This window comes from Bradyrhizobium sp. S3.3.6 (assembly GCF_040546905.1).
Taxonomy (GTDB): Bacteria; Pseudomonadota; Alphaproteobacteria; order Rhizobiales; family Xanthobacteraceae; genus Bradyrhizobium; species Bradyrhizobium cytisi.
Genome location: NZ_JBEPOT010000001.1, coordinates 230,687 through 343,368, shown reverse-complemented (window position 1 = coordinate 343,368; position 112,682 = coordinate 230,687). Strand labels below are relative to the sequence as shown.

At 64.1% G+C, this 112,682-nt stretch carries 105 protein-coding genes and 2 pseudogenes (2 of these 107 running past the window's edge); 67 read left to right on the top strand and 40 right to left on the bottom strand.

All coding sequences use genetic code 11. From position 1 onward, the window contains the following. From ybgF to ABID59_RS01600, 5 genes are all read left to right on the top strand, one after another. On the top strand, positions 1-941 hold the 3' portion of the coding sequence (gene ybgF, locus ABID59_RS01620; RefSeq protein ID WP_354082235.1) for a tol-pal system protein YbgF. 82 nt of this gene lie to the left of the window's left edge; 941 of the gene's 1,023 nt are visible here — the last part of the coding sequence; the start codon falls outside the window, past its left edge; the stop codon is at positions 939-941. 70 nt (positions 942-1,011) lie between these two features. Next, positions 1,012-2,088, top strand: a complete 1,077-nt coding sequence (gene tilS, locus ABID59_RS01615; protein ID WP_354082234.1) for a tRNA lysidine(34) synthetase TilS — start codon at positions 1,012-1,014, stop codon at positions 2,086-2,088. A gap of 242 nt (positions 2,089-2,330) precedes the next feature. Beyond that, a complete protein-coding gene (ftsH, locus tag ABID59_RS01610; protein ID WP_148753998.1) occupies positions 2,331-4,253 on the top strand; it encodes an ATP-dependent zinc metalloprotease FtsH in 1,923 nt (640 codons plus the stop codon). A gap of 487 nt (positions 4,254-4,740) precedes the next feature. Then, the gene (locus ABID59_RS01605) at positions 4,741-6,240 is read left to right on the top strand and encodes a DUF8728 domain-containing protein (protein WP_354082233.1); all 1,500 of its coding nucleotides are present in this window, start codon (positions 4,741-4,743) and stop codon (positions 6,238-6,240) included. 274 nt (positions 6,241-6,514) lie between these two features. Continuing rightward, a complete protein-coding gene (locus ABID59_RS01600; protein WP_187435172.1) occupies positions 6,515-6,655 on the top strand; it encodes a hypothetical protein in 141 nt (46 codons plus the stop codon). Between the two features lie 40 nt (positions 6,656-6,695). Here ABID59_RS01600 and ABID59_RS01595 read toward each other — a convergent pair whose 3' ends face one another. Together ABID59_RS01595 and ABID59_RS01590 are read right to left on the bottom strand one after the other, a co-directional pair. Continuing rightward, positions 6,696-8,177: a hypothetical protein gene (locus ABID59_RS01595; protein ID WP_354082232.1), complete on the bottom strand. Its 1,482-nt coding sequence runs from the start codon at positions 8,175-8,177 to the stop codon at positions 6,696-6,698. Beyond that, a complete protein-coding gene (locus ABID59_RS01590; RefSeq protein ID WP_354082231.1) occupies positions 8,174-9,664 on the bottom strand; it encodes a hypothetical protein in 1,491 nt (496 codons plus the stop codon). The genes ABID59_RS01595 and ABID59_RS01590 overlap by 4 nt, the downstream gene beginning before the upstream one ends. 524 nt (positions 9,665-10,188) lie before the next feature. Between ABID59_RS01590 and ABID59_RS01585 the strand changes: the two genes are divergently transcribed. Together ABID59_RS01585 and ABID59_RS01580 are read left to right on the top strand one after the other, a co-directional pair. Further along, positions 10,189-10,353: a Flp family type IVb pilin gene (locus tag ABID59_RS01585; RefSeq protein WP_148753994.1), complete on the top strand. Its 165-nt coding sequence runs from the start codon at positions 10,189-10,191 to the stop codon at positions 10,351-10,353. Positions 10,354-10,511: 158 nt separating this feature from the next. Continuing rightward, the gene (locus ABID59_RS01580; RefSeq protein ID WP_354082230.1) at positions 10,512-11,741 is read left to right on the top strand and encodes a glycosyltransferase family 87 protein; all 1,230 of its coding nucleotides are present in this window, start codon (positions 10,512-10,514) and stop codon (positions 11,739-11,741) included. A 1-nt stretch (position 11,742) separates the two neighbouring features. Here ABID59_RS01580 and ABID59_RS01575 read toward each other — a convergent pair whose 3' ends face one another. Then, positions 11,743-13,302 (bottom strand): glycosyltransferase 87 family protein, encoded by a 1,560-nt coding sequence (locus tag ABID59_RS01575; protein ID WP_354082229.1) that lies wholly within the window; start codon positions 13,300-13,302, stop codon positions 11,743-11,745. 366 nt (positions 13,303-13,668) lie between these two features. Here ABID59_RS01575 and ABID59_RS01570 point away from each other — a divergent pair, with 366 nt between their 5' ends. Next, entirely contained in the window at positions 13,669-14,349 is a 681-nt protein-coding gene (locus tag ABID59_RS01570) for a TetR/AcrR family transcriptional regulator (RefSeq protein WP_148753991.1), read from the top strand. A gap of 150 nt (positions 14,350-14,499) precedes the next feature. Here the strand turns inward: ABID59_RS01570 and pyk are convergent, their stop codons facing one another. Both pyk and ABID59_RS01560 read right to left on the bottom strand, forming a co-directional pair. Next, a complete protein-coding gene (gene pyk, locus ABID59_RS01565) occupies positions 14,500-15,936 on the bottom strand; it encodes a pyruvate kinase (protein ID WP_148753990.1) in 1,437 nt (478 codons plus the stop codon). Next, positions 15,933-16,529 carry a DUF1036 domain-containing protein gene (locus tag ABID59_RS01560; RefSeq protein WP_354082228.1) on the bottom strand — a complete coding sequence of 199 codons (597 nt, stop codon included), beginning with the start codon at positions 16,527-16,529 and terminating at the stop codon, positions 15,933-15,935. Before ABID59_RS01560 ends, pyk begins: the two co-directional genes overlap by 4 nt. 182 nt (positions 16,530-16,711) lie before the next feature. Here ABID59_RS01560 and ABID59_RS01555 point away from each other — a divergent pair, with 182 nt between their 5' ends. The 4 genes from ABID59_RS01555 (at position 16,712) to ABID59_RS01540 (ending at position 19,825) form a co-directional block, all read left to right on the top strand. Further along, on the top strand, positions 16,712-17,017 hold the full coding sequence (locus ABID59_RS01555) for a DUF1244 domain-containing protein (RefSeq protein ID WP_354032299.1): 306 nt from the start codon (positions 16,712-16,714) through the stop codon (positions 17,015-17,017). A gap of 199 nt (positions 17,018-17,216) precedes the next feature. Beyond that, the gene (locus tag ABID59_RS01550) at positions 17,217-17,489 is read left to right on the top strand and encodes a DUF2312 domain-containing protein (RefSeq protein WP_007596286.1); all 273 of its coding nucleotides are present in this window, start codon (positions 17,217-17,219) and stop codon (positions 17,487-17,489) included. A 115-nt stretch (positions 17,490-17,604) separates the two neighbouring features. After that, the gene (locus ABID59_RS01545; protein ID WP_148753987.1) at positions 17,605-19,371 is read left to right on the top strand and encodes an adenylate/guanylate cyclase domain-containing protein; all 1,767 of its coding nucleotides are present in this window, start codon (positions 17,605-17,607) and stop codon (positions 19,369-19,371) included. Positions 19,372-19,396: 25 nt separating this feature from the next. Continuing rightward, positions 19,397-19,825, top strand: coding sequence for a DUF1801 domain-containing protein (locus ABID59_RS01540; protein WP_354032298.1), 429 nt, complete (start codon positions 19,397-19,399; stop codon positions 19,823-19,825). 10 nt (positions 19,826-19,835) lie between these two features. On the opposite strand, the gene ABID59_RS01535 is transcribed toward ABID59_RS01540, so the two are convergent. The 3 genes from ABID59_RS01535 to ABID59_RS01525 form a co-directional block, all read right to left on the bottom strand. After that, a complete protein-coding gene (locus tag ABID59_RS01535; protein ID WP_354082227.1) occupies positions 19,836-21,467 on the bottom strand; it encodes a peptidoglycan L,D-endopeptidase MepK in 1,632 nt (543 codons plus the stop codon). 264 nt (positions 21,468-21,731) lie between these two features. After that, positions 21,732-24,038 (bottom strand): L,D-transpeptidase scaffold domain-containing protein, encoded by a 2,307-nt coding sequence (locus ABID59_RS01530; protein WP_354082226.1) that lies wholly within the window; start codon positions 24,036-24,038, stop codon positions 21,732-21,734. Between the two features lie 347 nt (positions 24,039-24,385). Next, positions 24,386-25,882 (bottom strand): sigma-54-dependent transcriptional regulator, encoded by a 1,497-nt coding sequence (locus ABID59_RS01525; RefSeq protein ID WP_354082225.1) that lies wholly within the window; start codon positions 25,880-25,882, stop codon positions 24,386-24,388. Positions 25,883-26,009: 127 nt separating this feature from the next. Here ABID59_RS01525 and ABID59_RS01520 point away from each other — a divergent pair, with 127 nt between their 5' ends. From ABID59_RS01520 to ABID59_RS01470, 11 genes are all read left to right on the top strand, one after another. After that, entirely contained in the window at positions 26,010-27,932 is a 1,923-nt protein-coding gene (locus tag ABID59_RS01520) for a M3 family oligoendopeptidase (protein ID WP_354082224.1), read from the top strand. A gap of 123 nt (positions 27,933-28,055) precedes the next feature. Continuing rightward, positions 28,056-28,280, top strand: coding sequence for an AbrB/MazE/SpoVT family DNA-binding domain-containing protein (locus ABID59_RS01515; protein ID WP_354082223.1), 225 nt, complete (start codon positions 28,056-28,058; stop codon positions 28,278-28,280). Then, positions 28,280-28,675: a type II toxin-antitoxin system death-on-curing family toxin gene (locus ABID59_RS01510; RefSeq protein WP_354082222.1), complete on the top strand. Its 396-nt coding sequence runs from the start codon at positions 28,280-28,282 to the stop codon at positions 28,673-28,675. Before ABID59_RS01515 ends, ABID59_RS01510 begins: the two co-directional genes overlap by 1 nt. A 97-nt stretch (positions 28,676-28,772) precedes the next feature. Then, positions 28,773-28,925: an aa3-type cytochrome c oxidase subunit IV gene (locus ABID59_RS01505; RefSeq protein WP_008136857.1), complete on the top strand. Its 153-nt coding sequence runs from the start codon at positions 28,773-28,775 to the stop codon at positions 28,923-28,925. 137 nt (positions 28,926-29,062) lie between these two features. Beyond that, positions 29,063-30,193, top strand: coding sequence for a Re/Si-specific NAD(P)(+) transhydrogenase subunit alpha (locus ABID59_RS01500; RefSeq protein ID WP_354082221.1), 1,131 nt, complete (start codon positions 29,063-29,065; stop codon positions 30,191-30,193). Between the two features lie 21 nt (positions 30,194-30,214). Further along, positions 30,215-30,532, top strand: coding sequence for a proton-translocating transhydrogenase family protein (locus ABID59_RS01495; RefSeq protein WP_063981116.1), 318 nt, complete (start codon positions 30,215-30,217; stop codon positions 30,530-30,532). Positions 30,533-30,571: 39 nt separating this feature from the next. Further along, entirely contained in the window at positions 30,572-31,972 is a 1,401-nt protein-coding gene (locus tag ABID59_RS01490; RefSeq protein ID WP_354082220.1) for an NAD(P)(+) transhydrogenase (Re/Si-specific) subunit beta, read from the top strand. Between the two features lie 20 nt (positions 31,973-31,992). Then, positions 31,993-32,793 carry an alpha/beta hydrolase gene (locus ABID59_RS01485; protein WP_354082219.1) on the top strand — a complete coding sequence of 267 codons (801 nt, stop codon included), beginning with the start codon at positions 31,993-31,995 and terminating at the stop codon, positions 32,791-32,793. Positions 32,794-32,856: 63 nt separating this feature from the next. Next, positions 32,857-33,954: a calcium:cation antiporter gene (locus tag ABID59_RS01480; RefSeq protein WP_148753976.1), complete on the top strand. Its 1,098-nt coding sequence runs from the start codon at positions 32,857-32,859 to the stop codon at positions 33,952-33,954. A 23-nt stretch (positions 33,955-33,977) separates the two neighbouring features. Next, complete coding sequence (locus ABID59_RS01475) at positions 33,978-34,283, top strand: cupin domain-containing protein (RefSeq protein WP_354082218.1); 306 nt, start codon at positions 33,978-33,980, stop codon at positions 34,281-34,283. A gap of 82 nt (positions 34,284-34,365) precedes the next feature. Continuing rightward, positions 34,366-35,355: a hypothetical protein gene (locus ABID59_RS01470; RefSeq protein ID WP_354082217.1), complete on the top strand. Its 990-nt coding sequence runs from the start codon at positions 34,366-34,368 to the stop codon at positions 35,353-35,355. Positions 35,356-35,368: 13 nt separating this feature from the next. Here the strand turns inward: ABID59_RS01470 and ABID59_RS01465 are convergent, their stop codons facing one another. Both ABID59_RS01465 and rpsU read right to left on the bottom strand, forming a co-directional pair. Next, on the bottom strand, positions 35,369-36,019 hold the full coding sequence (locus ABID59_RS01465) for a tetratricopeptide repeat protein (RefSeq protein WP_148753973.1): 651 nt from the start codon (positions 36,017-36,019) through the stop codon (positions 35,369-35,371). A 125-nt stretch (positions 36,020-36,144) separates the two neighbouring features. Continuing rightward, complete coding sequence (rpsU, locus tag ABID59_RS01460) at positions 36,145-36,447, bottom strand: 30S ribosomal protein S21 (protein WP_071909764.1); 303 nt, start codon at positions 36,445-36,447, stop codon at positions 36,145-36,147. Between the two features lie 262 nt (positions 36,448-36,709). On the opposite strand from rpsU, the gene aqpZ reads away from it, so the two are divergent. Next, on the top strand, positions 36,710-37,432 hold the full coding sequence (aqpZ, locus tag ABID59_RS01455; protein WP_148753972.1) for an aquaporin Z: 723 nt from the start codon (positions 36,710-36,712) through the stop codon (positions 37,430-37,432). Positions 37,433-37,467: 35 nt separating this feature from the next. Here aqpZ and ABID59_RS01450 read toward each other — a convergent pair whose 3' ends face one another. Next, the gene (locus ABID59_RS01450; RefSeq protein ID WP_148753971.1) at positions 37,468-38,574 is read right to left on the bottom strand and encodes a 5-(carboxyamino)imidazole ribonucleotide synthase; all 1,107 of its coding nucleotides are present in this window, start codon (positions 38,572-38,574) and stop codon (positions 37,468-37,470) included. After that, a complete protein-coding gene (gene purE, locus ABID59_RS01445; protein ID WP_354032285.1) occupies positions 38,571-39,059 on the bottom strand; it encodes a 5-(carboxyamino)imidazole ribonucleotide mutase in 489 nt (162 codons plus the stop codon). Before purE ends, ABID59_RS01450 begins: the two co-directional genes overlap by 4 nt. A 141-nt stretch (positions 39,060-39,200) precedes the next feature. Between purE and ABID59_RS01440 the strand changes: the two are divergent. Continuing rightward, positions 39,201-39,924 (top strand): annotated as a pseudogene (locus tag ABID59_RS01440) (GGDEF domain-containing protein). 1 nt (position 39,925) lies between these two features. Here ABID59_RS01440 and ABID59_RS01435 read toward each other — a convergent pair. From ABID59_RS01435 to ABID59_RS01425, 3 genes are all read right to left on the bottom strand, one after another. After that, a complete protein-coding gene (locus tag ABID59_RS01435; RefSeq protein WP_148753968.1) occupies positions 39,926-40,177 on the bottom strand; it encodes a hypothetical protein in 252 nt (83 codons plus the stop codon). A gap of 21 nt (positions 40,178-40,198) precedes the next feature. Beyond that, positions 40,199-40,417, bottom strand: coding sequence for a hypothetical protein (locus ABID59_RS01430; protein WP_148753967.1), 219 nt, complete (start codon positions 40,415-40,417; stop codon positions 40,199-40,201). A gap of 138 nt (positions 40,418-40,555) precedes the next feature. Next, positions 40,556-40,762, bottom strand: coding sequence for a YdcH family protein (locus ABID59_RS01425; protein ID WP_008546179.1), 207 nt, complete (start codon positions 40,760-40,762; stop codon positions 40,556-40,558). A 327-nt stretch (positions 40,763-41,089) separates the two neighbouring features. On the opposite strand from ABID59_RS01425, the gene ABID59_RS01420 reads away from it, so the two are divergent. Then, the gene (locus ABID59_RS01420; protein WP_148753966.1) at positions 41,090-41,272 is read left to right on the top strand and encodes a YdcH family protein; all 183 of its coding nucleotides are present in this window, start codon (positions 41,090-41,092) and stop codon (positions 41,270-41,272) included. Between the two features lie 167 nt (positions 41,273-41,439). Here the strand turns inward: ABID59_RS01420 and ABID59_RS01415 are convergent, their stop codons facing one another. Further along, a complete protein-coding gene (locus tag ABID59_RS01415; RefSeq protein ID WP_354082215.1) occupies positions 41,440-42,543 on the bottom strand; it encodes an NAD(P)/FAD-dependent oxidoreductase in 1,104 nt (367 codons plus the stop codon). Between the two features lie 205 nt (positions 42,544-42,748). On the opposite strand from ABID59_RS01415, the gene ABID59_RS01410 reads away from it, so the two are divergent. The 8 genes from ABID59_RS01410 to ABID59_RS01375 all read left to right on the top strand — a co-directional run bounded on the left by ABID59_RS01410 (position 42,749) and on the right by ABID59_RS01375 (position 53,523). Beyond that, complete coding sequence (locus ABID59_RS01410) at positions 42,749-45,433, top strand: sensor domain-containing protein (RefSeq protein WP_354082214.1); 2,685 nt, start codon at positions 42,749-42,751, stop codon at positions 45,431-45,433. Positions 45,434-45,472: 39 nt separating this feature from the next. Then, a complete protein-coding gene (locus tag ABID59_RS01405) occupies positions 45,473-46,942 on the top strand; it encodes a glycerol-3-phosphate dehydrogenase (protein ID WP_354082213.1) in 1,470 nt (489 codons plus the stop codon). Positions 46,943-46,994: 52 nt separating this feature from the next. Then, a complete protein-coding gene (locus ABID59_RS01400; protein WP_354082212.1) occupies positions 46,995-48,164 on the top strand; it encodes an ABC transporter ATP-binding protein in 1,170 nt (389 codons plus the stop codon). Beyond that, entirely contained in the window at positions 48,161-49,072 is a 912-nt protein-coding gene (locus ABID59_RS01395) for an ABC transporter permease (protein ID WP_354082211.1), read from the top strand. Before ABID59_RS01400 ends, ABID59_RS01395 begins: the two co-directional genes overlap by 4 nt. A 1-nt stretch (position 49,073) precedes the next feature. Then, complete coding sequence (locus ABID59_RS01390; RefSeq protein ID WP_148753960.1) at positions 49,074-49,886, top strand: ABC transporter permease; 813 nt, start codon at positions 49,074-49,076, stop codon at positions 49,884-49,886. A 13-nt stretch (positions 49,887-49,899) separates the two neighbouring features. Continuing rightward, entirely contained in the window at positions 49,900-50,397 is a 498-nt protein-coding gene (locus ABID59_RS01385; RefSeq protein WP_354082210.1) for a DUF6622 family protein, read from the top strand. Between the two features lie 98 nt (positions 50,398-50,495). Next, positions 50,496-51,479 carry a TRAP transporter substrate-binding protein gene (locus ABID59_RS01380; protein ID WP_354082209.1) on the top strand — a complete coding sequence of 328 codons (984 nt, stop codon included), beginning with the start codon at positions 50,496-50,498 and terminating at the stop codon, positions 51,477-51,479. Between the two features lie 16 nt (positions 51,480-51,495). Then, positions 51,496-53,523, top strand: a complete 2,028-nt coding sequence (locus ABID59_RS01375) for a methyl-accepting chemotaxis protein (protein ID WP_354082208.1) — start codon at positions 51,496-51,498, stop codon at positions 53,521-53,523. A 52-nt stretch (positions 53,524-53,575) separates the two neighbouring features. On the opposite strand, the gene ABID59_RS01370 is transcribed toward ABID59_RS01375, so the two are convergent. The 4 genes from ABID59_RS01370 to ABID59_RS01355 form a co-directional block, all read right to left on the bottom strand. After that, positions 53,576-54,442, bottom strand: coding sequence for a carbohydrate ABC transporter permease (locus tag ABID59_RS01370; protein WP_354082207.1), 867 nt, complete (start codon positions 54,440-54,442; stop codon positions 53,576-53,578). Then, a complete protein-coding gene (locus ABID59_RS01365) occupies positions 54,439-55,311 on the bottom strand; it encodes a carbohydrate ABC transporter permease (RefSeq protein WP_354082206.1) in 873 nt (290 codons plus the stop codon). Before ABID59_RS01365 ends, ABID59_RS01370 begins: the two co-directional genes overlap by 4 nt. 175 nt (positions 55,312-55,486) lie before the next feature. Further along, a complete protein-coding gene (locus ABID59_RS01360; RefSeq protein WP_354032273.1) occupies positions 55,487-56,872 on the bottom strand; it encodes an ABC transporter substrate-binding protein in 1,386 nt (461 codons plus the stop codon). Positions 56,873-57,234: 362 nt separating this feature from the next. Beyond that, positions 57,235-58,215: a LysR family transcriptional regulator gene (locus ABID59_RS01355; RefSeq protein WP_354032272.1), complete on the bottom strand. Its 981-nt coding sequence runs from the start codon at positions 58,213-58,215 to the stop codon at positions 57,235-57,237. A gap of 119 nt (positions 58,216-58,334) precedes the next feature. Here ABID59_RS01355 and ABID59_RS01350 point away from each other — a divergent pair, with 119 nt between their 5' ends. Together ABID59_RS01350 and dctA are read left to right on the top strand one after the other, a co-directional pair. Then, positions 58,335-59,408 carry a 4-oxalomesaconate tautomerase gene (locus ABID59_RS01350; protein WP_354032271.1) on the top strand — a complete coding sequence of 358 codons (1,074 nt, stop codon included), beginning with the start codon at positions 58,335-58,337 and terminating at the stop codon, positions 59,406-59,408. An 85-nt stretch (positions 59,409-59,493) separates the two neighbouring features. Further along, a complete protein-coding gene (gene dctA, locus ABID59_RS01345; protein ID WP_148756293.1) occupies positions 59,494-60,876 on the top strand; it encodes a C4-dicarboxylate transporter DctA in 1,383 nt (460 codons plus the stop codon). A 14-nt stretch (positions 60,877-60,890) separates the two neighbouring features. Here dctA and ABID59_RS01340 read toward each other — a convergent pair whose 3' ends face one another. Beyond that, on the bottom strand, positions 60,891-62,780 hold the full coding sequence (locus ABID59_RS01340; RefSeq protein WP_354082570.1) for an AsmA family protein: 1,890 nt from the start codon (positions 62,778-62,780) through the stop codon (positions 60,891-60,893). 274 nt (positions 62,781-63,054) lie between these two features. Here ABID59_RS01340 and ABID59_RS01335 point away from each other — a divergent pair, with 274 nt between their 5' ends. Both ABID59_RS01335 and ABID59_RS01330 read left to right on the top strand, forming a co-directional pair. Then, a complete protein-coding gene (locus ABID59_RS01335) occupies positions 63,055-63,762 on the top strand; it encodes a CoA transferase subunit A (RefSeq protein ID WP_148756292.1) in 708 nt (235 codons plus the stop codon). Between the two features lie 10 nt (positions 63,763-63,772). Next, a complete protein-coding gene (locus ABID59_RS01330; RefSeq protein ID WP_100176475.1) occupies positions 63,773-64,423 on the top strand; it encodes a CoA transferase subunit B in 651 nt (216 codons plus the stop codon). A 237-nt stretch (positions 64,424-64,660) separates the two neighbouring features. On the opposite strand, the gene ABID59_RS01325 is transcribed toward ABID59_RS01330, so the two are convergent. Further along, a complete protein-coding gene (locus ABID59_RS01325; RefSeq protein ID WP_354082205.1) occupies positions 64,661-65,698 on the bottom strand; it encodes an AraC family transcriptional regulator in 1,038 nt (345 codons plus the stop codon). 202 nt (positions 65,699-65,900) lie between these two features. Here ABID59_RS01325 and ABID59_RS01320 point away from each other — a divergent pair, with 202 nt between their 5' ends. Together ABID59_RS01320 and ABID59_RS01315 are read left to right on the top strand one after the other, a co-directional pair. Then, positions 65,901-66,521 (top strand): response regulator transcription factor, encoded by a 621-nt coding sequence (locus ABID59_RS01320; RefSeq protein WP_354082204.1) that lies wholly within the window; start codon positions 65,901-65,903, stop codon positions 66,519-66,521. Between the two features lie 189 nt (positions 66,522-66,710). Beyond that, positions 66,711-68,390 carry a mucoidy inhibitor MuiA family protein gene (locus ABID59_RS01315; protein ID WP_354082203.1) on the top strand — a complete coding sequence of 560 codons (1,680 nt, stop codon included), beginning with the start codon at positions 66,711-66,713 and terminating at the stop codon, positions 68,388-68,390. A 148-nt stretch (positions 68,391-68,538) separates the two neighbouring features. On the opposite strand, the gene ABID59_RS01310 is transcribed toward ABID59_RS01315, so the two are convergent. The 5 genes from ABID59_RS01310 to ABID59_RS01290 all read right to left on the bottom strand — a co-directional run bounded on the left by ABID59_RS01310 (position 68,539) and on the right by ABID59_RS01290 (position 74,436). Next, a complete protein-coding gene (locus ABID59_RS01310; protein ID WP_354082202.1) occupies positions 68,539-69,894 on the bottom strand; it encodes an esterase-like activity of phytase family protein in 1,356 nt (451 codons plus the stop codon). Positions 69,895-69,978: 84 nt separating this feature from the next. After that, a complete protein-coding gene (locus ABID59_RS01305) occupies positions 69,979-70,878 on the bottom strand; it encodes a carbohydrate ABC transporter permease (protein ID WP_502916769.1) in 900 nt (299 codons plus the stop codon). Continuing rightward, complete coding sequence (locus ABID59_RS01300; RefSeq protein ID WP_354082201.1) at positions 70,871-71,827, bottom strand: carbohydrate ABC transporter permease; 957 nt, start codon at positions 71,825-71,827, stop codon at positions 70,871-70,873. The genes ABID59_RS01305 and ABID59_RS01300 overlap by 8 nt, the downstream gene beginning before the upstream one ends. Positions 71,828-71,960: 133 nt before the next feature. Further along, complete coding sequence (locus ABID59_RS01295) at positions 71,961-73,304, bottom strand: ABC transporter substrate-binding protein (protein WP_354082200.1); 1,344 nt, start codon at positions 73,302-73,304, stop codon at positions 71,961-71,963. Between the two features lie 88 nt (positions 73,305-73,392). Next, entirely contained in the window at positions 73,393-74,436 is a 1,044-nt protein-coding gene (locus ABID59_RS01290) for a C-terminal binding protein (RefSeq protein ID WP_354082199.1), read from the bottom strand. Between the two features lie 262 nt (positions 74,437-74,698). Between ABID59_RS01290 and ABID59_RS01285 the strand changes: the two genes are divergently transcribed. After that, the gene (locus tag ABID59_RS01285; RefSeq protein ID WP_354082198.1) at positions 74,699-76,384 is read left to right on the top strand and encodes a methyl-accepting chemotaxis protein; all 1,686 of its coding nucleotides are present in this window, start codon (positions 74,699-74,701) and stop codon (positions 76,382-76,384) included. A 225-nt stretch (positions 76,385-76,609) separates the two neighbouring features. Here the strand turns inward: ABID59_RS01285 and ABID59_RS01280 are convergent, their stop codons facing one another. From ABID59_RS01280 to ABID59_RS01270, 3 genes are all read right to left on the bottom strand, one after another. Next, complete coding sequence (locus tag ABID59_RS01280) at positions 76,610-77,581, bottom strand: Bug family tripartite tricarboxylate transporter substrate binding protein (RefSeq protein WP_354082197.1); 972 nt, start codon at positions 77,579-77,581, stop codon at positions 76,610-76,612. Positions 77,582-77,815: 234 nt separating this feature from the next. Further along, positions 77,816-78,751: a DMT family transporter gene (locus tag ABID59_RS01275; RefSeq protein WP_187435510.1), complete on the bottom strand. Its 936-nt coding sequence runs from the start codon at positions 78,749-78,751 to the stop codon at positions 77,816-77,818. 187 nt (positions 78,752-78,938) lie between these two features. Further along, positions 78,939-79,871, bottom strand: coding sequence for a DMT family transporter (locus ABID59_RS01270; RefSeq protein WP_354032260.1), 933 nt, complete (start codon positions 79,869-79,871; stop codon positions 78,939-78,941). A 369-nt stretch (positions 79,872-80,240) separates the two neighbouring features. Here ABID59_RS01270 and ABID59_RS01265 point away from each other — a divergent pair, with 369 nt between their 5' ends. Together ABID59_RS01265 and ABID59_RS01260 are read left to right on the top strand one after the other, a co-directional pair. Next, a complete protein-coding gene (locus ABID59_RS01265; RefSeq protein ID WP_148756580.1) occupies positions 80,241-81,533 on the top strand; it encodes an adenylosuccinate synthase in 1,293 nt (430 codons plus the stop codon). 37 nt (positions 81,534-81,570) lie between these two features. Further along, positions 81,571-83,163, top strand: coding sequence for a hypothetical protein (locus ABID59_RS01260; RefSeq protein WP_354082196.1), 1,593 nt, complete (start codon positions 81,571-81,573; stop codon positions 83,161-83,163). A gap of 156 nt (positions 83,164-83,319) precedes the next feature. Here ABID59_RS01260 and ABID59_RS01255 read toward each other — a convergent pair whose 3' ends face one another. After that, the gene (locus ABID59_RS01255) at positions 83,320-83,616 is read right to left on the bottom strand and encodes a hypothetical protein (RefSeq protein WP_354032257.1); all 297 of its coding nucleotides are present in this window, start codon (positions 83,614-83,616) and stop codon (positions 83,320-83,322) included. Positions 83,617-83,868: 252 nt separating this feature from the next. Then, entirely contained in the window at positions 83,869-84,114 is a 246-nt protein-coding gene (locus tag ABID59_RS01250) for a hypothetical protein (RefSeq protein WP_187435237.1), read from the bottom strand. Between the two features lie 145 nt (positions 84,115-84,259). On the opposite strand from ABID59_RS01250, the gene ABID59_RS01245 reads away from it, so the two are divergent. Together ABID59_RS01245 and ABID59_RS01240 are read left to right on the top strand one after the other, a co-directional pair. Next, positions 84,260-84,685 carry a DUF5413 family protein gene (locus tag ABID59_RS01245; RefSeq protein WP_148754536.1) on the top strand — a complete coding sequence of 142 codons (426 nt, stop codon included), beginning with the start codon at positions 84,260-84,262 and terminating at the stop codon, positions 84,683-84,685. A 61-nt stretch (positions 84,686-84,746) separates the two neighbouring features. Then, positions 84,747-85,289, top strand: coding sequence for a DUF4112 domain-containing protein (locus tag ABID59_RS01240; RefSeq protein ID WP_148754563.1), 543 nt, complete (start codon positions 84,747-84,749; stop codon positions 85,287-85,289). A gap of 81 nt (positions 85,290-85,370) precedes the next feature. On the opposite strand, the gene ABID59_RS01235 is transcribed toward ABID59_RS01240, so the two are convergent. The 4 genes from ABID59_RS01235 to msrA all read right to left on the bottom strand — a co-directional run bounded on the left by ABID59_RS01235 (position 85,371) and on the right by msrA (position 87,311). Then, entirely contained in the window at positions 85,371-85,664 is a 294-nt protein-coding gene (locus tag ABID59_RS01235; RefSeq protein ID WP_148754538.1) for a hypothetical protein, read from the bottom strand. A gap of 211 nt (positions 85,665-85,875) precedes the next feature. Continuing rightward, the gene (locus tag ABID59_RS01230; protein WP_148754539.1) at positions 85,876-86,040 is read right to left on the bottom strand and encodes a DUF3309 family protein; all 165 of its coding nucleotides are present in this window, start codon (positions 86,038-86,040) and stop codon (positions 85,876-85,878) included. 105 nt (positions 86,041-86,145) lie between these two features. Next, positions 86,146-86,565 carry a peptide-methionine (R)-S-oxide reductase MsrB gene (gene msrB, locus ABID59_RS01225; protein ID WP_148754541.1) on the bottom strand — a complete coding sequence of 140 codons (420 nt, stop codon included), beginning with the start codon at positions 86,563-86,565 and terminating at the stop codon, positions 86,146-86,148. Positions 86,566-86,609: 44 nt separating this feature from the next. Next, on the bottom strand, positions 86,610-87,311 hold the full coding sequence (gene msrA, locus ABID59_RS01220) for a peptide-methionine (S)-S-oxide reductase MsrA (RefSeq protein ID WP_148754543.1): 702 nt from the start codon (positions 87,309-87,311) through the stop codon (positions 86,610-86,612). Positions 87,312-87,546: 235 nt separating this feature from the next. Between msrA and ABID59_RS01215 the strand changes: the two genes are divergently transcribed. Next, entirely contained in the window at positions 87,547-89,235 is a 1,689-nt protein-coding gene (locus ABID59_RS01215; protein WP_354082195.1) for a tetratricopeptide repeat protein, read from the top strand. A gap of 21 nt (positions 89,236-89,256) precedes the next feature. Here ABID59_RS01215 and ABID59_RS01210 read toward each other — a convergent pair whose 3' ends face one another. Then, entirely contained in the window at positions 89,257-90,372 is a 1,116-nt protein-coding gene (locus ABID59_RS01210; RefSeq protein WP_148754547.1) for an ATP-dependent DNA helicase, read from the bottom strand. A gap of 183 nt (positions 90,373-90,555) precedes the next feature. On the opposite strand from ABID59_RS01210, the gene ABID59_RS01205 reads away from it, so the two are divergent. From ABID59_RS01205 to ABID59_RS01185, 5 genes are all read left to right on the top strand, one after another. Beyond that, entirely contained in the window at positions 90,556-91,677 is a 1,122-nt protein-coding gene (locus tag ABID59_RS01205) for a helix-turn-helix domain-containing protein (protein ID WP_354032251.1), read from the top strand. Positions 91,678-91,764: 87 nt separating this feature from the next. Then, on the top strand, positions 91,765-93,000 hold the full coding sequence (locus ABID59_RS01200; RefSeq protein WP_354082194.1) for an acyltransferase family protein: 1,236 nt from the start codon (positions 91,765-91,767) through the stop codon (positions 92,998-93,000). Between the two features lie 109 nt (positions 93,001-93,109). Then, positions 93,110-94,315 carry an LLM class flavin-dependent oxidoreductase gene (locus ABID59_RS01195; protein WP_354082193.1) on the top strand — a complete coding sequence of 402 codons (1,206 nt, stop codon included), beginning with the start codon at positions 93,110-93,112 and terminating at the stop codon, positions 94,313-94,315. Between the two features lie 236 nt (positions 94,316-94,551). After that, positions 94,552-95,340, top strand: a complete 789-nt coding sequence (locus ABID59_RS01190) for a helix-turn-helix transcriptional regulator (RefSeq protein WP_354082192.1) — start codon at positions 94,552-94,554, stop codon at positions 95,338-95,340. A 157-nt stretch (positions 95,341-95,497) separates the two neighbouring features. Next, the gene (locus ABID59_RS01185) at positions 95,498-95,995 is read left to right on the top strand and encodes a GDSL-type esterase/lipase family protein (RefSeq protein WP_354082191.1); all 498 of its coding nucleotides are present in this window, start codon (positions 95,498-95,500) and stop codon (positions 95,993-95,995) included. Positions 95,996-96,279: 284 nt separating this feature from the next. On the opposite strand, the gene ABID59_RS01180 is transcribed toward ABID59_RS01185, so the two are convergent. Further along, the gene (locus ABID59_RS01180; RefSeq protein WP_354082190.1) at positions 96,280-96,642 is read right to left on the bottom strand and encodes a hypothetical protein; all 363 of its coding nucleotides are present in this window, start codon (positions 96,640-96,642) and stop codon (positions 96,280-96,282) included. 120 nt (positions 96,643-96,762) lie between these two features. Here ABID59_RS01180 and ABID59_RS01175 point away from each other — a divergent pair. The 3 genes and pseudogenes from ABID59_RS01175 to ABID59_RS01165 form a co-directional block, all read left to right on the top strand. Beyond that, positions 96,763-96,972 (top strand): annotated as a pseudogene (locus tag ABID59_RS01175) (LuxR C-terminal-related transcriptional regulator); the annotation flags it as partial. Positions 96,973-97,354: 382 nt separating this feature from the next. Then, positions 97,355-97,651, top strand: a complete 297-nt coding sequence (locus ABID59_RS01170; RefSeq protein ID WP_354082189.1) for a hypothetical protein — start codon at positions 97,355-97,357, stop codon at positions 97,649-97,651. Positions 97,652-97,698: 47 nt separating this feature from the next. Continuing rightward, positions 97,699-97,875, top strand: a complete 177-nt coding sequence (locus tag ABID59_RS01165) for a hypothetical protein (protein ID WP_354032245.1) — start codon at positions 97,699-97,701, stop codon at positions 97,873-97,875. 90 nt (positions 97,876-97,965) lie between these two features. On the opposite strand, the gene ABID59_RS01160 is transcribed toward ABID59_RS01165, so the two are convergent. Continuing rightward, the gene (locus ABID59_RS01160) at positions 97,966-98,580 is read right to left on the bottom strand and encodes a Crp/Fnr family transcriptional regulator (protein ID WP_354082188.1); all 615 of its coding nucleotides are present in this window, start codon (positions 98,578-98,580) and stop codon (positions 97,966-97,968) included. Between the two features lie 311 nt (positions 98,581-98,891). Between ABID59_RS01160 and ABID59_RS01155 the strand changes: the two genes are divergently transcribed. Both ABID59_RS01155 and ABID59_RS01150 read left to right on the top strand, forming a co-directional pair. Continuing rightward, positions 98,892-99,122: a DUF6894 family protein gene (locus tag ABID59_RS01155; RefSeq protein WP_354032243.1), complete on the top strand. Its 231-nt coding sequence runs from the start codon at positions 98,892-98,894 to the stop codon at positions 99,120-99,122. A 169-nt stretch (positions 99,123-99,291) separates the two neighbouring features. Next, entirely contained in the window at positions 99,292-99,549 is a 258-nt protein-coding gene (locus tag ABID59_RS01150) for a DUF6894 family protein (RefSeq protein WP_354082187.1), read from the top strand. A gap of 200 nt (positions 99,550-99,749) precedes the next feature. On the opposite strand, the gene ABID59_RS01145 is transcribed toward ABID59_RS01150, so the two are convergent. Continuing rightward, positions 99,750-100,010: a YjiS-like domain-containing protein gene (locus ABID59_RS01145; protein WP_354082186.1), complete on the bottom strand. Its 261-nt coding sequence runs from the start codon at positions 100,008-100,010 to the stop codon at positions 99,750-99,752. 308 nt (positions 100,011-100,318) lie between these two features. Between ABID59_RS01145 and ABID59_RS01140 the strand changes: the two genes are divergently transcribed. The 11 genes from ABID59_RS01140 to ABID59_RS01090 form a co-directional block, all read left to right on the top strand. Further along, positions 100,319-100,777, top strand: coding sequence for a DUF3237 family protein (locus ABID59_RS01140; RefSeq protein WP_354082185.1), 459 nt, complete (start codon positions 100,319-100,321; stop codon positions 100,775-100,777). 600 nt (positions 100,778-101,377) lie between these two features. Further along, positions 101,378-102,301, top strand: coding sequence for a class I mannose-6-phosphate isomerase (locus ABID59_RS01135; RefSeq protein ID WP_354082184.1), 924 nt, complete (start codon positions 101,378-101,380; stop codon positions 102,299-102,301). Next, positions 102,298-104,580 (top strand): glycosyltransferase family 4 protein, encoded by a 2,283-nt coding sequence (locus ABID59_RS01130; protein WP_354082183.1) that lies wholly within the window; start codon positions 102,298-102,300, stop codon positions 104,578-104,580. Before ABID59_RS01135 ends, ABID59_RS01130 begins: the two co-directional genes overlap by 4 nt. A gap of 33 nt (positions 104,581-104,613) precedes the next feature. Next, positions 104,614-105,909, top strand: a complete 1,296-nt coding sequence (locus ABID59_RS01125; RefSeq protein ID WP_354082182.1) for a glycoside hydrolase family 130 protein — start codon at positions 104,614-104,616, stop codon at positions 105,907-105,909. A gap of 101 nt (positions 105,910-106,010) precedes the next feature. Further along, a complete protein-coding gene (locus tag ABID59_RS01120) occupies positions 106,011-107,177 on the top strand; it encodes a cytochrome P450 (RefSeq protein ID WP_354082181.1) in 1,167 nt (388 codons plus the stop codon). Between the two features lie 370 nt (positions 107,178-107,547). Beyond that, on the top strand, positions 107,548-108,498 hold the full coding sequence (locus ABID59_RS01115; RefSeq protein ID WP_354082180.1) for a sulfonate ABC transporter substrate-binding protein: 951 nt from the start codon (positions 107,548-107,550) through the stop codon (positions 108,496-108,498). Between the two features lie 38 nt (positions 108,499-108,536). Beyond that, positions 108,537-109,490 carry a sulfonate ABC transporter substrate-binding protein gene (locus tag ABID59_RS01110; RefSeq protein WP_354082179.1) on the top strand — a complete coding sequence of 318 codons (954 nt, stop codon included), beginning with the start codon at positions 108,537-108,539 and terminating at the stop codon, positions 109,488-109,490. Further along, a complete protein-coding gene (ssuD, locus tag ABID59_RS01105; protein ID WP_354082178.1) occupies positions 109,487-110,665 on the top strand; it encodes an FMNH2-dependent alkanesulfonate monooxygenase in 1,179 nt (392 codons plus the stop codon). Before ABID59_RS01110 ends, ssuD begins: the two co-directional genes overlap by 4 nt. Continuing rightward, on the top strand, positions 110,662-111,468 hold the full coding sequence (gene ssuC / locus ABID59_RS01100) for an aliphatic sulfonate ABC transporter permease SsuC (RefSeq protein ID WP_354082177.1): 807 nt from the start codon (positions 110,662-110,664) through the stop codon (positions 111,466-111,468). The genes ssuD and ssuC overlap by 4 nt, the downstream gene beginning before the upstream one ends. Before the next feature lie 7 nt (positions 111,469-111,475). After that, entirely contained in the window at positions 111,476-112,324 is an 849-nt protein-coding gene (locus ABID59_RS01095) for an ATP-binding cassette domain-containing protein (protein WP_354082176.1), read from the top strand. Between the two features lie 31 nt (positions 112,325-112,355). After that, on the top strand, positions 112,356-112,682 hold the 5' portion of the coding sequence (locus ABID59_RS01090; RefSeq protein ID WP_148755363.1) for a flavin reductase family protein. The gene runs 255 nt beyond the window's last position; the window shows 327 of its 582 coding nt (coding positions 1-327); its start codon is at positions 112,356-112,358; the stop codon falls past the right edge of the window.

Sequence of the window (112,682 nt, the reverse complement as noted above, 5' to 3'; positions counted from 1 at the left end):
CGGACGACGGCGACCCCGAGATGCGGATCGAGCGGCTGGAGAACCAGCTGCGCCAGCTCACCGGCCAGAACGAAGAGCTGCAATATCGCAACCGCCAGCTCGAAGACCGGCTGCGGGCGCTCGAGGGCGGCGCGCAGGGCGCGCCCGGACAGGCGCCGGCACAGCCCAACGCCGCGGCGGTGCCGCCGGCCCAGGTTGCCCCTGGCTATCGCCAGCAGCCTCCACAGCAGCAGCAGCAGGCCGCGCAGCCGAATTACGAGCAGCCGCAGATCGCGGCTCCCGCGCCGATCGTTCAGGAGCAGCCGGGCCCCGGCGCGCCCGGCATGCGCCGCCGTGGTGATGCGTTCGACCCGAGCCAGACACCGAATGCGCCCGGCGCGCCGCGCGCGCTCGGTGGCGGTCAGCAGCCGATGCCGGCGGGGGCGCCGCTCGATCTCTCCAACAACGGCGGGCGCTATCCGCAGGCAGCGGCACCGGCCCAGCCCGGCTCTCCACCGGCGCAACAGGGTTATCCGCCGCAAGCCGGCGGCACCGGGCTCGCGACACTGCCGCCCTCGGCGACGCCGCGCGACGAGTTCGACCTCGGCATCGGCTACATGCAGCGCAAGGACTACGCGCTCGCCGAGCAGACCATGAAGAATTTTGCGGCGAAGTATCCTGGTGACCCGCTGCTCGGCGACGCGCAATACTGGCTCGGCGAAAGCTATTTCCAGCGCCAGCAATATCGCGATTCCGCCGAAGCCTTCCTCGCCGTCACCACCAAGTACGACAAATCGGCCAAGGCGCCGGATGCGCTGCTGCGGCTCGGCCAGTCGCTCGCCGCGCTGAAGGAGAAGGAAGCCGCCTGCGCCGCCTTCGGCGAGGTCGGCCGCAAATATCCGCGCGCCTCCGCCGGTGTCAAAGCCGCCGTCGATCGCGAGCAGAAGCGGGTGAAGTGCTGAGGCGCCGCACCACACGCTGACAAGGTGGATCGTGCTGCGCTAAACGGTCTGACGATTGCCAGGCAGTGTCATGTCCGACGACGACAATTCTCCGATCTCCGCACGCGCGGCGAAGCGGCTCTTCGCCGAGCTGAAAGCTGCGCCCGCACTGGTGCTCGCGGTCTCCGGCGGGCCCGACTCGATCGCGCTGATGTGGCTCGCCGCGCGCTGGCGGCGCAGCCTCGCGCGCGGCCCGGAGCTCACCGTCGTTACCGTCGATCATGGCTTGCGGGTAGAGGCCGCGCGCGAGGCGCGCGAGGTCAAGCGGCTCGCCTCTGAGCTCGGATTGACGCACCGGACCCTGCGCTGGCGCGGTGCAAAGCCGACAACAGGATTGCCGGCGGCAGCGCGCGAAGCCCGCTACCGCCTGCTTGCGCAGGCCGCGCGCTCGGCCGGCGCGAGCCATGTGCTGACCGCCCACACCCGCGACGACCAGGCCGAGACCCTGTTGATGCGGCTGCTCCGCGGCAGCGGCATCGCCGGGCTGTCGGCGATGGCGCGCCTTTCGACGCGCGACGGCCTCGTGTTGGCGCGCCCGCTGCTCGACGTGCCGAAGTCGCAGCTCATCGCGACGCTGAAGCGGGCCAGGATCGGTTTTGCGGACGATCCCACCAACCGCGACGCGGCCTTCACGCGGCCGCGGCTGCGGGCGCTGCTGCCGCAGCTCGCAGCCGAGGGCGGCGACGCCCGCACGCTGGTCCGTCTTTCGGCGCGGCTCGCCCGGGCGAACGCGGCAGTCGAGGTGCTGGCCGACGGCGCCGAGCGTTTCCTTCGTCTGCGGGATCGCGGCGATGCGCCGCATCTCCCGGGCGCGCGAAGCTTCGAAGCCACAGCCTTCGCGAGCCTGCCGGAAGAAGTCCGGCTGCGGCTCCTGCTGCGGGCTATCGACGCGCTCGGGCATGAGGGCCCGGCGGAACTCGGCAAGGTCGAAACTCTCTTGGCCGCGCTTGATCAGGCCATTGCAGTGGGCGCCCGTGCAGCCAGAAATGGCCGTCCCATCCTGAAGCAGACGCTGGCGGGAGCCTTGATCAGCCTTGCCGGAGGGCGTATCCACGTCGCGCCGGCGCCGGTCCGGCGGCGCAGAGGGGCGCACAAGAGCGGATCATGACACCGGCCGTTTCGACCGCCCGCCGTCAGGACACCTTAACCAGGCAGGAAAAACCCCGGCCTCGACGCCATTATTTCAGCGGGAATCGGCCTAAGATGGGATAAATAGTCCCATCTCGTTCCCTTGGCAGCGACGGGGGCGGCACCTAAATTGTATACGTCCAACCGAGAGGATTCCTTGGGGATTTTCTCTAGTCTGCCCAAGGATGAGGCCGCGATCCGCGCGACCACGAAGGAAGATCGATGAACGCCAATCTGCGCAATTTCGCCCTCTGGGTCATCATTGTTTTGCTGCTGTTGGCGTTGTTCACGCTCTTCCAGAATCCGGGCCAGCGGGCCTCCTCGCAGGACATCGCCTTCTCGCAGCTGTTGAGCGAGGTTGACCAGGGCCGAGTCCGCGACGTCGTGATCCAGGGTCCCGACATCCACGGCACCTTCACCAACGGCTCCAGCTTCCAGACCTATGCGCCGAACGACCCGACGCTGGTGAAGCGCCTGTACGACAGCAAGGTCCAGATCACCGCGAAGCCGCCCGGCGACAACGTGCCGTGGTTCGTCTCGCTGCTGGTCTCCTGGCTCCCGTTCATTGCGCTGATCGGCGTCTGGATCTTCCTGTCGCGGCAGATGCAGGGCGGCGCCGGCAAGGCGATGGGCTTTGGCAAGTCGCGTGCGAAGATGCTGACCGAGGCCCATGGCCGCGTCACTTTCGAGGACGTCGCCGGCGTCGACGAAGCCAAGCAGGACCTGCAGGAGATCGTCGAATTCCTGCGCGACCCCGGCAAATTCCAGCGCCTCGGCGGCCGCATTCCGCGCGGCGTGCTGCTGGTCGGCCCTCCCGGCACCGGCAAGACCCTGATCGCGCGCGCGGTCGCGGGCGAAGCCAACGTGCCATTCTTCACCATCTCCGGTTCTGACTTCGTCGAGATGTTCGTCGGCGTCGGCGCCAGCCGTGTCCGCGACATGTTCGAGCAGGCCAAGAAGAACGCGCCCTGCATCATCTTCATCGACGAAATCGACGCGGTCGGTCGTCACCGCGGCGCCGGTCTCGGCGGCGGCAATGACGAGCGCGAGCAGACGCTGAACCAGCTGCTGGTCGAGATGGACGGCTTCGAGGCGAACGAAGGCGTGATCCTGATCGCCGCGACCAACCGTCCCGACGTGCTCGATCCCGCGCTGCTGCGTCCGGGCCGCTTCGACCGCCAGGTCGTGGTGCCGAACCCCGACGTCGTCGGGCGCGAGCAGATCCTCAAGGTTCACGTCCGGAAGGTGCCGCTGGCGCCGGATATCAACCTCAAGACCATCGCGCGCGGCACGCCCGGTTTCTCCGGTGCCGACCTGATGAACCTCGTCAACGAAGCCGCCCTCACCGCCGCGCGCCGCAACAAGCGCATGGTGACCCAGGCCGAGTTCGAGGAAGCCAAGGACAAGGTGATGATGGGCGCCGAGCGCAAGTCGCTCGTCATGACCGAGGAAGAGAAGCTGCTGACGGCCTATCACGAAGGCGGCCACGCCATCGTCGGCCTCAACGTGCCCGCGACCGATCCGATCCACAAGGCGACCATCATCCCGCGCGGCCGTGCACTCGGCATGGTCATGCAGCTCCCCGAGCGCGACAAGCTGTCGATGTCTTTGGAGCAGATGACCTCGCGCCTCGCCATCATGATGGGCGGCCGCGTCGCCGAAGAGCTGATCTTCGGCCGCGAGAAGGTGACGTCCGGTGCGGCCTCCGACATCGAGCAGGCCACCCGCCTTGCCCGCATGATGGTGACGCGCTGGGGCCTGTCGGAAGAGCTCGGCACTGTCTCCTATGGCGAGAACCAGGACGAGGTGTTCCTGGGCATGTCGGTGTCGCGGACGCAGAATGCCTCCGAGGCGACGGTCCAGAAGATCGACTCCGAGATCCGCCGCCTGGTCGAGGAAGGCTACAAGGAAGCGACCCGCATCCTCACCGAGAAGCACGGTGACCTCGAGGCGCTGGCCAAGGGCCTGCTCGAGTTCGAGACGCTCTCCGGCGATGAGATCATCGACCTGCTCAAGGGCAAGAAGCCGAACCGCGAGTCCGTGCTCGAGCCGGCCACGCCGCGCGCCTCCGCCGTGCCCCCGGCCGGCAAGCCGCGCCCGCGGCCCGATCCGGATCCCGGCCTGGAGCCGCAGCCGCAGGCCTGACGCAAGCGGCAGATCGAATTGAAAAACGCGGCGGAAACGCCGCGTTTTTTGTTGGGCGGGTCTCGTGCCCCGGACGCAGTGCAGCGCCTCTTTGACGGTGCGCTGCAGAGCCGGAGCCCATACCGCAGCGGTTCGCGTGGCCTTCTGGGTCCCGGCTCTGCACAGCAACGCCAAGAGCGTTGCAGCGCGTCCGGGACACGCGAGGGACGCGCGCTGCTGATGAGCTCGAATAACTTGGCGCCGCCTCGTAGGGTGGGCAAAGGCGCGTTTGCGCCGTGCCCACCATCTCTCGGCATCGCGATAGAAGTGGTGGGCACGCTGTCGCTTTGCCCACCCTACGATGTCTCACTTCGCGGCCGCTCCAAGCCTTCCATCACTAACTTAGATCCCCGATTTGCGGGCTCATCACCCGAGGAGCGGTTGGTGTATTAACAAAATGTTTTACCTTAGATTGTAGTCCACAGAGGGTAACGGGATCGCCTGACATATGACGAGCGAACTGAGGAGCCGCTGGACCGATGCTGGAGCCTGCGCGCTCATCACAATCGCCATCTTTGCGATCGTCTACTACGTGAACGGAGGCGCGGCATTTCCGACAGACGATGCCTTCATCAACCTGCACAACGCTCAGGTTCTGCGTCTTGGCCGAGACCAGAATTATGAGGGAGTGCCGGCTCTTGTCGGGGCGACGAGCGGCGCGCATCTCGCACTGCTTCTGGTTTTCGAGCAACTGGTGCATCCCGATACTGCCGCGCTGTATGTGCTCAGCTCGCTCAGTGCGGTCACCTATGTGCTCGGCGTATTCTATATGTGCCTCAACATCGGATGTCCTCGGCTGGAAGCGGCGCTGATTGCCTTGGGTAGCCTCGTGTTCGCCGGTACGTTGTTTCAAGTCCTGAATGGGATGGACACCGGACTGGCAATGGCCGCGGTGGCGTGGGACATCAAACTGCTTACGGACAAAAGGCGCACCTTCTGGCTTCCGGCCCTATGCGGCGTCATGCCGTTTGTTCGGCCGGAACTCAGCTTGCTGTCGGCTGCGTCAATGCTCATCGTGTTCTGGGAAAAGGATGCTGCCAACGGCTTCAAAATTGCCGCCGCGGCGGTCGCAGCCCTGACTTCTCTGCCCTTCCTGCTCTGGTATTGGATCGATACCGGCTCATTGGTGCCCAACACCATCAGCGCGAAGATGTTCTTTTTCGCCGAACGCTACCTGGCTTGGTCGGACAAATCCTTGTTGATGCTTTCAGCAGTTTCTCAAGGCGCCCTGATGAGCTTTCCTCTCTTCCTGTGTCTCCGCTTCATGCGACCGGTTGCGGTTGGACGTATGCTTGCGCTCTTTGTTGCCGTCTTTCTTGGTGCCTATTTCTGGAGATTTCCGAGTGGCCTGGTGCACAATGGCGGACGCTATCTGTTTGTTCTGGCGCCGCTCGTACTGTTTGGCACTGCGTGTGGCCTCACCTCGGCGTTTCGCAAGCAAACGCTTTGCATGGTCGCGATTTCGATCTTGTTCCTGCCGCAGGGATTTGTGGCGCAACTCGAGGACTACAGAACCCATATCGTCGGCTTCCAGGAAAGCCTTGCCGATGTGGTGAGATGGATGAATGCAAATTTGCCGGATCGGCCAATGGTCATGGTTCACGACGCCGGCTACGTCGCCTACGCCGGTCATGCTGCGCTGGTCGATTTGGTGGGACTCAAGACGCCTGCCGCAATGGACTTTCACAAGCGAACGACTTACCCGAGCGTCGGTCTGCAACGCTCCAGAGCGGTCGCACAGATCGCGGAAGCATTCCAGCCGCAATATCTGCTGGTGCTACAGGATTGGGACGAGAGATTCCATTTCGTTGAGGGCCTTCGAGGTGTGGGCTGGACGGCGCGAGAGGTCTATGCGGGACATGCGCCGCCGAATACACCTGCAGCGCTCATCTATCACCTCTACGAGTTGAACCGGCCGCTCAGCGGGCTTGCAAGCCCAAGCTCATAGTGCGAGCAGTTCTGCGATTTGGCCTTCCGGCACCTCTAGCTGGTCGCGCGGCTTCATGACAGCTTGAATCAAAACGCGAAAACACAAACTGAGCAAATTCAGTCCGATAAGCGTCCGCCGAACGAACCTCAAAGGAGGCTTCAACCATACTCCCCGTAGAACAAATGCCGGCCACATCACGAACAGGGCATCGCGACGGGGCCAAACTTGCCTCGCGTTGGCCATAATCTCGCGCGTACATTCGCCCGATCTGGGCGATGGCAGGGCAGTTGTAATGGCGGCTCAGTCCCACAAGACCGCAGAACAGGAGTACGAGGAGCAGGTTCGCATCCTCATCCGCATCGTTTCAGCCTCCACCTTGGGGCTTCTCGCATTCGCGGCGGGCCTGCTGATCGGGACCTTTCTGTTTTCGTGATCGAAGATGAATGACCGGCTCTCCTGGAGCTGCTGTGTCTTCACTTCGATGGCACAGCGGCTGCGCCTTCCGTATCGTCACGCACATGGACAACCGCGATCTTGTCGCCATACACCCGCTTCCAGCCCTTGATGTGATCCAGAATCTGGGCCGCCGGCGAATCCGGCGTCAGCAGCGTTGCGTCGATCCCGTTGTCGTCGAGCATGCGCAGCAGGCCGGAGACGTTGCGGCCATCTTCGGCGGCGAAATAGTCCATCAGGAATTTTTCGCCATATAGCTCCGACCGTCCGTCGACGAAAGGCCTGATGTCGCGGACGATGAGGTAGCCGCCAAAACCATAGGAGTTGAAGATGCGCGCGGCCTTGCGCTCAGCCAGCAAATCGACTGCCGCAACCGGCGTCTGCGCCGTGGAGAATTCGAAGGTGTGACGCGCCGCAAAGGTCGCGGTCGCGCTTGCGGTCGCGAGCACGATGGCCACCGCGGCCAGCGCCGCCGGGGCGCCGGGAGCCATCCGCAAGCCGCGCGGTGCGTCCGACGCGGGCCTGATCCAGCCGCTCAGCGGCTGCGCCAGCACCAGAGGCACCAGCACGCCAAAGGTCTCGATGCTGCGGACATGCGCCAGCGCCATCCAGGTGGCGCCGAGGATCAGCAGCACGCGCGGCGGCGATAGGGTCAGGCCGCGTATGAGGCCGAGACCGAGCAGGCCGAGCAGCGCGCCCGCGAACGGGCTGAACGAGCTGAAATCGGCCGGACGCCATTCGGCGATGATGGAGAAGGATTTGCCGAGGCTGAGGATGCGGGCGGCACCGAGCAGCGTGTCGAGGCCATAGGGCGTGCAGCAGCTCGCCACCAGGGCGCCGAGCCCGAACGCGGCCCAGCGCATCGCAAGCGCCAGCCGGCGCGGCGGCGCCGCGCGCCAGAGCGCTTCGAGGCCGATTGCGCCAATCAAGGCGAGCCCGAGCACGAAGCCGCCATGAAGATTGGCCCACAGGACCATCAGCGGCAGCAGCAGGAAGGAGGGCGCGCGGCTGCGATCGGCCATAGCCATCAAGCCGCCGGTCCAGGCAACCATGACCGGCAATGCGAGCACGTGCGGGCGGGCCAGCAGATGCGGCGCGGCCAGCGTCATCGCCAGCAGGCAGAACACCAGCGCATAGGGCAGCTCGAGATGCCGCTGCAGGAAGGTCAGCAGCAATCCCATCGTCAGCGCGATCGCGGCCGCGGTCAGCACGACGGGCCCGGCCCATCCCCAATGCGAATAGGTGGCCGCGAACAAGACTTGCGACAGCCATGAGGTCGAGAGCCAGACATCACCCTGGCGCGTCAACGAATAGAGGTCGGTCCAGGGCACGGCGCGATGGTCGAGGATCCACGCGCCGACCTTGATCTGCCAGAGCGTGTCGGGATCGTGCAGCAGGCTGTCGCCGCTCACCAACAACAGCAGAAAGGTCGCGGCCGTGACGCACAGCGGCGCCAGATTGCGCCGGGCTCGCGCGATCGGGAGGCTGGCCGCGATGGTCATGGCCTGGCCGGCGCGGCCGCATCGCCCACGCCATCCCGCACATGGATCACGGCGACGTTGTCGGCATAGAGCCGCTTCCAGCCCATGATATGATCGAGCACCTGGGCGGCCGGGCTGTCGGCGACCATCAGCGTGGCGTCGATCTTGTACTCTTCCAGCAGCCGCGTCAGGTTATCGAGCTTCTTGGCCTCGACTCCTTTGAAGAAGTCCATCACGAACTTCTCGCCATAAAGTTCGGCGCGGCCGTCGACGAAGACCGGGATGTCGCGGGAGATCAGATAGCCGCCGAACTGGTAGGCGTTGAAGATCCGCTGCGCCTTGCGTTGCTGCAGCAGGTCGACGGCGGCGACCGGAGTCTGGTCCATCGTGAAGGTGAAGCGGTGATGCGACATGTAGATCGAGGTCGTGGTCAAGGCCGCGGCCGCGATCATCAGCGCGCCGGTGATGGTGACGTAGCGCGCTGCCCAGCTCTCGCTGGTTTGCGCGTCAATCTGCGGCAGCGGCGATGTCTCACCGAGCGGCTTGGCCAGCACCAGCGGCACCAGGAAGGCAAAGGCCTCGATGCTCCTGACATGGGTGAGCCCCATCCAGGTGAAGAGCAGGATCAGCAGGATGCGCGGCGGCGACAGCGTGAGGCCGCGAAACAGGCCGATTGCGATGAGGCCGAGGATCGCGCCTTCGAAGGCGGAGAACGAGGCGAAATTCGCCGGCATCCATTCCGAGATGACCGACAGCAGCTCGCCGAGATTGAGGATGTTGGTCGCGCCCAGCAGCGTGCGCCAGCCATAGGGCGTGACGCAGGCAGCGAGCATCGCGGCGACGCCGAACAGGAACCAGCGCGCGAGCAGCCGTATCTGTTTGCCGGACTCGAGCGTCCAGATCGCCTCCAGCGCCATCGGGCCGATCAGCGCGAGGCCGAGCACGAAGCCGCCATGAAGGTTGGCCCACAGCGACATCAGCGGCAGCCAGACCCAGGACGGCGTGACCTTGCGGTCGGCCGCATTCATGAGAATGCCGACCCACGCGATCATCACCGGCAGCGCCAGCATGTGCGGCCGCGCTAGGATGTGGTGCAGCGACAGCAGCACGGCCAGCATCGCGAACAGCACCGAGCGCGGAATTTCGAGATGCGCATCGAGGAGATAGACCAAGATCGCAGCCGACGCCGCAATCGCGACCGCGGTGAGGACCACCGGTCCGGCCCAATCCCATTGCGCGTAGGAGGCCGCGAACAGGATTTGCGACAGCCAGGACGTCGAGATCCAGGGCTCGCCGGACCGCGTGAAGGAATAGAAGTCGGTATAGGGCAGGGTGTGGTGATCGAGGATCCACTGCCCGATCTTGATCTGCCAGAACGAGTCGGAGTCCTGAAGCAGCGTGTCGCCGATATAGAGGAAGAAGAGATAGGCGCCCGCGCCGACACACAGCGGCACCAGCGCCCGCGCGCGGCTCTGCACCGCAATGCTGTTGGTGAAGGATAGGGACATGCCGCCTCGTCTTGTTCTTGTCGGATTGACCGAGCGGGCGGCATTTGACCATGGCGGTCATAACTTCCCGTAAATCGGCGGAATTGGACGCACATGGCATTTTGTACGAGTTGAGTGCGCGCCTCGTCCTTCGAGACGACCGCTTCGCGGTCTCCTCAGGATGAGGCTAAGCGGCATCGGTGCTCATCAAAACGACGGCCGCACACTCAGGTCCTCATCCTGAGGGCCCGCCAACGGCGGGCGTCTCGAAGGATGGTCACAGCGGAATCGCTCCCATCTGCGATAGTCCTGCCCACAAGCGGGGAGGGAATGGAGAGAGCGCCGGTATATGTCTCTGCAATTTAACCGATTGTTTTCAATTTCGATTTACCATCGGCGAATACATACAAACGGTTCCGTATTTCCGCAGTCGAATTAACTGCGGCGCAAGTCTTTGCCCTTACGTTGGGTTCCATGGTCGGGCGGCGCTGGGAAGCCGAAAAGACCAGACCAGTTGAAGCCACGTGTATCCTTTGGAGCAGTCTATGAAGAACCTCATTTCGCGTTTCGTGAAGGACGAATCCGGCGCCACCGCCATTGAATACGGCCTGATCGCCGCCGGCATCGCGCTGGCGATCATCACCGTCGTCAACAACCTCGGCACCACGCTGAACGCCAAGTTCGGCTCGATCTCGTCCAGCCTCAAGTAAGCCGGACGATCAACGGAATAGCGAAGAGCCCCGTCATCGACGGGGCTCTTTTGCGTTGCCCGCGGGGCATTCGACGATCAGGCTTAAGCCTCCTTCAAGCCCCTCGGGTGTATGGCTTGAACGCATCCGCGTCACCGTATTGCGTCAAAGGAAGCTGCATGGCCGAAGCTTCGTCCGCCCCGCCTGCTGTTGCTCGTCACGGCGTACTCCCTGCGACCCTCCTCAACATCTCGTTCGTGCTGGCGATCGTCACGCTGGCGTATTTTCCGACGGCCTATCTCACGCATGTGTGGATCTTCGGCGCGGACGGACGCGGCATCCCGACGGACTTCGTCAATGTGTGGGCGGCCGGAAAACTGGCGCTCGAGGGCCATCCCGCGCAGGCCTGGGATTGGGACATCCAGAAGCAGGTCGAGCTTGCGCTGCTCAAGCAGGATTTTGTCGGCCATTTCGCCTGGCACTATCCGCCGCCCTTCCTGTTCGTCGCCTCTCTCCTCGCGCAGTTTCCCTATGCGGTGGCCTTCATCGGCTGGGCCGCGTTCAGCATGGTGCCCTACCTCGCCGTGATGCGCGCCATCATCGGGCGCAATGCGGGCCTGGTGCTTGCGATTGGATTTCCTGCCACCTTCCTCAACGTCCTGGTCGGGCAGAACGGTTTCCTCACGGCGTCCCTGATCGGCGGCATGCTTTATCTGCTGCCGACGCGGCCGGTGCTGGCTGGAATTTGCCTCGGCCTTCTGAGCTACAAACCCCAATATGGACTGCTGTTTCCGATGGTGTTGATCGCCGCCGCCGAGTGGACGGTGCTTTTCACCGCCGCCATCGTCACCGTGACGATCGCAGGGGCGTCCTGGCTCGCATTCGGGACCGAAAGCTGGCAGGCCTTCTTCCACTGGATTCCGATGTTCTCGCAGGCCTTCCTGACCGAAGGAAGGGCACCCTGGTTCAAGATGCAGAGCATCTTCGCGCTGGTGCGCTATGTCGGCGGCACCGAGCAGCTCGGCTGGATCTTCCAGTGGGTGTTGACGGCCGCGGTTGCCGTCGTGCTGGTCGTGATGTGGCGGAGCCGGCTGCCCTACGCGCTGAAGGCGGCGATGCTCGCGGCGGCAACGCTGCTCACGACGCCCTATCTCTTCATGTATGATCTGGTTGTGCTGGGCATCGCGGTGGCCTTTCTCATCCGCGCCGGCCTCGATGAAGGTTTCGCGCGCCATGAGGTGATGGCCTTGGCCCTTGTGTTCGCGCTGCTTGCGACCTTCCTGTTTCTCGGGCAACCGGTGGGCTTCCCGGCGATCCTCATCGTGTTCGGGCTGATCCTCGGCCGCTGCGCAGCCTGGCGGGCTGCCGAGGCTGCATCGATGCAGCTCGCGGCAACATCAACGAACTGAACTAACGCGAGGCCCGTTCAATGAGCGGGCAGCTTTCGAGGATCGTGCCGGGGCGGGCGCCCTCGATGGCGACACAGGGCCTACTGGCATCGATGGCAAGCGCGTAGCGATCCAGCAGCGCGCTGCGGTCCGGTTCGCCGCGCATGTGCAATTCGCGGAGACCGCCGGGCAGGGGAGCCTTCAGCCCGGCGCGGATGCGCTGGTCAAAGATGCCGCCGGGGACGATGGGCACACCGATATCGGCGAGCAGGTAGAAGCGCGACTGCGGCGGAAGCTGCGGCGCGATATAGGCGAGCGGCTTGCCGAGGATAAAGTAGGTCGCGGGCTGATCGAGCTCATCGGCGATGTTCGGCCGGTAGGTCTCTGACCAGGGGCGGTGCCACCAATCCGCCGGCTGCGACCACAGTGCGATCCCTACCGCAACCGTCAACATCAGCGCGTTCAGTGGAGCCGAGGACGTCGCGGGCCATGCCGGCCTCGCGCTCGCAGCGAGGCGCGCGAGCAGCAGAACGATGATCGGGCCGCACAACAATTCCAGAACCACCGCATAGCGCTGGATCGAGAACAGGCCGAGCCACGCCAGGTACGAGACTGTAAACAGCACCACCAGCTGCACGTCACGTCGTGTGAGGATCGCGCTGTCGCGCGTCATGCGCACAAGCAGGCCGAGCACGAGCAGGACCGCCACGACCGCGAAGCGCGCGTCGCGGAACGGATGCTCCGCGCCTCTGTGGTCGCCTATCAGCCAGTAGAACGGATAGGCCAGTGCGTCGGACACGCTGTGCGGCATGAACTGCGCGTCCATCAGATTGACGGCCGCGACCTCGCCTGACTGGAAGACGGCATTGAACAGCGGGAAGATCGGATTGCCGGTGTCGCGCCAGGCGATCAGGCACCATTCCCCGCCGGTGAGCGCCGCGCCTACAATACCGCCAAGCCCAAGCAGGATGGTCGCCCGAAGCGGACGCGCGGCGGCGAGCAGTGCTGCGGCTGCGCCGATCGCGTAGACGACATTGGTCAGCTTCAGCCCGACCGCGGCGCCGATCAGGAGCCCGGCCAGCAGATAGCGGACTGCGGGCCGGCGATCCGCAACCAGGATCAGAAGGAAACCGCCGATCACGGGCAATGCCAGCAGCACGTCGGAAAAGCTCGTGCCGACTTCCGAGAGCGTCATCGGACCTGAGGCCGCGATTGCGACCGCCGCCGCGATCGCAGCGACGGTTGCGGCTCGTCCCAGCACCAGGCGTGCAAACAGCCAAATCAGCGCGAGGTTGAGGCCGTGAATTGCGCCGATGATCATCAGCCCGTACGGCGACGGCAGATAGTGCCGAAGGTAATAGACGGGGAAATAGACGATCGGATTGAAGTAGGTTTGAAAGCCCGGCGGCACCGCATCTACGCCATAGTGGCCGTTGAGCACGGCCCAGACATTGTATTCGTGATAGTTCTGCCAATCCCAGTTGACGTCCTCGCCCATCGCGAAGGTGTAAATCGCGCCCGCCAGCATCGAGCAGACGACAACGGCGAGGGGTACAAGCGCCTTGCCGCGCAGGTTCGCCATCGATGATCGCAGCAAACCTCCGGCCGCCGGCATGGGCATGGCTTCGGGCAAGTCAGCAGCAGTTGTCGCGCGTTGCAGCATCAAGGCGCCATGAGCTGATGGTCGCAGCCTCTTCCGAAAACGGGGCGTGACGCAGAAAGTACGCTGGTGGCGCGCATTGCCGATTCCGATGGACACCGTAGGACTAAGGGCGGCCAGTTAAAGTTGCATGAATCTGTGCCGGAAAGCGCGAAAACCGGCATCACGCATTTGCTTCTTGTCATCCCCCCTGAATAGTTGTTCAGTCCTTGCGGGGCGATTTGCAATTGCAGTGACGAAGCGTTCGGCCGCGGGCGTGCGGCAAGCGTGTGGGACAGGAAGCGCGCCATGGTTTATCGGCGAACGCATCAAGTGGTTAAGCGCCTTGCGGCTCGACGCAGCGCCATCCTGGCGGCGGCAAGGGAAGCCGCAGCCGAAGGGGGCATGGCGGCGGTGCAGATCGCACCGGTCGCGGTCCGGGCCAATGTCGCGGCCGGCACCGTCTATCGCTACTTCCCCTCCAAGGCCGAGCTGATCTCCGAATTGATCTCCGAGGTCTCCCGCGACGAGCTCGCGGCGATCCGGCGCGCGGCCGATGCCGCGCCTGGCCCGTCCTCCGCGCTGGCGGCGGCCGTGACCACGGTGGCCGTCCATACGCTGTCGCAGCGGCGCCTCGCCTGGGGCATCCTGGCCGAGCCTGTCGATGTCGATGTCAGCGCCTCCAGGCTTGCCAGCCGCCGTGAGATTGCCGGCGAGATCGCTGCCCGGATCGACGCCGCCGTGCGCGCCGGCCATCTGCCGGCGCAGGACACCGCGTTGGCCGCGACCGCGCTGCTGGGTGCGCTGCACGAGGCGCTGGTCGGGCCGCTCGCACCCGACAATCTCGAAGATCCCGTCAAGATGCGCGATGCGGTGCAGACCGTGACGCTGCTTGCGCTGCGCGCCGTCGGCGTCATGGACGCCCGCGCCCGCGGTCTGGTGGTGCAGCAGACGCTGCTGCCGACGGCCAAGGCGCTGGTCGGGGCCTGAAATGCCGGTGCGATCGGGGCTGCGACCTGATCGTACCCAAGCCATTGCCTGAGCACGCTTTTTCGAGAAACCCGAGCACGCCCGCCGGATCGGCCGGCTACTGTGCATGGGGTTGTTTTCGGCGTTTTTGTTGGTCCGGCGATGGCGGACCTAGATATCCGAATTGCCCTCGGGGCCGACCGAGGCGATCCGCACCATGTTGGTGGTGCCGGGAATGCCGAGCGGCACGCCGGCGACGATGATCACGCGCTGGCCGGCGCGGACGAAACCGTCGCGGAAGGCGATCTGGCCGGCGCGGCTGACCATGTCGTCCTGGTCGCGCGCGTCTTCCGCCACCACGCAGTGTACGCCCCACACGACCGCGAGCCGCCGTCCGGCCTGGATGTTCGGCGTGATCGCCACGACCGGCGGCTTCGGCCGCTCGCGCGCCACGCGCACCGCGGTCGAGCCCGAGCTGGTCCAGCAGATCAAAGCGGGCAGGTCGAGCGTTTCGGCGATCTGCCGTGCGGCATCGGCGATGGCGTCGCCGGCGGTGGATTCCGGTGCGGGGCGCTGGGCCGTCAACACGGAGCGGTAAATCGGGTCGCGCTCGACCTCCTCGCCGATGCGGTTCATGGTCGAGACCGCCTCAACCGGGAATTTGCCGGCCGCCGATTCCGCCGACAGCATGATGGCGTCGGCGCCCTCGTAGACCGCGGTGGCGACGTCGGAGACTTCGGCGCGGGTCGGCACCGGCGATTGGATCATCGATTCCAGCATCTGGGTCGCGATCACCACCGGCTTGCCGGCGCGGCGCGCCATGCGCGTCATTTGCTTTTGAAGGCTCGGCACGCGCTCCAGCGGCAGCTCGACGCCGAGGTCGCCGCGCGCCACCATCAGGGCGTCGGAGGCCTCGATGATGTCGGCGAGGCGGTCGATCGCCTGCGGCTTCTCGATCTTGGCCATGACCGCGGCGCGGCCGCGGATCATCTTCTTGGCCTCGATCACGTCGTCGGCGCGCTGCACGAAGGAGAGCGCAATCCAGTCGACGCCGGTAACCAGCGCGGCCTCGAGATCGGCGCGGTCCTTCGGTGTCATCGCCGAGACCGGCAGGTCCGTATCCGGAAGGCTGACGCCCTTGCGGTCGGACATCTTGCCGCCGACCACGACGCGCGTCACCGCGTGCTCCTTCGTGGTCTCCTCCGCGATCAGACGTACCTTGCCGTCGTCGAGCAGCAGGGCATGGCCGGGCCGCAGCGCAGCAAGTATCTCCGGATGCGGGAGATTGACGCGGGTGGTATCGCCCGGGCTCTTGTCGGAATCCAGCGTGAAGATCTGGCCGTTCTGGAGCTGGACCGCGCCTTCCGCGAAGGCGCCAAGCCGGAGCTTCGGGCCCTGCAGGTCGACCAGGATGCCGATCGGGCGGCCGTAGCTGCTCTCGACATTGCGGATCGTCGCCACCAGCTCCCGCATCTTGTCATGCGGGGTGTGGCTCATATTGATGCGGAAAACGTCGGCGCCGGCCTCGAACAGGCGGCGGATCATCGCGAGGTCAGAAGAAGCGGGTCCGAGCGTCGCGAGAATCTTGATACGGCGAAGACGCCTCATGGCTTATTTCCAGACGGTGGTGAGGGGGCTGGCGGAAGGCCAGGCGCGGCGGGGGGCGTACCACCGGGCGGGCTATTGGGCAAACCCGGAACGCCGCCACCAGGGCCAACAGGGCCGGGCATCCCGGGGACACGTTGCTGGGCGGGCTGCTCGTTGGCATCGGTGAGCTGTACCGTCCAGGCCCGCTGCTCGCCGGTATCGACCTCGAAATAGCCGGTCCGGTCATAGCCGCGCGCCAGGCAGTCCTCGGTGCCGCGAATTGTGAATTCCTTGTCGCGCGAGCACATGAAGGCCTGCCCCGACCATTCGCCGCCGCGGTCATAGTCGATCGCGTAGATGTAATAGTAGCGGGCGACCAGCGTTCCCCGCAGCAGGGTCTCGCAGGAGCGGGACGAGATGTTCCACCAGCCTTCCGTGGTCCAGCCGTCGGCGTCCTTGTAGCCAAGCGCAATGCCGACCCGGCTCGAGGTGTTGTTGCAAAGCCGGAAATCGGCCGAGGCCGGGTTGGCCCAGAGGCACAGCAAAGCAACCGCCAGCGCCGGGACCAACCGGGCGAGCAGGCGAAGGGCGGAGCGGGGAGATTCGGCGATCATTGTCGCGGAACGTATACCAGATGATTGACGATTTGGCGTAGAGCCGGGGAACTGCCCCCTGGGCTGCTTCGAGGCCGTTTGCGCCGCGATATGGCAAAATCTGTGACGGGACCCCACCTGATCCCGTAAAGGGTGACCACCATCAAGATCAGAGCCAAGAGAAAGGCCAAGGGGATTCAGCCATGGCAATCGACGACAAAACCAGAACGGAGCTCGAGGCGGCCGCTTTCCGGCGCCTGGTCGACCATCTGAAGACGCGGACGGACGTCCAGAACATCGATCTGATGAATCTGGCCGGCTTCTGCCGCAACTGCCTGTCCAACTGGCTCAAGGACGCTGCCGACGCCCAGGGCGTAAGCTTAAGCAAGGACGAGAGCCGCGAGGCCGTCTACGGCATGCCCTACGAGACCTGGAAGGCGAAGCACCAGGGCACGACCAGCCCTGAGCAGCTCGAGGCGATGAAGAAAGTCCATTCCAACAGCCATTGAGCGGACTGTCCGGGGCCCGCGGCTTGAGTCGCACCACACAACAGCTTTCTTCGCCTCCCCGCAGGAAGGTGTGGGCGCGCTGTGGACGAGCGCGATGCTCGCTTGAACGCAATCGGCGCCAACCCTAAGGGTCTCACCAGCACGCGCGGTGAGGATGCCGGCGTCACCTCGTTTTGCCAGTTCCATTGGGAGTACCAAGATGGCCACCTCCGCCGCCGTCCGCGACGACGAGCCCGCGACGAAATTTGCCAAGGACCAGCTCAAATCCATCATCGAGCGCATCGAGCGGCTGGAGGAAGAGAAGAAGGCGATCTCCGACGACATCCGCGACGTCTTCGCCGAAGCCAAGGGCAACGGCTACGACGTCAAGGCCCTGCGCACCATCGTACGCATGCGCAAGCAGGACCCGAACGAGCGCGCAGAGGCCGAGACGATTCTCGAGACCTACATGCAGGCGCTTGGGATGATCTGAGGCGACGAGGCCGCAGCTTCATCGGTAGGATACCTCGTCCCGCTGCGATTTGCAGCGCACCCAGCTTGGGCAAAATCCGCTCGTCTGCTAGAGTGCTCGGTGAAGGGACCGAGCAATGGATGTGCCTGGACCTGAGCGTAGGCTCGCAGCGGTCCTCGCGGCCGACATGGTCGGCTTTAGCCGGCTCATGGAGGCCGATGAGGCTGGCACGCTTGCGCGCCTCAAGACCCACCGGATCGAGCTGATCGATCCGGCCATTGCCAAAAACCGCGGCCGCATCATCAAGACGACGGGCGACGGCATGCTTGTCGAATTCCATAGCGTCGTCGACGCGGTGCTGTGCGCTGCTGAAATTCAGAACCGGATGGGGCGACGCAATGCCGACGTCCCGCCGCCGCGATGGATACAATTCCGCATCGGCATCAATCTGGGCGACGTGATCGTCGACCAGAACGATATTTTCGGCGACGGCGTCAACGTCGCGGCACGGCTGGAGGCTCTGGCCGAGCCTGGAGGCATCTGCATCTCGAGCGCGGTGCGCGACCAGCTCGGCGAGCGCCTTGATGGCGTTGCATTCGAGGATATCGGCGAGCAGAACGTCAAGAACATCGTCCGTGCGATCCGCGTCTACCGGATACGACTGGAGGAGAGTCCGGCAAGCGCATCTGACGGCACGAGGGGCGCTGCGAAGGCGACCGGCAAGTCGAAGAAGCCGTCCATCGCCGTGCTGCCCTTCGCCAACATGAGCGGCGACCCGGAGCAGGAGTTCTTTGCGGATGGCCTGACCGAAGACATCATCACCGAGCTTTCGCGTTTCCACGACCTGCTGGTGATCTCCCGCAACTCCACCTTTGTGTACAAGGGCAAGGCGGTCAAGGTGCAGGACGTCGGCCGCGAATTCGGCGTCGATTATGTCATCGAGGGCAGTGTGCGAAAGGCCGGAGATCGCGTCCGCGTCACCGTGCAGCTGATCGATGCGGAAACCGACCGGCACATTTGGGCCGAACGCTACGACGGCGAGCTCAAGGACATCTTCGCCATCCAGGACGAGATGACCCGGGCGATCGCGGCCACGTTGCCCGGCCGCGTCGAGGCGGCCACGCACGATCGGGCGAACCGCAAGCCCACGGACAACATGGCGGCTTATGAATGCGTGCTGGCCGCAAAGGTCTTGCACCATCGCTCCAATCGCGAAGACAATGCGCGGGCGCAACTTCTGCTCGACCGGGCGGTCGAACTCGATGCGAACTATGCTCACGCGCACGCGTGGAAGGCGTGCGTCCTGGGCCAGACCTGGGTCTATGGCTGGTGCGCGGATCGCGATGCCACCTTCCAGCAGGTGGCTTCGGAGCTGGAGACCGCGCTGGCCCTCGACGACAATGACAGCGACGTTCACCGTATTCTCGCGGCGCTCAATCTGAACCGCGACGACCATGACAAGGCCACCTACCATCAGGAGCGGGCGCTCGCGCTCAACCCGAACTACGACCTCGTGGTGGTGCAGCAGGGCGAACTGCTGACCTGGCTGGGCCGGCCTGAAGAGGGCATCGACTGGATCAGGAAGGCGATGCGGCTCAACCCGTATCACCCCGAACGCTTCTGGAGCCATCTCGGACGTGCCTATTATTGTGCCGAGAAATACGCCGAAGCTGCCGAGGCCATCTCACGGATCACGCGCCCCGATCACACCCATCACGCGTTCCTCGCCGCGATCTTTGCGCAGATGGGCAACGCGATTGCGGCCCGCGCTCATGCAGCCGAGGTTCTCAAGCGCGAGCCGGCATTTTCAGTGGCCAATCATCTCTCCACCCAGCATTATAAGCGCGACGTCGACCGTCAGCGCTACGAGGCAGGCCTTCTGGGAGCAAGCCTGCCCGCCTGATCCTCGATCCATCCGGGAGGAATCCGTGAGCGAACCGCCGTTGCCGCGCGAGGTGAGCCGAGTCTTCGAGGCTTTTCCGCCGCCGATCCGCCGGCGCCTTCTCGACGTGCGCAAGCTCATCTTGGCGACGGCCAAGGCGCATGCCGAAGTCGGCCGGCTCACCGAAACGCTGAAATGGGGCGAGCCTGCCTATCTCACGGAGCAGACCGGCAGCGGCTCCACGATCCGGCTTGGCCGCCTCAAGGACTCCGACCACGCCGCGATTCTGTTCAACTGCAAGACGACGCTGGTCGATACGTTTCGCGAGCGTTTTCCCGATCAGTTCGAATACCGGCAGACCCGGGCGCTGTTGCTGCCATTGTCCGGCAAGCTGCCGAAGCAGGAACTATCAGCCTGCCTGTCGCTGGCGCTGACCTATCATCTGGATCGGCGAGGAAAAAAGAAGGCGCGCTAGGCTGTCAGTCTCAGCGCAACGCGGCGGTGCGGACGACGAAGGACGTCGTCTCGAGCTTGGCGGTGGCGCTGCCCGAGAAACTGTCGCTGGACAGGCCCTGCATGGGATCGTCGCTGAAACCCATCGCGATCACGGCCTGCGGCTTCACGAAATAACCGCGCAACGCAACCGTATCGAGCTCGCCCATCAGCGTCACCGACATCGCGCGGCTGGCGCTTGGCGACAGCATCACGATCTTGAGCCAGATGCTCTCGCCCTTGGCGGCGGAGAGCCGGGTCGCGGTGGCGATCATGCCGCCGGTGCTCTTGCCGACGACCGTGTTGATCTCGGTGGCCGGCGCGGCGTTGCGGGCCGCGGACACCGGGCGCACGCCGCGCGGGATCGGCGCAGAGGCGGCGACGACGTTGGCGCGGTCGACCGGGGAGGCGGAAGCCGGCGCATAGGCCAGTGCCTGATAGGCGGCGTTGGAGACGCTCGCGGTCGGCTGCGGATCGGTGGCGGCGGCAAGCGCCTGGCGCGCCCTCAGGGCTGCGACTTGGGCGGGCGTCGCCTGCTGCGGCGTGGCGGGTGCATCCCAGAAGCCGCGGGCATTGATGATGTCGGCCGGAGTCTCGGGCTTTCCGTCAGAAGATTTGCCGGCAGCCGGCTTGTCAGCGACGGGCGCGGGCTTCGGCTTGGGCGGCGCAACGAGCTGCGCATCGGCCGAAGCGAGCTGGATCGTGGCGGCGACTGACGGCTTGGCGCGGGGCGTCGGGACCGGATCGGCCGGCTTGGCGGCGGCTGCGACCACGGTGGGTGCCGCGGGCTTCTCGGCCACGGCAGGTGCGCCCTCGTCATCCTCGTCGCTGCTGGTCGCGGGAGCTGATTTGCCCTTGAACAAGGCGGCGAGGAAGCTCGGCTTGCCGACGGTCGCGGTGTCATCGCCGCGCCGTTCGATGTCGGCCTTGGCGAGCTCATATCCCTTCAGCGGCGTGCCGTCGGTCGGAACGTGGACGGTGCGGCCGTCGGGGAAGACGCGGGCGAGCTGGTCATGCGTCATGCGCGGCCAGTGCCGGATGCTGCCGGTGTCGAGATGCACGAAGGGCGAGCCGGAGGTCGGGTAGAAGCCGACGCCGCCGCGCTGGAGGCGCAGGCCGGCAAAGCGGATCTGCTCCAGCGGCACGCCCGGAATGTAGAAGTCCATCGCATGGCCCAGCATGTGCTGGCTGAAGCGCGCCACGCCCGAGGAGCGCCGGCGGAGCATGGCGTTGGTGGCGGGGGAGCGATAGGAGGAGATGATCTGGATCGGCTGCTTGCCGTCGACGTCGCGATAGACTTCCCAGAGGATATCGAAGAGGTGACGGTCCATGACCGTCTCGTCCTGGGTGCGCCAGTCGCGCAGGAAATGGTTGAGCGTCTTCAGCGCGGCTTCGTCATAGCGGCCATCGCGCTTGAAGGTGACGGTGAGATCTTCGCCGGAGTGGGTGTGGTGGAAGGAGAGCGTCTTGGTCTCGTTCAGCGCGGCGGCGTTATGGACCGAACCGGCAGCCGCAAGCAGCACCAGCGAGGCGAGGCCGATCCGAGATCCGACCTTCACTCCCGCATGGGACAACGACACCGCAGCGAATTGGCGTGCGAAACCAGCCAGCACGTATGAGCCCACCCAGTCGACGAGCGTTCAAAATGGACTCTCCCGCCAACCCCGTTAGCGCGCGAAAGAGGATGAACGCTTTGTTAAAGCGAGAAGGTTAATTCGAGGTTGACCTTCCCGTCCCCAAAACCAAGTCAGACTGCGATCCTAACCGGCTCAGTGTGGCGAAAAAACGCCCGCTGCCCGAACCCGGGTGGCGAATGGTTAACGTTAAACGACCCCATCCATGGGACGGGGTCGTTGATCTCATTGAAGAATTTTATGTGCTGAGGCAGCTCAGCGGGTGAACACCCGCTGTTGCTGGGGCCGGCGGCCGACCGGAGCCGGCGGCGGGGTCGGGGCCCCGAACAGCCGCTCGAAGAAGTTCGGACCGGACGAGCCGAACCCGCCGCCATTATTGGCCACCGCCACGCCGGCCGGCAGCGTCGTCGCCGGGCGCGAATAGCTTGGCTGCGAGTGCGCCACGACGTTTTCGAGGTCCTTGCCGCGGCCGTTCTTCAGGATGTTGATCATGGTCGCGTCGCGGCCATAGACGTCCTTGCGGAATTGCAGCTTGCCGCCGTCATCCACGAAGGCGGTCTGGTAGGTGATGTTGACCGGGATCGGGGTCGGGAATTTCAGGTCCACCTCACCCGAGCCGTACATGCTGCGCACGCGCTCCGGCGTGTACTTCTCGCCCGGCATGGTGATGTTGAGCAGCACGGAGGCGTACTGATCCGGATTCTGCACGCGCATGCAGCCATGGCTGAAGGCGCGATCTTCCCTGGCGAACAGGTTCTTGTCCGGCGTGTCGTGCTGATAGACCAGGAACTTGTTCGGGAAGTTGAAGCGGATGCGGCCGAGCGCGTTGGCTTCACCGGGCGGCTGCGAAATGTGCACCGAGCCGTCACGGTTCTGCTCGAGCTTCAGGCCCATGCGCTGTAGCACGGTCGGGTCCTGCTGCAGCGCCGGCAGATATTCGCCATAGACGATCGACGGCGGGACGTTCCAGGTCGGGTTGACCGTGATGTACTTCATCGTCTCGGTCAGCAGCGGCGTCGCGTGCTGGCCCGGCTTGCCGGTGACGACGCGGGTGGTCCAGAGCTGCTGGCCGCGCTGCATCACCTTCAGCGTGTAGTCGGGAATGTTGAGGATGACATAGGCATCGCCCAGCGAGGGCGCGCCGAGGTCGCGCGGCAGCCAGCGCCAGCGCTCCATGTTCACCAGCACGGTGTCGATCTGCTTGTCGCGCTTCGGGCTGTTCATCGCCTTCACGGTCGGCGCATCGAGCACGCCGGTGGCCTTGATCTCGGCGCCGTCCTGGAACTTTCGCACGGCTTCGGCGACCGTGGCGTCGTAGTGATCGTCGTTGGCGTTCTCGCTGATACCGAGCTTGGCGCGCAGCTGCGGCACGCGCGGATCCTGCACCACGGCTTCCGCCTGCTTCTTGCCCTTGGCGGGCGTGTACTTCAGCGCCGGGCCGTCGGTGATCTCGATCACCGGGCCGTCGCCCTGGCCACGCAGCTGCGCGAGCTTCGCCTTCAGCTCCTTGTAGAGCTTTTGCGGCGGGTTGTAGCTGTCGAGCGCGGCGGAGGCGTCGGCTGCCGTCGAAACCCTGGTCAGCACTTCGTTCGGATCGACCGGATGCTCGGGATAGAGGATGTCGGCGCTGACCTGGGACCAGTGCATGCGGCCGCTCTGCGCCTGGCGCGCATAGTCGAACATGCTGGCGGTGAGCTTCAGCTCGGCATCGGCGAGCGCATCCGGCGTCGTGGCGGCGGCGAAATCCGGCACCGGATAATCGGCCGGATTGAGACCGTCGGAGGCTGCATCCTTCAGCCGTGCGATCACGCCCTTGGCCGCAGCAGTGAGGTTGCCGGCTTGGGTCCAGACCGGCGCGAAGTCACGGGCGCCGTAGAACTTCTCGACGGCGGCGCGCTCGTTCTTGCGGTCGAGATAGCGCGAAGTCTTGGCGCCCAAGGCGTCCTTGAGCTTGTCGGCGACCGGCTGGTCGGCAGCGGGAACGTTGCTTGCGGCCTTCACGGGCTCGGCGGCCGGGGTCGTTGCTGCCGCCGCAGGTGCAGCGGGGGTGGCCGCCGGTGCTGCTGCGGTATCAGGCTTGGCAGATTCAGGTTTGGCAGATTCAGCTTTGGCAGGTTCAGATTTGGCCGGCTCGGATTGGGCGGCTTCAGATTTGGCGGGCTCGGCCTTCGCGGATTCGGTCTTTACGGATTCGGTCTTGGCCGTCTCGGTCTTCGGCGCGTCGGCTGCCGGAGTGGTAGCGACGTCGGACGGCTTGGTCTCGACCTTGTCGGGGGCCGGAGCGGCTTCGGCCTTCGCGGGCTCCTTCGCAGTTTCCTTGGTGGCTCCCTTCGGCGCGTCCTGGACGGTGGCGGTGGCGTCGAGCTTGATGTCGGATGCGGTCGGGGGCGGGACGTTTGCAGGCTCGGGGCGCGGGATCGCGGCTTCGATCGCGAGCTCGGCGGCGCTGCTGCGCGCCTGATCCTGTGCCAGCGCCGAGCCGGCCGACACCGTGAAGAAGGTCGCCGCGACCGTCATCAAGACACGGTCGAAGCCTGCACGGTGGTTCAAACAGTCACGCATTGTGTCGCACCCCTTGGGTGAACTGCCCCTCGTGGAACAGCTTTCGTTATCGCCTGATTGAGTTTCGGCTGAATCGCGCCGGCCTCTCGAAAGTCGCACGCCTGCACGCAACGATTCCTACGCAGACGATATACGGGCCCCGTTTTTGCGGCCAGCGCTACCCGGGACAACTCACGACAAACTGACGTCAAGGAAGCCTGTTTGCAACGGATTGTGCGGCTTCATCGCGTGCTTTTCCCGGTCTCTGTCACTTCCAAGTCACGGTTTGGCTTGTTGCCGAATTTTGCCGTAATTCAACGGGTTGCGGGCGCAATGTCTGGCCGCGCGAACCTCCGTTCGCATGAGGTTCAGTGCGTCTCCTCGCCGCTTTTTCCGCCATGGCCGGGAACCCCGGCTTCGTCGAGTTTGCGATAGAGCGTGGACCTGCCGATTTTGAGACGACGCGCCACCTCGGACATCTGTCCGCGGTAGTGCGAGATCGCGAAGCGGATGATCTCGTTCTCCATGTCCTCCAATGGTCGGACATCGCCGGTGGGGGTCAACATCGAGAGAGACCCTGCCAGCGGCAGCGGCGCGATCGGTATTTCATTACCCGAGACCAGCGAGGGCGCTGCGGTCGGCTCGATCATCAGCGGCGCGGTCGGAATTTCCGTTGCGGTGGGCGGATGCGAGGCTAGCAACGGGAAATCGTCGAGACCGAGCTGGTCGCTCTCGCTCATCACCACCGCGCGGTAGACCGCATTTTCGAGCTGGCGGATGTTGCCAGGCCAGTCGAGCTGGGCGAGATGCGCCATGGCCTCGCCGCTAACGCCGGAGATGGGGCGGTTCTCCTCGGCGGCAAAGCGCGCCAGGAAATGCCGCAGCAGATGCGGGATGTCCTCGCGCCGGGCCCTGAGTGAAGGGATCGTCAGCGGCAGCACATGCAGGCGGTAGAACAAATCCTCCCGGAAATGTCCCTGCTTCACCCGGTCCAGAAGCTTGCGATTGGTCGCGGAGATGATGCGGACGTCGACCTTCACGGGCTTGCGGCCGCCGACCGCCTCGACTGCGCCTTCCTGCAGTGCGCGGAGCAATTTGACCTGTGCGGTCAGCGGCAGCTCGCTGACCTCGTCCAGGAACAGCGTGCCGCCATGGGCCTCGAGGAATTTGCCGGTATGCCGCTCGGTCGCGCCGGTGAACGCGCCCTTCTCGTGGCCGAACAGGATGGACTCGACGAGGTTGTCGGGGATCGCGCCGCAATTGACTGCGACGAACGGCTTTGCCTTGCGCTCGCCGCTGCCGTGAATGGCGCGTGCGAACATCTCCTTGCCGACGCCGGACTCGCCTTCGATCAGCACCGGGATCGAGGAGTTCGCCGCCTTCTGGGCCGCGCGCATCACGCTCGCCATCGCTTCGGCGCGCGTGATGATGTCGGAGAAGGTCAGCCGGCCCTCACGGCTGTGACGGATGCGTTGCAATTCGCCCTTGAGTGCGGAGGCGTTGAGCGCGTTGCGCAACGAGACCTGAAGCCGCTCAAGGCCGACGGGCTTGACCACGAAATCGGCAGCGCCGGCGCGCATCGCCGAGATCACGTTGTCGATGCCGCCATGGGCGGTCTGCACGACGACAGGGACGCTGAGGCCCGCCTCGCGGATTTTCGCCAGCACGCCCATGCCATCGAGGCCGGGCATGACGAGATCGAGGATCACGGCGTCGATAACAGGTGCATCGGGCGCGGTGAGGGCTGCGATCGCGGCGTCGCCGGACTCGACGACGATCGTCTCATAGCCGCACTTCTGCACCATGTTCTCGACCAGACGGCGGGCCACGGCGTCGTCGTCGGCGATCAAAATACTGGCAGCCATGGTGCTCCCCGCACGCTACTACTATCTGTCTCGAATCGGGTCACTCTGGCCGAAGCCGATTAACGCACTCTTAAACCTTGATGCCCTCGCCCGCCGCAGCGTTTGTTGAACACAGGTTTCCCACACAATGACTTCGCGCTCCAAGACCGCCCTTAACAAGACCGCCCTTAAAAAGACTGCTCTTCGCAAACCAGCCACCAAGCAATCCGCTGCCAAGAAATCTGCCGTCAAGGCAAAGCCCTCCAAATCTTCGCCCGCAAAGTCTGCGGGCAAGACCGGCAAGCTTCCGGAGTGGAACCTTGCCGATCTCTATTCCGGGATCGATGCGCCGGAAGTGGCGCGCGATCTCGAAACGATGGATGCCGATTGCGTCGCCTTCGAGACGGACTACAAAGGCAAGCTCGCAACAGGCACAGCAAACGAAGATGGCGGAAAATGGCTCGCGGAAGCCGTGCGACGCTATGAGGCGATCGACGATCTCGCCGGCCGTCTCGGCTCCTATGCCGGCCTCGTCCACGCCGGCGACAGCGTGGACCCTGCGATTTCAAAGTTTTACGGCGACGTTTCCGAGCGGCTGACGGCGGCATCGACGCATCTTCTGTTCTTCGCGCTCGAGCTCAACCGCGTCGATGACGATATTTTGAACCGCGCGATGCAAGCCGCCGAGCTCGCGCACTACCGTCCGTGGATCGAGGATCTGCGCAAGGAGAAGCCGTATCAGCTCGACGACAAGCTCGAGCAGCTCTTCCTCGAGAAGGCGCAAACCGGCTATTCGGCCTTCAACCGGCTGTTCGACCAGACCATCTCCAGCCTGCGCTTCAAGGTCGGGCCCAAGGAGCTCGCGATCGAGCCGACGCTGAACCTCCTGCAGGACCGCGACGGTGCCAAGCGCAAGGCGGCGGCGGAAGCGCTTGCGAAAACCTTCAAGGCCAATGAGCGCACATTCGCGCTGATCACCAACACGCTCACCAAGGACAAGGACATCTCCGACCGCTGGCGCGGCTTCAAGGATGTCGCGGACTCCCGCCACTTGAACAACCGCGTCGAGCGCGAGGTGGTGGATGCGCTGGTCGCCTCGGTCCGCGCGGCCTATCCAAAACTGTCGCATCGCTACTACGCGCTGAAGGCGAAGTGGTTCGGCAAGAAGCGACTGGCTTATTGGGACCGCAACGCACCGCTGCCGTTCGCCGCGACCGATACCATCGGCTGGCCTGATGCGCGCAACATGGTGCTGTCGGCCTATCGCGGCTTCTCGCCAAAAATGGCCGATATCGCCGAGCGCTTCTTCACCGACCGCTGGATCGACGCGCCGGTGCGCCCGGGCAAGGCGCCGGGCGCCTTCTCGCATCCGACCACGCCGTCGGCACACCCTTACGTGCTGATGAACTACCAGGGCAAGCCGCGCGACGTGATGACGCTCGCCCACGAGCTCGGCCACGGCGTGCACCAGGTGCTGGCGGCGAAGAACGGCGCGCTGATGGCGCCGACGCCGCTGACGCTGGCCGAGACCGCCAGCGTGTTCGGCGAGATGCTGACCTTCCGTCGGCTGCTGGCGCAGACCAAGAGCGCAAAGCAGCGCAAGGCGCTGCTCGCCGGCAAGGTCGAGGACATGATCAATACCGTGGTGCGGCAAATCGCGTTCTATTCGTTCGAGCGCGCGGTCCACACCGAGCGCAAGAACGGCGAGCTCACCGCGACGCGGCTCGGCGAGCTCTGGCTGTCGGTGCAGGGCGAGAGCCTGGGGCCGGCGATCGAGATCAAGGCGGGCTACGAGAACTACTGGATGTACATCCCGCACTTCATCCACTCGCCGTTCTATGTCTATGCCTATGCCTTCGGCGATTGCCTCGTGAACTCGCTCTATGCCGTTTACGAGAACGCGGCCGAGGGTTTTGCCGAGCGTTATCTCGACATGCTCGCCGCGGGCGGCACCAGGCACTATTCCGAGCTGCTGCGCCCGTTCGGTCTCGACGCCAAGGACCCGAAATTCTGGGACGGCGGGCTTTCGGTCATCGCCGGGATGATCGACGAGCTGGAGGCAATGGGCTGAGGCGGCGGAACGCCGTTTTTTGCGGATGAATCGGTGTAAAACATCTGTTGAACTGCCATCTGATCTGCGTTATACATATGTACAACACAGATCATTGGATGACAGTTAAGCGGGTGGAAGGCCATGAAGATTGAGATCAAGAAGATTGGCAATTCGGATGGTGTGCTGCTGCCGCGCGAGTTGATGCAGCGGCTCGATCTCAAGCGCGGACAGCAATTGCACATCGTGGAATTGCCGGGCGGCGGCTTTCAGGCGCTGCCATACGATCCTGACTTCGAGCGGACGATGGAAATCGCCGACGAGATCATGGACAAGTACCGCGACACGCTTGCCGCGCTCGCGAAGTAATGAGCGAACCCCAAGAGCCGCTCTGGGTCACCTACGAGCAGGCTGTCGCAATTCACAGCCGGCAACTGCGCCGATTTGGCGGTGCGCCGGGATTGCGCGATGAAGGCATGTTGCGCTCGGCGCTGGAGCGGCCCATCAACAAATGGCGCTATGAGCAGGCCGCGCTCGATGAACTCGCTGCAGCCTACGCATTCGGGCTCGCGAAGAACTACGCATTCGTCGATCGAAACAAGCGTATCGCCTTCACGGCGATGATGATCTTCCTTCACAAGAATGGGGTGGCCTTCGGTCCCGATCCAGCGCAAGCGACGACCATCATCCTCTCCCTCGCCGCCGGCGAGGTCAGCGAGCAGAGTCTCACGCGGTGGATCCGCGACAATCTGGATTCCAAATGACCTGATTTGCGGGAAAACCGCTCTTCCGTGCCGTTGCCCTGCCCGATTGTTTGCGCTATTGCCAGCCTTGAATTCGACTTTCGACTGGGGACGATCCATGGCTGACCATAGCGAAGTGGCCTACACCACGGCCGACGGCAACGACTACGTTGCCCACGAGCAGACCTATGAGGGCTTCATCAAGCTGGTGAAGTACGGCACGGCCTCGGTCGCGCTCATCGTCATCCTGATGGCGATCTTCCTGACCTGATCCACGGCCTGCCGCACCGCCAGCGTTGCCGGTGCCCATAATATTTGCATCCAAGCCGGTCCCAAAACCGGTATCCAACGTTGCGGGAGTAACGCTAAGTTTGCGCGCGCGCTTTTTCGCGCGTCGCCGGAGGGCCTATGAAGATCGCCGTTGCCAAGGAAATCGATCCGTCGGAGCCACGTGTTGCCGCTTCGCCTGATACGGTGAAGAAGTTTAAGGCGCTGGGCGCCGAGATCGCCGTCGAGCCGGGCGCCGGCCTCAAATCGGGCCTGCCGGATTCCGAGTTCACCGCCGTGGGCGCCACGGTCAGCGCCGATGCGCTTGTTGACGCCGACATCATCATCAAGGTGAAGCGCCCCGAGGCGTCCGAGCTTTCGCAATACAAGCGCGGCGCGCTCGTCATCGCCATCATGGACCCCTATGGCAACGAGGCCGCGCTGAAGACGATCGCCGATGCCGGCGTGTCCGCTTTTGCGATGGAATTGATGCCGCGCATCACCCGCGCGCAGGTGATGGACGTGCTGTCCTCGCAGGCCAACCTCGCCGGCTACCGCGCCGTGATCGAGGGCGCCGAGGCCTTCGGCCGCGCCTTCCCGATGATGATGACCGCCGCCGGCACCGTGCCTGCTGCCAAGGTGTTCGTGATGGGCGTCGGCGTCGCCGGTCTCCAGGCGATCGCGACCGCGCGCCGTCTCGGCGCCATCGTCACGGCCACCGACGTGCGGCCCGCGACCAAGGAGCAGGTCGAATCGCTGGGCGCAAAATTCCTCGCCGTCGAGGACGAGGAGTTCAAGAACGCGCAGACCGCCGGCGGTTACGCCAAGGAGATGTCCAAGGAATATCAGGCCAAGCAGGCCGCGCTCACCGCCGAGCACATCAAGAAGCAGGACATCGTCATCACCACCGCGCTGATTCCGGGCCGGCCCGCGCCGAAGCTCGTCTCGGGCGAGATGGTCAAGTCGATGAAGCCGGGTTCGGTGCTGGTCGATCTCGCCGTCGAGCGCGGCGGCAATGTCGAGGGTGCCAAGGCCGGTGAGGTCGTCGACCTCGATGGCATCAAGATCGTCGGCTACACCAACGTTGCCGGCCGCGTGGCGGCGTCCGCTTCCAGTCTCTATGCGCGAAATTTGTTCAATTTCATCGAAACCATGGTCGACAAGGGTAGCAAGGCCCTGGCCGTGAACTGGGACGACGAATTGGTCAAAGCCACCGCGCTGACCAGGGACGGCGCCGTAATCCACCCGAACTTCCAGCCCAAATCATCTTAATCGGGTTTAAGGAGAGCCGCCATGGAGCATGTTGCACAGGTCGTCGACCCCTTCGTCTTCCGGCTGTCGATTTTCGTCCTCGCCGTCTTCGTCGGCTATTTCGTGGTGTGGTCGGTGACACCGGCGCTGCACACGCCGCTGATGAGCGTGACCAATGCGATCTCCTCGGTGATCGTGGTCGGCGCGCTGCTTGCCGGCGGCGTCGCCAACGTATCGAGCGGTTCGGGCTGGGCGCGCGCCTTCGGCTTCGTCGCGCTGATCTTTGCCTGCATCAACATCTTCGGCGGCTTCCTTGTCACCCAGCGCATGCTGGCGATGTACAAGAAGAAGTCGAAGTAAGCGGCCACCTCGGGCTGATGGGATCAATGGGGACCTGAGATGAGCGCTAACCTCTCTGCATTTTTGTATCTCGTGGCGGGAGTGCTGTTCATCCTGTCGCTGCGCGGGCTGTCGAGCCCCGCTTCGTCGCGCCAGGGCAATCTGTTCGGCATGATCGGCATGGCGATCGCGGTCGCCACCACGCTGGCCAACCATCCGCCCGCGGACGGTCTCGCCTGGGTACTCGTCATCGTCGGCATCGCCATCGGTGGTGCGATCGGCGCGGTGATCGCGCGTCGTGTGCCGATGACGTCGATGCCGGAACTGGTCGCAGCCTTCCACTCGCTGGTCGGCATGGCGGCGGTGCTGGTCGCCGCCGGCGCATTCTACGCGCCCGAGGCCTTCGACATCGGCACGCCCGGCAACATCCATGCGCAGAGCCTGGTCGAAATGTCGCTCGGCGTCGCCATCGGTGCGCTGACCTTCACCGGCTCGGTGATCGCGTTCCTGAAGCTGTCCGCGCGTATGAGCGGCGCCCCGATCATCCTGCCGTTCCGCCACATCATCAACATCGCGCTCGCCGCGGCGCTAGTGTTCTTCATCGTCGGTCTGGTCTTAACCGGCGGCGCGTTCGACTTCTGGATGATCGTCATCCTGGCGCTGGCGCTCGGCGTGCTCATGATCATCCCGATTGGCGGCGCCGACATGCCGGTCGTGATCTCGATGCTGAACTCCTACTCGGGCTGGGCCGCGGCCGGCATCGGCTTCACGCTGGGCAACTCCGCGCTGATCATCACCGGCGCGCTTGTGGGTTCCTCCGGCGCGATCCTGTCCTACATCATGTGCCACGCGATGAACCGCTCCTTCATCTCGGTCATCCTTGGTGGTTTTGGCGGCGAGACGGCAGCCGCTGGTGGCGGTGGCTCGGGCGAGCAGAAGCCCGCCAAGCTCGGCTCGGCGGATGACGCGGCCTTCATCATGAAGAACGCGCAGAAGGTCATCATCGTGCCCGGCTATGGCATGGCGGTGGCGCAGGCCCAGCATGCGCTGCGGGAAATGGGCGACATCCTGAAGAAGGAAGGCGTCGAGGTGAAGTACGCCATTCATCCCGTCGCGGGTCGCATGCCCGGCCACATGAACGTGCTGCTGGCCGAGGCCAACGTGCCCTATGACGAGGTGTTCGAGCTCGAGGACATCAACTCCGAATTCGCGCAGGCCGATATCGCCTTCGTGATCGGCGCCAACGACGTCACCAACCCGGCGGCCGAAGAGGACAAGACCTCGCCGATCTACGGCATGCCCGTGCTCCAGGTCTGGAAGGCCGGCACGGTGATGTTCATCAAGCGGTCACTGGCGTCGGGTTATGCCGGTATCGACAATCCGCTGTTCTACCGCGACAACACCATGATGCTGCTCGGCGACGCCAAGAAGGTTACCGAGAACATCGTCAAGGCGATGTAAGCCGGAGAGCCGGCGCAGCGATGACAGTCCTGAAATGGATCGCCATCGTCGTTGCCGCCGGCTATCTCGCAGGTCTCGTCCTGCTCTACGTGAAGCAGCGCGACATGCTGTTTCCGATCCCGACGACCGAGCGCAAGGCGCCGGCCGCTGCGGGGCTTCCGGAGGCTGAGGAGCACGTCCTTACCACATCCGACGGCGAGAAGGTCATCGTCTGGCACGCGCCGGCCAGGTCTGGCCGTCGCGTGGTGCTGTTCTTTCCCGGCAACGGCGATTTCCTCGCCGGACGCGTCAGCCGCTTCAAGGGCATCATTGCCGACGGCACCGGTCTCGTCGCGCTGTCCTATCGCGGTTATGCCGGCTCGACCGGCGCGCCGAGCGAGCAGGGCCTGCTGCGGGACGCCGCTGCCGCCTATGCCTTTGCGACAGAGCGCTATGACGCAGCGCGGATCGTGGCGTGGGGGTTCTCGCTCGGGACCGGCGTTGCGGTCGCAATCGCATCCGAGCATCCAGTCGGCAAATTGATCCTGGAGGCGCCCTACACCTCGACGGTCGACATCGCCGCGCCGCTGTTTCGCTTCATCCCGGTTCGTCTCCTGATGCGCGATCAGTTTCACTCCGATGAGCGCATCGCACGCGTCGCGGTGCCGCTTCTGATCATGCATGGCACCAGCGATCAGGTGATTCCCATCAGATTCGGAGAGCAATTGTTTGCGCTCGCCCGCGGCCCCAAGCAGCTGGTGCGGTTTCCCGGCGGGGGACACGAAAATCTCGATGATTTCGGGGCGTTGGAAACGGCGCGGCAATTCGTCAACGGCGGTTGAGGGCTGACGCGCGCGATCTTCTCGCGCATACTCTGCCCCCAATTGCTTGAAGGAATTGTTGGCATGAGCGCACACGGACCGATGCCGCGGTCGTCCTGGATCTTCCCCGCCCTCGCGGTGCTGCTATTCCTGATCGTCACCGCCACCGGCTACGGCTTCACCCTGACGGCCGGCGGCGGCCTGTTCGCGATCGTCCTGCTGGTGATCCTGTTCGGCACCGTGTTCGCGGCCGTGCATCATTCCGAGGTGATCGCCGAGCGGATCGGCGAGCCGTTCGGCACGCTGCTGCTCACGCTCGCGGTCACCATCATCGAGGTCGCGCTGATCACCACCATCATGCTGGGCGACAAGCCGGCGCCGGAGCTTGCGCGCGACACCGTCTTCGCGGTGGTGATGATCGTCTGCAACGGCCTCGTCGGCCTCTGCGTCTTCATCGGCGGACTTCGCTACCGCGAGCAGGGCTTTCAGGTCTCCGGCGCCAACGTCTATCTCAGTGGGCTGATTGCACTGGCGACCATCACACTGATCATGCCCAATTACACGCTCACGACGCCCGGCCCGGTCTATTCGGCGCTTCAGCTCGGCTTTGTCGATGTCGTCACGATCGTGCTGTATGGCGTGTTTCTCTATACCCAGACCGTCCTGCACAAGGACTACTTCGTTCACGAGCGGGTGGACGGCGAGAGCGGGACCGCCCATCTGTCGGGCAAGATGCTGGCCCTCAGCATCGCGCTGCTGCTGATCTCGCTGCTGGCCGTCGTTCTCCTCGCCAAGAAGTTTTCGCTGGTGGTGGACGCCGTCGCCGACAGGATCGGCGCGCCGCCGGCGTTTGCGGGCCTTCTGGTCGCGCTTCTGATCTTGATGCCGGAGGGCGTCTCCGCGATCGCCGCGGCCCGCAAGAACGACCTCCAGAAGAGCATTAACCTGGCGCTCGGTTCCTCGCTGGCGACCATCGGCCTGACCATCCCGGCGGTCGGGATCGCCACCTACGCACTCGACCAGCAACTCGTGCTGGGCTTGAACCCCGCGAACACGGCGCTGCTGTTCCTGACATTCCTGTTGAGCATGCTGACCTTCGGCACCGGCAGGACCAATGTCCTGTTCGGGCTGGTCCATATGGTGGTATTTGCCGTCTACGTGTTCATGGTTTTCGTACCCTGACCCGATTCCCCAGGAGGGTTCCGATGCTTGCCGACAAGTCCGAGGCCAAGTCCGAGGTTCAGGTCGACAATGACGAGGTCCGGGTGACCGAATGGCGGCTTGCCCCGGGCAGCGCGACCGGGCATCACACCCACGGAATGGACTACGTGATCGTTCCCGTCGTGGCCGGCGAAATGACCATCGTGGCGCCCGATGGGGAGCGCTCCAAGGCGCAGCTTGCGGCCGGAAAATCCTATTTCCGCAAGGCCGGCGTCCAGCACGACGTGCTTAACGAAACCGCAACCGAGATCGTGTTCCTTGAGATTGAGCTGAAGCCAAGGTACGCGTAACCTTTGCCATCGATCCGTCGCAGTTGATCCCTTACAATGCCCCAAAGTTCCCGCATCAGATCGCGCGGGGAGTGGCCGAGAAATGTTGAAATACCTCGCTAAAATTTCGATGGATATTTTCCCCTCGGTGCTCGCGACGATCATCGGGGCCTACATCGTCAATCATTACATCAACGCCAGGCCGGCGGCGGATACGCCAGCCTCGGTGATGGCGCCTGCCGATGCCGGCAAGAGCGGCAAACCCGCCGATGTGGCCAACCTCCCGGCCCCCGGCGTCAAGGCCAAGGGCGTCTCCGAGAAGAGCATTTCCGACAAGAGCGCGTCGGACAAGCCGGCGGCCGAGAAGCCTGCCGAGACCAAACCTGCCGAGTCCAAACCTGCCGAGTCCAAGGCTGCGGACGTGGCGCCCGGCGAGACCGCTTCGCACAGCCGTACCGCGGCCCATGAGAAGGCAGTGGCCAAGTCCACCCCGGCTGCGCCGACCGCCGCGCCGGTGGTCGAGGCCAATTCGGCGCCGGCTGCGGCTTCCCCGGCAGCGACTCCCGATGCCAACGATCTGGCACGGGCCGCCATCGAGCGCCTGCGCAAGTCGCCTGAGGGCAAGGCTGCTGAGAAGGCGGCAGAGGCCAAATCTTCCGAAATCAAGCCCGTCGAGGCCAGGTCTTCTGAAACCAGGTCTTCTGAAACCAAGGCGACCGAGAGGACGCCAGAGCCTGCCGTCCAGGAAGCCTCCCGCACGCCGGAAGCGCCCCGCGTTGTGACTGCGGTGCCGTCGATGGTGCGCCCGTTGCCGCCGCCGATCAATGTGTCGACGCCGTCACCTGAGGCCTATGGCAATGGCGGCGCGTCGCAGGCGAATCCCTCTTACACGGCCTCAGTCGGCAATGACGACCCGAATCGGCTGACGCCGCCGGCCGATATTCCGGTCCCGATGATCGCGCCGCCGCTCGATCTGCGCGCCGATGCCGGCGCGACCACGCCACGGCCGAAGACCAATGTCGCCGACGAAATGCTCTCGGGCATGAAGTCGATGTTCCACGCCGTTCTGCCGAAGAGCGCCACGCCCGATTAGCTCCAAGAGACCGTCAGCCGCCGACGCGGGCCAAGCCGCTGCGAGCGGCGTCATCGCGTGGGCGCAGGCTGACTGCCTTGTTGTAGGACGCCGCCGCCTTGGTCTTGTCGCCCAGCCGCTCATAGGCCTGCCCCCGAATCGTCCAGACCTGGGCGTTGTGCGGATCGGCCTCGGAGGCCTCGTCGAGATCGGCCGCCGCCTCCTTGACCTTGCCGATGGCAAGATAGCTGACTGCGCGGCCGAGCAGCGGTTCGGCTTTCTGTGGATTCAGTCCACTTGCGGCACCGAAATCGGCGATCGCGAAGTCGTGCTCATTGTTGCTCTGATAGAGCAGGGCGCGGCCATAAAGGGCCTGGGCATTGTAGGGATCGAGTGCGACCGCGCGATTGAACTCGTCGAGCGCTGCCTGCGTCTCGCCCGACTTGGCCAGTGCCTGGGCTTTTGTCGTGTGGGTCTGGGCTTCGGTGACGTTGGCGGCGCTGACTGCGCTATCCGGGGTGGCCGCCGCCGTGGGCGCTTCCTGTGGCTTGTCCTTCTCGGGCATCAGCGAGCCCAGGTCGAAGGAGCAGCCGCATAATGCGATCCCCACCAAGGTCAGCGCAAGCGGCTGGCGCCAGATCCGGCGCAACCGCGCCAAGCCGGGCTCGGGGAAAGGGGAGGCCATCTACGGTTCGCTCGCGCTGGTGCCGCATCTGTAGTGCCCCATCCCAGAAAGGCACTGCTCACAAAATAATAACGCGGGCCGGGGGCCCGCGTCATTGAAAACTCAGTCCTGCAACTTCGGCAAGATCAGCGCGGTCCGCGCGGACCTGCACCTGCACCCGGGCCGCTGCGGCCGCCACGATCGCCGCCGGGGCCGGCGCCGAACACCGGCTTCGGCTTCATCGGCAACAGGCCTTCACGCTGCAGCTTCTTGCGGGCCAGCTTGCGCGCACGGCGCACGGCTTCGGCCTTTTCGCGAGCCTTCTTCTCGGAGGGCTTCTCGTAGTGACCGCGGAGCTTCATCTCGCGGAAAATACCCTCGCGCTGCATCTTCTTCTTCAGCGCCTTGAGGGCTTGGTCGACATTGTTATCGCGAACGAGAACCTGCACGCGGCATCCTCTTCAGTGGATCGGATTTGAATTCTGGTAGGCCATGGGGGACGGCAAAAAGCGCAAGCCCTTAACCTTGAGCGCGCGGATGTATCAGACAAAACCCACGATGTCCACCGGCCAAGCGGGATTTCGGGCCAAGTTCAGCCACTAAATGCGGCGAAAATGCTCTCTCGCGGCCCCGATTTGGGAGATTCGGCGCCAGGACGGGGGCCGCGACGGACATAGTTCCGGAATCTTTGGAAATCAGGGGAGACGCTACATGGATATGAAGAAATACGCTGCCGAGGCCATCGGCACGTTCTGGCTCACATTCGCAGGCTGCGGCAGCGCGGTCATCGCGGCCGGCTTTCCGCAAGTCGGCATCGGCCTGGTCGGCGTGTCCCTGGCCTTCGGCTTGAGCGTCGTCACCATGGCCTATGCGATCGGCCATATCTCGGGCTGCCATCTCAATCCGGCCGTCACGGTCGGCCTTGCCGCCGGAGGACGCTTTCCGCCAGGCCAGATCCTGCCTTACGTGATCGCGCAGGTCTGCGGAGCGATTGTCGCCGCCGAACTGCTCTATGTGATCGCCAGCGGCGCGCCCGGATTCGACGTCGCCAAGGGCTTCGCCTCCAACGGCTATGGCGCGCATTCGCCCGGCCAGTACAGCATGGTCGTCTGCTTCGTCACCGAGGTGGTGATGACCATGATGTTCCTGTTCGTCATCATGGGCTCGACTCACGGCCGCGCGCCCGCTGGCTTTGCGCCGCTCGCGATCGGACTTGCGCTGGTGATGATCCATCTCGTCAGCATCCCCGTCACCAACACGTCGGTGAATCCGGCGCGCAGCACCGGCCCCGCGCTGTTCGTCGGCGGCTGGGCGCTTTCGCAGCTCTGGCTGTTCTGGGTCGCACCGTTGATCGGTGGCGCGCTCGGCGGGGTGATCTATCGCTGGCTCAGCGAGGAGCCCTCAGGCACCGTCGCGGGCGTGAAGACGGCCTAACCAAAAAACGGGATCGCAGCTTTGCTGCGGTCCCTTCACTTGCTTCTTGAAGATCTGACTTCTGTGACGTGGCCCATCTTGCGGCCGGGGCGCGGTGCGCCCTTGCCGTAGATGTGGACGGTCGCGCCCGGCACGCTCAGCCAGCTCTCGTAATCGTTGATCTCGTCGCCGATCAGATTGGTCATGGTGACGATTTCGCCGTGGCGCACCGGCTTGCCGAGGGGCCAGCCGGCAATGGCGCGGATGTGCTGCTCGAACTGGGAGACCGACGCGCCGTCGAGCGTCCAGTGTCCGGAATTGTGCACGCGCGGAGCGATCTCGTTGACCAGCACCTTCGGCCCGGTGCCGTTGGCAAGCACGAACATCTCGACGGCGAGCACGCCGACATAGTCGAGCGCAGTCGCGATCTTGCCGGCGATGCTGCGCGCCTCTTCGGCCAGCGCGTCCGGGATCGGCGCAGGCGCGCGGGAAATCTTCAGAATGTGGTCGCGATGCTCGTTTTCGGTGACGTCGAAGCATTCGACCTGGCCGGCGGCCGAGCGTGCGGCGATCACGGAGATCTCGCGCTCGAACGGCACGAAGGCTTCCAGAATCGCCGATTTGGTTGCGAGGCTGGTCCAGATCTTCGCGATGTCGTCGCCATCGCGGATCATGACCTGGCCCTTGCCGTCATAGCCGAAGCGGCGGGTCTTCAGCACGGCGGGGAGGCCGATCCTGGCGATCGCCTCGCGCAGCGATGCGACCGAGGTGACGTCGGCGTAAGCCGCGGTGCCGATGCCGAGCCGCGTCACGAAATCCTTCTCGGCCAGTCGGTCCTGGGTGGTCTCGAGGACCTTGCGGTTGGGCAGCACCGGACGGCGCGCGTCAAGCACCATGGCGGCCGCGGCCGGCACGTTCTCGAATTCGTAGGTGATGACGTCGACGTCGTGGGCGAACAGCTCGAGCGCCTCGACGTCGGCATATTCAGCGCAGGTTGCGTTCAGCACGACGTCGAAGGCCGGCGAATCCGGATCGGGCGAGAACACCTGGCAACGCAGGCCGAGCCGCGCCGCTGCCATGGCCAGCATCCGTCCAAGTTGTCCGCCGCCGAGGATTCCGATGGTGTCGCCGGGCTTCAGCTTCACCTGCTTTGCGTCAGTCACGCCTTGTCCTCCGGGCGCTCGGCAACCGCCTCGGTCTGAGCCTTGCGCCAGGTCGCCAGGCGGTCGGACAGGGCTGGATCGGACAGCGCCAGCACGGACGCCGCGAGCAGAGCCGCGTTGATCGCGCCGGCCTTGCCGATCGCGAGCGTGCCGACCGGAATGCCGGCGGGCATCTGAACGATCGAATAGAGCGAATCGATGCCCTTCAGCGTCCTGGACTCGACGGGCACGCCGAACACCGGCAGTTCCGTCAGCGCCGCGGCCATGCCGGGCAGATGTGCGGCGCCCCCGGCGCCGGCGATGATGACCTTGAAACCGGCCGCCTTGGCGCCCTTGGCGAAGCTAAAGAGCCGGTCGGGGGTGCGGTGGGCCGAAATGATGCGGGCGTCGAAGGTGACACCAAGCGCTGTGAGCGTGTCGGCGGCGTGCCGCATCGTCTCCCAGTCCGACTGGCTTCCCATGATGATGGCGATCGGCGCGGTCATGACGTCAATTGTGCTCGGAAAACAGAAAGATAGGCCAGATTAACGGTTCCGGCCGGCGGCTCGCAAGGCGGTGGCAAGGAGAAGCGAATGCACTATCCTGTCTTGGTGAATCCCCGCAAGCCTTCATTGAGCAGGATGCCCATGAAGAAACCAAGAAGGGCGACCGCTGCGAAGGCCAAAAAAGGCCGAAAAGCCAGCGGGCGCCGAACGAAAACTGCACCCAAGCGGGCTGCGGCTGCGCCGCGGCGCCGCGCGCCCGCAGTTCGCGCCGCCAAAGAAACGAGCAAGGACAGCAAGGCGACCATCCGCGGCCTGCGGACCAAGCTCACCCAGGCGCTGCGCCGCGTCGCCGAGCTGGAGGCGGCGGCCGACACCGATTTCCTGCTGGACATACCCAACCGGCGCGGCTTCGAGCGCGAGCTCCAGCGCGCCATCGCCTACATGAAACGCTACCGCGCCAGCGGCGCGCTGATCGTGCTCGACGTCGACCGGTTGAAGCCGATCAACGATTCCTTCGGTCATGGCGCCGGCGACGAGGTGCTGAAGGTGATCGCCGCGACGCTGACACGGCAGATCCGCGCCTCCGACGTGGTCGGCCGTCTCGGCGGTGACGAGTTTGCCCTGCTGTTGTGGAATCTCAGCGAGACCGATGCCAAGGCGAAGGCTGTTATCTTCGAGCAGGCGATCGACGATTTGTCGTTCGTCTTTCGCGGCCAGCAGGTGAGCGCCGGCGCCTCCGCCGGTGTCGCGCTGCTCGGTGCGCAGTCCGATGCGGTCCGCGCGCTGGAGGAAGCCGACGCTGCCATGTATGTGCGCAAGGCGCACCGGCGGCACGAGCCGCGGAATCAGGCTTGTCAGCAGCTGACTTAGAGCGTTGCGAGATCTTCCGGCACGTTGCCGAATTTGCGCAGCAGCGTGGCGTCACCGAATTCGCCGGTCATGGGATCGCCGCTGCGGCTGAATGCGACCGCGCCGATATGGCCGGCACCATGCGCCAGCGCCTCGGCGCGCCGCAGTGCGGCTGTCGAGCTCTGGCATTCCTCGGCGGCGCCCGCGACAGGCGATCCGTCGGCATCGATCAGGAAGGGCATTGCAACGTAGTAGGTCACGTCCGACATGGCGTTGCTCCAGTGTTGAGCTCAAGCGGCGCTACTTTTGCTCCGCATCTTGCTGCGCGAGGTCTCGGGAATGCAGCCGGCCGAAATCGCCGCCTTCAATTCTTCCAGCTCGGCTTCGAGATATTCGTTGGCCATGATCAGCGCCTTGATGGTGCTGCGCAGATTGCCGTCGCACATCGCGATCGCCTGATCGCAGGCCTGTTCATAATGGCTGTTGTCGAGAAGGGTGGGGACTGACATCTGCGGTGTCCTTGCGGGTTGTCCTTGGGCGTTTCCCTGGACGTTTCCTGGGGGGCGTCGGCGGCGGGACTAATGTTCCTCTTTTGTTCTTTTTGAGTCAAGCGGATTCATGCGCGGCGACCCGCGACTGCTCGCGGGTCAGGCGATGATGTCGGGCGTGATCTGGTCTTCGATGAAGGCGATACGGTCGCGCAACAACAGCTTGCGTTTCTTCAACCGCTGTAACCGCAACAGGTCGGGGGCGGGCGATTGATGCAGTGCATCGATCGCCGCATCGAGATCTCGGTGTTCCTGCTGCAACCGGGTGAGCTCGGCTTCGAGCTCACGCTCGTCTTCATTGGTCATGTTTGCGGTGGCCGAAAACCGATAGGCTGAGATTAAGGCTGTGGATGCCCTGTGGAAATTATCGTCCTTGCGCGGCGTGATCGCAAGCGATCTGCGACCTTCGCGCACCGCTCTCTCGCAAGATATGTGAACGATTCGCAGCGGTGTAGCGCAATCACATTGATATCATGGATTTTTCACCGCGTGGTTCCTTACTCACGCTTCGTTACATATGAATTTTCAAAAATGACGGTGCGACGACGGATACCCATCGACAGAACGAATCGGTGATGTAGACTTCGTCGCCCGGATCGAATCCAAGGTTTACCCCTACCGAGGAGGTTTCGAATGACAATTCAGGCACATCTGGTTGAATTGGAACGGAAGCACAAAACTCTCGAACACGAATTGCACGAAGCTCTCGTGCACCTTTCAACAGACGACCTGCAAATTGTTGAGTTGAAGCGCCGGAAGTTGCTGGTCAAGGACCAGATCGAGCGACTGAAGCACACCGGCGACACGCTTCACTAGTAAACCCCGTAACAGTGTAGAGTTTGATCGTATCCTTTCAGCCAGGGATGAGAGCCTTTGCGCTCATCCCTGCTGTCAGGTGTCCGCCGCGCAATTGCGCGGGCGTCAGCTTTTGCTTGGACGCGTTTGCTTGACGCGAACCGATATCCACGTCGCTCGAAAACGATCTAGATTTCTGCGAGCTCCGCGACGTGGTCTGCGATCGCGAGCGACGATGTCAGTCCCGGCGATTCGATACCGAACAGATTGATCAAACCCGCGACGCCATGGTCGCGCGGACCCTGCATCAAGAAATCCTGCGTTGCCACGGCCGGCGGCACGATCTTCGGGCGGATGCCCGAATAGCTCGGCATCAACGCGCCGTCGGGAAGCGTTGGCCAGTATTTGCGGATCGCGGGATAGAAGCGCTCGGCGCGCGACGGATCGACCTCATAGTCGATCGTCTCGATCCATTCGACGTCAGGGCCAAAGCGCGCCTGTCCTGCCATGTCCAACGTGAGATGCACGCCGAGCCCGCCGGGCTCGGGCACGGGATAGATCAGGCGCGAGAACGGCGCGCGCGCGTTGCAGCTGAAATAGTTTCCCTTGGCGAGATAGGCCGGTGGAATCCGGTCGATCGGCATGCCGTCGATGTGCCGCGCCACGGTCGTCGCCGACAGCCCGGCAGCGTTGACGAGCAGGCCGCATTGCAGCGTCATCGGCGCTTCGCCGCCGGCTTCGATCTCGATCATTCCGGTTTCTGCCTTGGCGCGGATCAGCGGCGTGTGAAACGCAAAGGCTGCGCCGGCTGCCTCGGCCTCGCCGCGCAGCGAGAGCATGTAGGCATGGCTGTCGATGATGCCGGTCGACGGCGAGAGCAGCACGGCGTCGCAGACCAGCGCCGGCTCCAGCGCGCGCGCGGCTTCGCCCGAGAGCAACTGCATGTCGAGTACGCCGTTGGCCTCGGCGTGCGCCTTGATCGATTGCAGCTTCTCGGTTTCCCTGGCATTGGTCGCAACGATCAGCTTGCCGCAATTCTTGTGCGGGATGCCGCGCTCGCCGCAATAGCGGTAGAGCGCGTGCTTGCCGCTGACGCACATGCGCGCCATCCAGCTTCCGGCGCGGTAGTAGATCCCGGCATGAATCACCTCGCTGTTGCGCGAGGAGGTGATGGTGCCGATGGCCTCGGCTTCCTCGAGCACGATCACCTCGCGCCCGGCCTGGGCCAGCTTCCGGGCCACCGCGAGCCCGACCACGCCGGCTCCGATGACGACGCAGTCGACCCTATCCATGGTCGTGCAGACGTCCCGTTGAAGTTGCAGAGGGGGCCGGTTTGCCTGGGAAACGCGCCGCGCGGTCGTTGTCCGTTAAGGAAGCATTTATCATGTCAGGGCAATTGCCGTATTTCGCATCACATTTTTCTGTTGGGCGTACAGGCGTTTACCCGATCCAAACTCACGAAGCCAGACAATCCGCAGTTGAAATCGCGGGTGGCTGATGGCTAAGAAGAACTGGCACGAAGGCAGCATGCTTCCGATTGCTGTGCAGGCCGTCGTGTGCCTGGCCAGCGCGGTCGCGCCTTCGCGTGCCCACGCGGACAGCCTTATTCCGCCGAGCTATCTTGGCAATCTCGACCCCAATCTGATCTGGGAAGTCCTGATCGGCGGCATTGTCGTCTGCGCGTTCCTGGCCGCCGTCGCGCTGTGGATCCATTCCGCGCTGCGCCGGAGCAAGCGTTCGCAGTTGCGGCGCAACGCCTTCGTCTCCTCCGCCATGAACAATCTCAACCAGGGCGTGGTGATGACGGATGCGCAGCGGCGCATCATCTTCTGCAACGACCGCTATCTCGAGATCTACGGCTTGACGCGCTCGGACCTGTGGACCGGCATGACCGGCTACGACATCCTCGAGCTGCGGCGCCAGCGCGGCGTCCTCGCCGTCTCCGACGACGACTTCTACGAGAAGGCGTCAAGCTCCAACGGCCTGATCAGCGAACTGCCGGACGGCCGCGCCATCCTGGTCAAATATTTCATTCTGCCGAACGGCGGCTCGGTGGCGACCCATCTCGACGTCAGCGAGCAGCGCAAGCTGTCGCGGCAGCTGGCCTCGACCAAGCAATTCCTGGAAACGGTGCTGGACAACGTGCCGGCCTGCGTGGCCGCGAAGAACATCGAGGACGGCCGCTACATCTTCGCCAATCGCGCCTATGAGCGGTTCTGGGGCTTTTCGCGCGACCAGGTCGTCGGCAAGAATGCGCGCGAGCTGTTCGGCCCGAAATCGGCGGCGAGCATCGAGGCGACCGACCGGGCCGCGCTGCTGGCGCCGGAAGGACAGTATCGCAACGAATTCGAGGTCGACGTCCAGCGCGATCAGGCCCGGCGCATGGTGGCCTCGATCCGCATCGTGGTCCGCAACGAGAGCAACAAGCCGGAATTCCTGCTGGTGGTGTTCGAGGACATCACCGATCGGCAATCGCTGTCGATGGAGCTGGAAAGCACCAAGAAATTCCTCGAGCTCGTGGTCGACAACATCCCGGTGGCGCTGATCGTGGAGCAGGTCAAGGATGGCCGCTATCTGCTCGCCAACCGCAGTGCCGAGACGATCCTCAACCGCAGGCGAGAGGAAGCCACCGGCCTGACCGCCTCCGATATCTTCAATGCCAAGGAAGCCAAGCTGATCATCGCGCGCGACGAGGCCGCGATCAAGAAGCGCGGGATGATCACCGAGGAGCATCCGATCTCCACCAAGGACGGCCTGCGCCTGTTCCTGACCCGGCGCGCCACGGTGCTCAACGACGCCGGCGAGCCGCAATATCTGATCAAGACCCACGAGGACGTCACCAACCGCCGGCAGACCGAGTCGCGGATGGCGCACATGGCCTATCATGACGGCCTCACCGATTTGCCGAACCGCGCCGCCTTCCTTCAAGCGCTGAACCAGATGATCGAGGCCTGCGAGGGGACCGACGAGGAATTTGCGGTCCTTTGCGTCGATCTCGACGGCCTCAAGGAAGTCAACGACGTGTTCGGCCATGCGCTTGGCGACAAGCTGCTGATCGAGGTGGCCCAGCGGTTCCAGGACACCGCGCGTGGCGGCCTGGTGGCGCGCCTCTCCGGCGACGAATTCGGCCTGATCATCGACGGCAAGCAGCCCGACGCCGGCCTCGCGCTGGCGCAGCAGCTCGGAGAGGCGCTCGCGCCCGAATTCCACATCGACGGCCGCGCGGTCCGCGCCGGCATCACCACCGGCATGTCGATCTTCCCGCACAACGGCCCCGACGGTGCCTCGCTGCTCGCCAATGCCGGCGCCGCCCTGTTCCGCGCCAAGCAGAAATCGCGCGGCACGATCAGCCTCTATCAGCCCGAGATGGACCAGCAGATCCGCGACCGCCGCGTGCTGCACCAGGATCTGTCGAAGGCGATCAAGAACGGCGAGCTGTCGCTGGCCTTCCAGCCCCAGGGCATCGCGCGCAACAGCGTCGCCGAGAGCGAGATCATCGGCTTCGAGGCCCTGGCGCGCTGGGCGCATCCGGTGCGTGGCCAGGTCTCGCCGGCCGAATTCATCCCGATCGCGGAAGAAAGCGGCCTGATCGTCGAGATGGGCGAATGGATCCTGCGCGAGGCCTGCCGCGAGGCTGCGTCGTGGCCGAAGCCGATGCAGGTTGCGGTCAATCTGTCGCCGGCGCAGTTCATGCACGGCGACGTGGTCGGGCTCGTCCATGCGATCCTAATCGAGACCGGGCTTGCCCCCGGCCGGCTCGAGCTCGAAATCACCGAGGGCGTGCTGATCGAGGACTTCGATCGCGGCCTGGCACTGCTGCGCCGCCTGAAAGCGCTGGGCGTCCGTATCTCGATGGACGATTTCGGCAGCGGCTATTCCTCGCTGAGCTACCTCCAGGCGTTCCCGTTCGACAAGATCAAGATCGACCGCGCCTTCATCATCAATCTCGGTCGCAATCCGCAATCGGCCGCGATTGTGCGTGCCGTGATCGACCTCGGTCACGGCCTCGAAATGTCGATCATCGCCGAGGGCGTCGAGACCATCGACCAGCTCGCTTTCCTTGCCAGGGAAGGCTGTGACGGTGTGCAGGGCTATTTGCTCGGCAAGCCGCTGCCCATCGGGAAATATGCCGGCCTCGTCGGCCGCGTCGAGGCCATGGAGCTTGCGCTCAAGACCGGCTAGGGATGAGAGCGCTTCATTTCGCTTCCACTCGACGACTTCATGGCGGATTACGACCTCGCGATCATCGGTGGCGGCCTGAACGGTGTCAGCCTCGCGCGCGATGCCGCCGGCCGCGGGCTGCGGGTGATCCTGGTCGAGCAGGGCGATCTCGCTGGTGCTGCCTCGTCGGCGACACCGCGATTGATCCATGGCGATTTGTCCGTGCTGGAGCGGCGTGGCTTCTGGCGGGTGCGCCGGGCATTGGCAGAGCGGGCGACCTGGCTCCGGATCGCGCCGCATCTGGTGCGGCCGATGAGCTTTGTGATCCCCGCCCATTCCGACGAACGCCCGCCATGGCTGTTGCGCGCGGGCTTGTATGTTTATGACGCTCTCACGAACCGCGGCGGCCTGCCCGGATCGACCACCCTCGACATCACGCATCATCCGGTCGGCAACGCGCTGAAACGGCCGTTCGGCGTCGCGTTCGAATATTCCGACTGCGTCGTCGACGATTCACGCCTGGTGGTGCTCACGGCGCTGGATGCCGCCGAGCGCGGCGCCGCGATCCGGACCGGGGCGCGTTGCGTGCGCGCCGACAGGACCGACATCTGGCGGCTCGCGCTGATTGATCGCGGCCATCGCCGCGTCGTCACGGCACGCGCGCTGGCCAATGCAACCGGAGCCTGGACGTCGATGGTCGCAGAGACCGTGCTGCGGCAGCCGCAGCCGGCCATGGTGGCCATGCAGATGAGCCAGATCGTCGTGCCCAGGCTGTTCGAGTCCGATAACGTCTATGTGTTCCAGAACAGCGACGGACGGCTGATTTTTGCCGGCCCGTTCGAGCGTGATTTCACGCTGGTCGGCACGGTCACGCACGATTTCACCGGCGATCCCGCAATCGTCGCGATGTCGGGCGCCGATGTCAGCTATCTCTGCGAGGCCGTGAGCCGCTATTTCCGCGAGCGCGTTGCTCCGACCGACGTGGTGCGCACGGTCTCGGGCGTCAATTTGACGCCCGCGTCCGCTCGGCGACGCGACGGCACGACGCTGTTCCACGCACGCCGCCGCAAGGCGCCGCTGCTCACGATGTTCGGCGGCGACGTCACCACCTCGCGGCTGCGCGCCGAGCAGGCGGTGACGCGGCTGACGCCGTTCTATCCAATGTCGCCGCGCTGGACCGCCAGAGCAGCGCTCCCCGGCGGAGATTTTGCCTGGGATCGTTTCGAGACCGAAATCGACCTCGCGCGCCACCGCTGGCGCTTTCTCTCCGAGCCGCAGGCCCGGCGCCTGGTTGCGGCCTATGGCTCGCGATTGCCGGCCGTGCTGGGCGACGCGAAGACGCGCGATGAGCTGGGACCGGCCTTTGGCCCCGACCTGACCGGCGCCGAGGTACGCTATCTCATGGGCCGCGAATGGGCGCGCTTCCCGGAGGACGTCCTGTGGCGCCGCTCCAAGCTCGGCCTGACCATGCCGGCCGCGGACCGTGAGGCGCTGGCTGCGTTCATGGACGATCCGCATCGAACCGGTTGAGCAAAGGCCGATCCGCCGCTAGCGTGCGGCGGCATTGGGGTTGGCAGGGACGATGACTGACGAGTTGCCCAGGACGGATACCGCGGCCAATGCGGCTGGAGATGCGCATCCGGCCGCGGGCGAACCGCTGCTGCGCATCGAGGGCGTGGCCAAGACGTTCGGGACGTTCCGCGCGGTCGACGGCGTATCGCTCGACATCAAGGCCGGTGAGTTTTTTGCGCTGCTTGGCCCCAGCGGTTGCGGCAAGACCACGTTGTTGCGCATGCTCGCTGGCTTCGAGGCGCCGGACGAGGGACGCATCCTGCTCGGCGGCAAGGACATCGCGCAGGCGCTGCCGCATCAGCGCCCCATCAACATGATGTTCCAGAATTACGCGCTGTTTCCGCATCTTTCGGTGCGCGACAACATCGCCTTTGGCCTCAAGCGCGCCGGCATGGCGCGTGCCGACATCGCAACGCGCGTCGCGGAGATGGTTGCGCTGGTGAAGCTCGACGGGCTCGAGAAGCGCAAGCCCGACCAGCTCTCCGGCGGCCAGCGGCAGCGTGTCGCGCTGGCCCGCGCGCTGGCGCGGCGGCCGCAATTGTTGCTGCTCGACGAGCCGCTCGCAGCCCTCGACAAGAAGTTGCGCGAAAATACGCAGGGCGAGCTGATGGAGCTGCAGCGCCGGCTCGGCATGACCTTCATCATCGTCACCCACGACCAGGAAGAAGCGATGACGATGGCTGATAGAATCGGCGTGATGAATGCCGGCAAGCTCGTCCAGGTCGCTGGCCCCCGCGAGCTCTACGAGGCGCCGCGTTCGCGCTGGATCGCGCAGTTCGTCGGCGACATCAATCTGTTCGACGCCGAGTCCAAATTGCGCGACGGTCATCGCCTGGTCATTGGCACGCGCGATGCAGGCACGCTGGTGGTGGCCGAGCCGCGCCAGCCCGTCGGCGAGAGCAGGTTTTCAGTCGCGATCCGGCCCGAGAAGGTCAAGCTGTCGCGTCGTGGTCCCGCGAGCGAGGCCGGCCATGAAACCGCGATCAACCGGCTGGACGGTGTGATCGCCGACATCTGCTATCTCGGCGGCACCACCACCTACAAGGTGAAGCTCGATGCCGGCGGCGTGGTGCAGGCGTCCGCCGCCAACAGCGCGCGCCTCGATGTCGATGCCTATAGCCTGAACCAGCAAATCGTCGCCTGGTTCTCGCCGGACGACTGCGTGGTGCTGCCGTCATGAGCGCGCGCCGGATATTCGCGCGCCCGGCGCGCTTCGCCGCGATCGCGCCCTACATCTGGATGCTGCTGTTCTTCCTGGTGCCGTTCGGCTTCGTGCTGAAGATCAGCCTGTCGCAGACGGCAATCGCGCAGCCGCCTTACGAGCCGGCGTTCGACCTGACGGCCGGGTGGACGGCGATCCGGGCGGCCTTTGCCGCACTGGGGATCGACAATTTCAAGCTGCTCTCTTCCGACGACCTTTATGTGTTCGCCTATCTGCGCAGCCTCACCGTTGCGGTGACGGCGACCGCGTTGCTGCTGCTGATCGGCTATCCCATCGCGTACGGCATGGCGCGGCTGCCGAAGCGCCGGCAGGCGGTCGCGATGGTGCTGGTGATCGTGCCGTTCTGGACCTCGTTCCTGATCCGCATCTATGCCTGGATCAACATTCTCCAGCACGACGGCCTGCTCAACCGGATCCTGCTGGCGCTGCATCTGGTCAGTGAGCCGGTGGTGTGGCTGTCCACCGACACTGCGATGTATATCGGCATCGTCTATTCCTATCTGCCGTTCATGATCCTGCCGCTCTACGCCACGCTCGCCAAGATGGAGCCGGCGCTGGAGGAGGCGGCCAGCGATCTCGGCGCACCGCCATGGCAGGTGTTCTGGCTGGTGACTTTCCCGCTGTCGCTGCCGGGCGTCGGCGCCGGCGTGCTCTTGTGCTTCATCCCGATCGTCGGCGAGTTCGTGATCCCGGATCTTCTCGCCGGCTCCAATTCGCTGATGATCGGCCAGACGCTATGGCTCGAATTCTTCACCAACAAGGATTGGCCGGTTGCGTCTGCCGCGGCGATCGTGTTGCTCGTGGTGCTGCTGCTGCCGCTCCTGCTCTATGAGCGGCTGCAGCGGCGGCAGCTGGAGGAGCGGTGAGATGCGCAAAATCTCTCGCCTGTCCCGCTTCAACATCGCCTCGCTCGCGCTCGGGCTCGCCTTCCTCTACCTGCCGATCCTCATTCTCGTCATCTATTCCTTCAACGCCTCGCGACTGGTGACCGTGTGGGGCGGCTGGTCGCTGCGCTGGTACCACGAGTTCTTTGGCGACCGGGCCATGATCGAGGCGTCCTGGATGAGCCTGCGGGTCGCGGTTGCGTCCGCGACGATCGCCACGCTGATCGGTACGCTCGCCGCGGTGGCGCTGTCGCGCGGCGAGGGCTTTCGCGGGCGTACGCTGTTCTCCGGCATGCTCTATGCGCCGCTGGTGATGCCGGAGGTGATCACGGGATTGTCGCTGCTGCTGCTGTTCGTCGCGCTGAACGCCGAGCGCGGCTTCTGGACGGTGACGATCGCCCATACCACGCTGACGATGTGCTTCGTCGCCGTCGTCGTGCAGTCGCGCCTGGGCTCGCTCGACCGCTCGCTGGAGGAGGCGGCGATGGACCTCGGCTGCGCCCCCGTCCGCGCCTTCCTGTCGGTGACATTGCCGTTGATCGCGCCAGCGATCGTTGCCGGATGGATGCTCGCCTTCACCCTCTCGCTCGACGATCTCGTGATTGCGAGCTTCACCACGGGGCCTGGATCGGCAACCTTGCCGATCCGGATCTATTCCGAGGTGCGACTGGGGGTGAAGCCCGAGATCAATGCGATCTGCACGCTGGTGATCGCCCTGATCGCGGTCGTCATCGTCATTGCCTCGCTCGCCTCAAAGCTGTCGAGCTCGCAGGGCGAGAGCGCGGCGCCGCTGTGATCCGGAGGTCGTCATGACGTTCGTCTATCAGATCCTGATCCACACCCCGCCCTGGGTCTGGATCCTGTTCGCCTATCTGGTCTGGCAGGGCATCAAGGCAATGCAGCCGCGCACGATTCCGATCTGGCGTGCGCTGATCGTGCCGGTCGTCTTCATCGCCTGGGGAATCTCGCGGATCGGATTCGGGCATCAGAGCAATGCGTGGCCGCTGGTCGCCTGGATCGTGGCAGCATTGGTGCTGTTGCCCGTTGGCGTGGTGACGCCGCGTCCGTTTGAGGTCGATCACATCAGCGGACTGATGATTCGTCCGGGGAGCGCATTTGCGCTGATCCGCAACCTCATCGTATTCTCGGCGCAATATGCCGTCGGGGTGATCTCGGCGATCGATGTCAGCGACCGCGCGTTGGCCATCATCGCCGGACGCGCAATCTCCGGCGCCACCGCCGGCTACTTCATCGGCTCGACGATCGCGCTGCTGCTCGCGTATCGGCGCAAGAGCGCGGAGAGCTGATTTGAGAGCTGACCTGTGGTGCTCGGGCACCGCCTCAATCTAGGTTAACAATTCATATAGCTTATCTGGTTATCGTCGCCTCGCTTGGGGAGAGGGCGATGAAGCGGCTTTATATTGGTGTGGCCAGCACTGCGCTGGCATTGTTCTGTCTTGCCGTTCGGCCGTCGGCTGGCGCGACGCAGATGGTGTCGCTGCTGTACAACGGCGCGCCGCAGTCGCCGCAGCAAATTGGCTCGGACGAATTTCGCCGCAAGCTCGTCGAGATAGCGCCGGGCCGCATCATCCTCGATGAACGTGGTGGCATCACGCTGGGCAGCGAGACAGCGATCCTTGCCGCAATGCGCAGTGGCGTCGTCGACATGGCGACGTTGTCTGGCTCGGTGGTCAGCTCCGCCGTGCCGGAATTCGGCGTATTCGACGTGCCGTTTCTGTTCCGCGATGCTGCGCAAGCCAAGGCGGTCGCGGAGGGGCCGATCGGGGCTCTCTTCGCCAAGCATTTCGCTGACAAGGGGTTGGTCCTGCTCGCGATCGGCAAGCAGGGCTTTCGCAACGTCACCAATTCGAAGCGGCCGATTCATTCTCCCGCAGACCTCCAGGGATTGAAGATTCGGGTCCTGCCGAACGACGTCTATCAGATGACCTTCAAGGCGCTGGGTGCCGAGGTCGTGCCGATGGAGTTCACGCAGGTGTATTCCGCATTGAAGGATGGCCGAATCGACGGGCAGGAAAACCCGATCATGACGATCGCCACCAGCCATCTCGACGAAGTGCAGAAATATGCCAGCCTGACCGGACATTTCTTCGCGCCCATCGCCTTCGTCGCCAATCGCGATGTGTTCCAGGCCCTCAAGCCTGCCGACCAGGCGGCCATCGTTGCTGCAGCCAAGGCCGGTGCGGAAGCGACCTGGCAGAGCGGCGTCGCGGACGAGACGAAGAAGCTCGAGGAGCTGCGCAAGGGCGGCATGGAGATCATCGAAAAGGTCGATCGCCAGCCCTTCATCGATGCCGTTAAGCCCTTGGAGCCTGAATTCGAGAAGCGCTTCGGCAAGGATCTGCTCGCCCGGATCCGGGCTACGCCGTAATCTTCCAGGAATCATCATGAACCTGTCATTGCTTCTGTCGCGCATCGGCGTCCGCCCACGCATCTTCGGCGGCTTCGCGCTGGTTCTGGGTTTCCTCTGCGTATTGGCGCTGCTCGCCGTGCTGCGGCTGGCTGAGATCGGTGGCACCGTCGGCGAGCTCGTCACCAGCGCCGACGGCGATGCCGGCATGGCGAAGGTGCACGCCGCGCTGCTCTCGGCGAACGTCAACGTCGAGAAATTCATTCGGACGCGCAATCTCGGTGACCGCGATAGCGCAATGAAGGCGATCGACGGCTTTGGCGCGACGTTTGATCAGGTCGATCAGCAATTTTCTCGTCTGCCGGCGATTGCCTCCGGCCGAGGTGCGCTGGTGGACGCGCTTGGAACCTATCGAAAATCCTTCACGGCGGTCGCCGGCGCTGTCGATCGTCTGCGCAATGCGAGCACCAAGGCCGAGGCGCTTGGCGCTTCGGCTGGCCTCGACGTCGGTGCGATCAATGCGACGCTCGCCAACCAGCCCGACCGCCTGCTCCAGCCGCTGCGTCTGGCTGGCACGGTGGATGCGATGCGCGTCGCGGTGCTGCGTTTTACCATGACTCAGGTCCAGGGCGATGCTGATGATGCTGCGCTGACGGTCGGCTATGTGTTGACCGCAATTGTCGACAGCGAGGCTGAGATCGCCGAGGTCGAGGCGCCGCGATTGAAGAGCCTGATTGCAGCCTTGAAGAAGGTCATTGCCGACCAATCGGCGACGTTGACGGAACTTTCGGCGGCGATGGGCGAGCTGCGCAAGGCGCAAGCCGACCTCATCAAATCCAGCAGTGCAATCGACGCCAAGGCCGCCGAGATCAGCAAGGCCCTTGGTGCGATGCGCACCGAGCAGAGCCGGCTGACGGCGGAATCGGTCGATCATACGCGCAATCTCGTGTTCACCGTCGCCGCGTCCGCGCTCGCCTTGGGCGCATTGCTGGCCTGGCTGATCGGGCGCAGCGTGTCGCGGCCAATCGGCCAGATGACCTTGCGCATGCAGAGCCTCGCGGCGGGCGAGCTCGATGAGGCAATCCCGGGTGGCGAGCGCGGCGACGAAATTGGCCGCATGGCTGAAGCGGTCGAAGTGTTCCGCCAGAACGCGCAGACTGTCCGGCGGATGGAGCAGGGCACAGCCGCGCAGCGCGCCGCCGCCGAGACGGAACGAGCATCGATGATGGCTCAGCTTGCCGATCGCTTCGGTAGCGGCATGGAGGGCGTTATTGGTGGCGTCTCGAGCCGCGCCGAGGAGATGGGGCATAGCGCCCAGAGTCTCGCCCGCGTCGCCGAGCGCGGCCGCTCGCTCGCCGAGCAGGTCGCCGCGACTTCGGCCCAGGCGTCCTCGAATGTGCAGACCGTTGCGGCCGCGACCCACCAACTCGCTGCCTCGATCAGGGAGATTTCGAGCCAGGTCGCGCGCTCCGTATCGGTCTCGGACAAGGCCAAAGAGGAAGCGTCCCGCACCGAGGCGCTGATGCGCGCGCTATCGGATTCCGCCGAGCGGATCGGTACGGTGGTTCAGCTGATCCAGGCGATCGCGAGCCAGACCAACCTCCTGGCTCTCAATGCCACGATCGAGTCGGCACGCGCCGGCGATGCAGGCAAGGGCTTTGCCGTCGTGGCAAACGAGGTGAAGAGCCTTGCAACCCAGACCGCGCGCGCCACCGAGGAGATCGCAGGGCTCGTCGCCGAGATCCAGGGCTCGACCGGACAGTCCGTCGCCGCGATCGGTCAGATCGGAAAAACCATCTCCGAGATGACGGAGATCGCGACAACGATCGCCTCGGCCGTCGAGGAGCAGGGGGCCGCGACCAACGAGATCGCTCGCAATGTCGAGCAGGCGGCGAATGGCACAGCGGCGGTGACCGACCAGGTCGGCGCGGTCCGCACCGTGGCCGGAGAGACCGACGCCGGCGCCGAAGCTACGCTTTCAGCGGCCTCAGCATTGCAGGATCAAGCGCGCGCGCTCAAGCAAGCTGTCGCGGAGTTTCTGCAGACTGTACGCAAAGCGGCCTGAGGGCCTCTGCGGCGCTGCCGGCCTTCATCAGGTGCAGCGCCGCAGCCGGTGTTTAGGACTTCACGGCGCCCGCTGTCAGCCCGCCCACCATGTAGCGGCGGAAGGCGTAATAGACCGCGGCCGGCGGCAGCGCGTAAATGAAGCCGGTGGTCATCAGCAGCTCCCAGGGCGAATCGTCCGCAGCGAGGAAGTTGCCGAGTGCGACGGGGAGCGTGATCTCTTGGTCGTTCGAGAGCAGCAGGAACGCGTAGAGATATTCGTTCCAGGCGAGCAGCACCGCATAGGTACCGATCGCGACCAGCGAGGGCATCATCAGCGGCAGATAGACCAGGCGGAAGATCTGAAGCGTGGTGGCGCCGTCCATCACCGCGGCTTCATCCAGCTCAACCGGCAGCTTGTCGGAGGCCTGCTTCAGCACCCAGATCGCATACGGACTGGCGATCGTCACCATCGCCAGGATCAGCGCCCAGTGATTGTTGAGCAGGCCGTAATTGCCCATGGTGCGGTACATCGGCACGGCAAGGAACGCCGCCGGGATGAAATAGGTGAACAGCGCAAGGTTCAGCACCATGCGCCCGCCCGGCACCTTCAGCCGCGAGATCGAGAACGCCGCGGCCGTGGCGATGACCAGCGTCAGCGCGCCGACCGCCGCCGCGATCACCAGCGAATTCCAGAACTGGACGTAGAAGTCGCGCAGGAAATAATGCTGCTGCTTGAACACGATCTCGAAGTTGTGCAGCGTCGGATGGTCCGGCCACAGCTTGCCCGAGAACGCGTCCTCCTTCGGGGAAATCGCGAACAGGAACATGTGGTAGATCGGGATCATCGTCCACAGGAAGACGGGAATGCCGATCAGCAAGAGCCGCGCTTCGGTCGCGACGTTGCGCCAGGAAAATTCGCTTACGCCGGGGAGCTTCATCGCGACAACCGTTTCATCATGAAGTACACGAGCGGCAGGACGAACGGCATCGCGCAGACGATGGAGGCCATCGCGAGCGAGAGCTGGTCGAGCCGGAGATAGCGGATACCGAGCGTCGACAGCACATGCGTGAGGTCGGCAGGTCCCCCACCGGTGAGCAGATAGACGCTGTTGAAATCGCCGAGCGTCCAGATCATCGAGAGCAGCGTGCAGGTCACGTAGAGCGTCTGCATCGACGGCCAGGTGATGAAGCGGAATTTCTGCCACCAGCTGGCGCCGTCGACTTCGGCGGCCTCGAACAGATCGTGCGCGATCGCAAGCCGTCCGGTGATCAGGATCAGCGTCCAGAACGGCAGCGACTTCCAGATGTGGACAGCGATCGCCATGCTCAGCGCCACGGTCGGATCGTTCAGCCAGTTCGGGCCGTCGTCGCCGGTCAAGGTGAAGATCAAGTGGTTGACCATGCCCCATTCGGGATTGAGCATGAAGCGCACCGACAGGATGGTCGGGATCGACGGTACCGCCCAGGGCAGGATGAAGATCACGGAGAGCCATTTGATCCAGGTGCGCTGCTCGGCGAAGAAGCCGGACAGGAACAGCGCGATCAGCATCTTGATGTTGATACCGATGACCAGGAAGATCAGCGTGTTGACCGCGGCGCGCGCGAAGATCGGGTCGTTATAGAGCGCGACATAGTTCGACGGGGCCCGCGCCAGCCACAGCCCGTAGCAGACGGGATAGACCACGAAGGCGAGGAAAACCAGCAGATAGGGCGCGAGCAGCACGATGCCCCAGACCTGCGCCGGGGTCAGCCGCGGCGACAGGGGCGGGGCGGGGATCGACTGATCGCGAGAGAGAGTGATCGCCATTCTTCTAGGACTCTTCTTGAACCTTAAACCTCTCCCCGCTTGCGGGGAGAGGTCGGATCGCTCTCGGGCGATCCGGGTGAGGGGGTACAGGACTCACCGCAAGCGCGACTCGCGGATAGAGCCCCTCACCCCGACCCTCTCCCCGTGAAGAACGGGGAGAGGGAGGGGATCGAACTTAGCCCGCAACCTGCTTGATGCGGGCGATCAGTTCGTCGACGGCCTTGTCGACCGGGACCTTCTCGCTGACGACCCGGTTCATCGCCTTGGCCCAGACGTTCTCGTTGTTGAGGATCGTGAACTTCCAGTTCTTGGTGAAGTCGAACGGTGCGGTGCCGCCGGTGAACTGGGCGTAGACCGCCTTGCGGTGCTTATCGGCCTGCCAGAACGGGCTCGCCTGGCTTTCCTTCGTCACCGGGAACCAGCGGCCGAGCGCGCCTTCGATATAGGGGCGGACGTTCTCTTCCTGCAGCAGGAAACTGATGAACTGCTTGGCCTCGGGCTTGTTCTTGGCCGCGGTGAAGATCAGCCCGGTCTTGACGTCGGAGCGGTAGCGGATGGTCGAACCGTCCGGGGCCTTCGGGAAGGACGCCGTGATGATGTCCTGCTCATAGGCCTTCTTGCCGGCCTCGCGCTGCTCAGGCGTCAGAGCCTGGTTCTGGGAGTCCTCGTACCACTTGGCCGCGATCGAAATCGTGAAGTTGTGGGTCATCACGATCGTCTTGTTGTGGAAGGCGACGTTGTTGTCCGGATCCTTCCAGGTCGTGGAGGACGGCGGAGTGCAGCCCTTGATGTAGGTGTCGGTGTAGTCCTTCAGCGCGTGAATCAGGCCGTCGCGGACCTTGGGATCGTCGACCAGCAGCTTGCCGTCGTCGTCGACGAGCTTGACGTGGTAGGCGTCCATGAAGGTGTAGAACGATTGGAAGGCGTCGGTGGATTCCACGCCCATCGGCTGTCCGACAGCATAGATGCGCTGGCCGGTGGCTTTGCGGATGCCCGGCTGCACCTTGTCGCACCAGAACGTCCAGTAGCCCGCCCAGTCGGTCGGGATGTCGCTCTGCTTAAAGCCGGCCTTCTCGAGCATGTCGTTCCAGATCTGGACGTGCATGCTCTGCTGCTTCAGCGGGAAGCCGTAATAGGCCTTCTTCTTGGTGACGTCATTATAGAGGATCGAGGCGTCCAGCGTGTTCTGCACGAACCGGCCCTTGATCGGCTCCATCACGTCGGTCAGGTCCTCGAGCTTGCCCTCATAGGCCCACTTGCCCTGCGCCTGCACGTCATAAGAATCGGAATAGGCGACATCGGGCACGGTGCCGGCGTCGAGTGCGGCGACCGTCTTCGGAATCATGTCCTGGATCGCGTACTGCGACAATTCGACCTTGATGCCGGTCTTGGCTTCGAACTTCTTGATCGTATCGAGAAGCGCGTCGTCTTCGGACCGATAGAAGCCCTTGCCCCACCAGACCGTAATCGTCTTTTGCTGCGCAAATGCGGGTGCAGCGGCTGCAAACAGCCCGGCCGCAGCGACCGCCAGTGATACTGCGCCAATAACCTTGAATTTCACGTTTTTCTCCCTCAAGCCGCCGGTGTTTTAACCGGTCGGATAAAACACTAGCGCATGGCCGCTATCCGATCTAGCGGCTTCTTGTCAGACATAGGTCGTGGGCTGAGGGCTGTGAAGATGCTTAATCCCGCATCGATCTAAACGCTGCATCAATTCGTGGCAATCAATTCGCCTTGTGCGCGCTTGCTTCGCCCACCATCCGCCGCACACACGCCGGATTGCTGAAAGATCGGCTGTTGTAAGCGGTGTGAGGACCGAACGCAATGCAAGCGGCCGCGCCGCGGTGCTCCGGCGGAGATCTGGAAATCCTTTGAGAACACGACAGGGGGCAGGAACAGTCCGGCACCGCGACGGGCGAGTTGTCAGCGTTTCCGCTTCAGGCCTATCGAAGCGGCATTCGAGCTTGCCCCGGCGGATGGGGGGCGCGGCCTGCCTTGCCCGCTCGTTCGCAGGGGTGAGCGCCATGCCTCGAGAAGCATTTTCAGAAGCTGGCTTGCATGCGGAGATAGCGTTGCTCCGCGCCTCCGCACGATTCCGATCGTCCGCGATACCTCCGGCTCGATCAACCGAATGGTGTGAATGATCGGATGGCCGGCGGCTGGCGTCGCGAGCCTCGGTAGCACAGCAACGCCCAGTCCCGCTTCGACCAAGCCAAGCGAACCGGAGAGGTGAGCGACTTCGTAGGTCCAGTTGAGCTGCAAGCCGTGCCGCGCCATCGCATTGTCGATCAACGCGCGATTGCCGCTGTTGCGACCCACCGTGATGACACGGTGCGGCACAATCTCCGACCAGCTCACCTGTTTGCGCGATGCCAATGGATGGTCATGGCGGCAGGCCAGCACGAAAGGGTCTTCGACCAGTTTCTCGAATTCAATTTCGGCATGCGAAGCGCCAATGAAATTGATGCCGAAGTCGGCTTCTCCGCGCGCGACCGCTTCCAGTCCTTCATTGGCGCCGATGTCGAGAATCCGGACGCGAATGCGCGGATATGCTTCGGCGAACCGGCCGATCGCCCGCGGCAGGAAATAGAATACCGCTGTCGGCACCGCAGCCACCGAGACCAGACCTGAACTTCGCGCGCCGATATCCTGGATCGCCAGCACCGAAGTTTCGAACTCGTCGATGAGGCGGCGCACTTTCGGCAGGAAGTCGCGGCCCGTCATGGTGAGATTGACGTGGCGCGTGGACCGCTCGAGCAACGGCGCGCCCAGGCTTTCCTCCAGCTTCTGAATGCGTCGGCTCAGCGCCGGCTGAGACAGGTTCAGCGCCTTCGCGGTGCGGACGAAGCTGCCCATCTCCGCGACGGTGATGAACGCCTTCAGGTCGAGAAGTTCGGCATTCATGGCTGGGCTCCCGTTATATTGATAATCGGAATAATACATCAAATCTTTGCATTTCACAAAAGAGTAGGATCGCGGGATCGTGGGGCCGAGCGAAAATGTCGCCCGAAGGAAGAGCCCCGATGAACGATCAGATTGCTATTCCCTGCGTGGTGATGCGCGGGGGTACCTCGCGCGGGCCGTTCTTTCTGGCCAGCGACCTTCCGGCCGAACCCACGCTGCGCGATGCGATCCTGCTGTCCGTCATGGGAGGGGGACACGATCTTGGGATCGACGGCATCGGCGGTGGCAACGCCGTTATCAACAAGGTCGCGATCGTCGGACCGGCATCGGTAGCTGGTGCCGATGTCGACTACCTCTTCGCCCAGGTGCGGGTCCGTGAAGGGATCGTCGATACCGCGCCGAACTGCGGGAATATGCTGGCGGCGGTGGGGCCGTTCGCAATTGAAGCCGGCCTGGTCGCCGCTGCCGCGGATCGCACTCACGTGCGCATCCATAATGTCAACACCGGCAAACTGATCGATGCGACGGTTGCCACTCCCGGCGGCAGGGTGACCTACGAAGGCGAGGCGCGGATCGACGGTGTACCGGGAACGGCCGCGCCCATAGAATTGTCGTTCCCCAACGCGGCCGGCGCACGCACCGGTCGCCTGCTGCCGACAGGACGTCCGATCGATCGCCTCGAAGGGATCGACGTCACCTGTATCGACGCAGCCATGCCCGTCATGCTTGTCCGCGCGGCCGATCTGGGATGGACCGGCCGCGAGGCACCCTCGGCTTTCGCCGAGGGCGGCTTCCGCGCGCGGCTCGAGAACTTGCGCATCGAGGCTGGCCGCCGGATGGGTTTTCCGGATTCCGCGTCAATGGTGATTCCAAAACCGATTCTGATTGCGACCGCGGTCGAGGCGACGTTGAACACCCGGTACTTCATGCCGCACGACTGCCATAGCGCGCTGGCGGTGACCGGCGCTGTCGCGATCGCGACTGCGTGTGTGACGCCCGGAACGATCGCCGCGGAAATGGTCGGACTGCTGGCGCCGCCCGTGACGATCACGCTTGCCCATCCTTCCGGCCAACTCGCGGTTCGGTTGGAGCCCGGCCCGGTTGCCCGGGTGCAGCGGACAGCCCGGCGAATTTTCGAGGGCCACGTCTTCGCCCGCCGATCGCACGAGCCCCATCCAGTCCTGGCGGCCTGAAGCCTGGCCGCCTCCGAAGCCATCAAGAAAAATCAGAGCCAAGAATCAATCAGAGCCATGAATCAGAGCCACGGGAGAAACGAGAATGCAGAAGGAAGCGCTGGCCGGGCACCCAACCACTGAGGTGCGAAAGCCATTCTACCGGATTCTCTATGTCCAGGTGCTGATCGGCCTCACGCTCGGTATCCTCACCGGCCATTTCTGGCCCGAATTCGGTGCCGCGCTAAAACCCTTCGGAGACGGCTTCGTAAAGCTGGTCAAGATGATGATCGCGCCGATCGTGTTCTGCACCATCGTGAGCGGCATCAGCAGCATCAGCGATTCCCGCGACATCGGCCGCACGCTGATGAAGTCGATGGCGCTGTTTTACCTGCTGACCGGGCTCGCATTGCTGGCTGGCCTGACCGCCGTGTCGCTGATCCAGCCGGGCGAGGGGATGCATGTCTCCGTCAGCACGCTGGATCCAACGGTGGCGGCGAAATTCAGCAAGCAGGCGGGGGCGTCCGGATTTGCCGATTTCGTGCTGCACATCATCCCGCATTCATTCTTCGGCGCCTTCGCCGATGGTGAAGTGCTGCCGGTGCTGCTGGTCTCGGTGCTGATCGCCTTCGGCCTTGGCCGTGCCGGCGACAGCGGTGCTGCGGTGACAAAGGCCATCGACTCGTTCTCACAGGTGCTGTTTGTGTCCTTCGGCTTCATCATGAAGCTTGCCCCGCTCGGCGCTTTTGGAGCGATGGCGTTCACGGTCGGCCGCTACGGCATCCGTTCGATCGGCTCGCTCGGACTGCTGATCCTGACCTTCTATGTCGCCTGCTCCGTCTTCGTGGTCGTCGTGCTCGGCACGCTGGCGCGGCTGAACGGCTTCAGCCTGTGGAAGACCATCCGCTACTTCAAGGAGGAGCTGCTGATCGTGCTCGGCACATCGTCCTCCGAGCCGGCCTTGCCCGGCGCGCTGCGCAAGCTGGAGCAGCTGGGTTGCCGGAAAGGCGTGTCAGGGCTCGTATTGCCGATGGGCTATTCTTTCAATCTGGACGGTAGCGCCATTTATCTCACGCTGGCGTCCATGTTCATCGCCCAGGCCTGCGACATTCACCTGTCCTGGGGACAGATCGCGGCGATGCTCGGCCTGATGCTGTTGACGTCCAAAGGGGCCGCGGGTGTTACCGGCAGCGGCTTCGTCGCGCTGGTCGCGACGCTTACCGTGATGCCGGATCTGCCGGTGACCGGCGTCGCACTGTTGGTGGGCATCGACCGCTTCATGTCGGAAGCGCGGGCGTTGACGAGCATGATCAGCAACTGTGTCGCAGCCATCACCATTTCGCTCTGGGAGGACGCATGTGACCGCGAGGTGCTGGCCCGTGAGCTGGGACAGAGTGGCGCTCACGAAGCGGCAGCGGGATCGAATGGCGTGGCAGCAGTTGCACGAGAGGACAAGAACTGGATTTCAGCGACGCAATCGGCAGCTTGACGCTGCCTTTCACGCTAGTTGGACTTCGCGCCCTCCTTGGCGTTCTCCGCCGTCGGCGAGCCCTCCGGCGCCTGTCGCTTTCCGCCGGTGATGCGCTGCTTCAGCAGGTCGAGGAAAGGAGACGCCGCAGGCGATTGGCGGATCAGGGCCTCGGGATCGGGGAAGATCAGCGGATCGTCCCAGGGACCCTGCACCATGAAGGGCAGTTGAAAGCCGGACGTTGTGTTGAGGCTCGCCACGCCCTTCATGTCGTATTCGCGCGTCGGCACCGATGCGGTGCCGGTCAGCGTGATCTTCGCCGAAGGTCCCTCGATCCGGATGTCCTCGGCGGTGGCGATCCCGTCGGCGAATTTCACGGCAATGGTGAGATTGTCAAACGGCGTCGAGCCGTTGCGGAAATTGCCGCCGCCGGACAATGGCCGGCGCTCGAGCCGCTTCAAGAGCTGCTCGGCATTGAAGCCTGCAATCGCGCCGTCGTGGCCGGTCACGGTGGCGGTGCCGTCGAGCGACTGCACCAGGCCGAACGGGCTCGAGCCGGAAGCGAGCAGCGACACGTTGATATTGCCGCGGCCGGACAGCTTGTTGAGGCCGAACAGTTCGGAGGCGCAGGCCTGGAGGTCGACGTCGGTGAACTGGAATTGCGCCTTGATGTCGGCGACCGTGTCGGAGCGCGAGATGCCGAACGAGCCCTTGGCGATGCCGCCATAGACCTGGGCCTCGCCGACCGAGAGCGCCAGCGTGCCGTTGCGCAAGTTCGCACCGATCGCGGTGCGGCCGAGCTTCGTGGGGCCGACCGTCAGCTTGGCGGCCGACAGGCGCATATCGAGGTCGGTGGTCGAGAGACCATTAAGGTCGAACAGCTGCCTGTTCCAGTCGCGCGCGCCGCTCGCGAGCAGGCGGAAGGTGGAGATATAGGGCGTCAGGTCCAGCGCGTCGGCGGCGAGCGTCGCCTGCAGCGTCTGCCGGCCGTTATTGGCGTAGGTGATCACGCCTTCGGCGGTGTTGCCGTCGAGCTCGACATTGACATTCGTCAGCGCGATCGAGGCGCCGACGACATTGGCGCGCGCCTTCAGCGCGAAGCGGCCGAAGCCGCCGCTGCCGGGCTGCGGCTGGCCGGTCCAGCGCAACGCGTTGCGCAAGGACGGGCTGTCGATGGTGAGCGTGCCCTCCATCATCGGGCTGGTGCGGTTGGCGACGCTGCCGTCGAAGGCGAGCTTGAGCGGTGCGCTGGCGATCCGCGCCTTCAAGCCCGAACGGTCGCCGGAGAGGGCCGCGACGAAATCGGCAATGCTGATGGAGCCGTCGACGCGCTCGCCGCGCCAGTCGAATTGTCCGGTCGCGGCAAAGGAGCGCGAGATCGAGGGCCAGGCTAGCGACAGGTCGATATCCTCGAACTTCTCGATGGCGTTGGTGGCAACGTCCTCGTAATTGAGCACGCCGTCCTGGATCCTGATCTCGGAGAACGAGACCTGGTTGTCGGAGCCGGGCTTCATCGTCCGTGCGATGGTCTGGATAAAGGGTGTCCAGTTGCTCTCGCCGTCCCGCTTCAGGCGGACATGGATGTGCGGCCGCAGCAGCGTCAGGTCGGCGATCTCGAACCGTTGCAGCAATAGCGGCAAGAGCCTGAGATTGGCGGTGAGCACGTCGACATGGAGCGCGGGGTCGGCGGTGCCGCCGCCCTTCAGGCCGACGTCATGGAAGGAGATGTAGCTTGCCGGCAGCACGAAAATGTCGATGTTGCCTGCCACGCTGAGCTCGAGCCCGGTGACGTCGCGGATCTGCGCTTCCACTGCCTTGCGCAGCGCGTCGCGGTTGATGAGCCAGGAGGTCGCGAGCAGGGCGATCAGCGCGAGGCCGAGCAGCGCCGCGATCGGCGTCCCGAGGCGCTTCATTCCTTGGGCCATGGTCAATGGCGTGTCCTGATCGGGTTGGTCGCTGGAGCCAGAAGGGCGGAGCGGGAAACCTGCGCGCCCCCACGCCCAACCCCCGCAACTTGATGGGTTTTCTTGTCGCTTTCAAGGCCGCGAGCGGGTCTGCCCACGGCGTGGGCAGCTTCTACCACCGGCTCTCCGAACGGAGAACCCCGTATCATTGACGGCTTCGGACGATTTCGCCTAATAATCGCCGCCAATAATGGCGCGACGCCTGCAGGCCGCAGCTTCAGTCGAGGGTTTTTGCATGAACAAGGTCTATCCCGACGCCAAGTCGGCGCTTGAGGGCGTTCTCAAGGACAATATGATGATCATGTCGGGTGGCTTCGGCCTCTGCGGCATCGCCGAGGTGCTGTCGGATGCGATTCGCGACTCCGGCGTCAAGGGTTTGACAGTTGTCTCGAACAATGCCGGCGTCGACGGCATCGGGCTCAGTCGCCTGCTGGAAACCCGCCAGATCAAGAAGATGATCTCGTCCTATGTCGGCGAGAACAAGCTGTTCGCCCAGCAATTCCTCGCCGGCGAGCTGGAGCTCGAATTCAATCCGCAGGGCACGCTGGCCGAGCGCATCCGCGCCGGCGGCGCCGGCATCCCGGCCTTCTACACCAAGACCGGCGTCGGCACGCTGATCGCCGAAGGCAAGGAAGTGAAGGAGTTCGACGGCGAGAAGTATCTGATGGAACGCGGCCTGTTCGCCGACCTCGCCATCGTGCACGCCTGGAAGGGTGATACCGCCGGCAACCTGATTTACCGCAAGACCGCGCGCAACTTTAATCCGATGATGGCGACTGCTGCCAAGATCACGGTGGCCGAGGTCGAGCATCTGGTTCCCGCTGGTGAGCTCAACCCCGACCACATCCACACGCCCGGCATCTTCGTGAAGCGCATCGTCGAGGTCGGCACGGCCCAGAAGCGCATCGAATTCCGCAACACCCGCCCGCGCACCGCCGCCTAAGGAGAGTCACATGGCCTGGACCCGTGAACAGATGGCCGCGCGCGCCGCGAAGGAATTGCGCGACGGCTACTACGTCAATCTCGGCATCGGCATCCCGACGCTGGTCTCGAACTACATCCCCGACGGCGTCGACGTCAGCCTCCAGAGCGAGAACGGCATGCTCGGCATGGGCCCGTTCCCCTACGAGGGCGAGGAGGACGCCGACCTCATCAACGCCGGCAAGCAGACCGTGAGCGAGCTGCCCTCGACCTCGTATTTCTCGAGCGCGGATTCCTTCGGCATGATCCGCGGCGGCCACATGGATCTGTCGATCCTCGGCGCCATGCAGGTGGCCCAGAACGGCGATCTCGCCAACTGGATGATCCCCGGCAAGATGGTCAAGGGCATGGGCGGCGCGATGGACCTCGTCGCCGGCGTCAAGCGCGTCGTCGTGGTGATGGAGCATTCCGCCAAGGACGGCTCCAAGCTCTTGAAGAAGTGCAATCTGCCGCTGACCGGCGAGCGCGTGGTCGACATGGTCGTCACCGATCTCGCCGTCTTCACCATCGACAAGCACGGCGACGGCGGCATGGCGCTGATCGAGCTCGCCGACGGCGTCACGCTCGACGAGGTCAAGGCCAAGACCGAAGCCGAGTTTCGTGTCGCGCTGAAGAACACCTGAGACAGCGGAAAAGAATGATCGCGGAATGGCCGGGCTTCGTCCCGGCCCTTTTTCGTTTGGACGTACGGTGCATACTGCCTCGACACCGTCATTGCGAGGAGCTCTTGCGACGAAGCAATCCAGGCTGTCTCCGCGGAAAGACTCTGGTTGCTTCGCTGCGCCGCTGCGCTCGCAATGATGCAGTATGAGGCGTGGCCGCGGCTCCTCCAATTCCACCGGCCCCGCGCGCACTGAGCCTTAAGCGGCTGATGCCGACGCTACCTCGGCCGGCTTCGCCTCAGGCCGCACGCCCTTGCGCCAGTCGGTGATAGTGCAGCCGAAGCGACCGCGGAACCAGCGGGCCATGGCGCTCTGCGCCGAGAAGCCGAGCTGTGCGGCGATATCCGCCAGCGGCCGGTCGGGGTCATCGATCAGCTGGATCACGAGATCGGCGCGTTGCGCGTCCAGAATGGCCGAGAAGCTGGTGCCCGCCTCGGCCAGGTGCCGATGGATGGTGCGGCGGGTGCAGGCGAGATGCTCGGCCACGCGTTCAACGGTGCAGTCGCCGCTCGCGAGCAGGATGCGCACGACCTCGTCGACCTTCCCCTCCCAGCTTGCCGGCCGGTTTTCGATCGCCTCGATCCGCTTGCGCAGATAGTTCGCGATGAGGGGATGCGCGCTCGGGATCCGGCGCTCCATGTCGTGCGCCGACAGCAGGATCGAATCCTCCTCCGCGTTGAAGATCACGCGGCAGCCGTAGAACTCGCGGTAGCGCTTGCGGTCGTGCGGCGGCGGGTAGTGCAGGTGAACTTCCTGCGGCCGCCAGTCACTGCCGAACAGCGACTGGATGATGCGGTGGACGCTGCCGAGCGCCATGTCGATCGACTGGCGCGGGGCGGTCGGCTGCCGGCCGCGCAGATGCAATGTGACGGTCACAGTCTGCTTGGCTCTGACGATCTCGAGCTTCATGCCGTCGTGATGAACATGGATGAAGCGCGAGAATGCCTCGATGGCCTCGCCGACAGTCGCCTGTTCGCGCACGATCAGGCCGACCGCGCCGAAATTGGTCAGCCCTCCGCGCTCGGCCAGCCGCAAGCCGAAATCTTCGGTGCCGGATTCCTCTGCCGACAATTCGAGCAGGCGACGCAGACTTGCGACGGCGATGGGGGTATCGGGCTGATCGAGGACGGCCAACGGCAGCCTGGCCTTGCGCATCATTTTCCCGGGGTCGAGCCCGACCGACCGGGCGACCTCCGGATAACAGCTCAAGCCTGCGCTGCGAATGAGGTCGGTCATGCGACCTGTTCCTGTCAGCCATTCCCCGCAGATGTCCCGAAATGTAAAGTTTCTGTCCCGAGCCGTCAAATCCGGGAACAAGGTGGAACATACATAAGAGAAAGCGAAGCACCGGCGCCAATGCCGTGCTCATGACGGCGGGGCGCGATGGGGCCTCCGGCCGTCACGTGCCATTTGACCAAGACATTGCTGGATCGGGATTATGCCGGGAAACATGGTTTCCAAGGGTGAGGTATTCGTCATTGAAACCGACGCTGCCTCCCGCGAACAATTGTCCAACGCGCTCCAGCAGAGCGCCTATAACGTGATCTGCTTCGCCGACGGCGCATCGCTGCTGTCGGAAGCCAAGGCGCGGATGCCGGCCTGCGTGTTGCTGGAGATGCCGCCGGATCGCTCCGCCCTCGACGTGCTCAAGCGCCTGCGCGAGGAAAATTGCATGGCGCCGGTCTTGGTGACCTCGGCGAATGGCAGCATCGCCATGGCGGTCGACGCCATCAGGAGTGGCGCGGCCGACTTCATCGAGAAACCGTTCCGCACCCACGACGTCGTCGGTCGGATCGATGCTGCGATCGACGAGTCTGCCCAGCCCGATTCGAGCCGGCAGCGCTGGCTGCCCGGCTGCGAACCCCTGACCGCGCGCGAAGGCGATGTGCTCGCGCATCTCGCTGCCGGCCGGACCAACAAGGAGGTCGCCCGGCGGATGCATCTGAGCGCACGCACGGTGGAAGGCTATCGCGCCAGCATCTTGAAGAAGGCCGGCGCCCGCAACGTGACGGATTTGCTCCGCCGCATTTTTGGCCAGGGTACGCCCGGCCAAGCCTGACCTCGGCCTTTTACGACTCGGTTGTACCGCGGCGCGGTGACGCGTTCCGCGGCCATGGTGCCGCCGCAACGGCGCCCAACGGAAACCCTAATCGAACCGGTTCCTTCCCTGCCGCGTCTCACCACGATGGCGTGGCACGTTTTTGCGCGTCCGGCTGGCGACGCGGCGATATCGGCAGGGAGAAATTTGATGCGTACGATCGCAAGATGTCTGGCGACGACGAGCCTGGTCCTGGTGACCGCAGCGCTCGCCTCGCCCTCATGGGCCGCCGACGTGGACGCCACATCGGCGATCGACAACGTCACCGTCTATCCTGATGGCGCCACCGTCACCCGCGTGATCGCTATCGACCTCGCCACCGGCGACAGCACGCTGGTCGCCAAGGATTTTCCGCTCTCGCTCGACCCATCCTCTTTGCGCGTCGAGGGTGAGGCCGGCGCAAAACTCACCATCGGCACCATCGATGCGCGGCCGCCGCGTGCGGCGCCGCCGGTGAATCTTACCGAGCTCGACAAGCGCGTCGAGGCGCTCAAGGACGAGCGCGCCGACCTGCAAGGCGCGATCGATGCGGCGGCCGCCCGGCGCAAATTCGCGCAGCGCTTTGCCGAAGCCTCTCCCGCCGGCCTCGGCGAGAAGGGCGAGGCGCGCCCGATCACGGAATGGCGCGCGGCCTTCACTGCCGTGGCTGAGGAGGTCGCGGCCGCTGAAACGGCGATCCGCGATGCCGCACGAAAACAGCGCGAGATCGATCGCCAGATCGCGCAACTCGAAGCCGACCGATCCGCCAAGCCGCCAAGCAAGCTGGAGGTGCGGATCGACGTCGCCTCGGCAGCGGCGACAAAGGCGACGCTGCGAGTGACTTACGCCGTGCGCAATGCGCGCTGGCTGCCGCTCTATGACGCCCGGCTCGACACTGGCGCCAAGGACCGCAAGCCGCAACTCGAGCTGGTTCGCCGCGCCGAGGTGACGCAATCGACCGGCGAGGACTGGTCGAACGTCACGCTCGGCGTTTCCACCGTCCGTATCGCCCGCGGCGGCAGCGCGCCGGAGCTGGGCTCGCTGGTGGCGCAATATCCGCAGGTGCCGAAGCCGCGCGCACTGGGAGGGGCCGCTGACATGCCGGCGCCTGCGGCGGCGCCGATGCTGCGAAAGATGGAGGCGGCACGAAGCAGGGAGGAATTTGATCTGCCGGCCCAACGTGCCGACGAGCAGCAAGCCGTTGCGGAGATCGGCGACTTCCAGGCCACCTTCAAAATCCCTGGCCGCGTCAGCCTCGGCGCCGCCGAAGGCGCCAAGAGCCTGCGCATCGCCTCGATGAACGTGCCCGCCGATCTCGCGGTGCGGGCCGCGCCGGTGCTGGACCCGACCGCCTTCCTCGAAGCTAGCTTCAAGCAGACCGACGATACGACGTTGCTGCCGGGCAAGGTCGCGATCTACCGCGACGGCATTTTCGTCGGCCGCGGCAAGCTCTCGGGCTCAGCCAAGGACGACATCGTGCGGCTCGGCTTCGGCGCCGACGACAAGGTCAAGGTCGAGCGCGCGGTGCTCAAGCGCAACGAGGGCTCGGCCGGCCTGATCGTGACGACCTCGAAGACCGACGAGCGCGCCTTCAAGACCACCATCCGTAACGGCCACGACTTCCCGATTCACGTCGCGATCGAGGATCAGCTGCCGGTTAGCGAGAATGACGAGATCGTCGTCGAGATGCTGCCCGCGACCACGCCGCCCACGGCAAAAGATATCCGTGACAAGCGCGGCGTGCTGGAATGGTCGTTCGATGCCAAGCCCGGCGAGGTCAAGGACATCAACTTCGCCTGGCGCGTCCGCTGGCCGAAGGACAAGAGCATGGTGATCGTGCCGTCGGGCTAGATATCACCCGCTTCGCTCCTTCTCTCCCGTCATGCCCCGCGAAGGCGGGGCATCCAGTACTCCGCGGCATTTCCGTATCACACGGATGCCGCGGCATACTGGATCGCCCGGTCAAGCCGGGCGATGACCGTGTTGAGAGAGCTCCAGCTTACTTCGCCTTCAGGAAATCGGCGACGTCGAGCAGCACGAACTCGTCGTCGTCGGCCTTGTTGGGATCGCGGCTGGACGAGAACGGCAGATTGTTGTCGTTGCCGACAATGATGTGAGTGTCGTCGACGCGATCGACATTCTCGATGGTGAAGAACGGGAAGGTGTAGACGCCGTCATTGAGCGGCTTTCGCGCCTTCTTGTCGGGGTCCTGGATCTTCAGGAGGTCGATATAGCCGATCTTGCGCACGGGCTTGCCGACATTGGCCTCCGTCAGCTCGATCTTGTAGACGCGCTTGAACTTGGCGACGTCAGGGAAGCAGTTCTCGCCGCGGGTGCCCTGCGGGCAAGCCTTGTCGGGCGTGCCTTCGCCGTTGTCGCGCTCGATGACTAGGCCGGCGCTCGGGTCGATCATGTTGAAGTCGCCGATGGCATTGCCGTTCTGCTCGAACACATACTGCCAGTAGCGGCCGGTGAACTTTTCCGCGGCGACGTCGAATTCGAGGATGCGGGACGCTTCCTTGCCGTCGACCCGCTCCCAATCCTTCTTGTCGGCATCCCACAACGGACCTTCGAGCAGGCCGTAGAGGAATTTGCCGTCCTTGGAGGACGCGAAGCCCTCAAAGCCCTTGGAGCGGCGCAGGTTGACGTTGGTGTAGGTCGCGCCGGGCGCACCCGGGGTCGCCACCGCCCAATGATCAGGCGAGCGCACCGGCTTGCCGTCGGCGATGGTTTCGAACACGGCGAGGATCTTGCCTGATTTGTCGGCCTTCAGGATATAGGGGCCGAACTCGTCGCCGATCCAGAAGGTGTCGCCGATGATCTGGAAACCTTCGGTGTCGAAGTCGGCGCCGGTGAGATAGCGCTTCTCGGTGTCCTCATGCACGATGCGGAACGGCACGCGTCTGTCGGGATCGTGCAGGAAGACGGTCGCTTCGCGCTCGATCTTGCCGCCCGCCCAATCCATCTTGTAGTGGTTCAGGTACAGCATCGAGTCCGGCGAGTTGGCGCGCGCGCCCATGCCGTTGTCGGTGATGACCCAGAAGCTGCCGTCGGGCATCGTCTTGATGCCGGAATGGCCCTGCAGCGGCTGGCCCTTGAACGGCAGCGAAACGCCGGTCGAACGCTCAAACGACTTGCCCATCACGGTGCCGAGCGCGTCGACGCGCTTGCCGGTGGTATATTTGCCCGAGGTCTTGAGATCGGCCGGCGCATCGGCCGGGGCATCGATGAAGGTCGCGGCCGGCATCACCACGTGGCCGGCGAGCTTGGCCGGGAATTCACCCTCACTCTGTGCGAGCGCGGTGCTCGCGGTGAGAATGACCGTTGCGACGGTGCTGAGAAAAGTCGCGCGCATGTGCGTCTCCTGTTAACGGGAGGCCGTCTTATGCGGATCGCGTATTGCAGTTTTGTGAAACCGGGCCAAACGCCGCAGGCACAGCTATTCCTTGACCGCGCCGGTGAGCGAAGACACGTAGTAATCCACAAACAGCGAGTAGAAGATCGCGACCGGCAGCGAGCCGAGCAGCGAGCCCGCCATCAGCGCGCCCCACTGGTAGACGTCGCCGGTGACAAGCTCGGTCAGGATCGCGACCGGCACGGTCTTGTTGGCGCCGCTCTGGATGAAGGCGAGCGCGTAGATGAACTCGTTCCAGGACAGCGTGAAGGAGAAGATGCCGGCCGAGATCAGGCCGGGCACCGCGAGCGGCAGCGTGATCCGCCGCAGGATCTGCAGCCGCGTCGCGCCGTCGACCAGCGCGCATTCCTCGAGCTCGTAGGGGATCGACTTGAAATAACCGATCAGCAGCCAGGTGCAGAACGGCACCAGGAAGGTCGGATAGACCAGGATCAGCGCCAGGGGCGAGTCGAACAGGCCGAACTGCACCACGACGGTGGCGAGCGGGATGAACAGGATCGACGGCGGCACCAGATAGGCGAGATAAATGCCGAGACCGACATACGGACTGCCGCGGAAGCGCAGGCGCTCGATGGCGTAGGCAGCCAGTGTGCTCGCGATCAACGATAGCGTGGTCGAGCCGATCGCGACCAGCATTGTGGTCCACAGCCAGCGCGGATAGGCGGTGTCGAACAAGAGGTGCTTGATGTGCGCCAGCGTCGGCGAGGTGATCCAGAACGGGTTGTGCTCTTTGTAGTTCATCAGCTCGGCGTTCGGCTTGAACGACGTGATCGCCATCCAGTAGAACGGGAACAGTAGGATCAGCACGAAGCAGCCGAGCGGCAGATAGATCATCATCAGCCGCCGCAGCCCGGAATCCCAGGCCATGGTGTCGGGCGCCGCTTTCGCGTCGGCGACCGCGGAGGCTTGCGCGGTGTCAGTCATTGGCCTCTCCCTGCTGCCATTTGCGGCGCGCCAGGCCGAAATAGGAAAACAGCGTCGCGAACACCAGGAACGGGATCATCGACACCGCGATGGCCGCGCCTTCGCCGAGCTCGCCGCCGGCGATGCCGCGCTGGAACGCGAGCGTCGCCAGCAAATGCGTCGAGTTGCCGGGGCCGCCGCGGGTGATGGCATAGACCAGCTGGAAGTCGGTGAAGGTGAAGATGATCGAGAACGTCATGACGATGGCGAGGATCGGCATCATCATCGGGAAGGTGATGTAGCGGAAGCGCTGCCAGGCGCTGGCGCCGTCGAGCATGGCGGCCTCATAGAGCGAGGGCGAGATGGTCTGCAAGCCCGCCAGCAGCGAGATCGCGACGAAGGGAATACCGCGCCAGATGTTGGCGGCGATCAGCGAGAGCCGCGCCGGCCAGGGCGAGCCGAGGAAGTCGATGTTGGTCGTGCGCCAATGCAGCACGTCGACCAGCAGATAGGAGATGATCGAGAACTGTGGATCGTAGATCCACCAGAACGCCAGCGCCGAGAGTACCGTCGGCACGATCCAGGGCAGCAGGATGATCGCGCGCAGCAGGCTCTTGAACGGAAAATGGTTGTTGAGCAATAGCGCAAGCCAGAAGCCGAGCGCGAACTTCCCGAAGGTCGCGATGCCCGTGTAGACCACGCTGTAGAACACCGCGTTCCACCACAGGGAATCGGTGAGCAGGTACTGGAAGTTCTCCAGGCCTATGAACTCGCCCTTGCGGCCGATCGTGGTGTCGGTGAAGGCGAGCCAGAGGCCGAGCCCAAGCGGATAGGTCAGGAATACCCCGAGCAGCCCGATCGCGGGCGCAAGGCACATCACGACCAGGAACGGCTTGTAGTCGAACAGGCGCACCAGCCAGTTCGGTTGCCGCTGGACCAGCACGGATGAGGAAAGGGTGGTCACGGACATCGGTTCGTTGGTCCCGTCTGAAGTGTCACCACACCGTCATTGCGAGCGCAGCGAAGCAATCCAGTCTGGTTCTGCGGCTGGCAGTCTGGATTGCTTCGTCGCAAGGGCTCCTCGCAATGACGGTCGCTCCGTCTTACTTCTGCCGCCTGAAATACCGCTTGCAGCGCTGCTCGGCTTCTGCGGCGGCGGCCTCCGGCGTGGCCGCGCCGGTCGCAACCGACGCGAACATCTGGATCAGCACGTAGTCGGCGCTGACGGCGCCGGTCGCCGTCGAGATCGGGCCCGCATAGCCGTCGTAATAGGTGCTGTTCATGGTGTCCTTGAACAGCTTCACCTTCGGGTCCTGCGACCACACGGCGGCCTCGGCATAGGCCGCGAGCGGCTGCGCCCAGTAGCCGGAGTTGGCGTTGAGCCACGGCTCGTACTGGTCCTTCTCCAGCATGAATTGCAGGAAGGCCTTTGCGGCGTTGGGGTACTGGCTGTGCTTGAACACCATGGCGTTCAGCGTCAGGCCGGCCATCGGCGAGACCTTGGCCACGCCCTTCGGCAGCAGCTGATGTTCGCTGTCGTCGGCGATCGCCTTGGTCGCGGGATCGTTCTTCAGCGAGAAATACAGCGAGACGCCGTTGGCGGTCAGCGCGATCTCCTGCGCGGCATAGGCGCGGTTGTTGCTGACGTCGTTCCACGAGGTCGTGCCGGCGATGAAGGTCGGGTAGAGCTGCTTGACCCAGTTCAGCGCAGCGATCGTCTCCTTGCTGTTGATGATAACGTTGCCCTCCTCATCGAGCAGGGCGGCGTTGTGCGACCACAGCGCCCAGCTCGCAAAGCCGTTGCCGTCGCCCTTGGCGTTGCCGAGCGCGAAGCCGGCGGGCTTGCCGGCCTTTTGCAGCTTCTGGCAGAGATCGAGGATGCCGGCATGGTCTTCCGGCACCTTGTCGAAGCCGACCGATTGCAGGATCGACTTGCGGTAGATCAGCGGTCCCGCGGTCGCGCCGAACGGCAGGCCGATCCAGGTGTCGCTCTTGTTCTTCTTGCCATAGCGCTGCGCCAGCGGCAGCCAGCCACCGTAACGCTTGCCGGCATAGTCGGCGACGTCGGTCAGCTCGATCAGCTTGTCGATATAGATGTGCGGCGCATCGGAGAAGCCGATGATGATGTCGGGGCCGGCGCCGGAATTGGCGGTGACCGCGGTCTGCTGGTTGATGTCCTCCCAGCCGACGAAATCGACCTTGACCTCGACGCCGGTCTCCTTGGTGAACTTGGCCGCATTGGCGCGGAACACGTCTTCGTCGGCCTGAACGAAGCGTACCGGCCGCAACATGCGCAAGCTTGCGCCCTTCTCGATCGGCAATTTCGGTGCGGGGACGTCGGCGGCCTTGATCGCGGATTGAGCGTGCGCTGCAACACCAGTGGCAGCGACCGTTGCAGCGGACAGGCCCAGCGCCAAGGCATCACGACGTGTGATGTCGTTCCTCATCGGATCCTCCCTATGATGTCTCCCTTCCCGGCGTTGATCGCCGGTGAAGGGCCGTTTTGGTCTTTTGGCGCGCTTTGCGCCGGCCGCCTTAGCTGTTCGGGCCGCGGTCCATGCCGACGGGCTGCCAGCGGCGGAGCGCGGTGTCTTGCAGCACCGACGGGTTCACGCAGCTTACCGGCCACATGCCCTGAAGCACCAGTGACAATTCGTAGCCCACCCGGCGCTTGCGCGCCTCGTCGAACCGTGCCGAGGCCGAGGCGACATGGGCGGTCAGGGTCACGTTCTCCATGCTGAGGATGGGGTTGTTGTGCGACGGCGGTTCCTTCTCCAGCACGTCGAGGGCGGCATGCGCGATCCAGCCCTCCTGCAGCGCCTTGATCAGGCTCTCCTCGTCCACGGTGGCGCCGCGCCCGGTATTGATGAAGATCGAGCCCTTCTTCATCTGCCGAAAATGCTTCTCGGTCAGCATGTGATGCACTTCGGGCCGGGCAGGCGCATGCATCGAGACGAAGTCGGATTGCGACAGCACCTCGTTCAACGTCGCCGGGATGACGCCGTGGTCCCACATCAGCGTTTCCTGGATGAAGGGATCGTAGGCCATCATGCGCAGGCCGAACGGCGCGGCGCGCTTCGCAACGGCACGCGCGACGCGGCCGAACGAGACGAAGCCAAGCGTCTGGCCCATCAGCCGCGGGATCTTCAAGAGCGCCGGCCGCCCCTCGGCCCAGCGGCCGGTGCGCACCATCTTGTCCTGCTCGACCAGGCGGCGAAAGCCTGACAGCAGTAGCATCATGGCGTGGTCGGCGACTTCCTCGATGAAGGTGTCGGGGATGTTGGTGACGGGAATGCCGCGCGCGGTCGCCGCCTTCACGTCGACGCTGTCGACGCCGACCGAGCCGAGCGTGATGACCTTACAGCTCTCCAGCGCGTCGATGATGGTCTTGGTGATCGGGATGCCCTTGGCGTAGATCGCGTCGGCATTCCTGGCGGCGGCGATGAACTCCGCCTCGTTGGCCGGCGCCTCGACGATCTCGGCATCGATCGGATCGAGCGCCTCGCGCTCGTAAGAATAGTCGCTGCCCGCGACCGTGAAGCTCGCGCCCTTCGGCGTCACCACCCTGTATTTCGGCATTTCCTGCTCCCGATTTGGTTTGTCGGTTCTTGTTGTGGCCCGCACCCTTTCGGCGGGCTTTGCGTCTTTTACGCGAAATCGGCACGGTCGCGTACAATTCCCGGTTGTCGCCGTCGTGATTATTTGCCGGTTCTGCCGGCATCGTCGGGGCTTCTACGGAGGCACGTAAGTAACTTGCTAAGGGGTCTCACACTAAAAGTTGATTTAATTTCGATCGATTCACTCGCGCGCCCGCATCCCTTTTTTCCCCGGAGCCCACCCCGTGAAGTTGAGCAATCTGAAGATCGCGCCCAAGCTTGGCATCCTTGTCGGCGTCACCTTGTTCGGCCTCTGCGTCTCCGGAGTCCTGGCCGGTTATCTGATGAAGCGCGCCATGGTCGACGCGCGAATCGACCAGACCAGGTCGATCGCCGATCTTGGTCGTAACTACGCAGCCGCTCTGAAGAAGCGCGTCGATGCCGGCGAGCTGACGAAGGATGCGGCCATGGCCGAGCTTCGCCGCTACGGCAATGCGATGACTTACGACAACGGCTCGGGCTATCTGTTCGGCACGTCCTATGACGGCATCACCCAGCTCGCGCCCGACCCGAAGCAGATCGGCGCCAACCGCATGGACGTCGTGACCAATGGCCGCAGGCTGTCGGTCGAGCTGATGGACGGCGTCAAGGCGAACGGCTCGATCCTGCTGTACTATGAATACGTGAAGCCCGGCCAGGAAACGCCGATCCGCAAGATCGGTTACGCGGTGGCCGTTCCCGGCTTCGACATGTATCTCGGCACCGGCGCCTATCTCGACGACATCGACGCCAAGATGGTCCCCGTGTTCTGGTCGCTTGGTCTCGCCATGCTCGGCATCGTCATCGTCGCCGGCAGCGTTGCCTGGATGATCGGCCGCAGCATCAGCCGTCCGCTGGCCCTGCTCGGCACCCGCATGAAGGATCTCGCCGGCGGCAAGCTCGAGGGCGACATTCCCGGCGTCGGCCGCGGCGACGAGGTCGGCGCGATGGCCGCGACCGTCCAGATCTTCAAGGACAACGCGGTCCGCATCCGCGACCTCGAGCAGACCGACGCGGCGGCGAAGGAGCGTGCCGTGGCGGAACGTCGCAGCGCGATGGAAGGTATCGCCAGCGATTTCGAACGCAGCGTCAACGGCATCGTCCGCTCGGTCTCCTCGGCGGCTGCCGGCATGCAGTCGACCGCGCAGTCGATGACCGCGACCGCCAGCGACGCCTCGTCGCGAGCGGCAACGGTCGGTGCGGCCTCGCAGAGGGCGTCCGGCAATGTCGGCACGGTTGCTGCTGCCGCCGAAGAGCTGTCGAGCTCGGTTGCGGAAATCTCCCGCCAGGTGACGCGCTCGACCGAAGTGGCGAGCCGCGCCGTCAGCGACGCCGAGCGTACCAACGCCACGGTGCAGGAGCTCTCGACTGGCGCCGAGAAGATCGGCGAGGTGGTCAAGCTCATTCATTCGATCGCGGCGCAGACCAACCTGCTCGCGCTCAACGCCACCATCGAGGCGGCGCGTGCCGGTGAATCCGGCCGCGGCTTCGCCGTCGTCGCCTCCGAGGTCAAGGCGCTGGCCAACCAGACCGCCAAGGCCACCGAGGAAATCTCCGCCCAGGTCGCGGCGATGCAGACCTCGACCAGCGATGCGGTCGCAGCGATCGGCGGCATCACCCAGACCATCGCCGAGATGAGCGAGATCACCGCCGGCATTTCGTCCTCGATCGAGCAGCAGGGCGAAGCCACCCGCGAGATCGCCCGCAACATCCAGTCGGTCGCGGCCGGCTCGAGCGAGATCAACGCCAATATCGGCAGCGTCACCTCGGCTGCGGAAGCCACCGGCACGGCGGCCGGCGACGTGCTCACCAACGCCCGCGAGCTCGACAGCCAATCCGGCGCGCTGCGCAGCGCGGTGGACGGCTTCCTCGCCAAGGTCCGCGCGGCATAACGCTTTGCGCTGAATTCGTAGGGTGGGCAAAGACGCGCAAGCGCCGTGCCCACCTTTTCTTTTTGAGTGCGTGGTGATCGCCGGTGGGCACGTGCCCCGGACGCAGTGCACCGCTTCTTCAGCGGTGCGCTGCAGGGCCGGGGCCCATAATAGCGGCAGTCTGGGTCCCGGCTCTGCGCAGCAGCGTATCACGCTGCAGCGCGTCCGGGACACGAGAACCATCCCCTACTGCTTCTCGATTCCCGCATCCCGGATCAGCCGCTCCCACAGCACCAGCTGCTCATTCACGAACGTGCCGAGCTGCTCCGGCGTGCCGGAGAAGGCGTCCATGCCGAGGGTGGCGAGCTGGGCCTTGATCTCAGGCTTCTCGACGATCTTGCGGATCTCGGCGTTGAGCCGGGTCACGATCTCCTTCGGCATGCCGGCTGGGCCGAAATAGCCCTGCCATGACGAGATGTCGAAGTCCGGCACGCCGGCCTCCTGCATCGAGGGAAGAGTGGGGATCAGCGGCGTGCGGTCCTTGGTGGTGACGGCGAGCGCCCGCAATGCGTTGCCCTGGACATGCGGCAGTCCGGTCAGGATGTCCACGAACATCATCGAGACGCGGCCGCCCATGACATCGTTGAGCGCCGGCGGCGAGCTCTTGTAGGGCACATGCAGGAGGTCGAGCCCCGCATTGTGGGCGAAGGTCGCGCCCGACACGATCGCCGAGGACGAGCCTGAGGCGTAGCTCAGCTTGCCCGGATTGGCCTTGCCGTAAGCGACAAGCTCGGCGACTGTCCTGGCCGGCACGTCCGGGTGGATCACCAGCATGAAGGGCAGGTCGCCGGTGCGCGCGATCGGGGTGAAATCCTTCACAGGATCGTAGGTCAGGCTCTTGAGCAGATAGGGATTGGCCGAATGCGTGGTGTTGGTCGTCACCAACAGCGTGTAGCCGTCGGGTGCGGAGCGCGCGACATAGGTCGCCGCGATCATGCCGTTGGCGCCCGCCTTGTTCTCGATGACGATGCCGACGCCGAGCGCCTGCGACAGATGTTGCGAGATCAGCCGCGTCGTGGTGTCTGTGCCGCTGCCCGCCGCAAACGGCAGCACCAGCGTGATGTTGCGGCTCGGCCAATTGTCGGCCTGCGCGGCGGATGCGGCGGCGAGACACAGCACGGCGGCGGTGCGCAGCACGCGCATGAGCGATGACGGCATGTTCGGACGTTCCCTCTTTTTTCGTTGGCGGGGAACCTAGCGTCTCCTCATTGAAATCGGAAGCCACGAGTTTGTCTCGTGCCCCGGGCGCAGTGCAGCGCGCCGCACTTCGCGGCGTGATGCGCTGCTGAACCGGGGCCCATGCGGCAGACTGGGTCCCGGCTCTGCGATGCAGCGCTTGAGCGCTGCATCTTGTCCGGGACACGAGACTCGTTGTGCGTCCGCGCTGCGGAATTACTTCACCGCCGAGCCCTGGCGCGAGGCGATGATGACGCCGGCGAGCACCAGCGCGTAGCCGATCAGGTGAAACGGCTGCAGCTTTTCGCCGAGCAGCAGGATCGCCATCGCCGAGCCGAACACTGGCACCAGATGGAAGAACGGCGCGGCGCGGTTCGGCCCGATCAGCGCGACGCCGCGGTTGAAGAACAGATAGGCGAGCGTCGAGGGGAAGATCAGGATGTAGCCGAGCGTCAGCAGCGTCACGGTGTCGAATTGCATGACATTGCCGCTCCACACCTCCCAGATCGCCGTCGGCAGCAGCATCATGGCGCCGCAGCAGGTGGTGAAGGACAGGAACGATAGCTGATGAACCTTCGGCCGGCGCGGGATGAAGGCGGAGTAGAGCCCGAACGCCACCAGCGAGGAGGCGAACATGATGTCGCCCCTGTTGAACGAGATGCTCGCCAGCGCCGCGAGGTCGCCGCGCAGGATGATGACCAGCACGCCGAGCAGCGAGATCGCGATGCCGGCGAGCTGCCCGCGGGTCAGCCGTACGCCGAACAGCACCAGCGACCACAGCGCCACGAACAGGGGACCTGCCGACTGGATCAGCAGTGCGTTCAGCGCCTCGGTATATTGCAGGGCCCAGTAGGAGATCGCGTTGTTGAAGGCGAAGCCGACCAGCGACAGGAACAGCATTAGCGGCAGGCTTTTGCGCAAGGCCGGCCAGTCGCGCTTCAGATGCGGCCATGAAAACGGCAGCAGGATCAGGAACACGCCAAACCAGCGGATCGTCGTCACCGTCAGCGGCGGCACATGCGCGCCGACATGGCGCGCAAGCACGATGTTGCCGGCCCAGAACAGCGAGCTCAGGCTGAGCAGCAGATAAGGCTGGTTGTTGAGCCAGCCGGCCGGACTCGAGGCAGGTGGCGCGGGCGAAGCGATCGTCATGGGCGTCAGGTGCGAGCTTGCGCCGGATTGGCGTCGTGACACAAGGCACGCCGCCGCAATGCTACAATGCAGGCACGACCCGAAGAGGCGCCATGGGCGGTCAATATGTTGGACGCATTCTTCATATCGCGGGCGCTCTTTCGCTCCGCGCACGAACCTCTCGCGTTGAGTTCATTGAAGGAAGAGTCTACGTCGCCTGCTTCCTCGACGCCACGAACACGCCTGACAGCACCAACGCGAAGCCGAGGAAGTGGAAGGCCTGCGGGTGCTCGCCCAAAAAGGCCATCGCCATGATCGAGCCGAACACCGGCACGACGTGGAAGAACGGCGCTGCGCGGTTGGCGCCGATCAGCCTGACACCGCGGTTGAAGCAGAGATAGGCGAGCGTCGAGGGAAACACTGACACATAGAACAGGGTCAGCAGGTTCGGTCCGTCGAGCTTCATCACGGGACGCGCAGACAGCTCCCAGATCTCGAGCGGAATGAGACAGGCGGCGCCGGCGCCGAAGGTGAAGGCGAGGAACGACAGGCCGTGCATCGGCGGCCGCTTCAAGGTCAGCACCGAATAGAGCGCGAAGATGATGAGCGCGACGATGAAGATCAGGTCGCCCTTGTTGAAGGCGATGTTCGACAGCGTGGTGAAATCGCCGTGCAGCAGGATGATCAGCACGCCGCACATCGAGAGAGCCACGCCGAAGGCCTGCGCCGCGGTGAGGCGGATGCCGAGGATGGCCAGCGACCACAGCGCCACGAGCAAAGGCGCGGCCGACTGCAACAGCAAGGTGTTGAGCGCCTGGGTATGCTCCAGCGCCCAATATTGCAGGGTGTTGAAGGCGCCGATGCCGGTGATCGACAGCACGACCATCAGGCCGAGCTTTGCGCGGATCGCGGGCCAGTCCCGGGCGAGATGCTTCCAGGCGAACGGCAGCACCAGCAGGAAGGCGAAGCTCCAGCGCAGGAAGGACAATGTCACCGGCGGGATGTGGCCGGCGGCGAGGCGCCCGACGACCGCATTGCCGGCCCAGCACAGCGCGGTGATGCCAAGCAGCAGATAAGGCTGGTTGGCAATCCAGTGCTGGCCGGATGTTTCGGTGCTGGTGGTCTGGCCGGTGGCGGACATTGTGATTGTTATGGCCCCGCGTGCAACAACGCCAAGGCCTCCGGCCCGGCGACGTCCGGGCCGGTCGAGACCCGGCCCGGTTCAAAGACACGGAAATCGAGGTCGCAGCAACGGGGCGGATGCATCGCCACCATGCAGCGGCCGGGGCTGCCCCTCACGCTTTGGTCGAAGGGAGAGCATCGCCCTGGAAGGTTTCCGGATTTTCCGGGGATATCAAAGGCTTGGATCGGGCGTTGGGTCCTCAAAAAGCCCGGTTCTTGCTTGCCTAGAGAGGCTGCTTCCTTTATCCGGTTGGTGCCTCGCGTACGAACGGCTCCGGGCCGGGAATTGGGCTGGGCGCATCTAAATTCTTCGAAGGATTACCCGCGAATGGCCAATGTTGTCGTCGTCGGCGCCCAATGGGGCGACGAAGGAAAGGGCAAGATCGTCGACTGGTTGTCGGAGCAGGCGGACATCGTCGCGCGCTTCCAGGGCGGCCATAATGCCGGCCATACGCTGGTGATCAATGGCGAGACCTACAAGCTCGCGCTGCTGCCCTCCGGCGTGCTGCGCCCGTCAAAATTGTCGGTGATCGGCAACGGCGTCGTGTTCGATCCGCAGGCCTTCCTCGACGAGGTCGCCAAGCTGCGCAGCCAGGGCGTCGCGGTCGGCCCGGAGAATCTGCGCGTCGCGGAGAACGTCACGCTGATCCTGCCACTGCACCGTGAGCTCGACGCCTTGCGCGAATCCTCCAATTCCGCGACCGCGATCGGCACCACCCGCCGCGGCATCGGACCGGCCTATGAGGACAAGGTCGGCCGCCGCGCGATCCGGCTGATGGATCTCGCCGACCTCGACACGCTCCCGCACAAGATCGACCGGCTCCTTGCGCATCACAATGCGCTGCGTCGTGGCCTCAACCTGCCGGAGTTCGACGGCAACGAGATCCTGAAGGAGCTGAGCGCGCTGGCGCCGCAGCTGCTGCCCTATGCAGAGACCGTCTGGCGCCTGCTCGATATCGAGCGGCGTGCCGGCAAGCGCATCCTGTTCGAGGGTGCGCAAGGAGCGCTGCTCGACGTCGACCACGGCACCTATCCATACGTCACCTCGTCCAACACGGTGGCGGGGCAGGCCGCGACCGGAACGGGTATCGGTCCGGGTGGCGTCGGCTACGTGCTCGGCATCTGCAAGGCCTATACGACCCGCGTCGGGCAGGGACCGTTCCCGACGGAGCTGCTGAACGAGATCGGCGAGGAGATCGGCCGTCGCGGCCGCGAGTTCGGGGTCAATACCGGACGCAAGCGCCGCTGCGGCTGGTTCGACGCCGTGCTGGTCCGCCAGACCGTGCGAACCTGCGGCATCAACGGGCTGGCGTTGACCAAGCTCGACATTCTCGACGGCTTCGATTCGATCGATGTCTGCGTCGGCTACAAGCTCGACGGCAAGGAGATCGACCATCTGCCGGCCGGCGAGGGCGCCCAGGCCCGGGTCGAGCCGATCTGGGAGACCATCGAGGGCTGGAAGGAGCCGACCGCCGGCGCGCGGTCCTGGGCCGATCTGCCCGCCCAGGCCATCAAATATGTCCGCCGGATCGAGGAATTGGTTGGATGCCCGGTGGCGCTGCTTTCCACCAGCCCCGAACGCGAGGATACTATCCTCGTACAAAACCCGTTTGAGGCTTAACGATCTCTTACCAGGACGCGCGTATAGTTGAGTAGAAATGGCTGATTACTATCCGCTGATCGCCCGCGCTATTGCCGCCCTGGACCCCAACGCTCCCGGCGAAAGCCGGCGCGCGCTCTATGAGCGGGCGCGCACGGCCCTGATCGCGCAGCTCCGCAGCGTCCAGCCGCCGCTCTCCGAATCCGAGATCACCCGCGAGCGGCTGTCGCTGGAGGAGGCCGTCCGCAAGGTCGAATCGGAGGCCGCCCAGCGTGCCCGCGAAGCCTCGCGCCCCGGTGGTGGCGCCCGCAGCGGGAGCGGCAGCGGCGATGCGTTCCGACGGGCCAGCGCCCGTGCGGCCGACAACAACCCGCCCGCATCTCCTCAGTCGGCCGCGCCGCCGCGGGCCCGTCCCGCCGCACCGCCGTCGCGCAACGATCGCCCGCCGCTCGGCGGCGACGACCAGAACGACGCGCCGCGTCCGCCCCGCGCCCCGCGTTTCGATGCGCCGCGCCAGCCGGCTGCGCCGGAGCCGCCGGCCGGGCGCGATCGCTCTCCCTCGCGCCGCCCGCCGGATGGCGGACCGCCGCCACCGCCGGCGCCAGGCGTACGCGGCTTCCGCGACATCACCGCCGACGTCAACGATCTCGGCGGCGCCGCCGCGCAGGCCAACCGCGCCGCGCGCCGCACTTACGCCAACGTGCCGTCGCCCTCGCCGGAATTCGACCGGCTCGAGCCGAGCCTGGAGAACCGCGCCGCCGAACCCGACGCGCCCTATTCCTATGACGAGTCGATGGAGGAGGCCGAGCGCTACGCGCCGCAGTCGTCGTCGCCGCGTCCGCGCATCGCAGCCGACCGCGGCGCCAGGAAGCCCAAGCGCGCCGGCTCTATCTTCCCGTTCAAGAGTGCGATCGCCATCGGCATCGTGCTGATCCTGGTCGGCGCCGGCATCCTGTGGGGCAAGTCGCTGGTGCAGACCGCGACCAATCTGTTCAAGCCCTCGCCCACCCAGGTGGTGGAGGCGCCGAAGGATGCCGCGCAGCCGCAGAGCAAGCCGAAGATTCCGGATCGCGTCGGCCAGCCCTCGGCGAGCGACCAGCCGGCTGCGCCGGTGGCGCAGAAGGTCGTGCTCTATGACGAGGATCCGTCCGACCCGAAGGGCAAGCAATATGTCGGCTCGGTGGTGTGGCGGCTCGAGCCGATCAAGGCCTCGGGCAACCAGAAGGCCGACGTCGCCGTGCGCGCAGACATCGAGATCCCCGACCGCAAGTTCAAGATGACGATGTCGTTCCGCCGCAACACCGACTCGTCGCTGCCGGCGAGCCACACGGCCGAGCTGACCTTCATCCTGCCGCCGGACTTTCCGGGCGGCAGCGTCTCCAACGTGCCGGGCATCCTGATGAAGTCGAACGAGCAGGCGCGCGGCACGCCGCTCGCGGGCCTCGCGGTCAAGGTCACCGACGGCTTCTTCCTGGTCGGCCTCTCCAATGTCGACGCCGACCGCTCCCGCAACGTCCAGCTTCTGAAGGAGCGCTCGTGGTTTGACGTGCCGCTGGTCTACGCCAACCAGCGCCGCGCCATCATCGCCATCGAGAAGGGCGCCCCCGGCGAACGCGCCTTCAACGACGCCTTCGCGCAGTGGGGCGACTAAGAGTACTCCGTAAGACTTCGGCCTGCATGGTTCGAGACGCCCGCCTTGGCGGGCTCCTCACCATGAGGGTTTGATATCTCGCCGCGAAACGAGACCTCATCCTGAGGGCCCGCCCCTTGGGCGGGAGTCTCGAAGGATGGCCGCAGGTACGCTCTCCTACTGCGCGGTCGCTTCCCGCTTGCGTGCCGCAGTGGCGGCTGCGTGCTCGCGGTCCATCACGGCGCGGCAGCCGGGGCTGACCTGCGCTTTTTTCTGGACCATGCAGGCCCTTATCCGCGTGATGTCGGGGATCTCACTGGAGCACAGCCGCATCGCATCGCCCGTGCACATCTGCTGTGCTTCGGACGAGAAGGCGAGGCCGGGTGATGTCTGGAGGGCGATCGCGGTGGCGGTGAGAGCGAACAGCGAAGCGGCGGTCTTCAAGAGCGAAGCGATGGTTTGGTAGCGTGTCATGAACAATGCGTCCCCGAGTTCCGTGGGTCGAACCACTTGGTTTTGGGGCGCTGCACGCGACTTGATCTGCCGCATGTCACAGTCTTCACGCCGGGAACCTTGGTCCCGCATGTGGTCGCTCGATCTGTTGATGTTCGAATCGAAAAGTGCTGCGCCGCCCGAGCGAAGTATGCGCGATTGTCAAAGAGCTGCAATGGGCGGCGCGAATGAATTCGCAATTGTTGCGCGACCGTCACGCAAAATGTGAGACGTTCACATGCCGTGAGTCTGGAACACCTTGCTGCACGACCTCGACAGCTTGGCCCGGTTCGCCTGCAGGCAGCCCTGCACCGCATTGTCATTGCCGAGATCCTTGCGGCACAGCCGCGAGGCGTCGCGCGAGCAGGCATTCTGCTCCTGCGGCGTGCCCATATGGCCTTGCGCAAAGGCGGGCGCATTCGACAGGCCGCCGAGAGCCGAGAGAGTGATCGTCGCCAGCAATACCAGTTTACGAGACATCGGCGGCTCCAGATCTGACAGATGAATCTCAACCTCCAGTCTGAACTCGTCGCTTTGCTGCTTGTTCCCCCAAACAGCGCGCAACCGCGCTATCCAAGGTTCCCGCCGCGCTGCTATAAAAGCTCGTGCGTATGAGGAGTTCTTGATGAAACGCTATCTGGTGTTTGCGCTCGTCGGTCCGTTCGTGGGCGGCTTCCTGCTGCTGCTGACGACGACCTACCAGTCCGGCTACTGGGCCCAGACCAGTCTCGGCGAGGTCGGCAAGCTGTTCGTCGTGTTCTTCAAGACGCTGCAATACAGTTATCTGTTCGGCTTCCTGCCCTCGCTGATGATCGGCGCGGTCGACGACATCCTGATCCATGTCCGGCGCGTCGGGCCGGTGCTGCGGATGCTGCTGGTCGGCCTGTTCGCCTTCATCCTGGCATCGCTGACCTACGGCTCGCGCGGGTCGGATTCGGGCGCGGTGCAGTTCATCCTGTACGGCCTGGTTGGCTTCGTGCCGGCGGTGCTGTCCTCCTGGTTCGTGCATCGCTATGTCGAGGAGCCGCGGCCCGCGGCGGCGGCGAGCTGAGCGCGCGACCTTCGGACGCGGCGCAGCAACCTCTGTTGTGCTCGTGCGTTTCCTGATGGACATGACCATGCCCGACGACGACATTCTCGCGCCACGCAAGTCCCGCTCAGGAACCCAGTCGCGCGCCGATGTTTCGGACCGCGCGGCGCGCGGACCGATCATCGACCAGGAAGGCCACGAGATCCCTCCCGAAACCCTGGAGCAGGGGTTCCGCGAGTTTCGCTTTGAGTTCGGTCAAGGCAATCCGTTCGGCAACCTGACGCGCGAGCAGCGGATCGCGCGGCTTGAGGCGCTCGCCAAGCTGCTCGACGTCGCCTTCGTCCTGCCCGGCACCAATATCCGCTACGGCATCGATGGGTTGATCGGATTGATCCCCGTTGTCGGCGATATCATCACCACCGCGATCTCGCTCTGGCTCGTGCGCGAGGCCCGCGCGCTCGGCGCGCCCTGGTATCTTACGGCCCGCATGCTCGGCAATGTCGCCCTCGACGGCGTGGTCGGCATCGTGCCGTTCGCGGGCGACGCCTTCGACGTCATGTTCCGCGCCAACATGCGCAACGTGCGCCTCTTGCGCCGCTGGCTCGACAAGCAGCCGCGCCTCTGAAGCCCGCCCTTTAAGAAAAGCGAAAAGCGCGACAGCCGTTCGGCCATCGCGCTTTGCGCACATCGGAGACTTTAAGAAAATTTACGCCGCGTCGGCGTCGGCTTCCGCGACCGGCTCCGGCTTGCGGTGGCGCGGCAGCGGGAAGGCCTCGCTCTCATAGAGCGAGCGGATGCCGTTCTGGTCGAAACGGGCTTCCTCGACCTGGAGATACGCGCCATTCAGCGAATCCGTCGGCAACTGCTCCATCGCGAACTGCACGGCTTCGGCCGCGGTGCCGAACCGCCGATAGGTGAAGCCCGCGCGCTTCTTCTTGCGGATGGCGGCGGGGAAGAGCTCGGCGGAGGTGTTGAAGTTGAACGGACGCAGTGGACGCATGGTCAAAGACCTCGTGATCTTGTCTGGGGCTTTAAGCGCGTGGGGTTGGGGAGGCGGAGGCCACAATCAGGCGAGCCCGCCGCACATCATTTTCGTCCACTAATATAGGCTGTTTTCACAGAAATGCGACCCCTGCGATGGGAGATGATGAATCCGCGCATGGCAGCCCCGCAGAGGCTATAACAAAAGTAGTTTCAATGAGTTATATGGTTTACAGCTTGCCAAGAAGCAGCAGCACGACCAGCACGACCAGAACGACGCCGCCGATCCCCATGCCAGAATGGCCCATGCCGTAGCCATAGCCGCCGATCCGGCCAGACCAGCCGCCCAAGAGATAGATGATCACCAGGATGATCAGGATGGTCCCGAGTGACATGGCGTCCTCCCTGGCGGCGGCCGGATTAGGCTCATCGGCTGCACGCCAGACAAGAAAAGCATATCGCGCCGCCGGGTTCCACCGGGGAACCGGCGGCGCGCAACCTTATTTCGGCTCCAGCTTGAGCGCAGCCGAGTTAATGCAATAGCGCAGGCCGGTCGGTCCCGGTCCGTCGGGGAAGACGTGGCCGAGATGGCCACTGCATTTGGCGCAGAGCACCTCGGTGCGGACCATGCCGTGCGTCGTATCCCGCTCCTCGTCGACATGGCTCTCGACCGCAGGCGCGGTGAAGCTGGGCCAGCCGCAGCCGGAGTCGAACTTGGCGTCGGACTCGAACAGCACGTTGCCACAGCCGGCGCAGACATAGGTGCCGGCACGGTGATCGTGCTCATATTCGCCGGAGAAGGGACGCTCGGTCGCCTTCTCGCGCAGCACGGCGTACTGCATCGGCGACAATTCCTGCCGCCACTGCTGTTCGCTCTTGATGATCTTGTCGTCGGTGATTTTCGTCTTGGTGTCGGGCATGGGTCTCCCGTTTTCTGATGATCTTGTTTTCGGTGATCTCGCGATCAGTTGGTGGCCTTGCTGGCGCTCACCAGCGTCGGCTTCTCGATGTAGTTATCCGCGAACAGTTTTTTCAGGTTCTCGACCTTCGGGATGTCGTTATAGGCGATGTAGGGCTGGCTCGGGTGCAGCGTCAGATAGTCCTGATGATAGGACTCGGCCGGGTAGAACGCCTCCAGCGCGCCGACCTTGGTCACGATCGGCTTGCTGAACACCTTGGCGCCGTCGAGCTGGGCGATATAGGCCTCCGCGACCTTCTTCTGCTCGTCTGAGGTGGTGAAGATCGCCGAGCGATATTGCGTGCCGCTGTCGGGGCCCTGGCGGTTGAGCTGGGTCGGGTCGTGCGCCACCGAGAAGTAGATCTGGAGGATCTTGCCGTAGGAGATCTTCTTCGGGTCGAACTTGATCTCGACCGACTCGGCGTGGCCGGTCCGGCCGCCCGAGACAGTCTGGTAATCGGCGGTCGCCTTGCTGCCGCCGGCATAGCCGGAGACCGCGTTGACGACGCCGGCCGTGTGCTGGAATACGCCTTGCACGCCCCAGAAGCAGCCGCCGGCAATCACCGCGGTCTGGATGCCGCTTGCGGGTGCTGTGTCCATTGCGGGGGCAGGGATCACGACGGCGTCTTCCGCGGCCCGGGCCGGTGCGGCAAAGGCCAGCGTCAAGGCGGTGGTGGCGGCGAGCAGGGACAGGACGGAGCGGCGCATGGCGGATCCTCTTTCGGAAGGCCTGACAGTTTAGGGCGGTTGAGGGCGGGCGAACAGCCTGCCCGGCGTTTTCAGACATCGGAGATACGGGCGGACCGGGCGATTGTTACGGCTTTGGAGACACGAACCCGTGAAATCCTTGGCCCGGCTTGGCGCGGTGGGGAACTCCGGGCTAGATGAACCGGCGCGATCGCCGATCGACTTAAGATGTGGTGGCTGGAGCTGATCCGACAACATGCTGCGCGTCGTCCCCCTGATATCAGTCATGCTCGTCTCCAGCTTTGCGATCGCCGCGGCGGAGCCGCAAGCCGGCGACGACCTCGCCACCTGCCGCGACCGCCAGGCTGACCTTCAGGCGCGGACGACGGCCTGCGAGAACCTGCTCAACGCCGATCGTGTCACCGGCAAGGACAAGGCGGTCGCGCTCTCGGTGCGCGGCAATAATCTGATCAACAAGCGCGACTACGATCGCGCGATCGATGTCCTGTCCACGGCCGCGGGCCTCGACCCGGACAATGCCGTCATCCTCAACCTGCGCGGCCTCGCCTATGAGCGCACCGGCAAGGACGACCTTGCGATGGCCGACTACAACCTCGCGCTCCAGAAGCGACCGACCTACGGCGTTCCCTACAACAATCGCGGCGTTATCCAGCTGCGCCGCGGCGCGCTGCAAAGCGCGCTCGATGATTTCAGCCTGTCGATCAAATACACGCCAAAATTCATCCTCGGCTGGACCAACCGTGCCCGCGTGCGCACGCTGATGAAGGATTATGACGGCGCGCTCGCCGATTTCGCGGAGGCCGAGAAGATCGATCCGGCCGCGCAACAGATTGCCGGAAACCGCTGCACCACCTACGGCATGATGGGCAAGTACGATCAGGCTTTTGCCGATTGCAACGGCCTGATCGAGAAGCAGCCGAGGAATGTCTACGCAATCAACAACCGCGCCGACGTCTATTTCATGAAGGGCGATTTCGACGCCGCGCTGAAGGACTACAACACGGCGCTTCAGCTCAACCCGAACAATATCCGCGCGCATTCCGGCCGCGGCCAGGTCTACGAGCGCAAGAAGGATCTCGCCCAGGCCCGCGCCGATTATCGCTCGGCCGCCTATTCGCTGACGAAGTTCGACGAGCTCGATGTTGCCCGCGCCCGCACCATCGCGCAGGAGCGGCTCGCCGCGCTGACGCCGCAAACGCCGGGCGGCGCGCCCAGCGGGCGCCGCGTTGCGCTGGTGATCGGCAACGGCGCCTACAAGAACGTCCACGCTCTGCCCAATCCGCCGCGCGACTCGAAGCTGATCGCGAGCGTGCTGAAGGACGTCGGCTTCCAGACCGTGATCTCCGTCAGTGACCTCACCCGCGACAAGTTCTTCGACGCGCTGAAGACCTTTGCCGACGAAGCGGAGAAGGCCGATTGGGCGGTGGTCTATTATGCCGGCCACGGTTTCGAGATTGGCGGGGTAAACTATCTCGTCCCAATCGACGCCAAGCTCGCCGTCGACCGGGATGCCGAGACTCAAGCCGTCGCCCTGGAGCAGGTGATCGCAGCGGTGGGCGCGGCAAGAAAAGTGCGTCTGGTGATCCTGGATGCCTGCCGCGACAATCCGTTCGCGCCGACCATGCAGCACACGCTGTCGCTGAAGCTGGTCGACAAGGGCTTTTCCAACATCGAGCCCGGCGCCGGCTTCATGGTGGTCTACGCCGCCAAGCACGGCGAGACCGCGATCGACGGCGACAACGGTGCCGACAGCCCGTTCTCCAGCGCGCTCGCCCGCGAGATCAAGGTGCCGAAGGTCGAGATCCGAAAGCTGTTCGACATCGTACGCGACGACGTCTGGACCGTCACCAAGCACGAGCAGCAACCGTTTTCGTATGGCTCGCCGCCGGGCCGGGAAGATTTTTATTTCGTGGCGGGGAAGTGAGGCAATCGCCGGAGCGGGGTTTTAGACGACGATACTCAGCCGCTTCGCCGCGCGCGTGATGCCCGTGTACAGCCACCTTGCGCGGCTCTCCCCGAATGCAAAGCTCTCGTCGAACAGCACGACGTCGTCCCATTGCGAGCCCTGCGACTTGTGCACGGTCAGCACGTAGCCGTAGTCGAACTCGTCATAAGGCTTGCGCTGCTCCCAGGCGATCTGCTCGATGCCGCCCTCGAAGCAATCGGCGCGCACGGAGACTTTCGTGACCTTGTGGCCGAAATCCTCGTCGGGCGAGAGCCGCATGCTGAGGATGCGCGATTTCGAGCGCGATGTGTTGCGCGACTTCACGCGCCACAGGCCGCCGTTGAACAGGCCCTTCTTGCGGTTGTTGCGCAGGCAGACCAGCTTGTCGCCGGCGACCGGAAAGACATCCTCGATGTTCTGGCGCTGCCGCACCCGCATGTTGTAGGCGCGTCGGGTGTTGTTGCGGCCGACCAGCACCTGGTCGGCGCCCATGACGCGATCGGGATCGAGCTCCTTGCGCGATACCACCTCGCTCTCGCCGTAGCGGCCGATGTCGAGCTCGCGGCCCTCGCGGACGTCCATCGACATCCGCACGATCGGATCGTCCTGGGCCTGGCGGTGCACCTCGGTGAGCATCGCGTCCGGCTCGGTATTGGTGAAGAAGCCGCCGCCCTGGATCGGCGGCAGCTGCGCAGGGTCGCCGAGCACCAGCAGCGGACACTCGAAAGACATCAGGTCGCGGCCCAATTCGGCGTCGACCATCGAGCATTCGTCGATCACGATCAGCTTGGCCTTGGAGGCCGGCGCGTCGTCCCACAATTCAAAGCTCGGCTGCTCCTCGCCGGATTCGCGGGCGCGGTAGATCAGCGAATGGATGGTGGAGGCATCGTCGCACCCCTTGTTGCGCATCACCAGCGCCGCCTTGCCCGTGAAGGCGGCGAACTTCACCTCGCCGTCGACGCCGTCGGCGATGTGCCGCGCCAGCGTGGTCTTGCCGGTGCCGGCAAAGCCGAACAGGCGGAACACCGGCGGCGTGCCGTTGCGGCCGGGTTTTGCCTTGAGCCAGTCGCCGACGGCTTTCAGCGCGGCATCCTGATGCGGGGTGAATGTGGGCATGACTGTCTTGAGAGGTGCGAAACGATGCGATTCGCGATTCCCCAAAACTAACCATTCGCCCCGCGGGTTCAAGCGGGGCCGCCACCCCTATGCCGCGACCACCGCGCAATTTTGGATTGTGCCCGCGCGAGGGCGGTGCGAGAGTTCGATCTCGAACCGGGGGGAATGTGAGTTGTGAACGCGATGGGGCTCACGGCCATCGATCTCGGGCTTCGCGGCGCAACGAGCGGCGTGTTCCTGTTGATCATTGTCGCTACGCTGTTGCGTCGTGCGACCGGCCAGCAGGCGTTGCTGGGCATGGCCATGTCTGCCGGTGGCGTGCTCTACGCCATCACGACCGCGCCGTTGTTTCCCAAATCGTCATGGTGGTGGGTGTTGCCGATCCTGTCCGGGCAACCTGCCGTGTTCTGGCTGTGGGCGCGCGCGGCGTTCGACGACGATTTCGTGCTGAGGCGATGGCACGGCGTGCTCTGGCTCGGCATCGTGGCCTTTGGCTTTGCGCTCACGCTTGGCTGGGCGTACTGGCCCGCTTTGGCCGGGGCCGGCGGGCGAGGCCTGGCGTTGATCAATCTGGCGCTGGCTCTCGCGGCCGCGGTTCAGACGGTCAAGACCTGGCGCGCCGATCTGGTCGCGCGGCGCCGCCGGCTTCGGCTGGCGATGCTGGCCATCAATGTCGGACTCATCGCTGTCGTCGCCGGCGCCGGCTTCGCCGCAATTCCTGTCGCGGTCCCCGGCGCGCCCGGCAGTCTGCCGACCGCGCTCAGCCTGTTCGTGGTGGCCATGATTGCCGGACTGGGGGCTTTTGCCGCGCAGCCGGCCGTGCCCGTCAACGACGCCATGGCGGCAATCGCATCCAGTAGCGGACGCGGTGCCGATCGTGCTCCTCCCGCAGGAAGGCTCGTGGTCGATCCGATCCTGCTGCGGCGCCTAGATCATCTGATGAGTGTGGAGCGGACCTACCGGCGGGAAGGTCTTGCGATCGGAGCGCTCGCGGCACGGCTCGACGTTCCGGAGCACCGGCTTCGCCAGGCCATCAACGAAGGGCTGGGCTATCGGAACTTCAATGCGTTCCTCAATCGCTATCGCATCGAGGATGCCAGGCTGGCGCTGTCCGATGTGACGCAACGGGAGGTCCCGGTGCTGACCATCGCCATGGATGCCGGCTTCCAATCGATCGGCCCCTTCAATCGCGCCTTCAAGGCCGAGACCGGCGTGACCCCGACCGAATTCCGGCGCGAGGCGCTGAGCCGGCCGGAAACCGGCTGCGATCCCGGGATCACCCAGCCGCGCCGAGAAATCGGCTAGCCGATTTTTGGATCGGGCGAGAGGGCCGCGCCGCGATTAGGCAGACTGTCCGGCGAGAACCCCTCGCCAACCAGCACGAGCCCATCCATGTCCCATGCGACCGGCGCCCCCGTATCGGAACGACTGCACGCGCTCGATGCGCTCAGGGGTGGCGCCCTGCTGCTCGGCATCGTCCTGCACGCGACATTGTCATTTTTGCCCGCCTCGGCCCAGTTCTGGTTCGTCAGGGACACCCATCCAAGCCTGCTGCTCGGCCTGCTGTCCTTCACCATCCACGTCTTCCGGATGACGACCTTCTTCCTGATGGCCGGCTTCTTCGCCCGCATGAGCTTTCATCGCCGAGGCACCTCGGGCTTCATCCGGGACAGGCTGCAGCGGATCGCCCTGCCGCTCGTGATCGGCTGGCCGATCGTCTTCACGCCCATCGCCCTGATCGTGATCTGGGCATCTTATCTGCCGAATGCCGGCCCGTTCCACGGCGTGCGCAATTGGCCGCCGGTGCTGCCGAATTTCCCCCTGACCCATCTCTGGTTTCTCTATGTGCTGCTGGAGCTCTATGCCGCCATGCTGCTGCTGCGCGCCGCCATTGTCTGGCTCGATGTGTCAGGCACTTGGCGAGCGGTTGTTGACCGCATCTTCGCCGGCACCATGCGACATCCGCTGGCGCCGCTGGTGCTGGCGATCCCGATCGGCATCGCCTTCAGCCTCGATCAACGATGGATCAACGTGATGGGCGTGAGGACGCCGGATCAATCGCTCATCACCAATGCGCAGGCCTGGATCGGCTTCGGCACCGCATTCGGCGTTGGCTGGCTGTTGCATCGGCAGGTCGATCTGCTGCGGCTGCTCGAGCGACGCTGGCTCCCGTATCTTGTGCTCGCGCTCGGCCTGATCCTGATCAGCTTCGTGCTGTCAGGCGTGATCCTGTCCTCACCGGGCGCGCCGAAACTGCCTTTCAGCTTCGCCACGCTCAGGCTTGTCTCTGCCATCCTCTATGCACCGGCGATCTGGATCTCGACCTTCGCAGTCATCGGGCTCGTGCTGCGCTTCATGTCCGGCTTCAGCCCGACCTGGCGCTATCTCGCCGATGCATCCTATTGGCTCTATCTGATCCACATGCCGATCGTGATGGCGCTGCAGGTCGCGTTGTCGCAGCGCGACTGGCCCGGGCTGATCAAGTTCGCAATCATTCTAGTCGTCGCGATTCCCTTGATGCTGGCGAGCTACCATCTGCTGGTGCGCTTCACCTTCATCGGTGCGGTGCTGAATGGCCGCCGCGCCGAAAAGCGCGTCCTCCCGCAGGGCGGAATTGCGACTGCGTAGACAGCGCTGCCCCACGCATTAAGATGCTCGCAACAAAAAATAAGCGGGCAAGAAAACTTGCAAAAAAACTTGCAAAAAAATTGCAAGAGAACTTGGGAGAGATGGCGCCATGAAGTTCGGCATCTTCTATGAGCTGCAATTGCCGCGGCCCTGGGTGGCCGGCGACGAGCTCAGGCTCTATCAAGACGCGCTCTCGCAGATGGAGCTCGCCGACAGGCTCGGCTACGACCATGCCTGGGTCGTCGAGCATCACTTCCTTGAAGAATATTCGCACTCGCCCTCGCCTGAATCCTTCCTCGCTGCTGCGAGCCAGCGCACCAGGAACATCCGGCTCGGCCACGGCATCCTCCAACTCACCACCAACCATCCGGCGCGCGTTGCCGAGCGCGTCGCGGTGCTCGACCTGCTCTCCAACGGCCGCTGCGAATTCGGCATGGGTGAGAGCGCGTCCATCACCGAGCTGACGCCGTTCGGCCGCGACATGGAGACCAAGAAGGAGGTCTTTGAAGAGGCCGTCGCCGCGATCTTCCCGATGTTCGGGGATTCGGGAAGCGAGCATCACGGCAAGTACTTTGACATCCCTTTGCGCAATGTCGTGCCGAAGCCGGTGCAGAAGCCGCACCCGCCGCTGTGGATGGCGTGCTCGCAGCTGCCGACCATCGAGCGCGCGGGTCGTCATGGTTTTGGCGCGCTCGGCTTCCAGTTCGTCAGCGCCGATGCCGCGCATGCCTGGGTGCACGCCTATTACAACGCGATGACCAAGCGGTTGCACAAGCTCGCCGACTACGAGATCAACCCGAACATGGCGCTGGTGTCGTTCTTCATGTGCGCCAAGACCGACGAGGAGGCGCGTGCGCGTGCCGACGGCGCCACCTTCTTCCAGTTCGCGCTGCGCTTCTACGGCGCCTCGCAGAACCGCCGGCGTCCGGCGCCCTACACCGTCAACATGTGGGACGAGTACAACAAGTGGAAGCGCGACAATCCGGAAGCGCAGGAGGCGGCCTTGCGCGGCGGCCTGATCGGCTCGCCGGAGACGATCCGCAAGAAGCTGAAGCGCTTCCAGTCGTCGCATATCGACCAGGTCATCCTGCTCAACCAGGCCGGCAAGAACAGCCACGAGCACATCTGCGAATCGCTGGAGCTGTTCGGCCGCGAGGTGATGCCGGAGTTCCAGAGCGATCCGGCGCAGGCGGCCTGGAAGAGGAGCGTCATGAGCGGCGAGATCAAGCTCGAGGAGATCGACACCGAGGCCTTCACCGACCGCTACGGCAAGCTCGCCATCAATGTCGCGCTGGCGAAGGCGGCGGCGGGGTAGGGCAGGGCGAGGGACTCGCTGCATGGGCCCCGGCTCGGCAGCGCACCGCTGAAGAAGCGCTGCGCTGCGTCCGGGGCACGACACCAACAATGAGGTACGTGTCCCGGACGCGCTGCAGCGTGCAACGCTGCTGCGCCGAGCCGGGACCCATATGCGGCCCAAGCCGGCGACGCCGACTTTCGGCAAAATCGCCTTGCTGATATCGTCCGCCAAAACAACCTTGGCGGAGGAAACCCATGCGGCCCCACGCGATGGCCTCGACCCCGGCGGCTGGCGACGTCACGCCCGCGGTGCTCGCCATCGGCCGTCCCGACTTTCCAAACATCCTCATCGACACGCTGCGCCGGCAGGCCGGCGTCGGCCATTGCATGGTGTTCGCGCTGACGCGCGCCGGTGCGGCGAGCTGTCTGCTCGATGCCGGCAACATCCCGACCGGCGGCGATCTCGGCGCGGCCTATGCCGGTCAGTTCCACGAATCCGATCCCAATCGCGATGCGCTGTTCGAAACCGAGGGCAGCGCGCCGATCATGCTGCCGTCGTTCGCGCCGCGCATGTATGGCGCGCGCTACCGCAAGATCTTTTTTCACGATTCCGGCATCGTCGACAAATGCGCGACCGCGATCTGGGCTGATGACACCTGCTTCTATGTCAACTTCTATCGTATCGCCGTGCAGGGCCGCTTTGGCGACGTCGATCGTGCGCGGCTGCACGCGATTGCGCCGGCGATTGGCGCCAGCGTCGCGCGCCATTTCCGGCAGGCCGCGACTGCGCCGCTCGACCAGAACCTCGCCGCGTTGTTTGCGGCGTGCGCACCACTTTCCGCGCTGACGCCGCGCGAGCAGGAGGTGTGCCGGCACATCCTGCTCGGTCTCAGCTCGGAGGCGATCTCGCAAGCGCTCGGCATCAGCCTGCATTCGACCCTGACCTACCGCAAGCGTGCCTATGAGCGGCTCGGCATTTCCGCGCAGAACGAATTGTTTGGAATCGTGCTGGGCCTGCTCGTGGGGCCCGGTCGCCTGAACTGAGGGGTACTCTAAGTTCTGCTCTCCGAAAGCAAGGCGGACACGCGGTCCGCGCTCCGGGACGGTCGCATTTTGGCCCCGAGCCGACGTCCGCGTTCTCATAATGAGCAGTTGGTGATAAGCATGCGGCGGGAATTCATGCCTGTCGGGGGACGCGAGAGTGGCAGCAAAGCTTGGCCAGATCATTATTCTTGGTGCATTCGGGGTGCTCTCCGCGCTTGGCGCCGCTCACGCTGCAACCGTTGTGGCCCTCGGAGCCAGCAACACCTTCGGTAAGGGTGTGTCGCGTAGCCAAGCCTATCCCGCACAGCTTGAAACGCTTCTCCGTTCGAAGGGTCTTAACGTCCGTGTCATCAATGCCGGCGTCAACGGTGACACCACGGGAGGCATGTTGGCCCGACTGGATCGCGTGGTCCCGAAAGGAACGAGCGTTGTGATCCTTCAGCCCGGCGGTAACGACCGGAGGAAGCTAGCCGCCGACAATACCCCTGCCATCCAAAGTCGGCTAAGCGCGATGGGAATCAAGGTTGTCATGCTCCCGAATGGGATGCTGCACGGACTGCCGCGTCAGCCTGACGGGCAACATCTCACGCCAGAGGGCTATCACACGCTGGCAGAGAATCTGGTTGGCGAAGTCGCCGCAGCTCTGGGGAAATAGCGTCAAGCCGCCTCCGCATGGCTCGAAATCCCTCGAGCCATGCGATCCTGTGTCTCGGGCGCAGCCGACGGGCCGGCGTGGACTAGCGGCGGCCCTTGATTTCGGCGACTTGATTTTCGCCGGCCAACTTGCCTCCGGCTAGCAGGCTGCTGCAAAGCCACCGAGCCTCTCTGGAGGTCGAGCCCAGGAAGGTTTTGGTGTCGACGCACTGCGCGTAGGTGTTGTAGGTCAGCGTGTCTCGGCACGTCGGCGAGAAATTGCTGATATCGCGATCCCCACTTATACTACATCCAACCCAGGGCGCGTTGCCGACCCTGTAACTTGTTTCGCAACCACCGTTGCAAGTGCTGGCGGATCTCTCCAGCCTGGCAAGCCGCCCCAATGCCGTATTCGGCGCGAACGCTGGCGTTTGAGCGGTTGACGAGCCGGATGTCCGGTGGGCTGTCGCTGTCGTTGACCTCCGCGGCGACGTAACCGTTGGTCTTGCCATCTGCTTCGGCGCTTCGACCGAGACGGCGGGAAGCGAGGAGTCGGAGCCTGTTGTGGTTTGCGACATTGCCGTACCGTTTGTGCTGCACAGCAAGAGAGTTGACAAAATAACGACGGCTGACGGCACGGCGAAGCCTGATGACAATTTCATAAGACATCTCCCCAAATGCGGGACGGAAATGCCGTCCCGACAACTGCAGATTGTACCATGGTATTCGGAAACCGGCAATCGCGAAGGGCGAAAGGGCGTCTCACGATTTGTCGTAAAGGCCGCGACGGCAACGCCCGGCCAGAACCTCGCCGCGTTGTTTGCGACGTGCGCGCCACTTTCCGCGTTGAAGCCACGCGAGCAGGAGGTGGGCCGGCACATCCTGCTCGGTTTCAGCTCGGAGGCGATTTCGCAAGCGCTCGGCATCAGCCTGCATTCGACCCAGACCTATCGCAAGCGCGCCTATGAGCGGCTCGGCATTTCCGCGCAGAACGAATAGTTTTCGATCGTGCTGGGCCTGCTCACGGGGCCCGGTCGCCTGAATTGAGGGGATACGTGAGTGCGGCGAGGAGAATGAATGGTCCGGCGCCGAAGCCAATTCTCCTAGTTCCTTTTAGATCCCGGAATTTTCCCAAGAACCGCTCCTCGGGCGTCCCGGACTGACACCGTGCGGCCCGTCTGATCCGCGATCCGCTTTGCGAGGTCCAGCGCCTCCGCTTCGTCGACGTGGTCGGCAACCGACATCGAGAGAGCTCCGGCGCCGGCGCCGATGAGGACGATGTTGTTGCACTTTCGGGAATCTCTCTTATCGGTCACGGCGTGACTCCCCCGATCGACCCGGATGTCACGATGGAGGCTGAAGGTGGCTGGTCAGACGCCTGATGTCGTTTGAGGTCAGGGGATCGGCGATCACCTTGGTCTCGATGAAACGGCACTTCGGGCATTCAAAGATGCGCTTTTCGCAATTGTCGGGTTTTGGAGATGCGCTCAGCAGCCCCATCCGCGTCTGGCATCTCCGGCAACGCGGCCGTTCGATAGCGATCAATGAACGCACTGTCGGTACAGACATCGCATCTCACCAAAAGGAAAAGCATCTCGCCGAAAACGAAAAAGTTAACAAGGCGCAAGAAGCCCGTCCGTCCGGAATCCGACATTTGGGTCAGAAAAATCCGACTTGAGCAGCCACGTGGCGGGACTAAAATCACCTCCATAAAAGAGCTTGCCGATGACCGCAAAGCGAAGACGATTCAAGCAGACGCTTTCGCTCGATGAGCGCCTCAGGAAAACTGCGGAAGAATGCCGTGCCAAAGCAAAGCTTCTTCGAGGAACGGAGGCGCAGGCGCTTTTGGAAAAGGCGCGTGAGTTCGAGGCACAGGTCTCGATCAACAGGCTGTTCGATTAAAGCATTTTCGCGCGAAGCTGATGCCGGTTCGCGAAGAGAGAGCGTGTCAAGGCAAAAACCTGGAGCCATTCTATCGGAGCAGAAACGGCTCTAGATCACATTCTGCTCGCGAAGCGTTTCAAAGCACTCGCAGGACCGTGCTTTCAAGGCATTGAGGTCGAGGATGTTGATGACGCCGCGCGAGTAGTTGATGAGCCCGGCCTCTTGAAGCTTTTGCGCGACCTCGGTGACCGACGTGCGGCGGACGCCGAGCATTTCAGACAGGAATTCCTGGGTGAGGTGAATGGTCATGTTTTGCGTCACCGAGCTGGTCTGCAACAGCCATCTGCAAAATCGCTCTTCAATCAAATGCAGGGCATTGCAGGCGGCTGTCACGCGGGCCTGGGCAAGCAGGTTCTCGTTGGACCGCAGGCACATCAGCTGAAGCGCTTTGCTGGTCTCGCCGTGCCGTCTCATGGACGCGGCGGGAATGACGGCTGCGGTCGTCGAGATTTGAATGATCGCCCGAACCTGCGACTTGTGCAGGCCGAACGTCGCAGAAGCGCCAAACGCTCCGTCCTTGCCGATCGTCGCCGTCTCGACGGCCTTGCCATTTCTCATGATCGTGAGGAGCGAGATCATGCCGCCGAAGGGAAAGTAGACCTGGTCGATTTCGTCGCCGACCTCGGCGAGCACCTTGCCTTGCGCAAGGGATAGCACCGTCATTTGGGGCCGAAGTTGCTCAAATTCGGCCCGCGGCAGACTGGCCAGCAGGGAGTTGGCGAGTGGTGCGGTCGGCATAGTGTATCCCGCCCGGTCGGTCTGGGCCGTCTTCCGCGGGGATTGACGTAGCGTTCCGAGTTGACGCCTCCACGGGAATTTCTAGGTAGGCTACAAACCGGCATTTCGTCGGTACGGTTTCCGACTTATACCAGGAGCTGAATTCCACGAGCGCGGTTTAACTAGGCGCCCGATTCCGATGCATTACTAGGGCAAACGCAACATTTAATGTTCGGAACCGGACTCACGAGGGAAAGATGCCGAGATTCTTCTTTGTCGTCGCCGATGGTCGAAACATGGAAATCCAGAACGACGGGCTGGAGCTGCCCGACCGCGACGCTGCCTGGGTGGAAGCAACGACCGCATGTGGAGAGCTGCTCCGCGATCTCGATGGCAAGCTCCTGCCCGGAGATCAGTGGTCCATGAAGGTCAAGGATGCTGCCGGCGCAGATATCTACCTGCTGGAGTTCAAGACCAGCGCGGTTTGACGCGACGACGTGCTGAAGGACCTTGGAACTGCATCATCCCGGGGAACCGAACGCCTGCCGTTGTGTCCGGTATCCGACATAAGATAGTCTCCCTCATCACCGTCCCGTCCGCGGCTTCGACCGGTGACTGAGAGAGGATCGTGCTCCCGCCGGGTTCATGGTGGCGCCGATGCACGACTCCCAGCCCGCAACGACGTCCTACCGGCTCCGGATTTGGGCCAACGGGATCGAGGAGGAATGGTCGGTTCCCCTTGACGGCAATGATGCAAGCGCACTTTGGGACGAAGCCGCCGTGACCGCGTGCGACATGATCCGCGACATCAAGTTTGGCGGCATGAGGCCAGACCTCGACTGGCATTTCGAGGTCTGCGATCCGGCCGGCACTGTGATCAGCCGATTTTCGTTTAGGGCGGAGCGCCTCGCGTGAAAATGGCTCAGCGCACCCGGGCTGACGCGTTCAGACCGATCGCGGACGGAAGTCATTGCGCTTCCGGCCCGAGGCGGAAGTTCGACAACGAGGAGCGACCGCCAGCAAGATCAAGTTATCTCGACCCAGGCGATCGGGTTGACGCGCCGTCCGCAGGCGGCCTCTCGCGCGCCGCCTGGACCAGGAAGGATATTGGAGACTCATCGGCTGTCGCGCCAGGCGTCCACATACAAGGAGCACCTTCGTACTTCTTCAACGTCCGTCCTCGATAGGCCCATGTCGGCGAGCAATCGGTCGTCCAGTTCGAGAAGTTCCCTGTATTGACGGCGTCGCTCCAACCCCAGTGCTATTCCGGTCAAGAGCGCGAGGGGGAGTTGCCAGGACCATCGAAGATCTGGAAACGCGGGCAGACTTGGGCGGGATGTATCGGGTGAGCCGCGGGTGGTGCTGCTGCAAGCCATGTTTCACCTCCGTAATGGAGCGAAACAACCTTGGCTCGGAAGCTGATCGGGCGGTTGTCGAAGGCCCGAACAACAACAGTATCATGTCCCTCTTCGGCTCACAAGCTGAAGCCCAATACCACAAGCCTGCCGTTGGGCCTGCTTCGAAGTCATCCGCCAATGTGGTTTCGCCTGTCACGAGCCGACTTGAGAGCGCCAACTGCGCCGGCAAGCAAGGCTGCGAATTAATTTGTCCCGAACATGTCGCCTTGGCGGCCGCCGGTTCGACTGGATGTCGGCAACCCAGCCGAACAACTAGGAGAACTACAATGGCTCAAGATCCTGGAATGAGAGGCGAGAAGATATACGAATGCGATCTCGCCCTCACGGGCGTAACGGACTACGGCGTAAGCATGGACGATATCCTTGCCGGCAAGCAAGCGGTCCCACTGCAAGGAGCACGCTTCGACCTTCATATCGATGGACCCTGTCAGGGCCGCCTTTCGGGGCGCCAGCATGGCGTCGACTATTTGCGAATGCGCGCTGATGGGCGCATCGACCTGGACCTGCACGTTATTGTCGACACCGACGATGGGCATCGGATTGCGTTGTCGGGCGATGGCCAGGCGGCACTGCGAAACGGCGAGCCGGTGGTCGATATCTTTGCAAACATCCGGCTCACCACCGCCTCCAAAGAGTATGCATGGGTCAATCAGCGGCAGATCTGGAGCGTAGGAACTGGAGACCTGGCCACGCGGAGGATTCGTGTCACAGCGTATATGCAATGATGGCGACACTCCGAACAGCACCGAGTCTGGCAAGGGGCATCGCGAAGCAAGCAACCTTGCCAGCCGTCCAGGCGACGAAATTCGATTGCGGTTGGCTCAGGCCGATCGAAAGGCCGTGCATACCGAATTTGGCCCCAACTTCAATTGCGAGACCTGTGACGTTGCGGTGCAGCCGTAAAGGCTGCTCAGTTCCGAGGAATTTCCTAGCTATTTGGGGGGTAAAGGCGCTGAGTGATCCGCGCGATGGTCGATCCTCCCAATTTCAGATTCGTCAACAGTCTCCGCCCACCATGCTCTAGGTGTGGCGGCCGAATGGGATGGGCTCTCCGTGTGGACCGGCCCTCGGACCGAAGTCTGACGCCCGAACAGCTAAGCTAGACCAAATACGACTCAGAAGCGCAATTGGTTGCTGAGAAGGAGAGTAAAGCAGAACGCGACCGTTGTAATCAAGTCGGGGAGTAGCCACCTAACGAACTCAGCATCCGGCCCGCTTCAAGCGCCTGTCCGGACACGCGACAGTTAGCCACGCCAAATCTTACGGTCGACAACGGCCAACGGCACGTCGCCTTGACGTGCGCGTCACCCCGGTCAGGACATCTCATGCCTACCGAACAAGCCGCCGTGCGGGTCGTCCACAAACCGTGGGGGGTTCGCGATCTGCAACCGTGGAGCAGCGTCGACGGGTCTGGTAGTGCCGTCGGAGAGTTGTGGTTCGAGCGGGCCAACAAGGATGCGCCCACCCCGGCGTTGCTCCTCAAGCTACTGTTCACCAGCGAACCATTGTCGATCCAGGTTCATCCCGACGACACTTACGCACGTGCGATGGGGATGCCGAACGGCAAGAGCGAGGCATGGTATATCCTCGCGGCCCAGCCCGACGCGCAGATCGGCGTTGGATTAAAGCACCAGATAACTCCACAACAATTGCGCGCGTCGATCCAGAACGGTTCGATCGCCGAACTCATTCACTGGCGATCGGTTGCCAAAGGCGACGTCATCTACATCCCGGCCGGTACCATCCACGCCGTCGGCGCCGGCATCGTGCTCGCTGAAATTCAGCAGCACAGCGACGCCACATTTCGGCTATTCGACTACGGCCGGCAGCGCGAATTGCATGAAGACAATGGGGTCGCCGTCGCCCACCCATGGCCCCTTCCAACGCCAGGCAATCCGACGCCCTTGACCGTAAACCGAACGGTACTGGTCGCGAGCAAGCATTTCGTTCTCGAGCGGCTTGAACTGCTCGAGGGGTCAAGCTGGGCGCTGCTTGCAGAACCGGAAACCTGGATTCTCACCCTCGACGGCCATGCGGCAATCGGCTTAACCGCGGCAGCTATCGGACATGCCATCTTCATCGGTGGCGGCTGCACCAGCATAGAGGTTGGCAATAACGGATTGAGCGCGCTGATTGCGTATCCTGCAAGTCGCCCGATCGATTCCCTGTTGCAGAGTTTAAGCAAGCAACCGGGCAAGCCTGCCAATCCAGCTGCGATCCCCGTTCCGCAATTTGCAGGCCTCGCATGATGCCGCTTCGCCGCGTCGCCCTGATCGGCAATTCACTGCCTCGCCGCTGCGGTATCGCCACCTTCACGACCGACCTTGAACGCGCGATTTCGAATTCAAGGCCGGACCTGGAGACCAGTATTATCGCCATGAACGACCACGCACAGGCCTACGACTATCCCGGTTCGGTCGCATTCCAGATCAAGGATGACGTCATTGGAGAATATGTGCGTGCCGCAGCCTTCCTGAATGCCGGTCGCTACGACGTCGTCTGCCTGCAACACGAATTCGGAATCTTCGGCGGGGAAGCCGGCGCTCACATTCTCGAGCTGCTTTCACGCCTCAGCATGCCGGTTATCACGACACTACACACGGTGCTCGCCAAGCCGACCACCGCCCAGCGCGCGGTGATGGAGCGTATCGTCGAGGCATCTTCGAAAATCATTGTGATGGCCAACAAGGGGCGCGAGATGCTGCGTAGCGTCTATCGCGTGCCGGACGACAAGGTCGAGGTCATTGCGCACGGCATTCCCGACTTTCCCTTTGTCGAGCCCGATGCTGCCAAGGCCAAACTTGGATTCAGCAACCGCTCAGTCATTCTGACTTTCGGCCTGCTCTCCCCCAGCAAGGGCATCGAGGTCATGATCGACGCCATGCCCTCGATCCTGGAGCGCCGCGCGGACGCGGTCTATGTCGTACTCGGCGCGACGCATCCCAATCTGGTGCGCGACCAGGGTGAGGCCTATCGCGAAAGCCTGATGAAGCGCGTGCGCGAGCTTGGGGGTGAGAACCACGTCGTATTCCTCGACCAGTTCGTCGATCAGGCCACGCTGCTCGAATTCATTTCGATGTGCGACGTCTACGTCACGCCTTATCTCAACGAAGCGCAGATGACGTCGGGCACGCTGGCCTACAGCTTCGGTCTCGGGAAGCCGGTGGTTTCGACGCCTTATTGGCACGCGTTGGAGCTGCTGGATGACGGTCGTGGGGTCATCGTTCCCTTCGGCAACTCTGCCGCGACCGGCAAGGAAATTGCGCGATTGCTCACCGATACCCCTCGTCGTCAGGCGATGCGCGAGCGCGCCTACGCCGTCAGCCGATCGATGACATGGGCTCGCACGGCCGAGCGCTATATTGCCGTATTCGAAGACGCGCGGCAGGGCGACTGGCTCAAGGTGATCGCGCGCACCGGACCGGTTGCGATCGCGCACAGCCCTGCGGCGTCGGACATGCAGTTGGATCACTTTCTTTCGATGTGCGACGACACCGGCCTGTTCCAGCATGCGGTGCATTCGGTACCTGATCGCGCACACGGCTATTGCGTGGACGACAATGCGCGCGCCTTGCTGCTCGCCTGCGCCCTCAACAATCCCGGCGAAAAACGTCTGCCTGAGGTTTTGACTGCCCGCTTTGCCGCATTCGTGCAGCATGCGTGGAATCCCGACACCAGACGCTTTCGCAACTTCATGGGCTTCAATCGAACCTGGCTGGAAGACCGTGGCTCCGAAGACAGCCATGGACGAACATTGTGGGCGCTGGGTGAGTGCGCACGGAAGGATGCAAGCCCGTCGCGACGTCGATGGGCTGAAGCCTTGTTTGCCAAGGCGTTGCCGACTGTTGAGGCCTTTGCTTCGCCGCGTGCATTGGCCTTCACCCTGCTGGGTCTGGACGGTTATTGCGCCGTCGTTCCCGATGACGCGCGCGCCCTGGAAATGCGGCATTTCCTCGCCGACAGGTTGATGTCGAGCCTCGCGTCGGTCGAAACGCCGGACTGGACGTGGTTCGAGGAGGGTCTGGCGTATGACAATGCGCGCTTACCGCAGGCCTTGATGCTGACAGGCATGGCCACGCAAACGCCTGACTACCTCGATGCCGGAATGCGATCCCTGCGTTGGCTGATGAAACAACAAACGGCTTCGACCGGGCATTTCCGCCCCATCGGCACCGCCGGCTTCGGCGAACTGCGCCAACCGCCTCGCTCATTCGACCAGCAGCCGGTGGAAGCCACGGCGACGATCGCCGCCTGCCTGACCGCTTGGCGGGCAGACGGCGACGCCGAATGGAAAGCGATCGCAACCAGCGTTTTCGCCTGGTTTCTCGGCCGCAACGATCTATCGATCGTGCTCGTCGATGCCGAGACCGGCAGTTGCCGGGATGGATTGCATCCCGACCGCGCCAACGAAAACCGCGGCGGTGAGTCAGTCGTGTCCTATCTGCTCGGTCTTGCCGATATTCGTCAGCTTGCGCGCGTCAACGTCAGCGAAACACCCCCCGTGGCCTTTCGCGCCATCAGCGCCTGATTACATTTTTCCCTCCAGCGAACCGAGGACATCTTGTCGCACGCCACTTTCCTGAATCGGCAGGCGCTCTATCTGCGTCCCGACACCGCGCGCGTGATCGTACGCCCGTTCAAGCCGGCGACCGAACCGCGCGATCTCAACCCGACCGATAAGACCCGCGCCAACCACATCGTCGAACGGGTTCTTGCGCTTGACCCGAAGATTGCGGCCAGCCTATTAGCGGATGTGCTGGAAAATTTTCAGGGCCGGCATCGTAACCTGCTGGAGACGTTCGAGGCGCGTACCGACGTCATGGAACAAGCGCTGGCAGCGCACGGGCCTTTTTCCAGCGTCCAGCGCCAATTGATCGGAGCCTATTTTCTGAACGAATACTCGTTCGAAGCCTCGGCACTGTTCAATCCCAGCATCGTGCCGCATCCCGACCAGTCGGACGCTCCGAGGGGCGGCTTGCGCTTTATTCTCAGCCTCCGTGCCGTCGGCGAAGGCCATATATCGTCACTGACCTTTCGCGCCGGCACGATCGCTGCCGATGGCAGTCTGACCGTCGATCCAACAGCCCGCCTTGCTTCCAGCCCTCGGGTCAAGCTTCGCATACCCAAACCAGACGGCGACGACATCGAACTGACGTTCAATCCGGACGAGGAACTCAGTGAGCGCGTCATCTTTCCGGTTACGGAGTCCCAGTCGAACGGCATCGAAGACGCCCGCTTCGTTGAATTCTGCGATGGCGGCCGCAAGACCTATTACGCCACTTATACCGCCTACAGCGGCAAGGCGATTCGATCGGAGCTGATCGAGACCTGCGACTTCCTGTCATTTCGAATGTCGCCGCTGCGCGGGACCGCCGCACGCAATAAGGGGATGGCGTTGTTCCCGCGCAAGATCGACGGCAAGTACGCCATGATCGCGCGTCAGGACAATGAGAACCTCTATCTGATCTATTCGGACGATCTGCACCAATGGGACGGCGGTCAGGCGATCCTGAAGCCGCAATTTCCCTGGGAGTTCGTGCAGATCGGAAACTGCGGTTCACCGATCGAACTCGATGAGGGCTGGCTGTTGCTCACGCACGGCGTCGGTCCAGTGCGAAAATATTCGATCGGCGCTGCCCTGCTCGACAAGAACGATCCATCCAAGGTCCTGGCGCGTTCGGTCGAACCGCTGCTGCATCCCGAGCCGTCGGAACGCGAAGGCTACGTTCCTAACGTGGTTTATACCTGCGGGGCGATGCGGCACAATGATCAGATCATTTTGCCTTATGCCGTGTCCGACACCTACTCGAACTTCGCGACCATCAAGACTGCAGCCCTAGTGCGGGCTATGTCCTGAGACATCTCCCAATATTGTCTGTCCCTATCGCTAGGGACAGACGTCGGCGCCTGAGTTGGCTAGTCTGGCCCGGATCACACGAGAATCCAGGGAAGACCGCCTTGAGCACCGCGCCGCGTATCGACATCGACCTGGCCGCATTCTGGGCCGACCCCTATCCAATGCTTGCAAGACTGCGCAAGGAGGCGCCGATCGCTTTCGTGCCGCAGCTCGGCTCGACGCTGCTGACCTGCCGCGACGACATCTCGATCTCGGAGAAGCAGATCGACGTGTTCTCCTCGCACCAGCCCGCGGGCCTGATGAACCGGCTGATGGGCCACAACATGATGCGCAAGGACGGCGAGGCGCATCAGGTCGAGCGCCGCGCGATGTTTCCGACGATCTCCCCGAGGACGGTGAAGGCGCACTGGACCGCGCTGTTCCAGGCCCATGCCGATCGCATCATCGACGCGATCGCGCACGGCGGCCGGATCGATTTCATGCGCGACTTCGCGCTGCCGTTTTCCGGCGAGTGCCTGAAGTCGATCACCGGCCTCACCAATATCGGCTTCGCCGACATGGATGCGTGGTCGCAGGGCATGATCGAGGGCATCGCCAATTACGGCGGCGATGGCGCGATCGAGGCGCGCTGTCACGCGGCGACGTCGGGCATCGATGCCGCGATCGACGACATCCTGCCGCTCATGACGAAGAATCCCGATCAGAGCATTCTCGGCGTGCTGCTCGCATCTGGCATGCCGATGGAGAGCGTGCGCGCAAACGTCAAGCTCGCGATCTCAGGCGGCCAGAACGAGCCGCGCAAGGCGATCGCCGGCACGGTGTGGGCGCTGCTGACGCATCCCGATCAGCTCGATCTCGTGCGCAAGGGCGAGGTGACCTGGCTCGAGGCCTTCGAGGAATACGCGCGCTGGATCTCGCCGATCGGCATGTCGCCGCGGCGCATCGCCAAGCCGTGGTCGATCCGCGACGTCGCGTTCGAGCTTGATGAGCGCGTGTTCCTGATGTTCGGCTCGGCCAACCGCGACGAGAAGCATTTTGAGCGCGCCGATCAGTTCGACGTGCGGCGTGATACGTCCAAGAGCGTCGCCTTCGGTGCCGGTCCGCATTTCTGCGCCGGCGCCTGGGCCTCGCGCGCCATGATCGCCGACGTCGCGCTGCCGACATTGTTCGCGCGTGCCAAACGCATCGAGATCGCAGATGACGAGCCGGTGCGGATCGGCGGCTGGGCGTTCCGGGGCTTGCAGAATTTGCCGGTGAGATGGCTGTAATAGCCCGGCAAGGGTCTGTCCATCACGAGCGCCCATGATGTCATCTTGCACCTGTTTTGCCCGACGTGTCAAATTTGATTCCGGATAAAGCGCAATTGATTGTTTTCGCGCGCCTCGGCTACTGTGCATGGGGTTGTTTTCGCTTTTTTGTTCCGGCTGCGCGTCCGAGGTCGACCATGCGCGGCCTTCACGTCCGCGTGCAGAAAAATTCCATCTTCATTCGCTCCGCCGTTTGAAAGATTAATCATGCGCTCTGCCCCAGGGGCAGTGCATGCATCGCTATTTTCCCGCACGTCTCGACACCTTTCCCGCCCCGCACCATCATCCCCCGACATGAATGATGGCGGCCGTACGCGGCCGGGAGCCTGGAATGCAGCGTCGTGACTTTCTGAAACTGTCCGTTGGAACGGCGGCCGCGGCAGCGTTCGCGCCGCGTGCGAATGCGCAAGGCGCTGTGAAGGAAATTCGTATCGGCTACCAGAAGACCGGCGTGCTGGTCATCACGCGGCAGCGGGCTACTCTAGAAAAACATTTCGCGTCGCAGGGCATCGACGTGAAATGGATCGAATTCTCCTCCGGCCCGCCGATGATGGAGGCGATGAATATCGGCAGCGTCGATTACGGTGCGGTCGGCGATTCCCCGCCGGTGTTCGCGCAGGCCGCGGGCGCGGCGATCGTCTATGCCGCCGGCCAGCCTATCACCAACGGCCAGGGCATTCTGGTGCCCAAGGACTCGCCGATCCGCTCCATTGCCGACTTGAAGGGTAAGCGCGTCGGCTTCACCAAGGGCTCGAGCGCGCACAATGTCGTGGTGCAGACGCTGGAGAAGGCGGGCCTGACCTACGCGGACATCACCCCCGTCTATCTGACGCCGCCGGATGCCGGTCCCGCCTTTGCCAATGGCAGCATCGAGGCCTGGGCAATCTGGGATCCTTATTTCGCGATCGGCGAGACCAGGCAGAACGGCCGCATCCTGATCAATGCGCGCGAGGTCACCAAGACCAACTCGTTCTACATCGCCAACCGCGATTTCGCGAAGAATCACGGCGCGATCCTGCAACAGATCGTCGACGTCACCACCGCGACCGGTCAATGGGCCGAACAGCACCGCGACGAGGTTGCCAGGTCTCTAGCCGCGATCACCGGCGTTCCGCTGGAGATCCAGGCCGTCGCGGCCGATCGCGCCAATTTCGTGATCGGCCCCGTCACCGACGACATTGTCGCGACCCAGCAGGGCGTCGCCGACCGCTTCTACAAGCTCGGCCTGATCCCGAGGCCGATCGTCATCCGCGACATCGTCTGGCGCAGCACGGCGACCTGATCGTGCCAACCAATCTCCCCATTTCAAAAGGGTTGAACATGAGGCGTATCATTCAGCGTCTGATCGCGGCCATCCTGCTCTCGATCGGCATCGTCGCGGCGGCGGTCGGAACGTCCTATGGTCAGGACAATGTGGTTCGCATCGGCTACCAGAAATACGGCAAGCTGGTGCTGCTCAAGAGCAAGGGCACGCTGGAGCCGAAGCTCGCGGCCTCCGGCTACAAGGTGGTGTGGACCGAATTCCCGTCCGGCCCGCCGCTGCTCGAGGCGCTCAATGTCGGCGCGATCGATTTCGGCAACACCGGCGAAGCCCCGCCGATCTTCGCGCAGGCCGCCGGCGCGCCGATCCAGTATGTCGCCTATGAGCCGCCGGCGCCGAAGGGCGAGGCGATCCTGGTGCCGAAGGACAGCCCGCTGAGATCGGTCGCCGATCTCAAAGGCAAGAAGGTCGCGCTCAACAAGGGCTCCAACGTGCACTATCTCCTGGTCAAGGCGCTGGAGAAGGCGGGCGTCAAATATTCGGAAGTCGAGCCCGTGTTCTTGGCACCTGCCGATGCGCGCGCCGCCTTCGAGCGCGGCGCGGTCGATGCCTGGGTGATCTGGGATCCGTTCCAGGCCGCAGCCGAAGCGGCGACCGGTGCACGCACGCTGGCTGACGGCACCGACATCGTCGCCAACTACCAGTTCTATTTCTCCTCGAGGAAATTCCTCGAGGCCAACCCGAAGATCGTCGATGCCGTGCTCGCCGAGCTGAGCTCGGTCGACGATTGGGCCAAGGGCGACATCCACGCGGTGGCCGAACAGCTGGCGCCGGCGATCGGCCTGTCCGTCCCGGTGGTCGAGGTCGCGTTGAGGCGGCAGTCCTATGGCATCAAGCCGCTCACCGATGCCGTCATCGCCGATCAGCAGCAGGTTGCCGACGCGTTCTTCGCGCTCAACCTGATTCCCAAATCCATCAAGATTTCCGACGTGGCGCGGAGACCAGGAACATGAGCAAGGTCATGAGCAAACAAAGTAACGCCAACATCCTCTGGTTCCTGCCGACCCACGGTGACGGCCGCTATCTCGGCACCGGCATCGGCGGCCGCGAGGTCAACTTCAACTATCTGCGCCAGATCGCGCAGGCGGCGGATCAGCTCGGCTATTTCGGCGTGCTGTTGCCGACGGGCCGGTCGTGCGAGGATTCCTGGGTGGTCGCGTCCTCGGTCGCGCCATTCACGGAGCGGCTCCGTTATCTCGTCGCTGTCCGTCCCGGCCTGCAATCGCCGACCGTGGCGGCGCGGATGACCGCGACGCTCGACCGCATCACCAATGGACGCCTGCTGGTCAACGTCGTCACCGGCGGCGATCCCGTCGAGAACAAGGGCGACGGCATCTTCCTCGGCCATGACGAGCGCTACGAGGTCACCCGCGAGTTCCTCAACGTCTACAGCGACCTGCTCGCCGGCAAGACCGTGAATGTCGAGGGCAAGCACATTCATATCGAGGACGGCAAGCTGCTGTTCCATCCCGTGCAGTCGCCGCGGCCGCCGCTTTATTTCGGCGGCTCGTCCGATGCCGGCATCGATGTCGCGGTCGACGCCGTCGACAAATATCTCACCTGGGGCGAGCCGCCGGCGCTGGTCGCCGACAAGATCGCGAAGGTGAGGGACATCGCGGCTGCGCGTGGCCGCAAGCTGTCCTTCGGCATCCGCCTCCATGTGATTGTCCGCGAGACCAGCGAAGAGGCCTGGAGCGCCGCCGACGAGCTGATCAAGCATGTCAGCGACGACACCATTGCCGCCGCGCAGAAGAACTTTGCGCGGATGGATTCGGTCGGTCAGCAGCGCATGGCGCAGCTCCATGGCGGCAAGCGCGACAAGCTCGAGATCGCCCCGAACCTCTGGGCCGGCGTCGGCCTCGTGCGCGGCGGTGCCGGCACGGCGCTGGTCGGCGACGCCCAGACCGTCGCCGCACGCATCAGGGAGTATCAGGATATCGGCATCGATACCTTCATCATGTCGGGCTACCCGCATCTGGAAGAAGCCTATCGCTTCGCCGAGCTGGTGTTCCCGCTGCTTTCGCTGGAGCAGCCGGGCAACGTGACCAAGCTGCACTTCAATGGCGGTCCCTTTGGCGAGACGGTCGGCAGCGATTACCGTCCGCAGCATCGGGTGTCGCAATCATGAGCTTGATCGATAGCGTTTCGCTGCCACGCAGCTTCCGCCTGCCGCGTGTCGACGGACTGGTCCAGTGGATCGTGCCGCTCGCCATTATCGCGATCTGGCAAGTGGCGAGCGTTACCGGCTTCGTGCCAGTGCGCGTGCTGCCGGCGCCGAGCGATGTCGCGCTCGCCGGCTGGAAGCTGCTGCTCTCCGGCGAGCTGATCCGCAACATCTGGGTCTCGTTCTGGCGTGCCTCGATCGGCTTCCTGATCGGCGGCAGCATCGGTTTTGCCTTCGGGCTAGCGAACGGCCTGTCGCAGCTCTCCGCCAAGCTCACCGACACCACGCTCCAGATGGTGCGCAACGTGCCGCATCTGGCGCTGATCCCGCTGGTTATCCTCTGGTTCGGGATCGACGAGAGCGCCAAGCTGTTTCTCGTCGCGCTCGGCGTGTTCTTCCCGATCTACCTCAACACGCTGCACGGCATCCGCACCGTCGATCCGCAACTGATCGAGATGGGCCGCATCTACGGCATGAGCGACGGCGAGCTGTTCCGCCGCGTCATCTTCCCCGGCGCGCTGCCGTCGATCTTCGTCGGCATCCGCTTCGCGTTGGGCATCATGTGGCTGACGTTGATCGTCGCCGAGACCATCGCGGCGTCCTCGGGCCTCGGCTACATGGCGATGCAGGCGCGCGAGTTCATGCTGATCGACGTCGTCGTGCTCTCGATCCTGATCTACGCCCTGCTCGGCAAGCTCGCCGACAGTGCCTCCCGCATGCTGGAGCGCCTGACGCTCTCCTGGCACCCCGCTTTCCAGAAACGCTGAGAGTGACATGCAGACAGCCCTTCGGACCTCCCTTCCGGAAACCGAGCTCGCCAGCCGCGCCAATTTCGCGCCGGCCGCCCGTGTGGCGCGCGAGGACCGCCAAGAACGCCAAGTGCATACCAGCGGCCTGCCGCTCAGCATCCGCGGCTTGCGCAAGTCCTTCGGTGACAATGAGGTGCTGCGCGGGATCGATTTGCACATCCCCGCAGGCCAGTTCGTTGCCATCGTCGGAAAGAGCGGCTGCGGCAAGAGCACGCTGTTGCGTCTCATCGCGGGCCTGGAAAAGATCGACGCCGGCAGCATCAGCTTCGGCGATGCGGCGATCCAGCCCGAGGATATCCGCGTGATGTTCCAGGAGCCGCGCTTGCTGCCCTGGGCGCGAGTGCTCTCCAATGTCGAGGTCGGCCTCGGCCGCGATCGTTCATCCGGCGATGCGCACGCGCGTGCCGAGAAGGCGCTCACCGAGGTCGGGCTCGTCGACAAGCGCGACCAGTGGCCGTCGGTGCTGTCAGGCGGCCAGAAGCAGCGCGTCGCGCTCGCCCGCGCGCTGGTCTCCCGACCGCGCGTGCTGGCCTTCGACGAGCCGCTCGGCGCGCTCGATGCACTGACCCGGATCTCGATGCAGCGGCTGCTAGAGCGTGTCTGGCGCGACCAGGGCTTTACCGCGATCCTGGTGACCCACGATGTCGCCGAAGCGGTCGCGCTGGCCGACCGGGTGCTGGTGATCGACGAGGGCCGCATTGCCCATGATGTCATGGTTAACGTCGCTCGTCCCCGCGAGCGCGGATCCGCCGAACTGGCGAGCCTCGAGGGCTCGATCCTGAGCCACCTTTTGTCGGCGGACGATCGTACCTAAATAGAGAGGACCCCGCTTCGGGGAGCATGCCATGAATGTAGTCCCCCGCGAGCTCATGACCGAAATTCCCGTCTCGTCCGCCGATTTCCGCGGCGCCATGCGCCATCTCACCGGCGGCGTCAGCGTCATCACCGCCGGACGGGGCAAGGACATCACCGGCATGACGGTCACGTCCGTAACCTCGCTGTCGGTCGATCCGCCGACGCTGCTGGTCAGCATCAACCGCGATGCCTCGTCTTTTCCGCTGATCCGTCGCTACGGTGCCTTCGGCGTGAACATCCTCGCGGCCGATCAGCTCCACGTCGCGGAACGCTTTGCCGGCAAGGGTAGCCTGAAGGGTGCCGATCGTTTCGCCGGC

Excerpts from the sequence above, each read along its gene's own strand:
- ABID59_RS01555 (WP_354032299.1), top strand. The coding sequence starts at position 16,712 with ATGGCAATCGACGACAAAACCAGAACGGAGCTCGAGGCGGCCGCTTTC.
- ftsH (WP_148753998.1), top strand. The coding sequence starts at position 2,331 with ATGAACGCCAATCTGCGCAATTTCGCCCTCTGGGTCATCATTGTTTTG.
- ABID59_RS01335 (WP_148756292.1), top strand. The coding sequence starts at position 63,055 with ATGAACAAGGTCTATCCCGACGCCAAGTCGGCGCTTGAGGGCGTTCTC.
- ABID59_RS01340 (WP_354082570.1), bottom strand. The coding sequence starts at position 62,780 with ATGGCCCAAGGAATGAAGCGCCTCGGGACGCCGATCGCGGCGCTGCTC.
- ABID59_RS01370 (WP_354082207.1), bottom strand. The coding sequence starts at position 54,442 with ATGAAGCTCCCCGGCGTAAGCGAATTTTCCTGGCGCAACGTCGCGACC.
- ABID59_RS01525 (WP_354082225.1), bottom strand. The coding sequence starts at position 25,882 with ATGGCTGCCAGTATTTTGATCGCCGACGACGACGCCGTGGCCCGCCGT.
- ABID59_RS01350 (WP_354032271.1), top strand. The coding sequence starts at position 58,335 with ATGAACGATCAGATTGCTATTCCCTGCGTGGTGATGCGCGGGGGTACC.
- ABID59_RS01180 (WP_354082190.1), bottom strand. The coding sequence starts at position 96,642 with ATGTCTTATGAAATTGTCATCAGGCTTCGCCGTGCCGTCAGCCGTCGT.
- ABID59_RS01165 (WP_354032245.1), top strand. The coding sequence starts at position 97,699 with ATGACCGCAAAGCGAAGACGATTCAAGCAGACGCTTTCGCTCGATGAG.
- ABID59_RS01195 (WP_354082193.1), top strand. The coding sequence starts at position 93,110 with ATGAAGTTCGGCATCTTCTATGAGCTGCAATTGCCGCGGCCCTGGGTG.
- ABID59_RS01390 (WP_148753960.1), top strand. The coding sequence starts at position 49,074 with ATGCGCAAAATCTCTCGCCTGTCCCGCTTCAACATCGCCTCGCTCGCG.
- aqpZ (WP_148753972.1), top strand. The coding sequence starts at position 36,710 with ATGGATATGAAGAAATACGCTGCCGAGGCCATCGGCACGTTCTGGCTC.
- ABID59_RS01465 (WP_148753973.1), bottom strand. The coding sequence starts at position 36,019 with ATGGCCTCCCCTTTCCCCGAGCCCGGCTTGGCGCGGTTGCGCCGGATC.
- ABID59_RS01415 (WP_354082215.1), bottom strand. The coding sequence starts at position 42,543 with ATGGATAGGGTCGACTGCGTCGTCATCGGAGCCGGCGTGGTCGGGCTC.
- ABID59_RS01470 (WP_354082217.1), top strand. The coding sequence starts at position 34,366 with ATGTTGAAATACCTCGCTAAAATTTCGATGGATATTTTCCCCTCGGTG.
- ABID59_RS01560 (WP_354082228.1), bottom strand. The coding sequence starts at position 16,529 with ATGATCGCCGAATCTCCCCGCTCCGCCCTTCGCCTGCTCGCCCGGTTG.
- ABID59_RS01595 (WP_354082232.1), bottom strand. The coding sequence starts at position 8,177 with ATGACCATCGCGGCCAGCCTCCCGATCGCGCGAGCCCGGCGCAATCTG.
- ABID59_RS01290 (WP_354082199.1), bottom strand. The coding sequence starts at position 74,436 with ATGCCGAAATACAGGGTGGTGACGCCGAAGGGCGCGAGCTTCACGGTC.
- ABID59_RS01230 (WP_148754539.1), bottom strand. The coding sequence starts at position 86,040 with ATGTCACTCGGGACCATCCTGATCATCCTGGTGATCATCTATCTCTTG.
- ABID59_RS01255 (WP_354032257.1), bottom strand. The coding sequence starts at position 83,616 with ATGACACGCTACCAAACCATCGCTTCGCTCTTGAAGACCGCCGCTTCG.
- ABID59_RS01605 (WP_354082233.1), top strand. The coding sequence starts at position 4,741 with ATGACGAGCGAACTGAGGAGCCGCTGGACCGATGCTGGAGCCTGCGCG.
- ABID59_RS01590 (WP_354082231.1), bottom strand. The coding sequence starts at position 9,664 with ATGTCCCTATCCTTCACCAACAGCATTGCGGTGCAGAGCCGCGCGCGG.
- ABID59_RS01150 (WP_354082187.1), top strand. The coding sequence starts at position 99,292 with ATGCACGACTCCCAGCCCGCAACGACGTCCTACCGGCTCCGGATTTGG.
- ABID59_RS01170 (WP_354082189.1), top strand. The coding sequence starts at position 97,355 with ATGTCGTTTGAGGTCAGGGGATCGGCGATCACCTTGGTCTCGATGAAA.
- ABID59_RS01505 (WP_008136857.1), top strand. The coding sequence starts at position 28,773 with ATGGCTGACCATAGCGAAGTGGCCTACACCACGGCCGACGGCAACGAC.
- ABID59_RS01210 (WP_148754547.1), bottom strand. The coding sequence starts at position 90,372 with ATGCCCACATTCACCCCGCATCAGGATGCCGCGCTGAAAGCCGTCGGC.
- ABID59_RS01530 (WP_354082226.1), bottom strand. The coding sequence starts at position 24,038 with ATGCGTGACTGTTTGAACCACCGTGCAGGCTTCGACCGTGTCTTGATG.
- ABID59_RS01310 (WP_354082202.1), bottom strand. The coding sequence starts at position 69,894 with ATGCGCGCGACTTTTCTCAGCACCGTCGCAACGGTCATTCTCACCGCG.
- ABID59_RS01365 (WP_354082206.1), bottom strand. The coding sequence starts at position 55,311 with ATGGCGATCACTCTCTCTCGCGATCAGTCGATCCCCGCCCCGCCCCTG.
- ABID59_RS01300 (WP_354082201.1), bottom strand. The coding sequence starts at position 71,827 with ATGTCCGTGACCACCCTTTCCTCATCCGTGCTGGTCCAGCGGCAACCG.
- ABID59_RS01515 (WP_354082223.1), top strand. The coding sequence starts at position 28,056 with ATGAAGATTGAGATCAAGAAGATTGGCAATTCGGATGGTGTGCTGCTG.
- ABID59_RS01575 (WP_354082229.1), bottom strand. The coding sequence starts at position 13,302 with ATGGCGAACCTGCGCGGCAAGGCGCTTGTACCCCTCGCCGTTGTCGTC.
- ABID59_RS01130 (WP_354082183.1), top strand. The coding sequence starts at position 102,298 with ATGATGCCGCTTCGCCGCGTCGCCCTGATCGGCAATTCACTGCCTCGC.
- ABID59_RS01580 (WP_354082230.1), top strand. The coding sequence starts at position 10,512 with ATGGCCGAAGCTTCGTCCGCCCCGCCTGCTGTTGCTCGTCACGGCGTA.
- ABID59_RS01375 (WP_354082208.1), top strand. The coding sequence starts at position 51,496 with ATGAACCTGTCATTGCTTCTGTCGCGCATCGGCGTCCGCCCACGCATC.
- ABID59_RS01405 (WP_354082213.1), top strand. The coding sequence starts at position 45,473 with ATGGCGGATTACGACCTCGCGATCATCGGTGGCGGCCTGAACGGTGTC.
- msrB (WP_148754541.1), bottom strand. The coding sequence starts at position 86,565 with ATGCCCGACACCAAGACGAAAATCACCGACGACAAGATCATCAAGAGC.
- ABID59_RS01245 (WP_148754536.1), top strand. The coding sequence starts at position 84,260 with ATGAAACGCTATCTGGTGTTTGCGCTCGTCGGTCCGTTCGTGGGCGGC.
- ABID59_RS01315 (WP_354082203.1), top strand. The coding sequence starts at position 66,711 with ATGCGTACGATCGCAAGATGTCTGGCGACGACGAGCCTGGTCCTGGTG.
- ABID59_RS01190 (WP_354082192.1), top strand. The coding sequence starts at position 94,552 with ATGCGGCCCCACGCGATGGCCTCGACCCCGGCGGCTGGCGACGTCACG.
- ABID59_RS01275 (WP_187435510.1), bottom strand. The coding sequence starts at position 78,751 with ATGACGATCGCTTCGCCCGCGCCACCTGCCTCGAGTCCGGCCGGCTGG.
- ABID59_RS01385 (WP_354082210.1), top strand. The coding sequence starts at position 49,900 with ATGACGTTCGTCTATCAGATCCTGATCCACACCCCGCCCTGGGTCTGG.
- ABID59_RS01420 (WP_148753966.1), top strand. The coding sequence starts at position 41,090 with ATGACAATTCAGGCACATCTGGTTGAATTGGAACGGAAGCACAAAACT.
- ABID59_RS01110 (WP_354082179.1), top strand. The coding sequence starts at position 108,537 with ATGAGGCGTATCATTCAGCGTCTGATCGCGGCCATCCTGCTCTCGATC.
- ABID59_RS01500 (WP_354082221.1), top strand. The coding sequence starts at position 29,063 with ATGAAGATCGCCGTTGCCAAGGAAATCGATCCGTCGGAGCCACGTGTT.
- ABID59_RS01395 (WP_354082211.1), top strand. The coding sequence starts at position 48,161 with ATGAGCGCGCGCCGGATATTCGCGCGCCCGGCGCGCTTCGCCGCGATC.
- ABID59_RS01410 (WP_354082214.1), top strand. The coding sequence starts at position 42,749 with ATGGCTAAGAAGAACTGGCACGAAGGCAGCATGCTTCCGATTGCTGTG.
- ABID59_RS01600 (WP_187435172.1), top strand. The coding sequence starts at position 6,515 with ATGGCGGCTCAGTCCCACAAGACCGCAGAACAGGAGTACGAGGAGCAG.
- ABID59_RS01545 (WP_148753987.1), top strand. The coding sequence starts at position 17,605 with ATGGATGTGCCTGGACCTGAGCGTAGGCTCGCAGCGGTCCTCGCGGCC.
- ABID59_RS01135 (WP_354082184.1), top strand. The coding sequence starts at position 101,378 with ATGCCTACCGAACAAGCCGCCGTGCGGGTCGTCCACAAACCGTGGGGG.
- ABID59_RS01250 (WP_187435237.1), bottom strand. The coding sequence starts at position 84,114 with ATGTCTCGTAAACTGGTATTGCTGGCGACGATCACTCTCTCGGCTCTC.
- ABID59_RS01325 (WP_354082205.1), bottom strand. The coding sequence starts at position 65,698 with ATGACCGACCTCATTCGCAGCGCAGGCTTGAGCTGTTATCCGGAGGTC.
- ABID59_RS01585 (WP_148753994.1), top strand. The coding sequence starts at position 10,189 with ATGAAGAACCTCATTTCGCGTTTCGTGAAGGACGAATCCGGCGCCACC.
- purE (WP_354032285.1), bottom strand. The coding sequence starts at position 39,059 with ATGACCGCGCCGATCGCCATCATCATGGGAAGCCAGTCGGACTGGGAG.
- ABID59_RS01320 (WP_354082204.1), top strand. The coding sequence starts at position 65,901 with ATGCCGGGAAACATGGTTTCCAAGGGTGAGGTATTCGTCATTGAAACC.
- ABID59_RS01270 (WP_354032260.1), bottom strand. The coding sequence starts at position 79,871 with ATGTCCGCCACCGGCCAGACCACCAGCACCGAAACATCCGGCCAGCAC.
- ABID59_RS01425 (WP_008546179.1), bottom strand. The coding sequence starts at position 40,762 with ATGACCAATGAAGACGAGCGTGAGCTCGAAGCCGAGCTCACCCGGTTG.
- ABID59_RS01145 (WP_354082186.1), bottom strand. The coding sequence starts at position 100,010 with ATGGCTTGCAGCAGCACCACCCGCGGCTCACCCGATACATCCCGCCCA.
- ABID59_RS01200 (WP_354082194.1), top strand. The coding sequence starts at position 91,765 with ATGTCCCATGCGACCGGCGCCCCCGTATCGGAACGACTGCACGCGCTC.
- ABID59_RS01355 (WP_354032272.1), bottom strand. The coding sequence starts at position 58,215 with ATGAATGCCGAACTTCTCGACCTGAAGGCGTTCATCACCGTCGCGGAG.
- pyk (WP_148753990.1), bottom strand. The coding sequence starts at position 15,936 with ATGAGGCGTCTTCGCCGTATCAAGATTCTCGCGACGCTCGGACCCGCT.
- msrA (WP_148754543.1), bottom strand. The coding sequence starts at position 87,311 with ATGCGCCGCTCCGTCCTGTCCCTGCTCGCCGCCACCACCGCCTTGACG.
- ABID59_RS01400 (WP_354082212.1), top strand. The coding sequence starts at position 46,995 with ATGACTGACGAGTTGCCCAGGACGGATACCGCGGCCAATGCGGCTGGA.
- ssuC (WP_354082177.1), top strand. The coding sequence starts at position 110,662 with ATGAGCTTGATCGATAGCGTTTCGCTGCCACGCAGCTTCCGCCTGCCG.
- ABID59_RS01235 (WP_148754538.1), bottom strand. The coding sequence starts at position 85,664 with ATGCGTCCACTGCGTCCGTTCAACTTCAACACCTCCGCCGAGCTCTTC.
- ssuD (WP_354082178.1), top strand. The coding sequence starts at position 109,487 with ATGAGCAAGGTCATGAGCAAACAAAGTAACGCCAACATCCTCTGGTTC.
- ABID59_RS01520 (WP_354082224.1), top strand. The coding sequence starts at position 26,010 with ATGACTTCGCGCTCCAAGACCGCCCTTAACAAGACCGCCCTTAAAAAG.
- ABID59_RS01495 (WP_063981116.1), top strand. The coding sequence starts at position 30,215 with ATGGAGCATGTTGCACAGGTCGTCGACCCCTTCGTCTTCCGGCTGTCG.
- ABID59_RS01490 (WP_354082220.1), top strand. The coding sequence starts at position 30,572 with ATGAGCGCTAACCTCTCTGCATTTTTGTATCTCGTGGCGGGAGTGCTG.
- ABID59_RS01260 (WP_354082196.1), top strand. The coding sequence starts at position 81,571 with ATGGCTGATTACTATCCGCTGATCGCCCGCGCTATTGCCGCCCTGGAC.
- ABID59_RS01550 (WP_007596286.1), top strand. The coding sequence starts at position 17,217 with ATGGCCACCTCCGCCGCCGTCCGCGACGACGAGCCCGCGACGAAATTT.
- ABID59_RS01435 (WP_148753968.1), bottom strand. The coding sequence starts at position 40,177 with ATGTCGGACGTGACCTACTACGTTGCAATGCCCTTCCTGATCGATGCC.
- ABID59_RS01205 (WP_354032251.1), top strand. The coding sequence starts at position 90,556 with ATGGGGCTCACGGCCATCGATCTCGGGCTTCGCGGCGCAACGAGCGGC.
- ABID59_RS01430 (WP_148753967.1), bottom strand. The coding sequence starts at position 40,417 with ATGTCAGTCCCCACCCTTCTCGACAACAGCCATTATGAACAGGCCTGC.
- ABID59_RS01115 (WP_354082180.1), top strand. The coding sequence starts at position 107,548 with ATGCAGCGTCGTGACTTTCTGAAACTGTCCGTTGGAACGGCGGCCGCG.
- dctA (WP_148756293.1), top strand. The coding sequence starts at position 59,494 with ATGCAGAAGGAAGCGCTGGCCGGGCACCCAACCACTGAGGTGCGAAAG.
- ABID59_RS01095 (WP_354082176.1), top strand. The coding sequence starts at position 111,476 with ATGCAGACAGCCCTTCGGACCTCCCTTCCGGAAACCGAGCTCGCCAGC.
- ABID59_RS01215 (WP_354082195.1), top strand. The coding sequence starts at position 87,547 with ATGCTGCGCGTCGTCCCCCTGATATCAGTCATGCTCGTCTCCAGCTTT.
- ABID59_RS01380 (WP_354082209.1), top strand. The coding sequence starts at position 50,496 with ATGAAGCGGCTTTATATTGGTGTGGCCAGCACTGCGCTGGCATTGTTC.
- ABID59_RS01265 (WP_148756580.1), top strand. The coding sequence starts at position 80,241 with ATGGCCAATGTTGTCGTCGTCGGCGCCCAATGGGGCGACGAAGGAAAG.
- ABID59_RS01160 (WP_354082188.1), bottom strand. The coding sequence starts at position 98,580 with ATGACGGTGCTATCCCTTGCGCAAGGCAAGGTGCTCGCCGAGGTCGGC.
- ABID59_RS01570 (WP_148753991.1), top strand. The coding sequence starts at position 13,669 with ATGGTTTATCGGCGAACGCATCAAGTGGTTAAGCGCCTTGCGGCTCGA.
- ABID59_RS01305 (WP_502916769.1), bottom strand. The coding sequence starts at position 70,878 with ATGACTGACACCGCGCAAGCCTCCGCGGTCGCCGACGCGAAAGCGGCG.
- ABID59_RS01155 (WP_354032243.1), top strand. The coding sequence starts at position 98,892 with ATGCCGAGATTCTTCTTTGTCGTCGCCGATGGTCGAAACATGGAAATC.
- ABID59_RS01485 (WP_354082219.1), top strand. The coding sequence starts at position 31,993 with ATGACAGTCCTGAAATGGATCGCCATCGTCGTTGCCGCCGGCTATCTC.
- ABID59_RS01280 (WP_354082197.1), bottom strand. The coding sequence starts at position 77,581 with ATGCCGTCATCGCTCATGCGCGTGCTGCGCACCGCCGCCGTGCTGTGT.
- ABID59_RS01140 (WP_354082185.1), top strand. The coding sequence starts at position 100,319 with ATGGCTCAAGATCCTGGAATGAGAGGCGAGAAGATATACGAATGCGAT.
- ABID59_RS01480 (WP_148753976.1), top strand. The coding sequence starts at position 32,857 with ATGAGCGCACACGGACCGATGCCGCGGTCGTCCTGGATCTTCCCCGCC.
- ABID59_RS01475 (WP_354082218.1), top strand. The coding sequence starts at position 33,978 with ATGCTTGCCGACAAGTCCGAGGCCAAGTCCGAGGTTCAGGTCGACAAT.
- ABID59_RS01295 (WP_354082200.1), bottom strand. The coding sequence starts at position 73,304 with ATGAGGAACGACATCACACGTCGTGATGCCTTGGCGCTGGGCCTGTCC.
- ABID59_RS01510 (WP_354082222.1), top strand. The coding sequence starts at position 28,280 with ATGAGCGAACCCCAAGAGCCGCTCTGGGTCACCTACGAGCAGGCTGTC.
- tilS (WP_354082234.1), top strand. The coding sequence starts at position 1,012 with ATGTCCGACGACGACAATTCTCCGATCTCCGCACGCGCGGCGAAGCGG.
- ABID59_RS01240 (WP_148754563.1), top strand. The coding sequence starts at position 84,747 with ATGACCATGCCCGACGACGACATTCTCGCGCCACGCAAGTCCCGCTCA.
- ABID59_RS01330 (WP_100176475.1), top strand. The coding sequence starts at position 63,773 with ATGGCCTGGACCCGTGAACAGATGGCCGCGCGCGCCGCGAAGGAATTG.